Source organism: Fontibacillus forbon, from assembly GCF_046559655.1.
Classification (GTDB): domain Bacteria; phylum Bacillota; class Bacilli; order Paenibacillales; family Paenibacillaceae; genus Fontibacillus.
Genome location: NZ_JBKGFV010000007.1, coordinates 115,344 through 213,912, shown reverse-complemented (window position 1 = coordinate 213,912; position 98,569 = coordinate 115,344). Strand labels below are relative to the sequence as shown.

Sequence of the window (98,569 nt, the reverse complement as noted above, 5' to 3'; positions counted from 1 at the left end):
CCCAGTGTGGCCGTTCACCCTCTCAGGTCGGCTACGCATCGTCGCCTTGGTGAGCCGTTACCCCACCAACTAGCTAATGCGCCGCAGGCCCATCCGTAAGTGACAGATTGCTCCGCCTTTCATTATCTCGCCATGCGGCAAGATAAATTATCCGGTATTAGCTACCGTTTCCGGTAGTTATCCCAGTCTTACGGGCAGGTTGCCTACGTGTTACTCACCCGTCCGCCGCTAACCATCAGAGGAGCAAGCTCCTCATCAAATCCGCTCGACTTGCATGTATTAGGCACGCCGCCAGCGTTCGTCCTGAGCCAGGATCAAACTCTCCAATAAAGATGGAAGGATCTACTCTCCCGAAGGGGAGTGGCTTTCCATCAAAGTGTTTGACTTGCTCATTTAGAAAAACTGACGAGAAAATTAATTCTCATTTTAATACTCACTCGTTGTTCAGTTTTCAAAGATCAACTTCGTTCATTTTGTCGCATTTTTGTTTCAGCAGCGACCTTTATAATATATCATGTTTGCCTCGTTTAAGTCAAGAACTTTTTTCAAGTTATTTAGCAAGCTCGCTTTCAAACTTGATTTTGCGAATCTTGTCTTTCAGGGGCGAGATATAATGTATCACAGAAACAACGCGACAGTCAACTATCTTTGCGCAAAAATAAACTGACAAAATATTGAACCTAATTTTTCAGGCCCAATACCGTATTTCCCGGCCTTCTCCCCGTCGATCTCCAGGCACTGCTACCGTCTGCTTGACTAAGGATCTGTATACCAGCTTTCTTATGACCATCGGAAGTTCTTCCTTAACATGAGCCATTTCAGGTAATGCTATTAATTCCTGAATACTCCAGGCCTCTCTCCGGCTCCCCAAAATCCGAAGCAACGCAGAGCAACAGTCTTCCATCCGGGACATCACAAAAAATTCGCACGCAAGCAAAACCAATTCAACGCGCTGTTCGAGCGTCTCTTTACTGTCGGTAAGTTCGTCGAACAATTTGTGCACCACCGTATTAAAAGAACGGAGTTGTTCCCAAACGCTGTGTTCGGGAGCGATCCCTTGATCGATTAACTCGATACGGGCGTAATGCTTAAGCGTCTGCAATACACTGTAGTAAGCATCCATAAAATCCCGTTCGCGAGTATATTGCTTCGCTTCCACATAAGTCCGCAAAAACTTGGCAAACTCCTTCAACTTCAGCCGCTCTCTCATACTGTTCCCTAAAACGGTCAGTTCATTGCGCAGCGTCGTCACTTCTCCTCCCACATCCCAAATTACTTCGCCTTTCATAAAACACTTTACGATTTCACGGTTTTCTCCTTCAATAACCCATCGCTGCAATTCGTTTTTTCCGATGTAGCGCATTTGATACTGTATATTTCCGCTCATACAATGTTCTATCTGAAGGCCATCGATATCCTCATCCTCGCAAACGACCAGCACCAGAAGCTCGAAATCATGCAAAAGCGAACCGTTGAATGAATTACCGGCATGGCGGTAACCCACCGCTCCGATCGCTCGATGACCGTTCTTCTCTTTATTAGTAAAAGAAAAAAAGGTTGGTTCCACGTTACCCTCCTACCTTGGCGTAATTCTGCCAATTCGTTATAATATAGTTCTACGCTTCCATGAAGTTTCCTTCTTTCAATTTTTATCGAAATAAATTTAAGAATTGAGGTTTTTCCAATATGTTCTTTAAATCCAGTAAAATTAGTGAATTCCGCTTATGGGGGTTGCTGCTTACAATGGCCGGGATGGGGCTTATGGTGCTCGGGACCGCCGGAATCGTTTTCTGGGGCCACTCGGGCAAAATTGTTGCCGGTATCGGACTGGTCATAGGCCTCATTGCAATGATGGCCAGCCTCGCGATATATTTCTGGGCCGGTATGCTTTCAACCTCGGCTGTTCAGTTGGAATGTCCCGAATGCCACAAACTAACGAAAATGCTAGGCAAAACGGACCGCTGCATGTTTTGCAAAACGATATTGACCTTGGACCCGACACAAGCGACAATTACGGCCAAAGAGGTAGAGGAGCAGCAAGCTCAGGCAAATCAATGACCGGTGCGGACAGTCACCGGTTAGCACAAGATAGAAAAAAACGGTTGGACAAGGCATTCTTGTCCAACCGTTTTTTTATTGAGCGATTTCCTTCAGCACTTCCCAGGCTTGTTCCGAAGCAAATCCCCGGGTCCAAGTGGCAACACCGGCGAGATCGAGGGACTGAGCCAAATCTACGCGCCGGTTCAGCGAAACTGCATCTTCCAGCCAAATCCGTTTGAGCGCCCCGTCTTCCTTGTATTCCACATAGTTTTGTCCGGTCTCTTCCGACAATTTCGGGGTAAGTTTCTTCTCTTTAATGATTTCCTCCGCTTTTTTCATTCCGATCGCTTTGGATTTCACTTTGGTTTGGCCCTCCTCCACCGTCTCCGTCCAAACTCGGGTGTATAGCGGAATTCCAAGAATCAATTGATCCGGGGATACGCCGTCTTCCTCTATAATTCGGGTAACGGAAGAACGAACCCATGGAAGCGAAGCAACGGAACCGGCAACAGGGCTCGCAGCCCAGTGTTCGTCATAGGCCATAAGAACAATATAGTCAACGGTCTCGCTGAGCGCTCTCCGGTCCAGGAAGGCCGACCACATTTCACTGTTTGATTTTGGCGTTACGTCAATGGACACCACTAACCCGTATTCCATAGCAAGTGGTCTTAGTTCCCTCATAAACTGGGTCAGATTAGGCCCGTCTTTGGTGTATACATTCTCATAATCAATGTTAATGCCGTCCAAATCATACAACTTCGCATAATGAAGCATCTGCAATATGGTGGTCATGCGATTTTCGAAGCTGGACAGCGCTTTTGTCGTAAGATCGGGTTCAAAGCTGTTGCTGAACAATCCCCACACCTGCATACCTTGTCCGTGCGCCCATTTCACGTAGGCGGGGTCAGCCTTGCTTTTCAGATTACCGTTTCCATCAATCAGCGAAAACCAGGTCGGACTAACGACATTCACTCCAGGCAGCTTCCCGATGGATGCGGGCTTGGGCGCAATCTGATATACCGCTTCCCAAGTCATGTTAATCTTTTTGGCCTGCCACTTTTCTTTTGCAGGAGACAGCACCGGCGCAAGTTCCGGAACAACTCTACTCTCCCCGGCTACGGTATCCTTTTGCTTCACATAACCCATATAACCGTTATAAAGCTGAACATAATACCAATCATCCAGAGTTTCCAAAATCCGCAATTTCGTGCCGGGCTTCATATCTTTTAAAATCGGAGAATGAATGCTGTTTCCCTCACGCAACGGGATAGTGGAGTCTTTTTTGCGGGAGGATTCCCTGACACTGACATGTTCCAGTTTTTCGCCAGGCTTCATCAATACTACGGCGCCGGAGGCCTCATCTTCATGAATCTCCATGCCATAAAGCTCTTCAAGCAAATGAGCGGGTAAATAAAGGACCTCGTTCTTTTCCTCCGGGGCGAACCGAAGAGTTACTGGTTTGTTGTTAATTTTCCCCGTCTTATTATCCGTTTTCAGCAAGACCAGCTTTTTGGGCGTAGTTAATATGACGGATTGGGTATCCTGCTCATATCTGATGTTAGGGTCGACTACAGATTGAATGATCGGAAGCGGAAGTTTAAGACCATCCCCTTCCCCGATTGCCGTACCCTCCAATAATTCGCCTTTCATAAAAACAGGTTTATCGTAAATTCCGATCCAATCAGGATCAATATGTTCACGGTTCGGCAAAAATTGAGTGGAAAAAATATAGGCGCCCGCAATGATAAGAATCAGGGCAAACCACCATTTCCCGCGGCCTCTTCGCCTGCGTCGTCCATGTCTGTTTTGTCTGTTGTTCAACGGCTCTACCTCTCTTATTAAAAATAAAGACGTGAAGAATTCCCGGAGGAATCCCGCACGTCTCCTTAGACCCGCAGGTCAATTTCAATTAATGATCACGGCAAGTTTCGCAGACCCCGTGGAACTCCATACGGTGTCCATGTACAACGAAACCGGTCATTTCCTCCGCTTTCCGTTCCACCTCCGCCAATGAAGGATACGAAAAGTCTTTAATTTTGCCGCACGCCTCGCAAATGATGTGGTAATGGTCCGAGACATCGGCATCAAACCGGCTGGAATTGTCACCGTAGGTCAGTTCGCGAACCATATCTGCTTCGATCAGCATTTTGAGATTGTTATAAACCGTAGCCACGCTCATATTTGGGAAACGGGGCTCCAAGGCCCGGTAAATTTCATCCGCGGTCGGGTGTCCCATCGATTCCAAAAGATAGGTAAGAATGGCATGGCGCTGCGGCGTAATGCGTACACCGTTATTTTTCAATTGATCGAGTGCATGCTGTACGCGAGTAGCCATAAAGTCCACCGCCTTAAATATTACAAATTAGAATCCTTACAAATTTATTGTACGTTTATAATAATTCTTTTGTCAACGAAGTAACACCCTGTACAAGGCGAGATTGTTTCCAAAAAAAACGAATTCAGCTTTTGGTCACAATTAAGTTGCTGTTGCCATCCACCTTGATTTGATACTCTCCGCTGCCGGATACGCCATTGATTTCTTTATTTTCCACGATAAACGGCAAATCCGTTCTAATATCTCCATACCCGCTGGAACCTTCAAGCGTGTAGTCGCCCGTATCCGGAATCTCCAGTTGCATTTCGCCCACCGCGCTGTACACGCTCCAGTCTCCGCCGATTTCTTTTGTCGAGATTTGAATTTTCCCGTTGAGCGATTCAGCCTGCAATCCGGCGGCGACTCCGTCGATTTTGACATTGCCGTTTTTCGTGTTTGCCTTAATATCGCCTTCCGCATTGACCAGGGAGATATCGCCAACCATCGTGGACAGGGAGGCGTCTCCGCTGATCCCTTTTGCTTTCAGATTGCCGCCCTGGGTGTCAACGCCCACATCCCCAAAGACGCGATACAATTCCGCATCCCCGTTTAACGTCTTGGCCGACACATCACCCACTACGTCCCACATACGCAAGTTTCCATTTCCGGTCTGCAGCTTGATTTGCTTCAAGGCGCGCACTCCGGTCAGGGTGATTGAGCCGCTTGATGTGCTGATATCGATATCCAGAAAGCGGTTCTCCGGCAAAATGATCGTAAGATTCACGCGGGGATGACGCTTGCCGGAAGCGCTATAAGTCTGGTCTTTAACCGTAACGGCCAGCGTTTTTCCAATGGAGGTATCAACTGTGGTTTTCTCGGCGACTTCCTCGGCTTCCTCCATGGGGATCTGGTCAACCCATACGGTCGCATGAATGGCTACGCCTTCGATTTCAGCCCGTCGGATGTCTATGTTTCCGTTAACGCCGTCGATTTTGATCTGTTCGGTGTCCAAATCAATCGGAACCTCGAGGCTTGGTTTCTCCGTATGAAACCCTTCCTCGCTGCCGAAATCCGAGCCTGACGCCGCCAGATCAAGGCTGACGCGATTCCATAAGTGCAGATAATGATCTTGCTGAGTAACCGCAAAGACCGAGACTCCGATGCATACCGACAATAACAAGCCCTTCATGTCCACCCGTAATCGTCGTTCGGGACGCAAGGTGTGCCTGCGGTTACGGATCAACACCAAAATATGCTCCACTCCGCCCAACACCAAAATAAGCGGCCACCATTTGCGCAAAAGCAGAATCAAATCTTGTCCCGAAATCCGGTCAATCAGCAGTAAGACTCCGACTGCGATGATCAGGAAGGATGCCGTGAACCGCCCCGTCCGGAGGAAGCGTCGGCGGCATTCCCGCCACATAAAAATCAGTCCGGTCAATATAAGGAAAGCTGAAACTGCGTAGCCGGATGACCAGGCGATAAATCCCTCAAGCCACGGCGGCTTTTGACGGAACAAGAAAATAACCGCTCCCCCGAACATCAACAAAAGGCCCGCAAGAACGCCTCTCGCTACACCCGATCCAGGTACCCCGCCTTTCGAAACAGATTCCTTCCCTTCATTTTCCGTTCCCGCACGTTTGAGTTTCGCATTGATCACATCGGTAGATTGCAGTACGTCATAAATGCTATAGAAATAGGTGGAGGGGATCAGCAATCCAAGTAAAATGAGCAACGGCACATTGATCCCGCCTCGGACCGAAGAAAAATAAATCAATGCCGACGAGTCCAGAAGAATGAAATAGATCAGAGCCGCACCTTTTAAAAACATCTTTAAATAGAGATGGCCCAAGCCCGGAAAGATCGCCGAGAGCAGGCAAGCTATAAACTTGCGTTTCCTCCGTCTTGGCTGAAATCCCTTCGTTCTGGCTGCAAGCTGCAAAGCCTGCCTGTTCTGCAATTTCACGGGTGTCTTCAGCATCGCCATCTCCTTTCCGCCAATTAGAGTCATTATATTCTAGTATAATAATACCCCATAAACCACTCATCTGTAATGGAATGAACTGGGCAAAATCTCCTGTCGACATATAAAGGGAAAAAAACACACCTCCCCTCAACCCCTTAGGATTAAGTGAAGGTGTGCCGGTCTACTCACGATTATAGCGATACACGGTAAGGCTTGCCCCTGCAGCAGAGCTTACGCTCTCTCCCGGAACGAAACCGAATTTCCGGTAAAGAGATACGGCTGGTGCATTAAGCGTTCCCGCGGTGACAACGAATGATCTCATTTTAGGGTGACTATCGATCACGTACTTCAGCAGCGAAGCTCCGATTCCCTGACGTAAGCGACTCGGGTGGATCATCAGCCTGGTAATCTCCAGGCAATCCGGTGAGGTCGACGGGGCTGTAACGATTGCACCTAGCAGCTCCCCGTCTTGAGATACCTCTCCGTAAAAATGCTCTCCACTGCTTCGGATCGAATCAAACGTCTCGGGCAGAGGCGGATATTCCGTCAAGCCTATCGCGGCCGCTTCCAAACGATAAGCCACGTGCTGCAGGCTCCACAGCTGTTCCACCATATCATGGTCCTGCAGCGACAATCTTTCGATCATCCCTGTTTTCCCCCTTGGGTGAGATACCGATCCTCTTAAAGCTAGTCTTTTAACACATCAACGAGCAGTTTGTTGACAAGACCTGGATTGGCTTTGCCCTTACTCTGCTTCATCACCTGGCCGACCAGGAAGCCGATCGCCTTGTCTTTGCCCGCTTTATAATCCTGAACGGAAGCCGGATTGTTCGCCACGACTTCCTTAACAATCGCCAAAATGGCGCCTTCATCGCTGATTTGCACCAGTCCCTGCTCTTCAACGATCTGCTGCGGCTGCTTGCCGCTTTGCAGCATTTCTTTGAAGACCGTTTTGGCGATTTTGGAACTGATCGTCCCCTTTTCGATCAGGTTGATCATTTCACCAAGGCCTTGCCCGGACAGCTTCACTTCCGCAAGCTCCAATCCGTTGCTGTTCAAATACCCCAGCAAGTCGCCCATAATCCAGTTGGATACGGCCTTCGCGTCCGACGTGTACCCCAGACTGCTCTCGAACAAGTCCGCAAGCGGCTTAGAGGACGTAATCACGCCGGCATCATAATCGGGAAGCCCGTATTCCGAGGCGTAACGCGCTTTGCGCGCATCCGGCAGTTCCGGAATGGAGGCTCTGATCCGGTCCTTCCACTCCTGGTCAATATGAATCTTCACCAGATCCGGATCCGGGAAATAGCGATAATCATGCGCTTCTTCTTTACCGCGCATGGAGAACGTTTTGCCTTGGGCCTCGTCCCAGCGGCGAGTCTCCTGAACCACTTGTCCGCCGTCGTCCAAAATTTCCGCTTGGCGATACTGCTCATACTCCAATCCGCGCAGTACCCCGCGGAAGGAGTTCATGTTTTTGAGTTCGGCCCGAATGCCGAATTCCTTCTGACCTTGAGGACGAAGGCTGATATTCGCGTCACAGCGCATCGAGCCTTCTTCCATTTTCACGTCCGATACATCGCAATATTGCATGATGGCCCGGAGTTTCTCAAGATAAGCCCGTGCCTCTTCCGGCGAAGAGATGTCCGGCTCGGACACGATTTCCACCAGTGGCGTTCCGACCCGGTTGAAATCGACAAGAGACGCATATCCGCCGTCGACGTGTGTCAACTTACCTGCATCTTCCTCCAGATGCAGACGGGTAATTCCGATCCGTTTCGTCACGCCGTCGACTTCGATGTCGATATAACCGTTCTCTCCGATCGGCTGATCGAACTGCGAGATTTGATAGGCTTTGGGTGAATCGGGATAAAAATAGTTTTTCCGGTCGAATTTGCTGACATCGCCGATCTGGCAATTCAGGGCCATCGCCGCTTTCATGGCATAATCCACGGCCTGGCGGTTCAGCACCGGCAATACCCCGGGGTGTCCAAGACAGACCGGGCAGGTATGACTGTTGGGAGGTGCACCGAATTCCGTGGAACAGCCGCAGAAGATTTTCGTCTTCGTATGCAGCTCCACATGCACTTCCAACCCGATTACTGTTTCATATTTGGATGTTGACATGTTGACCCTCCTGTAAATATTTCATTACAACGACGGGCGTTGTTTGTGATGGTCCGTATGAGCTTCATACGCATGGGCTACCCGGAGAAGATGACTTTCGCCGAAAGGCTTGCCGATGATTTGCAGGCCAACCGGAAGTCCATCCGCAAAGCCGCAAGGGACACTGATGGCTGGAACCCCGGCCAGGCTGACCGGAATCGTTAGAATATCGTTAAGATACATCGTCAGCGGGTCGTCAACCTGCGATCCGAGCGGGAAAGCGGTCGTCGGCGCCGTTGGCCCGATAATCACGTCATACTTTTCAAAGGTCTGGTCAAAATCGCGTTTAATCAGCGTGCGGACTTTTTGCGCTTTTAAATAATACGCATCATAATATCCGGAGCTCAGCGCGTACGTACCAAGCATGATACGGCGTTTCACTTCCGGTCCGAAGCCCTGGCTGCGCGATTCCAGGTACAAGTCCAGCAGGTTGCCCGAGTGGTCTGCGCGCACGCCGTAACGAACGCCGTCAAACCGCGACAAGTTCGAGGAAGCTTCCGAAGAAGCCAGCAAGTAATAAGCAGCAACCGCATATTCCGTATGCGGCAGAGATACCTCTTCCCAAACGGCGCCCATGCTTTCCAGCACTTTCAGGGCATCTAAAACTGCAGCTTTCACTTGCGGATCGACGCCTTCCAGGTATTCCTTCGGCACCGCGATCCGCAGTCCTTTGACATCCCCCGTCAAAGCCGCCAGATAGTCCGGTATGTCAACATTCGCGGAAGTCGAATCCTTGTGATCATGACCTGCGATGGCCTGCAACACATAGGCGGAATCTTCGACGTTTTTCGTAATCGGTCCAATCTGATCCAGCGAGGAGGCAAAGGCCACCAATCCGTAGCGGGATACCAAACCATAAGTCGGCTTCAAACCAACTACACCGCAGTAGGATGCAGGCTGGCGGATGGAACCGCCCGTGTCGGAACCCAGTGTGAAATAAGCTTCTCCCGCGGCAACCGCGGCGGCCGAACCGCCGCTGGATCCGCCAGGAACGCGGTTTAAATCCCAAGGATTACGCACCGGATGAAAACTGGAGTTTTCGTTGGATCCCCCCATGGCAAACTCGTCCATGTTCAGCTTGCCGATCGTTACGGCTTCCGCCTGCTTCAGTTTCGTTACTGCGGTCGCATCGTATATCGGATCATAGTTGCTTAGAAACTGGCTCGCGCACGTAGTCCGCAATCCCTCCGTCACCATGTTATCCTTGATTCCCGCAGGCAAACCGAATAACAACCCGCGTGCTTCTCCGCTGACCAGCTTGTTGTCGAGCCGGGCCACTTCTGCCCGTGCCCCTTCCTCATTCAGCGTCAAATAAGCGCCAACACGACCATCCCGTTCCGCGATTTTGGCAAATGCTTCGCCAACCAAATCGGTGACAGACAACTCTTTCTTGCTGAGCCGATTATGTATTTCCTGCAAACGCAAATCAAACAGCGTCACTGCCGCATCCTCCTTTCAAATTGTGCAAAAGTGTCTTCTTCCTCGTCTATTCCAGAACTGCAGGTACTTTGAACTGGCCGTCCTCTTCGTCCGGCGCATTCCGGAATACTTTCTCCTGCGGCAGACTCTCGTGCACTTCGTCCTCGCGCATGACGTTGCTAAGATGCAACACATGCGTCGTCGGCTCTACGCCTTCCGTGTCCAATTCGTTCAATTTCTCCGCATATTGTAAAATAGCGTTCAACTGCTCCGTGAACATTTCCCGCTCTTCGTCAGTTAAGTTCAACCGGGCCAGCTTGGCCACATGTTCCACGTCCTTAACCTGAATGCTCATTTGCTCGTTCCTCCTTCGTTCGTCCCTGACGGGACCTTAACTTGTCCATTCTAACATGACGTTTCGGATGAATAAAATTATATTGTAGAATGGGATGGAGTTCAATCCATTAACGCGAAACAAGACGAAAGCCGCTGGTGTTTTCCAGGCCATTTCAGCTTTAAACAGCGAATAGGCCACCGATGGAATCGGCAGCCTATCGCTTGGGGTTGGCCTAAGATGTAGTATGTTCCGCATCATACTCGCCGGAAAGCTTTTTCAGCGAGTCGATTTTACCATGGGGGTGCTGCTCCTGCTTCCGGGCCTTCCAAGCTGCTTCTTTTCTGCGCTTCTGCTGGCTCATCTAAGGTAGCCTCCTCTGGAGATACGTCATGTACTACAAGCATTAGATTGCAATATATCGCAATGATTCATTCAGGAGACCGAAAAAAAAGAACCGGCATCGCCGGTTCTTTATATCCACGCTCGCAAGTTCACCTGCTTGATGAACTCCGCCTGAGACAAAACTTCCTTTGTTGGTTCCATCTGTTCGTCCGCATCATTATTCTCGCCATTCAATACATGCAGAAACAGCTTTTCATTATGCGTTGCCAGAGCGTAATCGATGAGCGCTTCCTGGGTAGCCCGCTCCGCTTCGTACTCCAGGAGCAGTTCCTCGGATTCCACATCATCCGAAGGGACATAATAATTCCGTCCTGTCTTCGGAGCACGGATAACGTAATCAAACGCATTATCCGGATTACGGTCATAAGCAATAACGTACCCATATTCCCCAACAGGAAGATTCTGCTCAAAGGCATCTCCGACGATTACAACTCTCTCTCCCAACTGCAGCATCGTCTACCTCCCTGATATAATCAATAAGTTATTTTACTATCCTACTAAAAAAATCAGAGATGGGCAACAATTTGCTTGAAAGAGGAGTTCTCAAAGGATCCAGAGACAAGTTGTCCCAGCCGATCTGATCCTGAAGCCGTACTTGGAAGTGATGATCATCAACGCCGCACCGACGGCAACATTCAATCCGAAATGCCCTGTCGGCGCAAGCTCCAGGAAGATGCAACAATAAACAGCACACATAACATCAGAGTTATGGCTACCGGTAAAACAGGATTGGTCGGGGCCAGAGGTCCGGCCAGATGTGAGCCTGCTGCCGTCAAAAGACGGGCCGGACTCCAAGCCAACCAGGATGGAACAAGGCTATGTGCCAGCGACAGCACGCCTATCAACAGCAGCGTCACCACCGCGGCCGCACTGCCGCGAAGCAGCGTACTGCACAGGAGCGTAAGCGAAGCCGCGAAGGAGAACCAGATTAAATACAGTCCTCCTGCCGCCAAAGCCTCCCGCCAAGGCACGGTCCCCTGTAATAACGAGGTATAGTACCAGGCCGAACCGTAGCTGAGAACAAACGAAATGACGATCAGACTGAAATAACCAGCCCATTTGGCGAAGACAAATTGAATCGATCTAACGGGACGCACCAGAATCAAAGCCGCCGTTCCGCCGGAAAGCTCGCCCGCCACCATATTCATACCGGCTATGACGATCACCAGTATGCCGATCAGACTGTATTGGCTGAGCACTTTCAACATCACTTCGGAGGGTCCCGGAACCGGGAAACTGTCCAGCAGTTCCGGGGGAAGATCCCCGGTAGCCTGGAGCAGGTCCGGCAAATAATAGGAAGTCAGCGGTTGCGTCACTCCCAGCAGCACAAAGACGACCGGAATCCAAAGCAGCTTGTAGTTTCGGATCATCTCCATAATTTCTTTACGGTACATCAACAAGGTTACTTTCATGAGCCGACCACCTTCATAAACATATCTTCCAGCGAAGTCGCTCCCGCTTCAAAGCGAAGCAGCGGCATAGTCTTGCTGCCGGCTTCCTTCAATATGACTTCCCGCGCCGTTCCCATATCCGAGACAGTCAGTAATGCCGTATCGCCCCGTATCTCAAAATCTTTGACAAAGCTTCTGCCTTGAAGCGAATGAAGCCAGGCCATCCCTTGTCCTGTCGGATCACCCTCCACTTGAATCGTCAGCAAAGGCTGACGGTATTTGGCTGAAAGGTCGGCAAGATCTCCATGCTCAACGATTTCGCCGTTTCTGAGCATGATGATCTCATCGCAAACCTCCTCGGCGTCATGAAGAACATGCGTCGATAATAGGATCGTAGTCTCTTGCCGCAATTGCTGCAGCAAGTCCATCACCTCGCGCCGGCCCAGCGGATCCAAGGCGGATACCGGCTCATCCAGCAGCAACAGCCGGGGACGATGCACCAAGGCCTGAGCCAAACCAAGCCTCTGCTTCATCCCGCCGGAATAGCCGGAAATGCGTCGCCTTGACGCCTCGCCAAGACCAACCCTCTCCAGAATCAATTCCGCCTCAGCCGCTGCCTGTTTTCCGTTCATTCCGCTCAACCCGGCTGCGTAAACCACGTACTCCTTGCCCGTCATCCAACCGTAAAAGGAAGGATGCTGCGGCAAATAACCGATTTGATTGCGCGAAGAGATCTCCGATGTTCCCTTTCCGTCGATCGTTACGCTTCCCGAGGTAGGGGACAACAGCCCCGCAAGCATCCGGAGCGTCGTCGTTTTCCCTGCGCCGTTGGGACCGAGCAGGGCGGTGCAACCGCCTTCTTCCAGTTCAAAGGAAATTTCCTTTACGGCGGCCCGTAAGCCGAATTTTTTCGTTAAGCGGGATACATTAAGCCTACTCATCCGTGTTCCCTCCTGCCGACCGCAAAGTAGGTAATGCTTCCGACTATGTTTCCAAACAGGATAACGAGAACCCAGACCCATTTAGGCCCCCTTATCGACTGAGGGGCCGCTTTAGCCAAAGAGATCAGGCCGATCAAAGCAAGAATCAACTGCAAAATCACAACAGGCAATATAAGACTCCATAGAATGTCCATGTACTTTCCCCATTTCTTTCGTAATATCGCCATGGATTACTCACCCGGCGGCTTCCCGTCCTTTCTTTTTTTGCGGAACTCCGGTATAAAAACTTCAACCAGCAAATATACAATCAACGGAGTCGGGACGTTAAAAATACCCCAGAGCCCCCAAAACCACGCCCACTTCCCTTTTCCCCGCTTACGGGCATCCCTGAAAATCCACATGCCCTGCGTAAGCAGCATCACAGCTAATAAAACCCACAGTCCCCAAGGAATCGACACCTGGTTCATAACGATTTCTCCTTTCGGAATAGAACGGCTATGGCCACTACGCCCAGAGCCACTGCCATCCCCACCCCTTGGACGATGACAAATAGATATGGCACCTTATAAGCAAACAGGCCTCCGCCACCGATCACCGCCAATGAAATTAAAAAGAAAATCAAGCTATCCCTTCTGCTCAACCGTTTCTTCTCCAACCAAGCAGCTTCTATTCTCTGCTCCCAGGCGTTCTCCGACAGATCACTAATTGGCTGAACAACCCTGTCCAACCGGTTCCATTCTGTCATTAACTCCTCGAGAAGCCCCTCTCCCGATTCATCATGAATCCCTTTATCCTTCATGCCGCCCAACCTCCTTCCGCAATTCGCTGAGTCCGCAGGATACGCGGGATTTTGCCGTGCCCGACGGAATATTCAGCATAGAACCGATTTCATCGTAGGTATATCCGTAATAATGCTTAAGCAGAATGGCAATCCGTTGATCGGTTGGCAAACGGAACAATTGCTCCAGCAGATCGGTCCACGACTCCTGTTGATTCTCGTAGTGCCAGCGCAGCTTCCGGGCGCTTTCTTCCTGTTGCATCCAGCTTTTCTCCCGCTTTTTTCGCCGGGTCTTATCGATAAACAAACGTGTGCCGATCGTGATCAGCCAAGAAGAGAATGATGAGGAACCATCATAACGGTCGATCTTCTCCATGCACCGCACCATCGTATCCTGAGCCAGATCTTCAGCAGCCTTCGGATCCATCGTTATTTTCACCAAATACTTATACACGAAGGAATAATGCTCATGCATTAGCGAAGCGAGGGCCGCGGAATCCCCTTTTTGAGCTTGCTGGACCAGTACCTGTTCCCTTTCCTGTGACATGTCACACCCCTCTTGTTTCCGGTAAACATATGTATTACGACTGAGACGATGAAATCGTTCAGACTAAAAAAAAAAAAATAAGTACTTATGCCGCATCGCCTGCCTCCAAGTCGATCTGCTGCCGTCAGTACCCATTTCCTATATGTATCACTCTTGTCATTATTCGGCTAAACATGCATGAATATCTCTCCTGATTGCAAAAAAGACAAAAAAGAACGCAAACCGGGATGATTCCACAGCTTGCGTGCTTCGCAAAGGTTACAAATATTTAATGACTTGATTTTAGCAAAGCAAAGCGTCCTTGTCCAGCTTTTTTGCACTTTTTGTGCAAAAATTTGTTGTAAAAGGTCTCTATACGTCAGGATATCACTACTAGGACACGTAAGGATTATTCGTCTTTTCGTATCCGATAGTCGTTTTAGGGCCATGTCCGGGATACACTTTCGTTTCATCCGGAAACCGGAACAGCGTTCCGCGGATTGAATTATACAGGTCCGCTTCGCGGCCACCCGGGAGGTCGGTACGTCCGACGCCCATTTTAAACAGGCAATCGCCCGAGAACAGGTCGCTGCCGCACAGAAAGCTCACACTGCCAGGCGAATGGCCCGGCGTATGATAGACCGTGAACTCATGGCCGATCAGCGTGAGCTTCTGTCCCTGGGCCAAATCGAACTCGGCGGGATCACTTGCGACCGGCTCGGTTACGTTAGGCCACATCAACGATCCGTTCAATTTCGGCGTCGTCAGCCATTCGCTTTCCAACGGGTGCACATAAACGGGACAGCCCTTCAGCTTGCGGACTTCATCCAGACCTCCGATATGATCGAAATGGGCATGCGTCAGCAAAATCGCTTCGATTTCCAGACTCTCGATCCGGCGAAGCAGCGGACCCGGGTTCGAACCCGGGTCGATAATTACGGCACGGTTCTCATCTTCCCCCCGCAGCAGGTAAGCATTAGTCTGAAGCGGTCCAAGGGAAAAACTTTCTATTTTCAACATCTGCAGTTCACATTCCCGAGATCAGCGCCCGCAGTTCGGCAACCACCGACGCGTTCACTCCGGCTCCTTCCTTATATCTCTCCGCCATCCGCTGCCGGACGGCACCGATTTTTTCTTCGTAATCCGAGGCTTCCCGGTCCGGGTTCTCCCGTTTAAAGTCTACCATCAGAGCTTGCACATGCGCAGGACGGGGTCCCCAGTGGCCGAGCACATGTCCGCCGGTATCCGCAACAATCACAATGGGAACGGAACGGCCGCCCATCGTCAAAAAATGGTCCATGACATCCTGATGCTCTTCCAGGATCAGCACTTCCGTCTTCAATCCCGACGCCTCCAGGGCGCGGAATATGACCGGAACGCTGCGTACGACATCGCCGCACCAGTCGGCAGCCAGAATCAATATGCGGAGATCGTCACGGAAATTCAAGCTTTCAAAAAACGTACGGTCCTCTTCGCTTACCCAGACGAAATTCTCATACCCTTGAGCAAAAGCTTCCTTGTTCCGCTGCATGCTCTCCATAAATTGCCGGGGAGCAATCCCTTTTCCAAACTTTTCGGCCACATTCACACTCATTCAGGCATCTCCTTTCCTTTTGGAAGAATTAAACCATTTTACCAGCACATATACGATCAGCAGGGCTAGGGCAACGAGCAGGATCGGCATAATGTAAGGGCCGGCCTTCTCGTCGATATGCTTCCAGTTTTCGCCAAGCAGCATCCCCAAGTAGATGAACAGCACGGACCAGGGAATGACCGCCAGGGTCGTCAAAAGCAAGAATTTGCCCACCGGCATTTTGGCCATTCCTGCCGGAATGGAGATCGCATGTCGGGCTACTGGAATAAACCGGGCGGTAAAGATCACGCCGGGACCGTACTTCAGAAACCATGCTTCGGAAACATCGATATGCTTTTTTTGAATCAGAATATATTTGCCGAATCTCTCCAAAATGGGTCGTCCGCCATATCGTCCGATCCAGTAAATAAACAACTGGGCGATAACTCCGCCGACAACCCCGAAAAGTACGGCACCCAGGAAATTAATATGGCCCGAATGTACGAGATATCCCCCGTAAGCCAACACGATTTCGCTCGGAATAACCTCGATCATGAGGCCCAGCATAATTCCGAAATACCCCAGTTGTTGAATCCAGTCAAATAATGTCGCAACTACATTAGAAATCCAATCCACTGCGTAGTCCTCTCCCCTAAACATATTAAGCACGGCCAAAAACGTCTTATCACCAGTCTATTCTATCATAGCCTGGGACATGCGTTCTACTTTGCCAAGCTAGACCGGTGTCCCTATTTCCGTGCCGCGCATATGTTGGGAGAAAAGGAGGCGGTATCTGAATGAACACGCCCGGAAAACACTCAACCTCGCTCCCTACGCCGCGCAAAATCCGCCGCGGATGCAGCAAAGAACTGTACCGCACGGTCAAGCGGCTGGGAGTTTATATTCCGGAGGAGCTTATCAAACAAGGCGAAACGTTGTATTACAAAAAGGTCATCGGCAATCTCCTATGGATCGGGGAGAATATCAGCAACCGCAAATTGCTTGCCGATTGGTGGGATGATGCGGTCAGCGCCGAACTGGCCGAATTGTGGCAGGTTGACCGCGAAGCGCTTTCCCGCGCTTTCCGGAGCGCTTTTGGCGGATAAGCGAAATTGCGGGAGCAGCTCAGCGGGCCTTTGGCGATGGTACCGTAGGGAAAGCCAGGGGTCCGGCCGGGGCCGTGTTTGCAGGAGCGGAAGCGGGAACAGGCGGAATTTCTCCGATCGTCTCCAGCAGGCCGGCCCATTGAACCGCTTCGCGGGTCAACCGGAATCCCCGGTCATTGCGGTCCCCTTGGGTCCGCTCGGCCAGCGAGACGTAATTACGGTAAAATTCCAGCCCCGCTGATGCGGCTAGCCCGGCCAGACCCGCTCTGCCATCCGCATGCAGCCTGTGTGCAAGCAGGCTGATGCCCCGCAGCGCGGCCGTTTGCGTAGTACGGCTGTAGCGGTCCAGTTCCGCCGCGCGGCGCAGATGGATGAGCGCGGCCGGTTCGCCCTGCTGCGCGAGGGCCGTTCCGAGCGCGAGCTCCAGGCCGGGATGGCTGGGCTCGTAAGCCATCCCGCGGCGCAGCGCTTCGGCCGCCGCAGCGGGCGCTGAGACGGCGGCCCAGGCCAGGCGGGCATCGGCGTGCCACGGAGCCAGGGCGACCGCGCGTTCCAGCTGCCGGGCCGCCTCGGCCGGGCGGGACGAGGAAGCTAAGGCTGCGGAATGCTGCAGCCGCTGGCTTTCCGCTTGACGCAGCCCCGTTACACCGCCCGCCAGTAGCATGACCGCCAGAAAGCCCGCGCTTATACGGCGGGTCCATCCTTGCCCGGAAAACGCCCGGACAAGTCCCGGCAGCAGCAGAGATAAGGGTGCCCCCCCGCTGCTACCCCAGACTACCATCCATAAAACCAGCAGCCAAAAGAGCCCGAAGCTCATATCAAAATCAATAGAGCTATGCAGCAAAAGTACGGCAAAGGCGGGCAGCAGACGGCGGTTATTCCGGTACATGGCGGAGGTGGAGACGCCCAGCCAGCACAGCATCACCGCCAACCCGAATAGCCCCAGATCCAGCGCGATATCGAGGTAGCCGCTGTGTACTTCGCTACCGACGTAAGGGCGGCTTTGGATGCTGCGGTACATCGTCCGCCAGACATCTCCTCCCTGCCCGAACCAGGGGGAGTCCCGCAGCAGCCGCAGGGCGTCGGCGTAAAGTTCGCCGCGGGCGTGCAGCGTAGCGGCGCGCGTCAGCCGCCCGGCCAAGCCGGACAGCGCAGCTAGTCCGCCCGCGGCCGCAAGCGCGGCCAAGCCGGCGGCGCAGATTAGCACCGCGGCAGGCAAGCGCCGGGCACGGGGCAGCGCTATGGCGCGAGGCCGGGCGCCGGCGTCTGCGCCGCCGGGCGGGCGGGTGCGCCTTAGCGAAGCCGCGCGGGCGGCCAGCCCGGACAGCGCCAATGCGGCCGCCAAAACGGCGGCCAGCGACAACAGTCCGGGCAGCGCAGGCGGTGCCAACTCCGCGGCGGCGAGCTGGCACGCGAGCAGCGCGCCTGCGGCGGCGGCCACGCCGGTGTGCAGCGCATAGCGCAGCCGCTCCCGGCTGCGCAGCAGCAAGCAGCCCGCTGCCCAGCCGGCGGCTGCGGCGATGATCGCGCCGCGCGATTCCGACAGCAGCAGGCATAGGGCGAAGACCGGCGCCAGAGCGCCGGTCCGGTAACCCCGCCAGCGTGCTGTCCGCGTAAAAGCCGCGGCGGGCAAGCGGGCCAGGGCGGTCAGCCGCTCCAATAGCGCGGCCGCCATCACAGCCCCGAACGTGTTCGGGTACTGGAACAGACCGCCCAGCCTGGCCCCCGCCGCCGCAACCTCGCGATCCTCCGTACGCAGGATCGCATCCGGCAATGGCAGCAAACCATAAACGGCTGCGAGGGCCATCAAAGCAATACCTCCGGTTAGAATCAGCCAGCCCCGCTCCAAAAACGCCAGCCCGCTTCTACGCCTACCGACCTCCAGTAACGCATTTCCGAAACAACCGTAAAACAGCCAACAAAGAACCGCGATAATCGTCGCCTGATATGATAAATACCGATTCGGCAGATGAGCCGCATACAACACGGCAATCGCAAAAGGCCCGGCCGCCAAAAGCGTCCCGATATCCGATGCGCCGCCCCCGTATGCCCGCGAAACTCGACTAGTTCCCGATGACTCGATGGGCCTTTGCCCCCCTGTCGTTCCTAATATAAATTCACTCACTTTTATTGCTCTTGCTGCTTCTGTTGTTTCTCTTGTTGTTTCTCTTGTTGTTTCTCTTGTTGTTTCTCTTACTCCTTTTTCGCCTTCTACTCCTTTGTCTTCTTTTACTTCTGCTTTCCTCGTCTCATCCGATACTCCTGTTGCATCCGCTGCTCGTCTTCCCCTTGTTCCCCATACCACTCCAGCTACTATTGCTCCGGCTATAAGCCACATGGATATCAATAATAATGATGGAAATGTATCGGCAAAAAACATCCCGCCTATTGAACAAAGGGATGCAGCCGTGATCAGGATACCCGTTGGCAATATAAGTTTCCGGAAAATTGCTGCAGTTCGGCACGACATAGTTCAATTTCCCCTCCTTCCTCAACTGATTCAGACTGCAAAAGAGATATTCAATCGAACTCGTACTCCCTAAGCGGACAAAACCCCAATTTGTCCACCTAAAAGTGGACAAGAGGACAGATTTCTCCCCTATGTAAAATTATCTATATCCGGTATATTACCAAAATGAAAAACACTATATATTGATCTTTAAGTGGCAATGGTTAGATATCTCTTTCGCAGAAAAGTGTCCACTATTTAAAAGACATTTTGGCAATTTGTCCATAGCCAGTGGACGGATCGAAGGGAAATCGTAATTCAAGAAACACCAAAAACAACAAAAAGGCCAACACTCTAAGTGTTGACCCGATCCTTTCGCTTCAAACGCCCCGTGGGAGCCTCCCGGATTGTTCCATGGCCCCCACGTGGCGTTTGATCTAAAGCTGATCTATTTTTTTGTTCTTATTATTGTTCTTATAATTCTTTGCTATCGTCCCGGTCTGCCCGATCACCCCGGCCTAGTCGTCGACTTTCGGGAGCAGGTCTCTGCAGGCTTTTTCCAGGTAAGGCTCGGCCTTGAGGAAATCGCGGAATTCCGCATATTCTTGCCATAAGCGGTCTTTGTCGGAGACTTTTGCTTTTACTGCGCGGATTAAAATGTTTTTGGGCGTATGCTCCATGTCTATGAATTCGAGCAACTGCGTTCTGTAGCCCATGATATCGAGCAGTTTGGCCCGGATGGCGTCCGTCGCCAACGCGGAAAAACGTTCCTTTAGGATGCCATGGGACAACAGGGGATCCAGTACGGGGCTGTTGATTTGTCCAAACAGTTCATGCTGACAGCACGGAACGGATAGGATGACGGAAGCTCCCCAGCGGACCGCTTTTTCCAAAGCGGCATCGGTTGCGGTGTCGCAGGCATGCAGCGTCACGACCATATCGACCTCATTCAATTCGTCATAATCAGCGATGTCCCCGACAAGGAACCGCAAATTTTGATATTGCAGCTCTTTCGCCAGCATTCCGCAGTGTTCGATCACATCCGCCTTCAGGTCGAGTCCGACAACTTTCAACTCTCTTCGCATTTCCACCGACAAATAATGATATAGCGCAAACGTTAAATAAGACTTGCCACAGCCGAAATCCACGATGGTCAGCGGACGCCCTTCCGGTAAATGAGGGAGCACATCCTGAACCATCTCGAGAAAACGGTTAATCTGCCGGAATTTGTCATACTTTTTGGCCAGCACTTTTCCTTCCGGATTCATAATTCCCAGCCTGACCAAAAAAGGCACCGGTTTTCCTTCTTCGAGAATGTATTGCTTTGACCGGTTGTGCATGAGGTTCCCCGGTTTCTTGGTCGGCGATTTGGTCAGGATCGATACTTTATATTTCTTGCTGATCAGCACTTGATAATCCGCATCGGCGGTAAACAGCAGCCCCTGCCGGAACGATTCTTCAAACAGCTTCATCAGCTCGTCCTTGAGGGAGGCTGCCGGGATATTTTCATGAAGCACCTTATTGCTGTAGTGGTAAGCAAACTGGTAATGCAACGCCCCTTTCAGCATGACGGGCTTAATCACCGTTTTGGTGTAGCCGTCCTCCCCGGCTTTGCGGCGTTGGCTTAACGTAGCAGCAATAAGACTGCTCTGCTCCGTAATTTGATGTATGAGATTGCGTAATGCTTCCATAAACGATACAGCTACCTTTCATTTTCGAGATGTGCAAATTTATATAAATATGATGCTCTTCACTCTTTGCCGGATTCATCGATCCAGTCCTGCAGCCCTTCCCTGACTTCCTCCTGCGGTAATCCTCCCAGCCGCAGTCTTTCCGGGGACAATGTAAGGAGCCGCTCATAAAAAGCAATGCCCTCCGCTCTATCTGCTGCTCCGTTTTTCAACAGACGATAAAGCGCATTTTCCGCCTGGTCATAACGCCCTTCGCTTTCTTCGTAGCTAAGCAATAGGCGTTCGGTGTCCGCTGGAAGCTGATAACCTTTGAGAATGCCAAGTAATTCGTTAACTTCACTGCTTATATTCCATAAGTCGCGATCGGCTCCATGCTGGCTCGCCGCCAAATATAAGTGTAACGCCTTCATCCAACGAAAAATCCCTTCGTCAAACTGACCCGACACGCTGTAAATATCGCCTTCTTCCTTTACCAGGCGGGCCAGGCTTTGCAATTTATCAGCTTCCACGTTCCCGCCGGTGCGCATTAACTCGACGATGTCTTTTGCGGCAAGGGAACCCACAAGCCGGGAATTTAGCCGAAACTGCTTTTTATACAGCTCGTCTAGTTCCCATAAAGCTTCAATCCATTTCCGCTGCTGCTTAAGATCAAACACTTTACCGATGATCTCGGTCATTTCCTCGATCATGCGGACCAAATAATCTTTTCTGAGCATCCGGCCCCCATCCTTTCCTCCGTGACTCATTAACATCAAATTGTAAGCCATTTCGGTCTTAAATTCCAGTTACTCCCCCGAAGACAGGGGGCAGAAGGTTGAAAGAGTGTATATGGATCGGTTGGGGTTGGTGGGGTTGGTGGGGTTGGTGGGGTTGGTGGGGTTGGTGGGGTTGGTGGGGTTGGTGGGGTTGGTTCAATTGAGATTAATTTAAAGCCGGGGATATAAACGGAGCGGCCGCCAAGCCCTTGGATGCCCTTCACATCAAAAACCGGAGTCTCCAGGACTCCGGTTGGTAAGCGGCTAAGCGCCAGGTTTATTTTTCCGACTCGTAAACGCTTTGCAGGAAGTCCCCAATCACGGCTGATAGTTGTTCCGGTGCTTCGTACATGCTCATGTGGCCAGCGCCTTTGATGACGGCTTTGGTTACGTTGTCGCCTTCCGTCGTGAAGGTGCGTTCTATCGGAATAAGTTGATCGTTTTCGCCGGCGACCAACAGGACTGGCAGGACTGTCGCCGATAAAACGTCCCGGCGGTCGATCCGCTCACGCATGGCCATCGCCGATCCCGAAGCCCCATGCGGCGGTGTTTTATAGCCGATTTCTTTGGCCCGGTTCACTTCGGTCGTCAGTGTCTCTCTCAACTCCGGAGCAAACAGTCCCGGAACCAATCCGTCGACAAACGGGGTAATTCCTTCGCTGCCGATGGCGGCCACCGCCTGCAGCCGTTTCTCCTTCGCTTCATCGCTGTCGGGATATGCCGTGGAGTGGATCAATCCGACTCCGTTCAGCCTTTCGGAATATCGCTGCAAAAGCGATAATGCAACGTATCCTCCCATGGAGTGTCCTAGCAAGGTATAGCGCTCGATACCCAGGTCCGCCAGCAATCCGGCAACATCGTCGGCCATTTGTTCAATGGTATAGGCCCCTAACGGAGCATCCGATGTACCATGTCCTCGCAGATCAGGAGCAATGACTCTGTAAGAAGCAGCCAGCAAGGGGATAACCTGCTCCCAGTACGCGGAACTTCCGCAGAAGCCGTGCAACAGGACAACCGTTTCTCCCTGCCCTTGCATTTCATATGCCATCGTAAACCCGCCAACCGTTGTTCTTTCCATAACGCTTCCCTCTTTTCCTATATAAATGTTCAAGAAACTCACCTTTGATTATGTAAAAATCCTGATTCCTATTATTTAGCCAAATTCATCGTAATTGAAACCGGAGATAATCGATTCCGCCAGCACCCTTGACATCTCCATAACCTGATGGAGCGAGGTCATCTGCAGTGTCCAATATGGCTTTGGACCGTTTACGTTTACGACCGCCGCTACGCTGTAATGGCCTACCGCCGGCAAGATTCTGCCAACCGATTGGGCCGGAAGAAGCGGAAGTCCCGATACCTGATAACTTCCGACAGAGGAAGCGGCTCCGAGACAAGCATCGATCGCCACGATGATGTGTCCCTTCGGAATGGCAGACATTCGCATTTCCAGATTGACCGCATCACAAGGGAATTTCAAAGTTCCGATCACGTTCGTAAATCCTTGCTCTTCAAGGCGGGAACCGACGAGCGGGCCAAGGGCATCTCCGGTGGAACGATCCGTTCCAATACAGAGGAAAGTAATTTTTTGGTGCGGATGCCTCTTCCTGATCCCGTGAAAAAAACCGGCGAGCTCGCTGCCGGTCATTTTTTTTCGTTCAAATCCCGTAACCGGTAATACGCTGCTCTCATCCATCCACAGCCGCCCCTTTCCTTTTCAAGGTACCCTGATTGTACCGCAATCGTCTTTCATCCGCAAAACATAGTGTGCGAACCCGGTACCGAACATGGTACAATGACCGGGATAAGAAACGTAACGAAAGGATGAAGGCAAATGGACTTAACTCAAAAAAACCAGGAAAACGTGGAATATATGATTGAAGCGATCAAGACGAAGCTGAAAATGGCGACCGGAGCCGCCATGAACGCTTCCGCTTTTCAAGTGGAACAGTACGACGACATTCTGGATATTTATGAACTCGTGATGAGCAAGGAACGCCTCAGCATTTCCGAAGTCGAAGCACTCGCTCAAGAACTGGGAAAACTCCGCAGCAAATAGGTATTCTTGGCTTATTATGGCATGTCGATGACCATGAGTTCGGCTTGTTCTTCCCCCGTTTTGCGGATCTTAAGATCATGCCCGCTCTGAATTCTTGCTGCATCGCCGGGTCGAAGGGAAAATTGCTGATTACCGCATTCGAATTCGATATGTCCCGAAATCAGGAATAAATGCTGTCTGCGATTGTGCGTAGGAATCAAGATCTCCCTGTTATCCGCAAAAACAGGTACATACACATCTACATCCTGATGAATCCGCAGCCGGCCATCGTTCCCCTTTCCACTTACGACCGGCTCCGATATCCCGACCCGGGTTGCACGGGTCACTTGCCGGTCATCTCTGGACGGGGTTAAATTTCTGCGATCCGGAAGGAACCATAATTGAAGATAACGAACCGGGTCCTGTTCCGAAGGATTAAACTCCGCATGAGTAACTCCAGTCCCCGCACTTAATACTTGAAAACTGCCCTCCGGCAATATCCGGGTATCTCCCGAGCCGTCGGAATGTCCCAAGGTACCCGAAATTACATAGGTTAAAATTTCAAGATCATGATGCGGATGAGGCTCCAGCTTCTTGCCGGGGACCAGCGTATGATCGTTCAATACCAATAAGCAGCCGAAATGGGCATTGCCGGGGTCGTCGTAATCCGCAAAGGAAAAGCTAAATTCACTATGGACAGGACCGTATCTGGCCGTATGGCGTTCTTCGGAAGTAACCACCTTAATCATCCTAATCCTCCTCGCTCTCTTCATATACCTTCATGGATTTGATATTTCTTACCCTCATCCCAAATCCGTTAATCAAACGGGAATCATTAATGCCGCCTTTTTGTTTCACCCCTTGCCTTATCGTTTATATACGAAGTAAGAAAAGCAAGCTTCAAGGCAGCTTTATTCTTTCAACAATTCAATTCTATATAAAAGGAGCGATGGATCATGAATAAAGCGGAAGAAGAATATCCAGTACAAAGCGGTGGAACCTTCACGAAAGGGCTTGTGATCGGGGCTTTGCTCGGAGCGGCGGCCGCATTGTTGTATGCACCTAAGCCTGGACGGGAGCTGCGGAGCGATTTGTCGGATAAACTCAGTGTGGCTACGGATAAATCCAAAGAGATAGCTACGGCGGCTTGTGAAAAAGGATCCGAACTGGCAAAAACCGTTGCGTCCAAAACTACGGATTTGGCGAAAAGCGTAAGCAGCAGTGCCAGCAATATCATGTCCAGCGTCAAAGAAGCTTCCGCCGATGTCTCTGAGGATATCAAAGAAGAAACTAAAGGCATTGCTAAAGAAGCCGGGAAGACGTCCCAGGACATCAAGGATGACGTTAAGAAAACAGCCGATGAAACCAAACGCGAGTTTGGGTCATCCGCGAATTCTTCCTCTACGCTGTAATCGGGGCTGTCCCCTGAAAACGCCAGCTCGGGCAGCTGGCGTTTTCTTTTTCACTCCAAAAATTCAAAAGAAGGAGGCTGCGAACAATGGCTCGCATCAATCCCTATGACACCAAAGATCATCCCTTTGAGCTTCGGCATGAAGTGAAGCGCCTCAACGGGAGGCTGGACAGTATTGCCGACATGCTGGAGAAAGCGGACTTCAAGGATATCCTAGAGAATTATACGAATCCGAAAAAACGGGTGATGACCAACTTTATGGCCGGTCTATCCCGTGGTCTCGGGCTAAGCGTAGGCACCTTCGTTATCCTAGGTTTGCTCGGTTGGGTTCTAAGCTTGTTTGTGGATCTCCCGATGGTAGGCGACTATATAAAAAGCCTTCAGGACTACATTAAATCCAAGCCTTGATGAAACACTATTTTCTAATGCAGGGTAAAAGGAGTGATTCCGATGGGTTTAAAAAATGCGGAGGAACAGCAGCAGGAATATGTAGAGAAGCAGATCCGCGAAGCGCGGGAAGGCGAATATCCGGAGCATAAGGACATTTCCCAAGCGGACAACGGATCCATGGTCAATGATATGGAAGATTTGAAGCAGCTCGGCGAGGACATGGAGGAGATGTCTACGGGCAGCGAAGACCGCAAACAAGGGATGGTTTCGGATCCCGAGCAATAGGTTTGACAAGCAGATTTTCATTTCGAATTAAGCGTAAACAAAAAACCTGAACGGCATTCATCCATGCGCTCAGGTTTTTTCATGTCTACAAATTCGAATTTTCCTCTTCAACCTCCAGCAGATCACCGGTCCATCCTTTGGCCTTGATCCAGACATAGAATCCGATCGTTGTAAACAAAGTAAGCCCGGAGATCAGCATAAAACCGAAAAATCCTTCCTTTACCCAAGGCAGAAAATCGAAATTCATGCCCCAGATCGCCCCGATCACCGTAGCAGGCGTAAAAATCGCCGTCATGATCGTTAATGTTTTCATGATGTCATTGCCCCGGAAGCCCGAGATGGCATCATCGATGGAAATCAAAGTATCGATCTCCTTTTCGTAATGCTTGACGAGCCCGCTCATGCGTTCAGCCCGATACTTGAACCGTTGGAAAGGCACGCTATCGTCCATCTGTTCCAAATAAGCTTCACGGGCGGCGGTTTCGAGTTCCAGAAACGGAATGAAGAGATTGGACCAATACAGCAGTTCAAAGCGGGAATTTAAGATTTGATCCATGAGATGCTTCCGGTTGCGTTTCTTCATGATTTCTTCAACCCGCCGCAGGTTTCGCTCAAACCGGTCCATGCCGTTATGAAAATAATGAAGGATCGTCCTGGCAAGCACAAACATGCCATCGACCGGCCTCGGGCACGCAAGCAGCATAGCGGCATGATCTTTTTCCCCCATGACCCTGCAGGTATGAGAGTCCAGATTGATCGTAATCAAAACGTCCTTGCCTACGAAGAAGTGCATCAGTATGCAATCCCGGGTTCCATCCTTGATTTCTTCTTCCACCGAATAAAGCAGGGAGCCGAAAATGATCGGCTCCCTGCCGCCCGGAAATCTCACGGACAAATAATTGGACTCTACCGTCGGAAGCATGTCCAGCCATTCCTTGGTAAAGGGATAGTCATTATATAATTGTCGTACCTCAAGTTCATCCCAGTTGTTTACTTGCAAACTTATCCAGGACCATTCCTGGCCGTTCTCGTTCACCCGAATTTTTCTCATGTCGTCCATGGGCCGGGCTCCTTTGTCCATAACGGAGTGTTCTTATTTAAAAAGTTGAATTCGAATTGGACATAATTTGCTTCAGCTTTTCCGTCGCCCTTTTTTGAATCCGGGAAACGCTCATTTGGGATACGCCCAGCTTTTGTGCGATCGCGCGCTGGGATTGTCCCTCCTGAAACGCCAGCAAAAGAACTTGCTGCTCCTGATCCTTAAGCTGACTGAGCGCTTGCTGCAAATCCATCCGCTTCTCAACCGTGTCGTAATCGTCGGCTTCCGAACTGATCAGCTCGCCGAGTGTTGCGGCACTTTCTTCCTGCGATAGCGGAGAATCAAGCGAAACGTAATGATAGCATTCCCGACCGGCCAGAACCTCAACCGTTTCCTCCACGGAAAGCTCCAGAAAGGCGGCAATTTCTTTGACATCCGGCGACCGTTCCAGTTTGACGGTCAGTTCGTCGATCGCCTGCTGAACCAAGGCACCTTTTTCTTTGATTCTTCTCGGTACTTGAATATACCAGGACTTGTCCCGCAAAAAATTCTTCATATGGCCGATCATGCTCTTCATCGCATATGGTTCAAAAGGGATACCCATCTCGATATCATATTGCTGCAGCAGACGAATCAGCGCCATTTGTCCTACCTGATACAAATCCTCGTACAGGTCGGGACGGTTTCGCGCAATTTTGCCCGCCGCCATTTTCACCATCGGTTCATATTTTTGAATCAGGACTGTAGCAATGTCATTGTCCTTGGTTTGCTGGTATTCCCAGATCATGCTGGTGGATTCATTCAAAGACTCGGGGGGAGTCAATTTATCCGTCATACCTTCTCCTCGCTCTTCATTAAGCGGCGAGTCATGACCACCTTTGTTCCTTTTCCGGCTTCATTCTCGACGCTAACCTCATCCATAAGCGCCTGCATGAGATAAAATCCGAGTCCGCCGATTTGGACCTCGTTCAGATTTTTATCGTGCAGACCCTGACGTTCGCCCGCGCCCCACGAATCAAAGCTCTCCCCTTCGTCTCTGACCGTAATGGACAATGCATCTCCGATGATTTCAAAGGTGACCTCCATCATTCCATTGCTATCCTTGTAAGCATACAATACCGAATTGTTACACGCCTCCGAAATAGCTACCTTCATATCTTCAATCTCTTCATAGGAGAAACCCATTTTGGAAGCTACACCATACAGATTCAATCTAACTATATCGACATACTCCGCAGTCGCCGGCAAACTGATTACAACTTTCTGTACTTCGTCTATCATGTTACTCTTTCCTTTCCTATTGGGAATTCTCCTGTGCGGCAAAAAATTTCGCGATTCCGGTCATATCGAACAGTTTTTGAATTTGATCCGGCACTTCCTTCACCAGAAAACCGGCTTCCATTCCATGCCTTGTCTTCAGTATGGACAACAGAATACCGATGCCCGTGCTGTCAATATACTTCAAGTCTTTCAGATTGATCACCAGATCTTGTTTCTCATTCAGAGCAAGAGGCTCCATTACCTGGCGGAAATCAGGAGCGACGGACAGATCCAACTCACCGCGTAAATACACTGTGCATGTACCGTTCTCCACTTGCGACGTAGCGGTAAACTTCTCATTTTTATTTGTATTCATAGACACTCTCTCCTGAAATATGTTTTCTTTATAAATAACCCGTCATACCGGGGGATGAATCAATGAACCGAAGATTCCGCAATAAAATTATTGTTATATTTGGATAATATTGACTTTATTGACCCTAATTTGATCGGCTTGCTGATATAGTCATCCATACCCGCTTGCATGCATTTGTTACGGATGCCGTCCATAACGTTTGCCGTCATGGCAATGATCTTCGGTTTTCTGCCGGGGTTCTGGCGTTCCCGAATCCGCATGGTTGCTTCCAGGCCATCCATCAGCGGCATCTGCAAATCCATGAAAATAAGGTCATACTCCTCCGAAAGCGCCAGCTCCACAGCCTGCACTCCATCTTCGGCAACCTCCGGTTCATAGCCCAGTTTTCGAAGCATACTTACCATCAGCCGCTGGTTCACCGGATGGTCGTCGACCACGAGCATCCGCTCCCGGTAATCCCGATTCCCCTCAAATGAAATCTCCTGCGCCGCACAAGCCAGCTCCGTTGTCTCATCTTCATAAAGACTTGCGCAAATGGTAAAAACAAATGTCGCTCCCTTTTCTTCCAAGGTTTCTACCCGGATGGTTCCACCCATCATGTGAACTAGCGTCTGGCAGATCGCCAGGCCAAGGCCGGTACCTCCATATTTTCTGGTCATCGACGAATCCAGTTGCGAAAACGGCTTGAATAAGCGGTCGATTTTTTCCGGAGCAATGCCGATGCCCGTGTCTTTAACCGTAAATTCAAGCATGCATTTGCCTTCATCCATTTCCTTGCTCGATACCACCAAGTAAATACCGCCCTTGTCGGTAAACTTCATCGCATTGGCGATCAGGTTGATGAGTACCTGACGAAGCCGGCCCATGTCCCCGTAGAGCAATGACGGAATATCCTCATCCACGAACGAAACGAGCTCTAACCCTTTTCTGCCCGCGTCCAGCGAGAACAGACTGATAACCTCCTGGATGGAAGCCCTGAGCTCAAACGGACTCTCTTCGAGTTCCATTTTTCCGGACTCCATCTTCGTAAAGTCAAGAATATCGTTGATAATTGTGACAAGCGTATCGGCACTGCCGCGAATGATTTCGGCATAATCTTTCTGCTCGTCCCTCAGTTCCGTCTCCATCAACAGATCGATCATCCCGATGACGCCGTTCATCGGCGTGCGGATTTCGTGGCTCATCATGGCCAGAAATTCCGTTTTCGCCTTCGCTGCAATTTCGGCAGCTTCCTTGGCCTTTACTAGTTCTTCATTAATCCGCTCAAGCTCCAGCGTCTTTTGCTGCAGCAGCATACTCTGGGTTTTGAGCCGCTGATTGGTCAGATACATGTCGACGAAGCCTTCGATTTTGGACCTGAGAATTTGCGGAATAAACGGTTTTACCATGTAGTCAATCGCACCGGCGGAATATCCCGCAAACAAGTGCTCCGCCTCTTTGCTGTTGGCAGAAATGAAGATGATCGGAATGTCCTTCGTCTTGTCCCTGGCCTTGATCAATTTCGCGGTCTCGATTCCGTCAAGCCCGGGCATTTGCACGTCAAGCACGATCACGGCAAAATCATCCTTCAATAAATATCTCAAGGCTTCCTCACCGGACGTTGCTTTCACCAAATTATATTGTTCACTTTCCAACACCGCTTCCAAGGCCATCAGGTTCTCAGGGCGGTCATCTACCAGCAAAATATGAATCGGTTCTTGGGCCCCCATGGAATCCTCCCGCATCCTTCATTTGATCTTTCGGTAAATCTTTTCTACCCGGTCCAAAGGCTCGTAGCAATCGACATAATCCGTAAAATGGATAGACTCCTTCGCCCCCAGTACGAGCACGCCGAAATGGTTCAGGCTCTCGTGGAACAGGGAATGAACCCGGTTCCTCAGCTTTTCATCAAAGTAAATCATGACATTCCGGCAAAAGATCACATTAAATTCATTAAATGATTGATCGGTTGCCAGATTGTGCTCGGCAAAGATCATGTTCTTGCGCAAAAACGGCTGGAATATCACGGAATTATATTTGGCGGTATAGTATTCGGAGAACGAGCGCGTTCCCCCCGCTTCCTGATAATTCTTCGTATACTGCTTCATTTTTTGAATCCCGAAAATTCCTTCTTTGGCTACTTGAAGCGATCTCGCGTTCATGTCGGTAGCATAAATCCTGGATTTATCATACAACCCCTCTTCATGAAGCAGGATTGCCATGGAATAAACCTCTTCCCCGGTCGAACAGCCCGCATGCCAAATGCGGATATACGGGTACGTCCGGAGCAGCGGAACCACCTTCTCCCGGAACGTCCGGAATAACGGAGGATCCCGGAACATCTCCGTTACCGGGATAGACAGGCTGTAAACGAGACGTTCGAAATAAGCTCGGTCATGCAGCACCTTTTCCTGCAGGCCTGAGATGGTTTCAAGATGCTCTGCGTGCACCTGATGCCATATCCGTCTCCGCAGGGAAGGGAGAGCATAATTCCGGAAATCATATCCGTATAACCGGTGGACTCCTTCAAGAAGCAGTTCGATTTCCAGCAGCTCCCGTTCGCTTTCAAGCGGCTGACTATACGATTCCAAATCCGGAAAATCCGGAAAATCACTGGGTGTCATAGATTCAACTCCGATTATATTAACTAGACAGTGATGTAACGACATTGTGGCAAAAGTAAGGCTATTATTTTTTTACCCGTTTTGTCAGGTTACGAATACAACCATACCCGCATTAATGACAGCAATTGATCGGTCTGAATCGGTTTCTTCACGTAATCGGAAGCTCCCGCCTCAATACATTTTGCCCGGTCATCCTTCATTGCTTTCGCGGTCAAGGCTATAATCGGCAATTTGGCGTACTCCGGCATCTGGCGAATTTGGCGCATAGCCTCATAACCGTCCATTTCCGGCATCATCATATCCATCAGAACCATGTCAATGTCGTCCTGTTCCTTCAGGAAGTCGAGAGCCTCCCTGCCGTTTTCCGCATACACCACACTCATGCGGTAGCCTTCAAGGACGCTGGATAAGGCAAATACATTGCGCACGTCATCATCGACGAGCAAAATCTTTTTGCCTTCAAACAATTCTTCTTTATTATGCAGCTTCTGCAAGATCCGTCGCTTGTCCTCCGGCAGGTCCGCTTCGATCCGATGAAGGAAGAGCGTCGTTTCATCGAGCAGGCGCTCAGGCGATTTAACGTCTTTAATGATGATCGACTCCGTATATTTCCGCAGGCGGAGTTCCTCCTGCTTATCCAGATCCTTGCCCGTATAAATAATGATCGGTAGATCGTTCAATTCCTCATCGTCCCGGATCTGATCGAGCAGATCGAAACCGGTAATGTCGCTCAGCATCAGATCCAGCACCATGCAGTCGTAGTGTTTCTCCCGCAGTTCCTGCAACGCCTCCCCGCCGGTGGAAACCGCGGTGATCACGACATCGTCATGGCCGATCAGTTCGATGATGGAGTTCCGCTGAACATCGTCATCCTCAACAATAAGGAGGTGCTTGAGGCTTTTCTCCGTAAACGATTCTATATGGGAGAAGGCTCGCTCCAAATGTTCCCGTGTTGACGGCTTACGGAGATAGGCGATAGCCCCCATCATGAGACCCTGCTTCGCTTCATCGACCACCGAAATCACATGCACCGGAATATGCCTTGTTTCCGCACTGCTCTTGAGTTCGTTCAAAATCGACCAGCCGTCCATGACCGGCAGTTGAATATCCAGAATAATCGCATCCGGTATATAATCCCGCGCGAGTTGCAGTCCCTTATCGCCTTGAACCGCGATAAGCGTTTTGAAGCCGTGGTTGCGGGACATATCCAGCAAAATCTTGGCGAACTGAATGTCATCCTCGATGATGAGCATGACCTTGTCTCCCGCTTCCAGCACTTCCCGGTCGTCTTCGATCGGATCCGTTACGGCGACGGGTTCGTCGACCGGACGGACATAAGAGCTCTTGCCGAAATAAGGGGCGACTACCGTGTTCGTAACGGCCGCTTCCTGATCGGCGATGAATAACCGGGACGGGGCCTCCTTCGGCAGATACAATTTGAAGACGCTGCCCTCCCCTTCTTCGGACTGGACGGTGATCATCCCGCCGAGCAATCCGGCCAAGCCTTGGCTGATCGAGAGGCCAAGGCCGGTACCGCCGTATTTGCGGCTGGTCGTACCGTCGACTTGCTGGAACGCTTCGAAGATAATGTCCATCTTATCGTTAGGAATCCCGATCCCCGTATCTTTGACGACCATTTCCAAATAGTCGCGCGAAGGATCCAGTGCAGGCGGCAAGGTCTCTGCCATCGCCGACTTAATGCTCAAGGAAATTTCGCCCTGACTAGTAAACTTAAACGCATTGGAAAGCAAATTCCGCAAAATCTGTTTCACCCGGTGTCCGTCCGTCTGGATTTCGGCCGGCACGGAGCTCTCCAGTTCAATGCGCAAGTCAAGACCGCTGCTCAACGCGACAGGGCCAAAGTTTTGCTCCACGAACCGCTTCAGATCTTCAAGCCGAACCGATTCGCGGTTTATTTCCATTTTGCCCGCATCTACCTTGGAAAGGTCCAGAATTTCATCGATCATTTTCAGGAGATCGGCACCCGACATATGAATGGTATGCGCATATTCGATCTGTTTATCGGTTAAATTGCTCTCCTTATTTTCATACAGCAGCTGCGAAAGAATGAGCAGGCTGTTAAGCGGCGTCCGCAATTCATGGGACATATTGGCCAAAAATTCCGATTTGTATTTGCTGGTTACGGCCAATTGTGCCGCATGACGCTCCAGTTGCACCTTCGTGAGCTCGATTTCGTTATTTTTCTCTTCGACTTCCTGAACCTGTTCTTCCAGGGCCCGCGTCTTGGCAATCAGCTCCGTATTGAAATGTTCCAATTCCTCCTGCTGCCGCTGCAGCAGTTCTTCGGAGCGCTTAAGCGCCACCGTCTGTTTCTCCATGCTTTCGTTCGAACGCCGCAGTTCTTCCTGCTGGGTCTGAAGCTCCTCGGATTGAACCTGAAGCTCTTCCGTCAAAGCCTGCGATTCACGCAGCAACTCTTCCACGCGAAGGCGGCGGTTGATATTGTTCAAAATAATGCCTAGGCTTGACGCCAATCCCGACATCAAATTTTCTTCAAGGGAGGTAAACGGATCGAATCCCGCAAACTCCACAACGCCCAGAACTTCATCCTCGAACACAACCGGGTAAATAAGAATATGGTTCGGCTTGGATTCTCCCAAGGCGGAGCTTACCGAAACATAGTCTTGCGGCGCATTTTGCAAGGCAATAGGCTTCTTATCAAGGGCAGCCTGTCCTACCAGGCCTTCCCCTACTTTGAAGGTTTGCGGCGACTTCAGGTCCGAATTGCCCGCATAGGTGCCTGACAGATACAACATATCCGGACTTTGCTCTTCATCCCGGATATAGATGGCTCCATAATGCGCCCCAAGCAGAGGCGTAAATTCGCTGATAAACATCTGCGAAATTTGCTCCAATGAATTGATGCCGTGCAGCAGCTCCGTGATGCGCGCCAGATTGGAGTCGATCCAGGACTGATCTGTCTGCAACTGCAGAAAATTTTGCTCCGCCTCCTGCTTTTCCTGCAGATCCTGGGAGATTTTCCGGAAGACCTGGGCCACTTCTCCTATTTCGTCCTGCGTGGAAAGAGGAACCTCCTGAATCGCATTCAATTCGTTCCTCCCGAAGTGGCGCATCATCGTATTGACCGTATTCAGTCCTCTTGAAATGCTCGGAAGCACCCAAAGAACGATTCCCAAACCAAACAGCAATCCTACCGCCATGATCCCGATCGTGATCTGAATGGAACGTTCATAAGCTTCTCCGGCACTTTCTACGGCCAGTTCAATTTCGGAGTTGTAATAATCCCGCATTTCATTCAGGTTATTGAGTAACGTATCCTGCACATTCTGCCCGATGGATAACCTGTACTCATTGGCTTCCGCGTACTCTCCCCGGCTCATCAGTTCGGTGACATGGTTTTTGTATTCCATAAAATCGCCGATGACATCATCCGTTTTGCTTAAGATAAGTTTTTCTTCCGGGGTAACCGCTTTGGATTTTATCTCGTCGTAATATTGTTGTGCCGATTCGTTCAAAACAGCGATTTTGGCGGATTGCGAAGCCGTATAGTTGTCATCTTGCCTTTGAAGCATATTTGTCAGGAGCCGCGCAATATCGTTATAATCGCCGCGCATTCCCGTTGCGTTCTTTATGATGTAGTATTTGTTTGAAGATATATTATCCAGTTCGCCATTCATATATCTGAGCCTGTCATAACTGGTAAATGTCAATACCAGCAAAATGACCAATAGCGAACTGAAGCCAATCACCAGTTTGTTTCTAATCTTCATTCCTTGCTTTCTCCTCCTTTTAACGTGATCCACACCAGGCACTTATCATCTTCCCGTTCCTGCGGCAGCATCTCGTCGAACAGCACCTGCTCTATCCCATCCTTATTAAATACATGACTTCCCCGCAATTTTTGCTCCAGATAATCCAACTGTTCCTCCTGCGTTCCTTCCACCGCTTCGGTAAGCCCATCGGTGTAAAGAACAAGATGGCAATCTCCTTCATAGTAGACCGTTTGGGTCGTTGCCTCGATTTTATCGAACAGCCCGACAGGCGGACAAACGGCGCTAAGCTTAACGACCGGGTTATCCTGCTGGTAGAAAAGCGCTGGCGGATGACCGGCATTGACGTAATCGATCTTCTTGTATTTTGTATCCACCACCAGGTAGATAGCCGTAAAATAATATTGGACAAGTTGGCTGTCGATGTATAAGAGATTGAATCTCCGGTTCAATTCCTGAATGACTTTCTCAGGTTCGACATAGGTGCTGACGGTATCTTTCAGGACGGAGGCGATAAACATGCAGAATAGCGACGAGGAAATGCCATGACCCATCATATCGAGCAGAATAATTCCGTACCTCCCGTCTCCGAGCGGATACCAGGAATACAAATCTCCTGCCAGTTCAAAAGAGGGCTTATACAAGGCGTCAATTTCAAAGAGAGGATCGGAAATCGGGGAACTCAAGACGGCATTTTGAATCAAAGCCGCCAGCTTTAATTCCTCCTGGATTCTCTGGTCCCGTTCCTTATGCCAATCCTTCTCTTGCTTCAGCCGCAGGGCAAGCCTTATTCTCGCCATCAATTCCACTTTATTGATCGGTTTGGTGACATAGTCGACCGCGCCTGCATCTAGCGCTTCCGCCAGCTTTTTGGAATCGCCTACCGCCGTGACCATAATAATCGGGATGTCCTTCAATTGTTCATACTGCTGCAACAGGCGGCAGGCTTCAATCCCGTCCATCTCGGGCATCATCATATCCAGCAAAATCAAATCTATATCGCTACGCCCGGTTTCTACAGAGACCCCCGGAGTTTCTACCCCAAGTCTTTGAAACATCTCATGGGCGGAAGAGACGGCGACGGTATCCCGGTAATCTTCCTTCTTTAAGATTTCCCGGATAATTATGATGTTTGTTGGATTGTCGTCAACGATTAAAATTCTCATAGAACTCTCCTTAACCATCTTAAATTATTTGCCGAATCCTGCTCTATATTAAGGATAACATGTTTTGCACTCTTTTCGGCACAAAACGACAATATCCTGCTTGTTTAGGCAAGTTTTGCATATATATCCAAAAACATAGATAAGGAATGGGAGGCTCCACCCATTCCTTATCTATAATTTGGATGTATCAGAAATGACTGATCATCAATCAGACGGTCTTCCTCGCAATCACCAGAACCTTCCCAAAATCCAGCTCTTTTTCATAGAACGCCGCCTCGGTCTCCGTGAAACCAAGAGAAACGATTTTCGCCCGAAGCTCGTCCCCCCGGGAACGGAACAGATTTGCGATCGCCGTAAAGACGCCCTCTTCTTTTATTCCGACTTCATTCGCATTAGCCGCATCCGCAATCCTGTCACTGCGGTCCTGGTCATGGGCAAGTACGAAAATATCATCGGCTGCATATCCGGTGGAGTGGAGTTCCTGAACTGCCTCAACAGCCTGTACACCGTTTTGAACTACTTTGGCATAAGATTTATTGTCGATTGTGCTCATGATATCACGCTCCTTAATATTAGTGGTTAATCTAAGTGTATATCTAAATTACATTACCCACGGCAGCCATGAAAGAAACACCCTTTTCCTCTCATTTGCAAATAAATTAGGAAGCGGCGTCATCAAACAAATCGACACCCGTAATCTTACCCGATGCGGGATCCTTATATACTTTGAGTGCGGCATGGCCACGGATGTACACCTCCCCGTCTTCCGCCACAAAATCAGGTTCACCGAAAAAATGACGCAGCCACACCTTTTGAAGCGGGATCGAGATACCGTTAAGAGTCACTTTTTTCGGATAAGGTCCAGTGTGCACGTAATAAACAAGATCTTCATATATTCCTACGGTCAAGGTGCCATAATGACATTCCGTATAACCCGTATATGGATCTTTCTTGATGGAATCGGGTTCTCCCTTTTTTGCAAGTACGCTCTTGAAATCATCATATAAAGTAATGTTCCCCATAGATTCGAAGGAGTCGAAAGACTCGATGGTTCGGGCTGTCTCCCCGTTTTTTCCCGCCGCATCGGCCGGAAACGGATTTTGCCAAAGCGCCAGCCGGACCGAATGTTGGTCCGGTAAATCTGCAACCGCCGGCATTTCGCCGGCAAAGGGAGAAAGAAGTCCTAACAGCAACAACAGTGCATGAATCATGTTCCTCACCCTTTCTGATGATTGAGGCTCTTTACGGCATCGTTATCCGTTTCCGTGCGGACCGTTCTACGGCGATCGACAATTGAGCAGTTATATGTACCGATCTTGATTAAGAGCGGTATTTCTGCCAAACTCCGGCGGCGATATCCGCCCATTTCAACCATCCTGGCGGTTTACGTTCAGGTTCTGGCGTTTCATACGGCAGCGCATATGCCCTCATTTCCTCCGGCGTTTGAGCTACCGCGTTCTTGGCCTGCGCTTGCGAAGCCTTCGAACGTTTGGGCTGGCTTTTCATTCTGTCGATAAAAGCGGTGGATACCTGCTTAGCGGCCAGGGTAACTTCATTCAGCACGTCCCCCACATTTTTCACCGATTCCAGCACCGGATCAATCTGCTCCATTTTATGTTGCAGGTTACCCGTGAGATCATTGGCCTGTCTGACCACATGCTTCACTTCATAACTTAGCTCATCAATCGTCTTCTGGACTTCCTGCAGGGTCTGTGTCGTTTTATCCAGAGACTTTTCTGCAGCTTTCAAGGTTTTAATTAGAAAAACAACAAGTACGGCAAATGCTACGGCAATGAGTGCGACGCTTAATTCCCAGATCATCCCGTTCCCTCTCTTTCTGTACGGTTTCGTTTGATAATTCATAGTTACCCTAAGCCCTTAGGCCCGAAACAAAGGGCGGGACCACTTCCCTACCTGGAAACAAGCACTCTGTTTCAAGGCAAAAAGCCAGGGTTAATTAAGGCTACGAGCGAAGCGGTTCACGACGATTGACGCCTCCCGCAAAGGCAGGCAACCGGTTCGTAAGGCACTTCTCGAAGTGCAGCCTTTAGTATCACTATACAATAATTTTATATGAAAGGAAGATGATTACCATGTTGAAATGGTCAATGATTTTTCTGGTCGTTGCTTTGATCGCCGGCATATTCGGTTTCTTTAATATTGTGGCGGCTGCCGCCTCGATCGCAAAAGTCCTGTTCTTCATATTCCTGGTACTGTTCGTAATTTCGTTGTTTACAGGAAGAAGCCGATCCATGTAAGTAAAGTAGAGGCTTTTCCGTATTGCACGAAATTTCAAAACAAAAAAAGCAGCAAGCCCCGGTAACTGGAGGCTTGCTGCTTTTTTTGTCTATTTGCTTGTTCATCCGGTTCAATTACAACAGGTTCAGATACTTGGCGACTTCAAGCCAATCCAGCTTGAATTCCACCTTGATCGTTTTTCCCGGAAAGCTCATTTCCTTGACTTTTACAACATCGGGAAGATAATTCCCCAAGTCAATTTCAATCGGTTCCAACCCGAACCTCTCCGGCGGGAGCGTCATCCCTCGTATCCCCAATTTCTCAGGAACGAGCAACAGGCGCCCTAAGGCATATTCCATGAGGTAATCGGCTTTCACACCAACATCCAGCGCTCCCCAGGATGCATTCAAATCGGCGGTAAGCCGGTCCCCATTCAATTGAAAATCGGCCCCGGTAATTTGAACGGGAAGCTCATGTTCGTCAATGTATTGCTTCAGTTCTTTCTTGGACAAGTTATTCAGTTCCTGCTCCGTTAGCGTCAGTTCGGGCCGTCGCGTCTCCGCCATTCCCCGCAATTTGTCTTCCCAGGAGACTGCAGCGTAATGAAGGTCAAGACTTTTAGCGGGTCTTATATACAGAACTATCGCAGCTATCAGAAGCACTAACATTAAGAGAAAAAAACCGATAACCAGCCTGCGTTTCCCCATCCTCCAGTCCCTCCTTTTCACGGCTATTCATAATTAGATTAAAAATATTTACTGGAAAATGATTCTTAAGTTGCTTGACTGTTTATTACATGTATACAAACACAAACCAAACCGTTTGAAGGAGGAAATTACCTAATGAAAAAGCTTGCAGCCCTTTCCGCATCTCTTATTCTTACCGCCGCTTTCGCAACTGCCGTATCGGCAGATCCCGTTGTTGACCCGGTTCCTCCGGTAGTTGAAGAACCATTAGTGGCGGCTGAAGACATCGTCATTGCCCCAAATCCGGTTCAATTGCTGGAAATAACATATTTCTACGCCGATCCGAACGGCACTGCGCTTAGCGCGTTGGCGCCTCAGGAGGTTCACCCAACAGGTCAAACGATCGATGACTGGGTGCAAATTTATACTTGGCTCGGTAAAGCATGGATTTATCTGCCTGGCTACGTTCCAACCTACTTCTAAATAAAGGTTACCAAAAGTTATCTTTCCAAACAACATCGCTCCACGGTGAAAGGGTTCTCCCTCTTCCCGCGGAGCGATTTTTTTGGTGTGAATTGGCTTGATGAAATTATTTCAGCACGCTTCCCCCATAGAGAAACCGGTGTTCCCACGAACCGTCAAATTTGTCGATCCGCACTCCGCCGGACTTGGAGGAGTACGTATGAAGCAACTGTCCTCCGCCGAGATAAATGGCGACATGCGTGATGCGCTCGTTATTAGGATCAACGCCTTGATAGGCCGAGGCAGACGAACCTTTATAGCTCATAAAAAAGACCAAGTCGCCTGCTTTAAGGCTACCAATATCATAAACGGCCGTTCCGTTATCCCGAATCCAGGCTCCTTGCTTACGGGAATCGGCAGGAAGCACGATTCCGAGCGCATCGCGATAGGCTTGGCGGACAAAGTCCGAGCAATCAAAGGTAGCCGTATTGCCCCGGTCGGAACCGAATTCATACGGAGTGCCGAGATATTTTTTGCCCGCTTCAATAACTTGCGCGATCTTGGCTTGATTTGGTTCCGCCGGTGGCGGCGTTGGGGTTGGTGCTGGCGCAGGCGACGGGGCAGGCCCGGACACGGTGCCGTTGATTTCAAGATATTTATCCGACGTACTGACGTAACCTGAAGTGCCGCTCTCGGTTATTACTTTATAAAAATAATCATTGCTCTTCTCGAGAATCGTAACTTTCGTTCCTTTATTTAGCATTCCAAGGACTTTCCCCGAAGTTGAAGGCTGGTTGCGCAGGTTTACGCCGTAAACGACTACGCCCGTCGTTCCTTGCCCTCCCCCGTCCGGAACACTGACACTTCCGCCAACGCTTATGTATTTATCTGACGCGCTGACATAACCTACAGTTCCATCCTGGCTTTGGATTTTATAAAAATAATCGCTGCTTCGCTCCAGTATCGTTACATCGCTTCCTTTTTTCAAAAAACCGATAACGTTGCTGGAAACCGAAGGTTTGTCGCGTAAATTCACACCGCTTTCGATATGTCCTATCAGTACTTTCTGAGCCGTAGAGGACGCAGCCGATACCTGCTCTTGCATAGTAGTATAAGAAGTGAGTAATACAGCGCTCATTGCTATAACCGCAATACTTCGTTTCATAGTTGTACCTCCTTGAGGATAATCTTGGTGTCGATAGGTGAATCTGTGTCGTTCCCCCTTTCCTTGGGCTTGTTCCCATTATAGTCCATGTCGAACTTTGTCTAAATCCGTCGATTTTCACAGAATTATGTATTTTACTGCTCCGATTTACCCAGTCGCCGAATAATAGGAAAGGTCCTTTTTCCTAATAGGAACTATATTTTTGGGAAAATAGCGCAAATCGGAATACCAAAAAAACCGCCAGAACCAGTCTGCCGGTTTTCCCTGTGTATCCATTAGCACATCTTATCCAGTCAAATTTATATCGTATTAACGGGCTCCACCGATTTCGGTTCCACATGGACATGAACATGCATCACATTTTGAATCTTCCTCATGCGTTCTTCCACCCGGTCGCTGATATGATGGCTTTCAATGACGGTTAATTGAGGATCCACCTCGATGACAACATCCACTAGCACATGATTGCCGTGCACGCGAGCCTTCAGATCCCTGATGCCTTCAACTCCTTGAATCCGCTCAATCGTACCGCGCAGGTCACTGAGCTCTTTTTCATCAAAGCCGTCCGTTAAACTGTGTGTGGAATCCCGGAAAATCTCCCAGGCTGTCTTACAGATCAACAGGCCCACGGCAATCGCGGCAGCCCCGTCAAGCCATGGCAGGCCAAACTGTGCTCCAATAATGCCGACCGCAGCTCCTATGCTGACCAAGGCATCGGACAAATTGTCCTTGGCCGCCGCCATCAAGGCATGATTATTAATCTGCTTGGCCAACTTTCGGTTATATAAATAAACGCCGCCCATCGCCACTGCGCAGATTACCGCTACTCCGGCGGACAAAATATCAGGCTCGGTATGATGACCTTGGATCAAGGAGCGCGCCGCAGTGATAATGACTTGAATCCCCGCCATGGCCATAATAAACGAGGCTACCAAAGCCGCAATCGTCTCCGCCCGAAAGTGACCGTAGGCATGGTCCGAATCCGGCGGTTTTTGCGAAATCCGCAAACCGATCAGCACCGCCACCGAAGCCACAATGTCCGTTAGATTATTAACTCCGTCCGCCAGTAAAGCGCTGGAAGCAAACCAATAACCGCTGATCAGCTTAAATGCCGACAGCAATAAATAGGCGGCAATGCTGACCCATGCTCCCCGTTCTCCCTTGCGTATATCGTCATAAATATCCAAGTGTTGCACCTCCAGGCCTCTCCCCAACATGAAGATTTTCAAAGTCGTTACATCATCGTAGCAAAAGGCATCCGTTTAAGTCCAGAGAAACAGTGTTGCCCAAGGCAAAAGCAATGATACTCATTATTCCCGTTGTACGCTTATTTAAAAACGTATAGAATAAGAACAAGCCCCCTTCAATTTGAGGAGATGATCTTGATGACGGAAAGTAATGAACCACGCAAAATCGATCTGGCCGAAGCAATGCGCCAGAAACTGCAGCAAAAAAAGCAGCAGCAGCAAAACGGCAATAAGCCCGGAATGTCGGGGAACCAACAGACCAAAGCGCTGAAAAGCCAAAACAACAAAAAACCAAATAATCAGCGTCGGCGGACCGGAGGCTCGTAAGCCTTGTCCCCGAATGAAAACAAGCCGCGGCTGTCAAAGACAGCCGCGGCTTGTTCGTGTGATGGGCATACAAGCGGAAGAAGCTTATACTTCTTCCGGATACATGCTCTTACGAAGATTTTGAACTTCTTCACTTTCAAGATATTCATCATAGGTCATGACACGGTCAATAACGCCATTTGGCGTAATTTCAATAATCCGGTTAGCGATCGTCTGGATAAACTGATGGTCATGAGAGGTAAAGAGGATCGTTCCGTCAAAATCGATCAAACCGTTGTTCAGAGCCGTAATCGATTCCAAATCGAGATGGTTCGTTGGCTCGTCGAACAGCAGTACGTTCGCGCCGTTCAACATCATTTTAGCCAACATGCAGCGTACCTTCTCTCCCCCGGACAGCACGCTCGCCTTCTTGAGCGCTTCTTCTCCGGAGAACAGCATCCGGCCCAGGAAGCCGCGCAGGAAGGTTTCATCCTGATCGTTGGAGTATTGGCGCAGCCAATCTACCAGATTAATGTCCACTCCGTCAAAGTAACTGGAGTTGTCTTTCGGGAAATAAGCCTGGGAAGTCGTTACGCCCCAGCTGTACTCGCCCGCATCGGCTTCAAGCTCGCCCATGATAACTTGGAATAGCGTTGACTTCGGCATAGAGTTAGGACCGACAAAAGCAATCTTGTCGCCTTTGTTTACTACAAAGCTAACGTTATCCAACACTTTTTCCCCGTCCACGTTCTTGGTCAAGCCCTCGACGGTAAGCAGTTGCTTGCCCGCTTCACGCTCCGCCTTAAAATGCAGGAACGGATATTTCCGGTTGGAAGGACGAAGGTCCTCCAGCGTAATTTTGTCCAGCTGCTTCTTACGGGAAGTAGCCTGCTTGGATTTGGAAGCATTGGCCGAGAAGCGCTGAATGAAGGCCTGCAGCTCCTTGATCTTCTCTTCTTTCTTCTTGTTGGCGTCCCGTTGCAATTGCAGGGCCAATTGGCTGGATTCGTACCAGAAGTCGTAGTTGCCGACATACATCTGGATTTTGCCGAAATCGATATCCGCAATGTGCGTACATACTTTGTTCAAGAAGTGACGGTCATGGGATACGACGATAACGGTGCCTTCGTAATCCATAAGGAAGTTCTCCAGCCACTGGATCGACTCCAGGTCCAAATGGTTCGTAGGTTCGTCAAGCAACAGGTTGTTCGGGCGTCCGAACAGCGCTTGCGCCAGGAGTACGCGGACTTTCTCGTTGCCGCTAAGCTCCGCCATTTTCTTGTCATGCAAATCGCGCGGAATTCCGAGGCCGATCAGCAATGCCGCTGCGTCCGGTTCAGCATCCCAACCGTTCAATTCGGCAAATTCGCCCTCAAGCTCGCCGGCGCGCATACCGTCTGCTTCGGAGAAGTCGGCCTTGGCATACAAGGCGTCTTTTTCCTTCATAATGGAATACAGCCGGGCATGGCCCATAATTACCGTTTCCAGCACCGCAAATTCGTCATACTCGTAATGGTTCTGTTTCAAAACAGCCAACCGTTCGCCGGGAGTCATGCTGACTTCGCCTTGATTCGCTTCGATCTCCCCGGACAAAATTTTAAGAAACGTCGATTTCCCCGCTCCGTTGGCACCGATCAACCCGTAGCAGTTTCCCGGCGTAAATTTTATATTTACATCTTCGAAAAGTGCCCGTTTTCCATAGCGGAGCGTTACACCATTTGTACTGATCATTTAAACAATCCCATCCTTTATGAGTTATCACACTACTGGCTCAATATTATAGCACATATCGTCCGGTAAGTTGAGTCATTCCTAATAACTAGCACTTAAAAAAACAGCTATGGATCTAGCACGTGGCGCTCAGCTATAGCGTTAGAAAGCCGAACCCTCCCGTTCTCCAGCAATACATTGTATGTTTGAACCTTCCGCGACCCTTCCGCTAAGAAGTAAATTAGAAAATGGCGAAAGAGCCTAGGATGGCGATACTTCGGATAGAAGAGTGAATATGGTGGATTTGGCGCTGGGGAAGGAATATGGCGTTCTTTCTTAGTTTGGCTTAGGACAACCCGCTGGGCGCGAAGAAGTGCATTGGTAAGTTTGAAGGATTGATGTGGAGAAGTAGTAGTGTGTGAGGTTGTGTGTGAGGGCAAGCTTGGACTTAACACCTAATAATTAACTGGATTTCCTACAGTTATTTTGCTCTTCACAGGCCGTCGTGATCATTTAACTGGAAAACCTCCAGCTATTTTCGCCGAAACTCCCTACTTTCGTGAAAAAGTAGTAAATTAACTGTAGGTTTTGCAGCTAATTAAAGCAAAACGAGGGATTTCAAAAATTAACTGGAGGTTTTCCAGTTAATTTTGGGCTGGCTGCGCTTAGCGCAATGCGAAGCAGCCAGCACAAACAGAGTCATCCGGCCGAAAAACGGCAGGATGACTCTGTTTCCGAATAGCGGCGCGCCGGGTACGTTGCGCGGGCCGCGCAGCAACCGCGCGCGACAAGCCCGGCCCGCTCGGCGCGTCACGCCTCGGGGAAGCGCAGCGTCTCCCCGTGCAGCAGCACGCGGATCGCCGACTCGGCGATGCCGCGTCTCTGCCGGTCCGCCTCCAGGCGGTCCAGCGCTTCGCGCGCCGTATCGTCGGCCAGCCGGAAGGTGCCGTAATGCATCGGCACCATCAGCTTGGCCCTGACGTCGACGAACGCCTGCAGCGCTTCTTCCGGCGTCGTGTGCTGGCTCGTCATGAACCATTCCGGTTCATACGCCCCGATCGGAAGCAGCGCCACATCGATGGCGAAGCGCTCCCCGATATCCGCAAAGCCGCGGAAATAGCCGCTGTCCCCGGCAAAATAGATCACCTGATGCTTCTCTCCCTCCCGGGGAGCCGCGGGCTCCAGCACAAAGCCGCCCCAATGGGAAGTATTCGTATCAAACGGCGTGCGCCGCGTCCAATGCTGGGTTGGCACAAACGAAATTCGGGCATTCCCGATTTCCAACGACTCCCACCATTTCATCTCCCGGGTACGCTGGAATCCTTTACGGATCATTTTGCGCCCCAAGCCGGACGGAACTACGATTTCCGTCTCTTTTCCGTAGAGCCTCCGGATCGAAGACACATGCATATGGTCATAGTGCGAATGGGAAATCAGAATAACATCAATGTCCGGAATGTCCCCGATCGGGACGCCCGGAGAACCCAGACGGCGCTGGAATCCCATTCGCGAAGCCCAGACCGGGTCGGTCACGATATTCAGCCCTTCATACTGGATCAGAAAAGTGGAATGCCCGATCCAGGTCAGCGATACTTCCTCCCTGTTCCCGAGCAAATAATCAAGTTGCGGCGGCGAGTTCGGTATAATATATGAGTAATCCTTCCTTTTTCTGCGGCGTTCTTCTCGCCACTGTCTAAACTGCTTCAACGTTTTATCCGTGTTGACATTATCCATATTGTTGTAGCGCGTTCTCGGCATACCGAGGATTCCTCCTTCCATTCCTCTCCATCATATGACCCCTCATGGCAGAGCGGCCCCGATTTCCAGTCATGTAAAATCGCCGGATTACCAGGATTATTTGTTTATCATTGTAAAGCATCCCTCAGGCGATGCCAAATTTCCTCTTAGTTATTAGGATCTTTATAAAGATTGGCGTACACGAACAGGAACGCTATGGCAACGACTACGACCAATTCCGGCGCAATCATCATCGTGAAAAATTCCACCCGGTCTCACCCCTTTTTCGGCGAATCGCCGCGAACATATTTGGCATCGAACAAAAACAGGCGCATGATTAATATCAGCGACGGGATCAAAACTACCAGACCCGCTACAAAAGCCGTAATCAGCGCGATAGCCATCGTCTCGTTCGTGAAGCTTTCGTAAATGCTGACCTGCTTATAGAGAATATAGGGCAAGTGCGATCGTCCGTACCCGTACCAAGCGAACCCGAACTGCAAAATAACGAGGATGAACGACCAACCGAGATGATGCTTTTTCCATATAAAATAAACCGCCAGAAGAAAACAAATCAGCGAAGCGATGAACATCCAGGCGATGTCCAGCATATTTCCGAAATGCTCCGGGTTTTGACGGTCGATCTGAAAAAAAGCAAACACGCAGGCCAGAATCGTCGGGCCGCTCCAAAGCAGCGCATAACCCCGCAGCACCTCAAATGCTCCCTGATCCCCTGCTTTGCCTGCGTAAAAAGCCAGAAACATAGCCGAAATATACAACACGGACACAAGCGCCAATATAATAACCGACCAGGTATACGGATTGCTGAAAAAGCTGAGCCAATTCAGGATCACTTTCCCGTCCTGCTCCTGAATGATCCCGCCTTCGGAAATCGCCAAAACGGTAGACAGGGCCGCCGGAATCAACAACCCGGTCGCTCCGTAGATCGCCATATAAATCTTGTTGTTCACTTCGCTGCTGCCGTAAGTATTGTAGGCATAGTAAGCTCCCCGCAGCGCCAGAAGCACCGTCGCAAGACTTCCCGGAACGAGCAGCGCGGTCCCGAAATAATAAGCGGAATCGGGAAAAAAGCCGACCAGGCCCACGACGAAAAAAATCAGAAACACGTTCGTCACTTCCCACACCGGGGACAGGTAGCGCTGGATAATGTCGTGCACCTTGTTTTCGTGGCCCGTCAGTACGCTGTAGTAGCTGAAAAATCCGGCTCCGAAATCAATCGAGGCCACGATCAGGTAACCGAACAAAAACGTCCACAGCACCGTAATGCCGACGATTTCATAGGTCATTTCCGCTCACCTCCCGGTATCCCTAACTCCCGCATCTCATCGTCCACGTTTTTATTGCGGAATAGCTTGGCCAGGACGACAATGCACGAAACGCAGAGCACAAGATACAAAATAACGAACATGATCAGCATGGGCCCGACGCTTTGCGAAGTCGTCGCCGCTTCCGACACCTTCATGTACCCGCGCACGATCCAAGGCTGACGCCCGAATTCGGCGAACATCCAGCCAAGCTCGATCGCGGTCATGGCGAGAGGCCCTAGCGCAACGATACCCAGCAGCAGCCATTTCGGAATACCCTTGCTTTTTCCCGGCAGCCACCGCCGCAGCAAATACAGGAAAGGAATCAAAACGAGCAGCACGCCGATCGTTACCTTCAAGTCGAACATATAGTGGATCAGAAGCGGGGGCCGCTCATCCACCGGGAATTCGTTGAGGCCGATAACGTTCGTATTCGGGGTGCCGCCAGCCAAAATACTGAGCGCATACGGGATCTCAAGCGCATATTTGACCTCGCCGTTCTCCCCAAGCACGCCGCCGAAAATGAGCGGTGCCTTCGTCATCGTCTCGAAATGCCATTCCGCGGCGGCCAGTTTTTCCGGCTGGTAATGAGCCAGAAATTTTCCCGAGAAATCGCCGATGATCGCCGTCGATACCGCAAAGACGAACGTGGCCGTCACCGTGAGTTTTAACGCCTTTTTGAAGTAGGCATCCTTCCGGCCCCGAAGCAGACTAAAGGCAGCGATGCCCGCCAATAGCCCGGCGCTAAGGGTATAGGACGATGCCAGCACATGCGACACCTTCGTCGGAGTTGCCGGATTGAACATGGCGACTAGCGGATGAAAATCGGCAAACACCCCGTTTTTTAGCGTAAAGCCTTGAGGCGTATTCATGAAAGCATTCAAGGTGGTAATAAAAAACGCGGACGCTGAAGATCCGATCACCACCGGAATCAGCAGCAGCAAATGCAGCATCGGCCTTTTGAACCGCTCCCAGGTGTACAAATAAATACCGAGAAAGATCGCCTCAATGAAAAAGGCGAACGTCTCCATGAACAGCGGCAGGGCGATCGCCTGCCCGGCAACGCGCATAAACGTCGGCCAAAGCAGGCTAAGCTGCAATCCGATGGATGTTCCCGTCACGACGCCGACGGCAACCGAGATGACGAATCCTCTGGCCCAACGCCGGGCCAGCAGCGTATAGTGGGGATCCTTCTTGCGAATCCCCCTCCATTCGGACAGCGCGATCATCATTGGAACGCCCACGCCTATTGAAGCGAATACAATATGTACGAAAAGGGTCAGTCCGGTAAGTATCCGGCTCAATGTAACGGGATCCAGGGAAGGCATGCAGCCCATCAACTCCTCAGGTAAGATGACTTTCAAACCATTTTTAATAGTATTGCAGGAAGCGAAGCACACTCTTGACGAACGCATATAACATGATCACGGCGACAACCAGGCAAACAATGATCAGCGTCCGTTCCTGCTTTTTAAACATGTCACTGCCCCCTTCGGTAAAGACTGCCCGAATTTCCACACGTTTTATTGTGTCGATCCCGTTCCTTTTTATTCCTTGTCCTCTGTCCTCCGGAATAAATGAAGAATTTACCCAAAAGCTTGGGCTTGGGACGGGCTTGGAGTAAAATAAGATTGGAAGGAGATGTGAACAACTTATGAAAATTGTATTTATCGAACCTACGCCGAGTCCCAATTCCATGAAGCTTCACATGGACGAAACTTTGGAACCGGGGATTCGCAAAACATACACCCTGGACAACGCCCGCTCCGCCCCGTCGTGGATTCGGCAAATGCTCAACATTCCGGGAGTAAAAAGCGTCTTCCACACGGCGGACTTTATCGCGCTGGACCGCAAAGGCAGCGCCGACTGGGCCGCGATCCTGGCCGAGGTCCAGGATCAGTTCGGACAGGAGCACGTGGAAGCCGCCTGGGACCCGGAGGCCGCCGAAGCGGCCGGGTACGGCGAAGCCCAGGTGTTCGTCCAGTTTTTCCGCGGCATTCCGATGCAAATCCGCGTGAAGTCCGGGGCCCGCGAGGAGCGAATCTCGCTCGCCCAGCGGTTTGTATCCGCCGTTACCGAGGTAGCGAGCGCGACGCTCATTAAAGAGCGCAAGCTGAGCGATTACGGCGTCCGCTACGGCGAGCTTGCGGAAATTGCCCGCGAAGTCGAGCAGGAGCTGGAAGCGGCGTTTCCACCGGAACGGCTGGAAACGATCAAGACGCAGGCGATCGCGCACGGACGCAGCGAAGCCGAGTTCGTGGAGCAGCGCCGGGCGCTTGGCCTGGACGAAGTCCGCGAGCGGATGAAGGACGCGGACTGGCACGTCCGCTATGCGGGCCTGGAGGCGCTGCAGCAGCCTGGCCCCGAAGCGCTTCCGCTGCTCGCGGACGCGGTGCGCGATCCGCAGATGCAGGTCCGCCGCCTCGCGGTCGTCTACCTCGGCGACCTCCGGACGCCGGAGGCGATGACGCTGCTGTACGAAGCACTGCGCGACAGCTCGGCCGCCGTGCGCCGCACCGCCGGCGACACGCTGTCCGACATCGGCGATCCGGCCGCGACGGAGCCGATGATCGCCGCCCTGGGGGACGCGAGCAAGCTCGTACGCTGGCGGGCCGCCCGCTTCCTGTACGAAGTCGGCACCGACGATGCGCTCGATGCGCTCCGCACGGCGGCCGATGACCCCGAATTCGAGGTCGGTCTCCAGGCGCGCATGGCCCTGGAGCGGATCGAATCCGGAGAGCAGGCCGCCGGAACGGTATGGCAACAAATGGCGAAACGCGACCGGGCTAGCGACCCAAAATAGCTGAAGCGCTCGTGAAAAGGCAGAACAATGTCAATAATTAGACATTGTCCTGCCTCTTTTCTTGCTATATACTATGGAATTGTTGCTTGGTTAAAACTGAATAGAAACCTCATCATTCCAGGTGAGGTAGAGGTCGCGATTGTGAAGAGTACACCGGAGGAGGCGCTGAAGCCGCCGATGATTCCCGTGGAAAGGCACCGTCGCCGAAGCTTGTCGCCCGCTTCATCCGACGGCAGGCTGGGGCTGTTCCCGAAAGGGACAGAACTGTCACGTTGTTCCTTCACCGGGAACGGCGTGTTGAGCTATCTTTTCATTTGCATGAATGGTGGGGGTGCACGGTATAGATATGAGGCCGCGGATTCCTTTCCGCGGCCTTTTTGCATGAACAGACGCGGATTCGGTTACGGCGGCAGCGGCAGCTTAACTTCAAGCCAAATGCGGATAATAGATAGCAGGATATGGTTTTCTAAATTGTTAAGGAGTGTTTTCGCATGAGCAAAAAAAATATCAGCACGGCACAATCTTTGAAGCCCGGCCTGAAAGCCCGGCATATGACGATGATCGCCCTCGGCGGGTCCATCGGGACGGGCCTGTTCCTGGCCAGCGGCGGCGCCATCGCATCCGCCGGGCCCGGAGGGGCGCTTCTCGCCTATGCCGCGGTCGGCATCATGGTTTATTTTCTGATGACCAGTCTTGGAGAGCTCGCCACTTATATGCCGGATTCGGGCTCTTTTGAAACGTATGCTTCGCGCTTCGTCGACCCTTCCCTCGGCTTCGCCATGGGCTGGAACTTCTGGTATAACTGGGCGATTACGATTGCGGCAGAGCTCTCCGCAGCTACGTTAATCATCAAATACTGGTTTCCTGAAAGCTCTTCCCTGCTTTGGAGCTTTTTGTTCCTGGCCCTGATTTTCGGACTCAATGTGTTGTCCGTAAAAGGATACGGAGAATCGGAGTATTGGTTCGCCATGATTAAAATTGCGGTCGTCATTGTATTTCTTGTTATCGGCGTATTGATGATCTTTGGCATTATGGGTGGCGAAGCGATCGGCTTCAAAAATTTCACGGTGGGTGATGCACCTTTCCACGGAGGATTTTTCACGTTCCTCGGCGTGTTTATGGCTGCGGGTTTCTCGTTCCAAGGGACGGAGATGGTCGGTGTCGCGGCCGGAGAAAGCCACAATCCGCGTGAGCATGTTCCGCGCGCCATCCGGCAGGTATTCTGGCGGATTCTGATTTTTTACATTCTGGCGATTCTGGTCATCGGTCTGATCATTCCTTATACGAACCCGAACCTGCTCAAAAGCGGTCTGGAAAGCATCGGGGTCAGCCCGTTCACGCTGGTGTTCGAAAAAGCGGGAATGGCCTTTGCCGCTTCCGTCATGAATGCCGTCATTTTGTCCTCCGTACTGTCCGCCGGCAACTCCGGCATGTACGCTTCCTCGCGGGTGCTGTATTCCCTGGCGAAACGGGGAAAAGCGCCGAAGTTCCTGGCTAAATTAAGCCGTCGCGGACTTCCGGTCAATGCTCTGCTGATGACATCCTTCATCGGGATGTTTGCCTTCTTTGCCTCGCTGTTCGGAGACGGGGTCGTGTACACTTGGTTGCTGAACGCCTCGGGTATGTGCGGCTTCATCACCTGGCTCGGCATCGCGATCAGCCATTACCGCTTCCGCCGGGCGTATGTCGCCCAAGGCCGCGACCTGAAGGATCTTCCTTACAAAGCGAAATGGTTCCCATTCGGGCCAATCTTTGCTTTCATACTCTGTTTTGTCGTAATTTTGGGACAAAATTTGGCCGCCTTTTCAGGCGACCAGATCGATTGGTATGGCGTTGTAGTTTCATATATCAGTATTCCGTTATTCCTGATCGTCTGGCTGGGGTATAAGTGGCTGAAGCGCACCAAGGTAATTCCGCTTCAGGAATGCGACCTGGACTCTCCTGCCCAGCCAATGGAATAACGCTAGAATAGTAGTATTGAATGAAGCACCCAAGGAGCAGCTTTGAAGATGCTCCTGGGGTGCTTTGGCTTTGGCTTGGCTTTGCCCCCCCCCCCCCAACCCGTTTAACGGGTGGTTTCCCAGTGGATCTCGACCCGTAAATCATCCGTCCCTTCCAGCGGTCCGGAAAGGTATCTGACATTTTCAACAGGCAAATCGTAGAGGCTCTCCAGGTCGCGAAGCATCTCCTGCTCGGTTCCGGAATAGCGGATGGTTACGGATAAGCCCCCTGCTTTGATTTCTTGGCTTACCTTGCTTTGAAGACCTTCCACTGTGCTAACTGCAAGTGACGGATCATATAGATGCAGGCCTAGCTGCTGCTGCAGTTCTTTATAGACAGCCGTCCCTGCACTTCCTTTGTTTACGAGTGCGTTCAAGGTATTACGGTAAAGCGTGTTGGCAGCGGGATATTTGATCGTCCATTGATGATCCTTTCGTATCTGCACATCGGTGAGTAAATAATAGGCATAACTGATCTGATCCTGCGGAGCCAGCAGTGGATCGTCCCAAGTGGTATCGAGATGATACCACTTTTTTCCCAGTTCCACGAGGTTCCATGCGTGCAATTGTCCACCGGCGGTCCCCTCAACGATCTCGTTATTTATTCCGGCACCTTTCAGAAGCTTGTAGGTCAGCAAAGTGTATCCCTGGCATACCGCTTCTCCGGTCTGAAGTCCTTCATAGGCCGTATATTTTTTCAAATCCTCGTCATATTTCAGGTTTTGGACCACATAATCATGAATCGCTTTTACTTTTTGATGATCATTCATTCCGGAAGTAATGATGCTTTTCAATATTCCTGCCACTCGCCAGTTAACATAGGCGGATTGGTCTTTGTTTTCCCGGTACTTGACGCTCAAGCTTATTTTGGCCGTACCGCTCGTCCCGCGCCAGGTATACGTATACCTGTCTACGATATATTTGGTGTATGGGTCGCTGTCGAGAGCTCCGGTGATCGCTTTTTTCAGCAAGCTCTCCAAATTTTTCGTCGATCCTTTATATTTTATAGTCATCGAGGTTTTGCGTGCTTCCAATCCTTCCGTCATCTCCAGCTGTAAACCTTGGACCGTGGTCACATAGGCCTTTTCCGAAGCGGCGAAAACCTGGAGCGTATTCCAGTTGGCCGGCACCGTTCCCATCAGCAAAGCTCCCAGTAGTCCAGCCGTAATCCAGCGTTTAGGCATGCTCTGTCCCATGTTGCGCGCAGCTCCCTTACTGTAAAATTCCCTCTCCATGAACCTTGAATTGAAGACGATCGGCGTCTTTAAGCTCATTGTAGCACAGGCTGTCCTGCAAAGGTCTTCTAGTTTTGTCGAGTCGGCACGAACCCCGGCAGGAGATAAAAAACGTAATCATCCATCCGTGTATCCTCAGCAAAAAGACGTGAAATAGACTTATTTTTTCATTTCCTTTCCGCCCAAAATGAATTGTGCTTTGATATAATAAAAACCAGAATTCTGTGATATAAATCATTGCATGTTCAAACCTGTTAAGATCGGAGAGCGACCAAAGCTATGACAATCGTCAATCTTTCGGATATTTCCATTGAATTGTTCGTTGCCGTCATGTTCTTTCTGCTCATCATTGCCCCTTTAGTAAGCCTCGGCGTACTGCGTTTATTCCAAGGCAAGAAAAAAGCGGGCCTCAGCCTCATCGGCAGCGGTGTACTCGGTTATTTTGTCTTTCAGCTTATTGTCGGGCTGTTAGATTAACGCATCCTTTACACTTTACTATTTACACTTTCATCTTAGAGATTAGTCCGTCTAATATAGCTATACAAACTTGAAAAATGGGGTAGTGGATCTTTGTAGAAGATCTTCTGCCCCATTTTTTTATGATCGATTAATCGGTTTATCCCCCTCGTAGCTATCCCTTTTATTCATGAACAAGAAATTAACTGTATTACCTCCATCTAATTTCGGACTTCTCTCGCTGTTCTCAAAATTAGCTGGAAAAACTCCATTTAAATCCAGACTTCCTTACGTATCTAGCACATTCGTCCAAAATTAACTGTAGGTTTTCCAGTTATTTCTGATAAAACGCGTAAAACCGGAAAATTAACTGTAGAAAATCCAGTTACTGTGACGAGAAAGCGGATGTACTGCAATGTGTAGTGATGGACAATTTGAGATATATGACGCGAAGTGCGCAGTGTGTGCGGTGTGCGCGGTATATGCGGTGTGCGCGGTGTGCGGTGTGTGCGGTGTGTGCGGTGTGCGCGGTGTGCGGTGGGTGCGGTGGGTGCGGTGTGTGCGGTGTGTGCGGTGTGTGCGGTGGGTGCGGTTTGCGCGGTGTACGCGGTTTGCGCGGTGTGCGGTGGGTGCGGTAGATGAATGTTATTTTACTATGGTGCCCGGGCCCTTCAGTAGCTTAATTTACTGTTATGCAATGTACTTTGCTATAGTCACCTTATTTGCGCTGCGCAGAAGCCAACGATGAGCCTCGTCAGCTAAATCTCATGCATATTGCAAAAAAAAGCCCCCGCCAACGGCGAGGTCTTTTAATTTTTGTATAGGACTTAAAAATAGTTCTACTCCAATGCAGGACTGTATAAAGTGCCTAAGCTTGTTCGGCGAGCGCCTTTTCAAACTGGGTTTTGTTCATACCGAGAATGCGATGTTCCCCGATCAGGGTCACCGGTACCGCACGCATGCCCATATCCCATACCTGTTGGGCAAATTCGTCATTTTGCTCGATGTTGCGCTCTTCATAAGATACGCCCTTATCGCTTAAAAAGCTTTTGACTTGACGGCAGTGTGGACAGTTTGTACTCGTATATACGATAACATTTTCCATAAAGCTGCAATTCTCCCTTCGGTTTAGTTAACGGCAGCCGCCGCAGATTGGTGTTCCAGACTTTCAATATATTTCTCGCAATCGATCGCAGCCATGCATCCGCTGCCCGCAGCGGTGATAGCCTGGCGATAGCGCGTATCCTGAACGTCTCCGCAAGCGAATACGCCCGGTACGTTCGTTTCCGACGTTCCCGGTTTCACTACGATATACCCGTTTTCGTCAGTATCGATTTGTCCGCCGAGGAAGCCGGTGTTCGGATGATGGCCTATAGCGACGAATACGCCGGAAGCCGTAATGATTTCTTCTTCGCCCGTTTCGTTGTTGCGAACCTTCAAACCCGTCACGCCGATCTCGTTGGTCACTACTTCAAGCGGCGTGCGGTTCAACGCCCATTCCACTTTTTCGTTCCCGCGCACGCGATCCTGCATGATCTTGGAAGCGCGCAATTCATCGCGACGGTGTACCAGCGTTACTTTAGACGCAAAACGTGTCAGGAAGTTCGCTTCTTCCAAAGCGGAATCACCGCCGCCAACGACGATAATCTCCTTGCCGCGGAAAAAGAACCCGTCGCATGTAGCGCAAGTGCTTACGCCGCGACCCACGTTATCGGTTTCTCCCGGAATGCCGAGGTATTTAGCGGTAGCGCCCGTAGACAATACGATGGTGTCACTCACCAGTTCGCCGAGGCCTTCTACCTGAAGCTTGAACGGACGGGAGCTCATATCTACGCTGTTCACCCAGCCGGTGCGGAATTCCGCGCCGAAACGTTCAGCCTGCTGACGCATATTATCCATCAATTCCGGCCCCATAATTCCTTCCGGAAAGCCCGGGAAGTTTTCCACTTCCGTAGTGGTCGTAAGTTGGCCGCCCGGTTGTGGACCTTCAATTACAAGTGGCTTAAGGTTAGCCCGTGCCAAATAAATAGCGGCGGTTAATCCCGCCGGACCCGTACCGATAATAATTGCATTATACATATATAGCATCCTCCTTCAAGGCAGTTACGAATAAATAGATTATGAGATTAATTATGTGGAATCCGCGGTATACTGTCAACAATCGTACCGGAAGGGTTCGGTGAAGTTTAAATGAAGGAATGATGAATTATCTGAACTTCAAATTATGAAAGCTTTGACCAACTAGCTAACGAAGCAAGCGCAAACCGTTCAAAATAACTAAAATCGTGCTGCCTTCATGACCGACAACCCCGAGCGGTAGCGGGATGTCCTGAATAAAGTTGCCGGTAATCAGCAGCAGGATCATCAATCCGGCCAAGACCAGGTTTTGCTTCACGATTCTTCTGGCCCGGATCGCCAGCGAGATCGTTTCGGCGACCACTTCCAAATTGTCATTCATCAGCACGACATCCGCTACCTCCAGCGCCGCGCCGCTCCCGCCGTCTCCCATGGCCATACCTACGGTCGCCGCTGCCAGTGCCGGAGCATCATTGACGCCGTCCCCTACCATAACCGCATGGCCGAACCGGCTCCGCAGTTCGCCGACATGCCGCACTTTATCCTCGGGAAGCAAATCCCCGTAAATCATGTCGATCTCCGCTTCTTTCCCTACCGCTTGAGCTGTTTCACCGCGGTCTCCAGTCAGCATAACCGTGGCGATTCCCAGTTTATGAAGCTGACGGACCGCCCGCTTGGCTTCCGGTCTTATCTGGTCCCTGAGCGCAAGTACGCCTGCAAAGTGGCCTTCGCACTGAATGACGGACACCGTATTTCCCTCATTGGCAAGCCGCCGTATGCTTTCCCGAAGATAAGCCGGAAGCCCCTGATCGTTTGCGTCCGCTTTGCCGATTCTCCATACCGCTCCGCCGACCCGGGCCTCAATGCCCCAGCCGGTCAAGGCCTTCAATTCTTCCGCAGCGGCCAGTTCAAGTCCCTCGTCTTCCGCCTTAGTCACAATCGCCCGAGCCAGCGGATGCTGTGATAATTGCTCGGCCGATGCGCATGCCGCAAGCACTTGGTCACGGTCGTAGCCATCCGTCACGACGAGCTCCGTCACGACGGGAGTACCCGAAGTCAGTGTTCCGGTCTTGTCAAACGCTACGACCTTGACGCCCGCCAGCAGATCTACATATGACGCTCCCTTAAACAGCACACCCTTTCTCGCGCTCTTGGACATCGCGGACAGCATGGCCGGCATAACGGAAGAGACCAGGGCACACGGGGAAGCCACAACGAGAAAGACCATCGCCTTATAAAAAGTCAGCGGCCAGGACCAGCCCAGCAGGAGCGGCGCCAGCACGAGCAGAGCCGCCGTAACCGCTACGACGCCTTTGGCGTAATGCCCTTCAAGCCGCTTAATGAAGCGCTGCGTTTGAGGCACCTCATTCTCGGCTTGTTCGACCAGCGCGATAATTTTGGCGAACAGCGTCCTTTCGGCCGGACGGCTGACTTCCACATACAGCGCGCCCTCCCCGTTCAGAGTTCCCGCATATACCTCATCTCCGGCCAACTTATCCACCGGGATAGACTCCCCGGTAATCGCCGCCTGATTGACCGCCGATCCGCCGCTCTGGACCATCCCGTCCGCCGGGATAATCTCTCCCGGTTTCACGAGCACCAGATCGCCAATGACTAACTCCTCCACGCTGACGGTTCTCATACCGTCTCTATCCACCTTCAACGCCTTCTCCGGCTTAAGGGCAACCAACGCGGAAATATCCTTCCGGCTGCGTTCGCTCGCGAACGACTCCAGTGCTCCGCTGAGCGCAAAAATAAAAATCAGCATCGCTCCTTCGTTCCAGTAACCGATTGAAGCCGCTCCAAGCGCCGCCGCGATCATCAGCAAATTGACGTCGAGGTCCCTTTCACGGATCAGCGTCTGAAATCCTTCCCGTGCTTTAACAAAACCGCCCAGTCCATACGCCGCAATATACAAAATGACCGATAGCAACCGGGAGTATTCTCCCGTTCCCCATCCGGCCGCCATAAGCACGCCGCTGCCGAGGGCGAACAGCATTTCACGATGGCGGAGCAGGCGAAGGAGCGAACTTTTCCGACCCGGCCCCGGCTGGGGTTGATGCGAACTTTTTTGAGAAACCGATAACGGTTTGTGCAACACTTTGGCTTGCATATCTGATGCCTCCCTTTGAGAATGAATACCATTGTTAATCCCCTAAAAATGGCACATGCTGCTCCGGGATTTATCCCGAAGCAGCATGTAATTGAGAACGATAATCATTTTTGTATTTGTACAATAAATTTGCATTATGGAAACTTTTCTTTCATTTTAAACTTTTTCTATTCGTATGTAAAGACGCCGCCCGCCCAAATTAATGCGGAATGGATGGATGCAATCAATTGCCGCGTTAAGCATGAAAAAGCCTTCATTCGAACCGCTCCGAATGAAGGCTTTACAGTAAAAAACGGTTATCAGGTCTGGCTCGCCGCGATTGCCTGCTCCAGATCGTAAATAATGTCGTCGATAGACTCGGTGCCGATCGATAAACGGATCAGCTCAGGGTTGACGCCCGCCGCAAATTGCTCCTCTTCCGACAGTTGCTGATGCGTCGTGCTGGCCGGATGGATGATCAACGACTTGGAGTCGCCGACATTGGCCAAGTGCGAGAACAATTTGACGTTCTCGATCAGCTTGCGGCCGGCTTCGAGGCCGCCTTTGATCCCGAACGTGAGAATCGCCCCTTGGCCTTTAGGCAGGTATTTCTTGGCCAGTTCGTAAGATTCGTGGCTAGGAAGACCTGCGTAGCTGACCCACTCCACTTTATCGTGTCCTTCCAGGTACTGCGCGACTTTGAGCGCATTCTGGCTGTGGCGTTCTACGCGGAGATGCAGCGTCTCCAGGCCTTGAAGCAGCAGCCAGGCGTTGAACGGCGACAAAGATGCACCCAAATCGCGCTGGAGTTGGACGCGGGCCTTAATGATGTAAGCCAACGGACCAACGGCATCGGTATAGACCACACCGTTATAGCTTGGGTCCGGCTCCGTCAGACCCGGGAATTTGTCGTTCGACTTCCAGTCGAATTTGCCGCTGTCGACGATGACACCGCCGATCGACGTTCCGTGTCCGCCGATGAATTTGGTCGCGGAATGTACTACGATATCCGCTCCGAAGTCGATCGGACGAAGCAAATACGGGCTCGGGAACGTGTTATCGACGATAAGCGGAACCCCGTTCTCGTGCGCAATGGCTGCGACGGCTTCGATATCAAGCACATCGCCTTTCGGATTGCCGATCGTCTCCGCATAAAGTGCCTTGGTTTTGTCGGTAATCGCCGCCCGGAAATTTTCCGGATCGGAGGCGTCCACAAACTTCACTTTGATGCCGAGCTTAGCCAAAGTGATCGCAAACAAGTTATATGTACCGCCATACAAAGTGGAGGAGGATACGATTTCGTCCCCGGCCCCGGCGATATTCAAAATGGAGAAGGTAATCGCCGCCTGCCCCGAAGCCGTCGACAAGGCACCTACGCCCCCTTCAAGCGCAGCGACGCGTTTTTCGAACACATCGTTGGTCGGGTTCATGATGCGGGAATAAATGTTGCCGAATTCCTTGAGGCCGAACAAATTGGCAGCGTGTTCCGTATCGCGGAAACCGTACGAAGTCGTTTGGTACAGGGGCACCGCGCGAGAATAAGTGGTCGGATCGATTTCTTGCCCCGCATGAACCGCAAGGGTCTCGGGCGCGAATTGACGTTCTTCAGACATGGGTAATTCCTCCTTTAAAATTCGGTATTATTAAACAATTTCATGTTTTTCACTATTCTCTCACATAAATGGTCTTTTGAAAATAGTAAATCCGATAAAAACCATAAGAATAATTATATTTCTTAAAATAAAGCAGCACTGGAGCTTAATGACCTTTTCTCCGGTGCTGCTTTTACTTCTATAAAAAATTTATCACTATATATAAAGCCTTCGGATTCATGGTGTACCCATTTTTTCGCCAATTCTGCTTATTGGTTTATTCTTGTCCTTGCCACGCTACACATCCAGTGACCGACCGCGTTGGCGAACGAAGTAGGCGTCTTCCATTGACGGCTCCGCTTCGGTTAATCCCCGGAAGGGCCGATCCTTTCCGACAAGCCGGACGTACATGCCTTCCGGCACTTCGCGGAATAGAATCAGATTCCGGTCGTTGACGCCACCGAAATTTTCCTGGGAAATGACGCCCTCCCATACCTTCAGCGGCAATTCGCGGGTCCACCTCTCTCTCTCACCCTCGAAACGAACCTGGCCCTGACCAAGCCAGATAATATGATCGGCCGCCCCCTCCCATTCGTTCAGTTCGTGAACGGCCGCCAATACGGTTTTCCCGGTCGCGTAGCGCGACAGATAGGAAATCGCCAACTTGCGTTCCGCGGAATCCATCGCATTCAGCGGCTCATCCAGAAACAGAAAGTAAGGAGCGGCGAGCAAGGACTGTACGAGCGCGATTCTTCGCCGGACACCGAGCGAGAGCGACTTGATCTTTACATTCCGGCTTTGCTCCAGCCGGAAATCCCTCAGCAAGCTTTCCACCCGTTCCAAACGAAATACGCCTTTCAGTTCAGCCAAGTAAACAAGCAGCTTATATACCGTCATTTCCTCGTACAGCTCAATCTCGGCCGGAACATACCCGATTTGGCTCCGCAGGAGCGGTAAATCCTCAGCCGCGGATCGCTGGTGGTAAAGAATGCTGCCCCGGCGCGGCATTTGAAGCGTGGCGAGCAGTTCCAGCAGCGTCGTTTTGCCCGCCCCGTTTGGACCAACCAGGAGCGTCAGCCCGCGATGAATGCGGAGGCGCCCAATTTGCAGCGTGAATTCGCCAAGGGGCTGACACACATTTTCCACCACGATCATACTCCGTCTCCTCCGCCTAATCCATCATTCATTTTGAGATGGCGGCTGCGGTAATAAGAGCGAAGGATCAGCAAAGTTCCGGCAATCAGCATAAGCCCATCCGCCATCGTTCGGGATGACGCCGTCCATCCTTGCAAACGGGATTGATCCTCAAGCACGAACCATAGCACGTAAACCACGGAAGCCGCAACGCAGGCCAGGGTCATTCCTTTTCGGAACAATACGTACATGGCCGATCCCGCCGTGAACAATGAAATGCCCAGCCATTGCAGCAGAAAAGGAATAAACGGCATGCTTACCTCTCCCGCCGCCGTTACCCTTAGACCGACGATTAAGGAGCTGAGCAAGGCCCAACTGACCACAAGGCCGATCACCATCAGCATCCGGCTGTAAATCACTAGCGCCGGAGGATACGGCGTGATGCTTTCTACCGCCCGCATGCCCCGGTCCCAGGAACGGTAGCTGAATAACATGGACGCAATGAGCATCAACGGCGTAATGACCGGAAACAGCCCGCTGGGAATGGCATCTCCCAACAGCAGAGTTCTGAACGGTCTTTGCGGGTCGACCAGCAGAATCAGCATCAAAAATACCGCAGAGCCTGCCAGAATGAGCGATTTCCGATTTACCCGGAACTGGCTCCAAAGCAGCTTGCGCAAGGACGGCGCCTCAACCTGCGGGTTGAAGTCAAGCGTGGGCCCAACGGCACCGGCTTTAAGCGCGTCAAATTCAGGCTGTAGCGCCGCGATCAGCGCTGCGGTTTCCGACGGGGACGGGGGCGGCAGCACCGCCTGACGCAGCGGTTCGCGCAATTCCCGTTCCAATTTCTCTAATTCTTTATCAATGGAGGGGTTCATGGGATGACACCTCGCTTTCCTGTTTATCCTTCAATTTTGTCCTGAATCTGGGCGGTGACAAATCCGATGATTTCATCAAAACCCGCTTCAGTTTTCGCAGCGCCCCATATAAGTGGGATTTTACCGAACTTAGCGGCAGATCCATCAGCTCGGCAATTTCTTGAAGCTTCAGCTCATGAAAGAATCGCATCCTCACCACGTCCTGCTGCACTTCGGGCAGCCAGGCAAGAGACTCTGCAATCTGTTCCACCGCCTCCTGCCGTTCTAGAAGTTCTTCCGCTCCGGGAGAGGGGTCGGCGTCCTCCGGCATTTCATCCGCGGCCGCATGCTCGGAGCGGTAAGCAGAGCTCCTCCAATAATCCCGGCACAGGTTGAGCGCCACTTTGTACAGCCAGGGGCGGAGCTGGTCAAGCCCGCCGTTCCTTTCCAAATGCCGGATGAGCCGGATGAAGGTCTCTTGCACGAGATCCTCCGCCTTTGCGCGGTCACCGAGCTGCTGCGTGATATAGCTAAGAAGCGGCCCGTGATAGCGGGTAACCAGGAGTTCAAAAGCCTCCTGCTCTCCCTGGGCCATGCGCTCCGCCAATTGTTGATCGGAAATCAATTCCGTTCCCCCTCTCCCGTTTCTTTATTTCAATGTTATTCTTCTTCCTCAATAATCCAGCGTTCCCTCTTCCCGATGAGCCACACGGCGGCAGCAAGCAACGCGGCGGCGGCCAGCATCAGCACGACCCGGTTTAACGGAAACGATGCCTTCTCCGGCAGAAAAGCGGTGTACAGCGTCCATCGGGACAACCAGCTCCCGCCGCTGACCGTATCAACCATCCAAACCGCAAACCCTAACGCCAATCCTCCATAGGTTTTACGGAATATAACCATTCCTATCAGCGTTATAGAGGCAAGCAGCATGAAAGCGGGCATCGTCTGGAGCATTAACGGGAAGATCCCCGTCACTCTTTTTGCGCCTTCTCCCCCGCCCCAAGGATACATGAACGTGGAAATCCGCCCGAACTTCAGCAGATAAACCGCCATCCATCCTACGTTTAGTAAAGATGCGTATAGTAGCGCCATCACCCATTTGCGTACGGCGATCAACCTCAGTGAAACCGGGTACGTGGCGATCATCTCCATGCTTCCTCCCCCGATTTCCCGCTGGAATAAGAGCAGCATAAGCATGATGACGAGCGGGTACATCCCCATTTCCGAAAAATAGTAGACGGTACGCGGTTTGTCGCCGAGCATGATACTAATCAGGTAGAGGATAAATACAAACAGCACCAGAGCCGCTACCGGCTGTTTTTGCAGTTTCAGATCAAAGGAATATCCGCGCCGCAACTGCTCAATTGCCGTTTTCATCGCCCATCACCCTCTTCCATTCCTTTTCCCATTCCGTAAACGGAATTTTGTTATCGGCAATCGAAGGCTCCACATTCGGATCGGGAACTTCAAGTCCTTTGGCGTAAAAATAATTCAACACTTCTTTGACTTGTTTGTATTTGCCTTCATCCAACGCTTGCGCAACCTGTTTTACCATTTGCAATCCAACGCGATCGGGATCAGTACCCTCATCTCTTGCATACAGTTCCTGGATCAAGTATCCATTTCCAGACCCTTGCCAAATTTCTTCGTCACTAAAGCCTTCTTCTTCCCGGGTATACAGGTACCACATCAGCCCCCGGATTTGCAGGCGGACATCCTCGCTCATGTTTTCGATCAAATAATCGCCTTTACGGCTTCCCAGGAGCATCTGATTCATTAACATTTTGGAAGCATAATCCTTGTCAAAAAGATAGGTCATCACGTAAGTCTCATTTTCCACACTATATTTCACATAATTCTCATTTGGAAGGAACAACAACTGGTCGAGACGGGATTCAAAAGGATGGATCCATCCGGAAAAATATGCGTACATTTTCTTCCACTGTGCCAGAATATCCTCTCCAAGCTTGGCGTTATAAGGCGTCGTTACCGCTTTACCCGGAAAATCCCCCGATTCCAGTTCCAAAAAGTCCCCGCCGAACAACGAGAGTCCTTCGCTTACTTGACCTTCGAAAGCTTGCTTGCCATGTTCACGCCCGGTTTCCGTCAGACTGGTATATAAAGGACGATCAAATCCGGTCAGACTCAATTTGAAAGTGGTCGAATAAGGAGCATGAGGGATAAATGCCGCCCCTAGCTGGATGCCGGAACCGTCCATTTCCTTCACGTAAATCGGCTGGTGTCCCGCCAGCGGGTACCAGGCGATATATCCGGGAAGAAACAGGTCGTCGCCTTTGACGAAGGCATACAACGAGCCCTGACCCTGAAATCCCGGCGCGTAATCCATCATCGTCCCCGCATAAGTAATTTCAACCTCTATCAAACCTTCGGGTATTGAGGCAGGAAGTTCGATATCCAGTTGATCCCCTTTGCGCGAAAAAGAAGCCGCATCTTCACCGATCTTGATTGTTTGTACTTTAAAATTACGGTTCAGCGTTAAGTTCAGTTCCCGGTTCCCCTTAACCTTCAAATCATCGCCAGGAATCGTAAGCTTTGCCGTGACCCGCAGACTGTCGTTGGCTTCCCTCACTACATTTAGATCATACTCCGTGATCTTAAACAGATCGGAAGAATTCCATTCCGGCGATTCATCGAGGCTCTTGAGAGTCGGATCGGCAAGCTTGGCATAATAGCCCTCATACCGCTGCTGCCAAATTTGGCCGTAAGGCACGAATGCCAGAGCGGCAAGCAGAACCGCAAACGCGCTAACGCTCCAGACCGCCAGTTTGTGCTTCGTCGGGCGGATCAGGTTCAACACCGTAACGCCGGCAACCAGAAGCAATAAGACAAAGGACAATACGAACAGGCGGGAATATAGCAGTTCATCGCCAAGAAGGCGGAAGCCCCAAGTATCGTTAGGTTGATTCGTAACCAGGAACATGCGGCTTAAATGAAAGGTCTGCAACGGATAAAGCCTCGCTTTATCGATCAAAAAAATGTCCATGAAAAACGTTCCGAACATCCACGCGCAAAAACCGATCAGATAGACGATCCGGTTAGGAATCGCAATTGCCAACAGCATGGCTAAGGCCAGCGTTACCATATATGAAATCTCATAAGTCACGGCAAAATACAACGCATATTCAACCGTAATTTCAGGAGTAATTCCCCGTTGAGCCGAAAACCAGGCAAACACCGCCGCGGCGACCAGCGTAAAGATCGAAAAGTAGATTAATGCGGCCAGATACTTGGCCGATACTTTCGTGGCGTAAGGTACCGGCAGCGCCGAACTCCATTCATAGGAGGAACGGCGGATATCCCTGCGGACCGACAATATGCCGACAAGCATAACAAGTCCAAGTGTCATCGTGTGGACGAATGCATGAAACGTATAGGCTTCATTTAACAAATTTGCTTCGGGCGCTACACTGCCGATCGTCCATACATTCATCACCGCAAATGCCAACGGCAGAGCCAACAACCACAGGTTACGAAAAATCATGCTCCATTCAAAACGGAACTGGCGAAGCCATTTATTCATAACCGTAAGCACCTTCTCTCTGGCTCGTCCGCAGCAGTGCCAAGTATCCGTCCTCCAAAGTTGGAGTGACCAATACGCCATCCGAACCGGATGGAGGCGCCTCGCCGATTACCCGGCACAACAGCCCCTGCTCGCTCCGGCGTGTGGATACTACCGACATCGGGTCCAATCTGGCAAACTGCTCCTCGCTGACGATGCCTTCCCACACCTTGCCGCGCCCAAAATCCTGCAGCTCGGCCAAATCGCCGGACATTCTGACCCGGCCCCGGTCCAGCACGGCGATTTGCCGGCAGTTGCTCTCGATGTCCGCCACGATATGGGTGGACAGAAGCACGATCCGGCCCAGGCTGAACCGGGTCAGCAAGTTGCGGAAACGAACGCGCTCTTCCGGATCGAGGCCGGCCGTCGGTTCATCGACGATCAGCACCTGCGGAGATCCCAGCAGGGCCTGAGCGATACCAAGGCGCCGTTTCATTCCGCCGGAGTAAGTCCTGACCCGTTTGCCTGCTTTATCCTGCAAATTGACCTCTTCCAGCAGTCGGTCGATTTCCGCCTTGCGCTGTTTCCGGTCATTCATGCCTTTCATTTCGCCCACATAATCCAGATACTCGGCACCGGTCAACTGAGGATATACCTGGAACTGCTGCGGCAGATAGCCGATCATGCCCCGGATATCCTCGGCTTTGCGAAGCGGAATCCCGTTGATCGTCGCTTCGCCCGCCGTTGGCGGCACCAAGGTAGCCAATATACGCATTAGAGATGATTTTCCGGCCCCGTTGGGTCCGAGCAAGCCGACCATGCCTTCATTCAACGTCAGGGTGACATCATTGAGCGCCCATCCCCCACGCCGGTACTTTTTAGACAAATGGTTGATTTCTATCATAAAATATCCTCATTCCCAGACTGTATTCGATAACCCGCGCGGTTACTATCTGTACATGTAACGGGAGGCATGGGAAAAAAGTTATTGCCTGTTTCTAGAAAAATAATAGATGCCCGGAAATGCCCGCCCCATCCTTCAAGCCGGGCAGATTAACTGGATTTTCTCCAGCTAATTTGCCCATCTGTCCCCGGTTTTCAAAAATAGCTGGAAAACCTCCAGCTATTTTCACTGTCTGTCCTCTTCGGAAGCCGATAACGACGGATTAGCTGTAGGTTTTCCAGTTAATGTCCGGAAAAACTTAAACTGCAGGGAATTAACTGTAGGTTTTCCAGTTAGCGAGCCGATGAATCGCGGTTGGAAGATACATCAAAAAAAGCGCTATTCCCTCTTCGTTGGAATAGCGCTTTTGATACAAGCATATGAGCCGCTTGCTTTTTAATAATCGGTCCGGCTGCTGAGCCCTTGAGCGATGGCGACGCCCGCGCTCGTTCCCAACCGGGTCGCTCCGGCCTGGATCATCGCTTCCGCGTCCGCCAAATTCCGGACTCCGCCGGAAGCCTTGACGCCGATGCCCGGTCCAACCGTCTTCGCCATCAGTTCGACGGCTTCAACCGTAGCTCCTCCAGTAGAGAAGCCTGTCGACGTTTTGACGAAATCCACGCCGGCCGCAACCGCCAGCCGGCTTGCGCGTTCGATCTCTTCCGGAGACAACAAACAAGTCTCCAGGATAACCTTCACCAGCGCTTTGCCTGCGGCGCTTTCAACGACGCCTACCATATCTTTAACGACCGCTTCGTCGTCTCCATCCTTCAGCGCTCCGATGTTAATAACCATATCCACTTCGGTAGCCCCGTCGCGGATCGCTTGAACCGTCTCGAAAGCTTTAACTTCAGGTGCCGACGCCCCCAGCGGAAACCCGATCACGGTGCAGACTTTCACGTTCGGCGTATCTTTCAGCGCCTCCGCCGCCGTCTTGACCCAGTAAGGGTTGACGCATACCGAGGCGAAGCCGTATTCCTTCGCTTCCGCAGCCAGCTTGAGAATGCCTTCTTTTCCCGCATCGGCCTTGAGCAGCGTATGATCGATCCGGCTTAATACTGACTTGGTATTCATCCTTGATTCCTCCGTTTAATTTAAGGGTTGTTATTACGTCATTTAATACAAACTGGAAATTTGTACGCCTTCAGGCAACTTGAAAGGATGTTCTTTGTTGATCCGGTCATAGAACATGATTCCGTCCAAATGATCCAGTTCATGCTGCATGACGATTGCGTCAAAACCTTTGAAGCGCAGTTTCAATTCTTTTCCTTCCGCATCGTAAGCCTTGATCTGCACTTTCTCGTAACGGGGAACAAATCCCTGCACTAAGCGGTCTACCGATAGACAGCCCTCGCTTTCCGGCAAATACACCATCGCCGCCGAATGGCTGACGATTTTAGGATTAAACAGGGCCACTTCGCGGTCATTTCCCTCATCGTCGCTCAAAAGAGCGGCAAACATCCGCTTGTTCAAACCGATCTGGTTCGCGGATAAGCCTACTCCGGCGCGGAGTTTATATTTTTTCGACATTTCCGGGTCCTGGCTATTTTTTAAAAACAGCATCATGGAGGCCATTTCCTCCCGGTCCTCCTCTGTCGGAGGAACACTGACCGGCTCGGTCACGATCCGCAGGACCGGGTCGCCTTCCCGCACAATATCATCCATTGTAATAATATAATCACTTTTAAATTTACTCATGAGTGAACCTTCATCCACCTTCACATGCAAAATTTCGCCAAATTTAGACCAGCCCCAGCGTAGCACGCAGCGGGAACATTGTCAAAATCAGCGTCTGACTTTAACGCCCCAAACGGTATCCTTCTGGACAGCGGCGGCATCCTTAAGTTGCTTCAGTCGCGGGTCCCCGGGATAATGCTTTTCCAGATAAAGTACAAACGTCTCGCGCAGTGAGATTTCTTGGTCCAGCTTGTTAAACTCGTTCGGGTGTTCCTCCAGCTCCCGCAAGCGGGCTTCCCAAATCTCCAGATCCCGGGCGTGCGACAAATCCTGCCGGGTCCGATCCGCGAGTTCCCTGAGATCCCTGTAAGCCGTCTTTACTCTGCCGGAATATCTATGCTTCTGGTTTAGCCAGCCCAGCCCAATGATGATCAGAAAAAACAGAACCCATAATTCTATATGATCCAATTCTTCACCTCATTACACAGACATTTGATCATAGATGCCACAACTGAAGAAGACGCCGACAATTACCGACAACTTACATTAGTCATTCATGCCTAAAGTATCATAGCCTTAAAAATAATGTCAAACCCAAACAAACAGGTGTTCCACCGAAGTTGGTTACAACCGACAAGTGCGGTTACCGGCGTCCAACTGCCCGATACGATAATCAGAATCAGGACAAGATTTGAAAACATATGTATTTTACTTCCAATTGAAAATAATAAGCCGGCATTTTGAGCATGCCGGCTTCTACCTATATATTCTATTATACTATGACGACCCGGAATATCAGATCCGGTCCCTCCCGGTATCTTCTATTTGAATTTATGCCAATCCATTTTGCTATTGTTCAGCAAATGCTCAAAATCGTTATCCAGCCGCTTCTGCTCCGCCTTGCGGGCTTCCTCGGCCTTGACGCGGGCTTCTTCCCGACGCTGCTCTTCTTCTTTCTTCAATTCATTGGCCTGCTCTTTGAGCTTGGCAAGGGTAGCTTCACCGAGCAAATCCTTAAGCGTAGCGGGCTTTTCGGCCGGCGCCGATGCCGGAGTTCTGCTGGTTTTCTTTTTTGCCATGTTCGTTCACCTCGATTTCATGCCTAAAGTATCATACCGGGAAAAATATTGTCAACTTAAGATCGTGGCAAACGGTGAATTTCGGGGAAGGATACTATTTTATAAAAAATACGTTAATTTTGTTTGATCCTTATGTAAATACGTGTAATTCAAAGGTATATATGTTTACTACTGCAGCTTGGAGGAGAGCGCATGAATAAAAATCAGAAACAGGCGGAACCGGTCCAACCAGATACGGCACCTGTAAAGAGCACAACAAACCGTCGTATAGAATATGTAAAGCAGCAAAAATCGCAGCAGCTCAATAATTGGCTCCCGCTAAAAATCGAAATGGCGCATCATTGGATCGAGCACGAGAAAACTCAGATGAAAAGGAATATGACCCGCGGAGCGGTTCATTTTTGCCATTTCGGGGAAAATATCGGTTGCGAGCAGAACGAGGAGCGTCCTGTAGTGATTGTTTCGAATAATACTGTGAATTCTACGTCCGGAAACGTTCTGGTCGTCCCGCTCACCAAAAATTTAAAAATCCGCACGATTCCGAAAACGGGACAAGCTGTCCTGACCAAAGACGGCAAACCGATTCCCCGGTTTCAAAGCCATTATTTCCTTTTTAAAAGCAAGTATGATTTCCTCGCCTTCGATTCGGCGGCCAAAACGGAAGAAACGACCTCGGTCAGCAAAGTCCGCCTGAAGGAACATTTGGGCAACCTGGATGAAGAGGATGTAAGCCGGCTGGAAAACCGGCTCAAATGGTCCTTCGGGATTTAAGGTTGACAATGTTTTTGCGACAGGGTAGTATAAATATAAAGAAATACTACGTCATCCACCCCGTCGTGGATAAACTCACACGTGCCCGCGTGTTATTGAGTCCAAGAGGAGCCTAGTGCTCCTTTTTCCTTTATTATGACCGTTACGCTATGTCGCCCACCCCGGTCGTGGGCAAAATCACCCCGCTGGGAGGCTCCCGGCGGGGTTTATTGATGTGCCTTGAATCTCCTCTTTGTTACCAATTACCCGATCGGCAAATTTTTAACCAGTTCTCTGGCGCAGACCGGCAAGAAACAACTTCAGGTTGAAGTCCAGGCTTGCCTTTACATCAAGCGGCAGACCGAACCCGCTTTGCCTTTTCAGGGAAGCGAAGCCGTGAAAAAGGCTGCGTAGCCCCCTCACCGTATGAAGCGCCTCTTCTTCCGTCAGATCGTATTCACCGAGAAGTTCCACGATGAGATTCACGATCTCGCCGCTGACGTCCGCGATTTCCCGATCCTGCGGGTCCGGTGCAAGTTGAACTACTTCATACAGACCGGGGTGTTCATGGGCAAAACTGATATAAGCATCGGCAAAAGACGTAATGGCCGCTTCCCCCTGCTTGCCTTTGGCCGCAACCGTAATGGTGTCATGGAGCTGATGAAGCGCATGGACTGCCACCATTTTGCGCAACTCTCCCAACCCGCTGACATGATTATATAGCGATGGAGGGCGTATGCCTAAACGCTGAGCTACGGATGAAATCGTAACGGCTTCCGCTCCCTGTTTGTCCGCGATATCGATAGCGGCGTGCAATACGGATCCGCTGTCAATTCCCGCTCTTGGTGACATGCCGGGATGCCCCCTTCCGCCCGGCTTTTAGAGCCGCCAATTTGATTTCAGCTTGCCCGATCGCCCTCTCCATGTCGCCTGCCGGACTGGATATCATCCTGCCGTGGCCCGCCGCTAGTAGAGACGGCTTCAAGTCAGCCAGCTTTCGCGCGCTGCGCAGGGCTGTTTCAACATTCCAAGTCGCCATTGCCGGAAAAGGAAACAACGGGCGCATCACTCCGCTGACGGCGATGCCGCCGCGCGTTTGGAAGGCATCGCCTACCACGAGTGCGCCGCTTCGTGTATCCAGCAGAGAAATCGAGCCTGGCGTATGCCCCGGGGAGTAAATTACTTGCAACGATCCGACCCGATCTCCCTCCGCCAGGAGAACATCAGCGCGGGTCGTTACCTTCTTCGGAACCCCGCCGCGTATCGGGGTCTGGGACTCATCATTATCCAACGATAAATCTCCCTCGAGCAAACGGGCATCTCTCGCCGATATATACACCGGAATATTCGGATACTTCCCTTTTATAGCATCCAGTGCTCCCACATGATCATCATGACCATGAGTGAGAATAATCCGCGTCAGCGGTTTGCCCGTAGTATCGGCAACGGCTCGGAGTATTCCCTTCGCGCTATAGGGCAGTGCGGCGTCTATAAGCGTAACTCCCTCTTCTTCCTCGATTAAGTAACAATTTACCGGAAACATCCTGGGCATGAACGTAATTTGTATGAGTTTATCTTTTCGAAGGATACGCATGAACGGATCATCCTTTCTCCTAAAAACTAAAGGTATTAGTTAAAATATAAACTAATGACTTTAGTTTATCAAGCCCTTTTTTTAGTCGTACAAGTCATCCCCGGCGAATAAGATGTACAAGTCAATGGTTGGGAGACTCCAATCCATATTTCATCTTTTTTTGGGGGTATGACGCTTGAACAGTATGCTTGGTTTTGTGTTTTTGGGTTTATCTCTATCCGCACCCATCGGCCCGGTGAACGCGGCCCAACTGGACAAGGGAATCCGGAGCGGCTTTCTCGCCGCCTGGCTTGTGGGACTCGGCGCGATCGCCGCCGATATCATCTATATGCTCCTTGTTTATTTCGGGGTCATTCATTTTTTAAACACCCCGTTCATGAAATCGTTCCTTTGGCTTTTCGGATTTTTTATTCTGACCTACAGCGGAATCGACAGTCTGAAACAAGCGGGCAGCCTCAGCCTGAACGAAATGCGAAGCCGCGAACCGCTATTCAAATCGTTTGCTTCCGGTTTTATGATGTCCTTGTCCAATCCGCTATCCATTTTGTTCTGGCTCGGTATATACGGGTCGGTTCTGGCGCAGACCGCTGCCTCCTCCGGTACACGGGAGCTAATTATAAACAGCTGTGCCATCATTGCCGGAGTTCTGCTCTGGGACGTCACCATGGCGGGATTCGCCAGCATCTTCCGAAAAATATTGACCGATAAAGTGATTAAAGCCATCTCCGTTCTATCCGGACTTTCCCTGATCGGATTCGGGCTTTATTTCGGTTACGAAGCGGTCCTCCTGCTTCTGGAACGGCTCTAGTCAAGTCTTGGCCGGCGAACAAGCACCGCTTTGCGGCGTCTTGCTCCCGATTTCCGTTTCTTCCATACTTTGAACTGCATCAATAAGGTAACCGTACCGATCACTACAATAAACCCGAGGCTGCCCCAAAAGCCGGGACGGCTTGTCGCGTGGGTCAACGTTCCTGATACAGCAAGCAGGATCAGCGCCATCCCGGCAATTCTTTTCACCTTTCCAAACACCGTCAATTTCAGTAATTTGCCTGAAGTGAGCAAAATAAACAGCCAATTATATAGCAATAGAAGTCCGGCAGCGGTCGTAATATATTCGTAAATCCGGCCGGGCATCGCGAGCGACAGAATGATGGACCCGGTTAAGCCGGCAGCGGTTAGACCAATCGCAAACATCGGACGTTTTTTCAGCGCCTTTTTGGCGAACAAAGGCGGAGCATCCCGGTCCTCGGCCAGCGTTACCAGCATCGTTGTCACGGCATACAGAGAGGCGACCATCGTAGAGAAACCGGCGATGATCAGCACCGAGTTGAATATATGAGGAATAAACGGCATATTCACCCCGTCCAGCGCCGTGATAAACGGGCTTTTCTTGGGCACGACGGCTTTCCACGACACAAGCGTGATCACCAGACCAATCGATAAGACGTAAACCGTGGCCAGTAGCAAAAGCATAATCTTTCCTGCTTTCGGCGCTTCCTTTGGATCTTTGAGGCGAAATGCCATCATTCCCATCACCTCGATGCCGCCGAAAGCATAGAAGGCAAAGATCAGACCGGACCATAATCCCATGATGCCTGACGGAAAAAATTGCTTGATCGTCCGCGGAAAGGAAGGATTCCCGCCAATGGGAATCCACCCGAAAAGGGCAGCTCCCGCAATGCCGAGAAACAGGAAAATCGCCGCAATTTTTATGACGGAAAGCACGTTCTCCACCGAATCAAAACCTTTGTTTCCGATCAAAATGACACCCAGCCCCAGCAGGGCATATCCCGTCGCAAACAGCCACATCGGTACACCGGGAAACCAAAACCGCGAAAAGAGAGATAATGCGGTGAGCTGGCTGCCCATAATAAGCAACTCGGACGACCAATATACCCAACCGCTGCTAAAACCGGCCCATCTGCCGAATGCCTGTTTTGCGTAAGAACGAAACGATCCTTTCTCCGGACGTTTGGCGGTCATGCGGGCCAAGGCTTCAAATACCGTATACGTTCCCAGCGCAGCCAGAGCAAAGGCGATCAGGATCGAAGGACCGGCCATGCTTATTCCGAGGCCCGAGCCTAAAAAATACCCCGTCCCGATCGTAGACGCGACCCCAAGCAGCGAAAGCTGCCACCATTTCAGGTTCCCCTTGTTTTGTTCTTTCTGTCCGTTTCCGTCCAAATGTACCCCTCCTGTTTTCCGGTTGCCATCCAACCCCTGATGAAGTCCATTTATATAGCATTCTGGAACCTTGCCGAAAGTATGCAGGAAATATAGAACTCTTTAGGTCAGGTATAATGCTTGGGCGATCAGCTTCCGATAAACGGTTTATATACATCATAGCCGCTTGCGTAAGCTAACCTATCTGCACAGCGGAAATACGGAGGCCTCATGATTAAACTGCGGACTTTTCTTATGTTTGCTTTTTCAGCGTTCATTATCTTACTCGTCTTAATATTAAGCACCATTATGGGCCGGCATTCCTCGAGCCAAATCGAAGGCGAAATCGGACATTCTTTATCCGGTATCGCTTTTCAAATGTCCGACAAGCTGGATCACTTCATGTGGGCCCGCGCCGGAGAAATCGAACTGGTAACCTCCTTGGAGACATTAAAACAGACGGAACGGCCAGAAGAAATTCGGCATTTGCTTGAACAACTGAAAACAAGTTTCCCTTCCTTTTCATGGATCGGTTATCTGGATACCCATGGTACAGTTATAGCTTCTACGGATCAAATTCTGGAAGGAAATAACATAGCGGAACGTCCGGTTTTTAAAGAAGGTATTAAAGGAGAGTTCATCGGAGACGTCCACGAGGCGGTCTTGCTCGCCAAGCTGCTTCCGAATCCCAGCGGCGAGCCGCTTCAGTTCGTCGATATCAGCATGCCCGTAAAAGGAGCAGACGGTCAACCGATCGGCGTATTGGCCGCCCACTTGAGTTGGGAATGGTCCAAAGAAGTGCAGCGCACCATTCTGGCCCCCCAGTTAAAACACTTTCGCGGTCTGGAACTATTCATCGTCAGCAAGTCCGACAATACCGTTCTCCTAGGACCTGATGAAATGATAGGCCGGCCTCTGCCCCTGGACAGCGTGAAACAAGCCCAAGAAGGACGCAATGGCTGGGACCTCGTAACCTGGCCGGACGGGCGACGCTATCTAACGGGCTACTCTCACGGTGACGGCTATCTCGATTATAAGGGATTAGGCTGGACCGTTCTTGTCCGCCAACCGGAGGCTGTCGCCTTGGCCCCGGTTCAGAATCTTAAAAACTATTTCATAATCGCCGGTGCGATAGCTACTATTTTTTTCGCTTTCCTGGGCTCCTTGCTTGCGGAGCGGATTTCCCGGCCGATCCGGGGACTTACAGAGGCTGCGGACCGACTGAGGGCGGGAGATGAAGTTGATATTCCTGAATACCGGACCTTCCAGGATATTTACAGCCTGTCGACGTCACTGAGCAGTCTCGTAGATTCCTTAAGCAAGACCGAGTCGGCGCTCGGAAATATGAAAACTCTTGCGCACAGCGATCAGCTAACCGGTCTTCCAAACCGGGTCGCCCTTGAAGGATACCTCGAAGACACATTACCGGGCATCGATCCCGACAAGGGCAAGCTAGCTTTTATGTATATCGATCTGGACGGATTTAAGGCAGTCAATGATTCACTGGGGCATCAGGCGGGCGACTTGTTGTTGCAAAAGGTGGCCCAACGGCTGGATTCCATCCGAAAGCCCGGGGGACTTGCGGTCCGTCTGGGCGGCGACGAATTCCTGTTCATCTTGCCGACTTCCCAATCCATCGAAAAAGCCCGCAAGGAAACGGAACGCCTGGCAAACGAGCTGATTGCCCAGCTGAATCAACCTTTCGTCATCGAACTGCAGATGGTGACGATCGGCTGTAGTATTGGCGCCGCCTTTTATCCGGATCACGGTGACCATCCCAGCCAGATTATCCAAGCGGCAGACGACTGCCTCTACCGGTCGAAGCAGGCCGGGAAAAACCGCGTGACGTTTGCCGAAACGCCGCCGGAATGAAACGAAAAAAGAGAGGCATCTACCGATAATTGCAAGCGGTGACTGCCTCTCTTTTTTATATGAGTCAACTTTTTCTATACATTCGCATGTTCTTTCAAACGGTCTTCATCGTGCTCCTTCGCACCGCGCCCCGGCCAAAACGCCCATTTGCCGAGCAGCATCGTAATCGACGGCACCAGGAGCGGACGCACTACAAGCGTATCCAGTAGCACCCCGATGGCGGTAATGATGCCGAACTGCACCAGGACCTGGATCGGCAGCGTGGCCAATACGGCAAACGTTCCGGCGAGAATAAGCCCGGCCGAAGTGATGACGCCGCCGGTTTCGGTCACACCCTCGCGGATCGCGTCTTTAAGCGGCATCGTTTTCCGCTTTTTCCATATGCTCGAGATAAGGAATATGTTGTAGTCCTCCCCTAACGCAACCAGGAATACAAAGGCGTATAGCGGGATCAACCCTTGAATAGCCGCATTGCCCATCACATCATGGACGACGACCCAGCCCAGTCCAAGCGCGGAAAAATAGGACAATACCACGGTCAGGATCAAATAAATCGTTGCCACGACAGACCGCAGGTATACGAGCAGCAGGACAGCAATCAGCCCGATGACGATCGGAATGACCACCTTTTCGTCGCGCTGATTTGTCATTTCGGTATCATACTGGGTTGCGGGTTGTCCGCTGATCCAGACTTTTGCTTCCGGCTCAGCGATGCCGGCATCTCCTAGCGCCTTCTCTGCCACGCTACGCAGATCGGGTATATGATTGACCGCTTCCATCGAATAAGGGTTCATGTTGAATTCAACGTCCACGGCGGATATATTCGGGTCGCTCTTACCCGGCACCGGATCGGATACCTTGGCTAGATAGGAAAGATTCGCGAAGGTTTCCTTCAGCGGGACTTCCTGTCCCTGGGTATCCACCATGATCTTTACCGGGGCCAGTTCACCCGGCGTAAACTTTTCGCCGATTACGGTAAAACCTTCGCGCGACGGAGAATCCTCAGGGAAAGAGGAAAGCAGGTCCACGGTATATTGAATTCTGAAGGTGTTCGCGGCTGCGCCCAGCAGAAAGACTAGAGTCACAATAACGACAAGCCAAGGGCGCTTCGTAACGATAACCCCGATCCGGCCACCGACCTTGTTGCGGGCTTTCGGTTTGGCAGCCGCTTTTCTTCCCTTGTTCCGGATACGTTGTTCTTCCATTTCCGGTGTCCGGGGAACGAATGGAAAGAACGAGGTCCGGCCCAAAATCGCAAGTAGCGCCGGCACCAGCGTCAGGCTGGCGATCGCCATGATCAGGATCGACAAGCTGAACGGAACCGCAAAACGGTGAACGGCTCCATATTTGGCCAGCAGCAGCACGAGCAGCGCGATAACTACGGTAAATCCGCTCATGGCGATGGCGCCGGAGGAATCTTTAAACGCTCCAAGCAGCGCTTTGGTTTTATCCTTTTCCAGCGTAAGCAATTGCCGGAACCGTGAAATCAGGAACAGGCAGTAGTCCGTCCCCGCCCCAAACAATAGTACAGTCATAATCGAAATCGCCTGCGAATCGACCGTGATCCAGCCCTGCTCCGCCAGTTTACCCAGAATCGGGCTGGCTGCCCCATATGCGAATCCTACGGCGATCAAGGGGATAATCGCCAAAATCGGCGAACGGTAGATCAAAAGCAAGAGGATCAGTACAAGCAATACAGTTGCAATCATCAAAGAGACATCGGCGTCGGAGAACAGGCCGACCGCGTCGACCGATATTCCTGCCGGCCCGGACACCCGGGCGGACAGTTCCCCGCCTTTCTGATCCGCCGCGAAAGGATCGGCCCCAAACAACGCCTCCGCCTGCTTGCGGATGGCTTCGGTCCCCTCCTTCAGCGTATCGGACTCCGACGTTTTCTCGAACAAAAACGGAAGCACAAACGCTGAACCGTCTTCGGAAGCCTGCTGCTGCAGCACCGGCAGCGGAAGTTTATCGAACGGCGGGAGCGCAGCCTGGCCCTGCACCGGATGCTCCGTAAAATAAGCGGTCAGCTTCTGAATGCCGCTATAATCTTCTTCGGTAAGTCCGCCTTCCCGATTCCATACGATTAGCGCGGGAAGCCCGCTCTCACCGGGAAACTGTGTCCCGGCAATCTCGCCAGCGACTACCGAAGGTTTGCTGGCATCCAGATTGGCGGCATTATTTTTCTCCATTTGATTGACGCCGGGCCAGATCGCACTCAGCATCCCGACGACGATGGCCCACGCCGCAAGCGTAATCCATTTACTCCGTTTCCCCGCCACCATGCGGCCTATTTGATTCAGCATCCCTTATTCTCCTCCATCCTCATTCTCTAAAATTATTATATGATAGTGATATTCATCATAATGATAATTATATATACCGGACGGTTAATTATCAATCAGGGAGTTCGCAACTTTGTTGCCTTGAATTACCTTATGGTATAATAATTCGTCAGAACAAGGTTTTGAGGTGATAAAATGAGCCCCCCTTACAAGCGGCCCTTAGGACGGCCCGTTCAACAACAGGACGGCCTGCCTACATCGCGGCAAATATTGCTGGCCGCCTCCCGCCTGTTCATGGAGAAAGGCTTCGATTCCGTATCTATGAATCAGGTTGCCGAACGCTGCGGCATTACAAAGGCATCGATCTACTATTATTTTCCCACCAAAACGGAGCTGTTCGTGGCGTCGATCGTGGAAACGTTAACCCAGGTCAATGAACGGATCCGAGAGATTATTGAGCAGCCGGGATCGTTTCAAAGCCGGTTAATCCGCATTACGGAAAACTACCTGAAAGTTCCGCAGGTCCACATGAACGGCATGTTCGAGCAAGTGAAACGCCATTTGACCGATGAACAGCAGCAGACGCTGATCCAATATGAGAACAGACTGTACGAAACGCTAAAAGAAGGTTTCGAAGCTGCGGTAAAGAACCGGGAAATCGCCTGCGAGGATCCCATGCTGACCGCACATATTTACGTTTCGATGCTGCGGGTCGGTGAACGGCAATATGACCATACTCAAGTACTGTTCCCATCCGAACGGGAAGCCGCCGAGGCTATCGTCGCTTTTTTATGGAGAGGCATCCACATCTAAATTGCTGTCTGGACAGAAAGGTAGGAGACGCCATGGCTTTCGGAATCAAACGAGATGAACTGAACGCATGGAAAGAAGCGGTGTCCCGGGGCGAAATCGCCTTTTTGACCCATTACTGGCTGGACCCGAGATTTCCGGGGACGAAGACCGTAACCAAGGTCGGCTGTAGCGATCTGGACCGGTTAAACGCCTGGTGCAAAAAACACGGGTTGAATCCCAAATATATTCATCACCGTCCCCCGTTCCCCCATTTTGATCTCCTTGGCCCCAAACAACGGGAAGTTTTAAAGCAGGAGAAGCTCTGGGACCAGTTGGAACGGTTTCATATGTTGTAGGATCTATTTGTCTTGCCGGCACTGGCGACATACTTATTGTTTAGTATCGGGATGGCCTGTAGTCAAATGGAGTTTTTCTATAAGTTATAGTGTATTGCTGAGTTTGTAGCTTTGGCGGGATCTAGGTACTCTTGCCGAGACTTGGATATGAGAGTTGGATACGAGAGTTGGATACGAGAGTTGACTTGGATATAGGACTTCGACTTGGGACTTCTGCCTGAAACAACTATCGCATATTGCTTTCACGCGACTCGTTACTCCACACGGTTCCTATATTTCCACTACAATACCTTTACTTTCACTACAATACCTATACTTCCACTACAATACCTATTACGCAACATCTATTACACAACACCTGTATATAATTAACTGGATTTCCTCCAGCTAATTTTCCTGAGTAGCTCCATTTTGCTAAATTAGCTGGAAAAACTCCATCTAATTTGGGCTGAATCGTTACTTTGCAACGTTTGTCGGGAAAATAACTGTAGCTTTTACAGTTATTTTCGGCGATTACGGCAAAATCGCAAAATTAACTGTAGGTTTTACAGTTAATTTTTTTTGCACTACAGACAGGTATCAATTATCGCGGTCTGGAACCTGGATCCTCCAGTTAATTATTCCGCTCAGCTTCATTTTGCTAAATTAGCTGGAAAAACTCCATCTAATTTAGGCTGAATCGTTACTTTGCAGCGTTTGCCGGGAAATTAACTGTAGGTTTTACAGTTAATTTTGTCTTTTTGCCAGCGCTAGATGCGGTAAAAAAACCCTCCTTAATCAGTCTGACACCAGACTTTATAGTAAGGAGGGTTTTAATTTACTTTTTAATTTACTTTTTAATTTACCTTCTGTTTCTCCGACTCAGGACAATCCGAGGCGCTCTACGAGGCGCGTGCTTTCTTCGTTCAGGCCGACGATGGACACTTCTTTGTCCAGTTGCCGGTATTTGAATAGGACTTTCGAGATCGCGTTTGCCGCGGAATGATCCCATATATGGGACTTGGAAAAATCGATCACGATTATCTCCGGATCTTGCTCCGGATCAAATTCGTTCAGGAAGTGGGTCACTGTCCCGAAGAACATTTGTCCGGTAACGCCATACGTTCTCACTCCATCGACTTCTGTCCGGGAAATACGGATTCTGGACATTTTCCAGGCAAACACCAACGCGCTCAAAAGAACGCCGATCCCTACTCCGATAGACAAGTTATCCGTAGCAACGACGGTTACTACCGTTACGATCATGACCAAAGCATCGGACTTCGGAATTTTGTGGAGACTCCGGAGCGAATCCCATTCAAAAGTTCCGATGCAGACCATAAACATGACTCCGACCAGCGCAGCCATCGGAATTTGCTTGACGACCCCGCCCAGTACAATGATCAAAAAGAGCAATCCGACACCCGACACTAACGTCGACAGCCGCGTCCGTCCTCCGGATTTGATATTGACCATCGATTGGCCGATCATCGCGCAGCCTGCCATGCCGCCGAAAAATCCGGTGACGATATTGGCCAAGCCCTGTCCTTTCATTTCCCGGTTTTTATCGCTGGACGTATTGGTAATATCATCGATGAGCGTCGCCGTCATCAAGGATTCCAACAGACCTACAACCGCAAGCGACAAAGAGATCGGGAAAATCGTTTTCAGCATGTCCCAGGACAGCGCCACGTCAGGCAAGTGAAACACCGGTAAGGCGCTCGAAATATCGCCCATATCCCCAACGGTCTTTACATCCAGGTTCAGTGTGATGCTCAGGATCGAGACGATAATGATCGCCACTAGTGCGGAAGGAACCGCTTTGGTAAAACGCGGAACAATATAAATAATGGCAAGCGTAAGGGCCACGAGCCCATACATCAACCAGCCCTGGCCAGAAAAATGCGTAAGCTGTGCCATGAATATCAGGATCGCCAAGGCATTTACGAAGCCGGTCATGACGGACTGCGGCAGGAAGCTGATCCATTTTCCGAGTCTGAGCCGCCCCATCACGATCTGCAAAATGCCGGCCAAAATCGTGGCCGCGAACAAATACTCAATGCCGTGATCGCGGACAAGCCCGCCCATTAGCAACGCCATAGCCCCCGTAGCCGCGGAGATCATCCCCGGCCGCCCTCCGGCAAACGAAATGACGACAGCGATGCAAAATGAAGCATAAAGTCCGACCATCGGACTTACGCCAGCCAGGATCGAGAAAGCGATCGCTTCCGGAATCAGGGCAACCGCAACCGTCAGGCCGGACAACACGTCGGTTCGCACATTAGAGAACCAGCCTGCGGAAATATTAGTTTTTAGCAAAGAAGAAATCCCCCTTATAATCGATAGATATCCAAAATTTCAGGTCCGGTGCAACGCTCACGATCTCGATTATATGAAAAAAGGCCGGATAACCTCAAAAAGGTCATCGGCCCATGAAAGCGTTTATATCAAGGGAATACTCAGGTTCTCTGCTATATCCTTCCCGATTCAATAAAATTAAAAATATTTTCTGATCACTTCAGCCACGACCGAGCTTTTGATCGGTTTGCTGATATAATCGTCCATCCCCGTCTTCAGACAGTTTTCCCGGTCTCCCTTCAGTGCGTTGGCCGTCACGGCGACGATGACCGGGCATTTTTCACGAGGTACGGTTCTCTTTATGATCTGCGTCGCCTCCAAACCGTTCATTTCGGGCATATGAACGTCCATAAAAATCATATCGAACGATTCATAAGCGATAGTCTGGATCACTTCTTGTCCATTGTTTACGATCGAAGTGTAATGGCCCAATCTTTCCAGCATTTTTTGGAGCACGATTTGGTTGATTTCGTTATCTTCGGCGATTAGAATGCGCAGTTTTTTACTCAACGGCTGTTCTTGGGCGTCAGACTTCACAACTCCGGCCTCGTCCCGCTTTTCCTTGAGGTAGATGTCAAACATGAACGTCGCCCCCGGTCCATCCCGCGACTCAACCCAAATCTCTCCGCCCATCAGGCCGACCAGCTTCTTGGTGATGGCAAGTCCCAGCCCGGTTCCCTCATAGCTACGGGTCATAAAATGATCGAGTTGAGAAAACGGTTCGAACAACAGCGGAATTTTCTCTTTGGGAATACCGATGCCGGTGTCCCTCACAGCGAAACGCAAACCTATATGATGATCTTTCCTGGACGTGCTGTTAACGGTGATATTTACTCCGCCTGTATAAGTAAATTTCACGGCGTTGCCAATCAGGTTGAGCAGCACCTGCTTCAAACGTTCCGGATCGCCGAGCAGCGTGTCCGGAATATCCGGACTTACGGAAAAGTCCAATGCCAGTCCTTTCTCTTTGGCCTTCACCATCACGATGTCCAGGGTTTCCGATATCACCTTCCGCAGATCAATCGATTCCTCATGCAGCTCCGCCTTACCGGATTCTATTTTGGCAAAATCAAGAATGTCGTTAATGATCGCAAGCAGCGTATCGCCGCTCTTACGGATGATCTCGAGATATTCTCTCTGAACATCCGTGACCTCCGTCGTTTCAAGCATCAGATCCGTCATGCCGATTACGCCGTTCATCGGAGTACGGATTTCATGACTCATCATGGCTAGAAATTCGCTTTTGGCTTTATTGGTACTCTCGGCGGTTTCTTTGGCAATAAGCAGCTTTTTCTGTTCGGAAATATCTTTTGCGATAATATAAAAGCCCACGTTCTTCTGGTTGATGATGATCGGGGCAATGGTCGTCAAAACCTCGACCTCTTGGCCGTCCTTCGTCTTGATCTTATCGATTCCTTTTTCAATCGTGGCATCGGCATCATTGATCGCTTCGGACAATATGCTTTGCAATTGCCATTCCTCTATGAACATGGAGAACCGTTTTCCGGTCATTTGCGGAATTTTGTAACCCGTTAATTTCTCCGCCATCACGTTGGTATTGATGATATGACCGTTCAAATCCAGCGAGAATACGGCGTCATGATTGTACTTTTTGAGGGAGTTGTATCTTTCCACCGTTTCCTGCAGTTTTCGCTCCACCAGCTTCCGGTCCGTCATATTTTGCACCGTACCGCTGATTTTGAGGGGTTGTCCGTCCTCGCTATAGGTTACGATCCCGCGAAGATGCAAATACTGGTACTCTCCCTCCTGCATCTCGTGCTGAAACTCGAAGTCGAAATGCCCCATATGCAGCGCATTGCCGACGGTTTCGATCAACCGTTCCCTTTCGGATGGAAGCACCATCGCCAAAATTTGAGCCGAGGACATCGGTTCATCGACCTTTTCGATTCCTAATATATGATAGAGCTGGTCGAACAAAGCGACCCGGTCTTCGGCGACATTCCATTCCCAGCTTCCGATCCGGGCAATTCGCATCGTTTCTTCCACTACCGTTTCTTCATATTTGCGCTGGCTAATCTCCCGGCCGACAGCCAAAATTCTAGGGCTTTGCTCTCCTTCATTCGCGAAATGAAGGGTAAATTCGAACCAAAGGTAATTTCCCTCACTTGTTCTGACTCTAAGCTCGGTAATACTCTTTTGATTGCGCAACAGCTCTTTACCACCGGTAAAATGGACATCCTCCGGATGACACCACTCCGTGTACTTGCTGCCGATGATCTCCTCCGGAGAATAACCCAGCCACTTTGTAACGGATGACGAACAATATAAACATGTTCCTTCTAAATCGCAGCAATAAATCAAATCATCCATATGATCCAGAATAAAAAAGTTCCAATCCTCCGACTGCCTGTCCGTCTGTGTTAAGAGTGCATTGAAATCGCCTTCATCAAGAGACTGCTGCCTCCCGTGCCCGTTGCTCATACCAAGCCTCCGTCCCATGATAGTTAATTAAGTAAATTCGGAAGGAACCTGCAATCTGCCATAAAAATGTTTTTCCTTTTAAATATCAAACATTTATTTAAAAGTCAATTTAAATTGAAGGGTCGGTTTGGCCCTAAAACCTGAAAAAAGAAGAAACGATTATACTTAACATTTCCCTTTTTTGGCTAGCTCCTATCCTTTATTGTTAATATGGGAAATTCCCGTTTTTAGAGAGAAAACCATATTGAGGTGGTATTTTATGTCAATGCAAGCTCACTCTTCACCAGGTAAAGCCAGTCTGTTCAGCAACCGGTTTTACCAGACGATCCTGATCTCCAACATCTTCCTGCAAATTGGGATCTGGGTCCGCAACTTTGCGATTTTGATGTTCGTAACCGAAAAAACAAACAGCGATCCGCTGGCGATTTCGCTCATCTCCGTGGTCGAATTTGCACCGATCTTTGTCTTTTCCTTCATTGGCGGGGCCTTCGCCGACCGCTGGAAACCGAAACGAACGATGATCTGGTGCGATTTTCTGTCCGCCTTGTCCGTGTTTGCCGTTCTCATTACCTTGTTGTACGAATCATGGGAAGCCGTCTATTTCGCCACCTTTATCTCGGCGATCTTGTCGCAATTCTCGCAGCCTTCCGTCATGAAGCTGTTCAAACAGCATGTGCATCCGGAAAAGCTTCAACAGGGCATGGCTTTATTCCAATCCCTGGTAGCTATCTTTATGGTGCTCGGCCCTACGCTCGGCATCTTTTCCTATCACCAGTTCGGGATTAATATCTCCATCGGCGTGATGGGGGTAGCCTTCCTGCTCTCCGCGCTCGTTCTGTTCCGGCTCCCGGCCGATGAGGAACTAGAAACGAAGGCAGAGCGAACCAGCAAACTGCGTCAGGAACTGGCCGACGGATTCCGCTATGTCTGGCGCAGTCCGATTTTGCGAGTGCTTGGCGCAACCTTCGCCATTGCCGGATTCGCCGTCGGAACCATCCAGACGCTTGGTTTGTTCGTCGTTACCGAGCGCCTGGGACAGCCGAAGGAATTCCTCCAGTTTCTGCTTATGGTGAACGGCGTAGCTATGCTGATCGGCGGCGCCGTGATTATGACGCTATCCAAAAAGATTCCGCCACAGATCCTGCTGGCGTTCGGCATGGCCGTAAGCGCCGTGTGTATCGTCGGCATGGGCTTATCCACCAGCATACCATTAACCTTGGTATTGCAGTTCTTAAACGGCCTCACCTTCCCTTGCATTCAAATCGGGATCAACACCCTGATTTTGCAATCGACGGAACAGTCCTACGTGGGCCGGGTTAACGGCGTGTTAAGCCCGATGTTCATGGGCATGATGGTCATCATGATGTCCCTGTCGGGCGTGCTCAAGAAGCTATTTCCGCTGGTCGGAATATATGCTTTCTCCGGCATTGTGATGATGCTAGGCGCGGTCATTCTCATTCCGATCTTCAAGCATAAGCCTGCCCCCGCCCCGGATCCCGGGATGGGGGAACCCGAGGGTGCTTAGCTGGTTTCGATCATGAAAACTTCTAACGGACACAGAAGCCCTTATTTGTTCCAAAAGCGGCGTATCCCGCAAGCTAACGGCCACAGGAGACTCTATTCTCCGGAATTAGGACCAAACAGGGCATTTCAGACAAATTAACGGCTGGGGTGTCCGTTAGATTTTGATAGCGGTCATTTTCGCCCGAATAAGGTCTCTGGTGTCCGTTAGAGTTAGTCGAGTTTGAGCCTCACCAAGCACCGTCATACGAAGTAAAAACCAAAGAGTCCTGAAGCAGGCCGGTAACCGGCAGCTTCAGGACTCTTTTTGATCGATCAGGTTGTGGTTATGCTATTAACGCTTGTTAAAAATATCGGTGAGAACAGGGACGATTTGGGATTTGCGGGAAACTACGCCCTTCAATACCGCCTTGTTGTCCTCAAGCTTCACGTTATATGCGGCTTCCACAGCGTCCGCCGCTTTGCCCAGCGCCAAACCTACCGAGTCGTTGTTCAAAATATCGGTAACTACGAACAGGAACAAATCCAAGCCTTTGCTGTCCACAATACCGTTTAAAGCGGCTTCCAGCTCCGATTGGCGGGCCAGCACGTCATTAACGTCAACCGCATTCACTTGGGCGATTTCCACTTTGGCGCTGCCCATCGAGAATTCTTTGGCATCAAGCGAAATCAGTTGCTCAATACTTTTGTCGCTGAGATCGGCGCCCGCTTTAAGCATGTCCAGCCCGTATTCTTCCGGATTTACGCCGGCGATGTCCGCCAGTTCGCGGGCAGCGGCTACATCCTGCTCGGTGCAGGTTGGAGATTTAAACAAAAGGGAGTCCGATATGATTGCGGACAGCATTAACCCGGCCACATTCGCGGGAACGGAGATGCCGTTTTCCTTGTACATTTTGTTCAGGATTGTTGCCGTACATCCAACAGGCTCAGCACGGTAATAAAGCGGCCCGCTCGTTTCGAAATTGGCGATCCGGTGATGGTCGATAACTTCAGCCACCGTAACCTGCTCAATGTCGGAAACGCTTTGCTGACGCTCGTTATGGTCAACCAAAATAACGGACTTCACTTCTCCTGCGGCCGATTCAATGACGCGCGGTGCCTGAAAGCCGAACCGGTCGAGCGCAAACCGGGTTTCCCCGTTGACCTCGCCCAAAGCAACAGGTTCAACATCCCATCCCAGCTTCGATTTCAGGTCGGCATAAGCGATTGCGGAGCAAATCGTATCCGTGTCCGGATTTTTGTGTCCGAAAATCAATACTTTTTCCATTCGTTTACTCTCCTTTTCGTCATTTCGCTTAGAAAAGTATATCTCAGAACCAGATTCACAATCAAGGGTCTGACATGATAGGATCAAAGAAACGACGGGCCAAGCAACCAGATTTCAGTTCCTCCTCAGGGGACGTTCAGCTAGCGTTCAGTGAGATCGAAGATAATATTTACATAAGCGCAGTGTACTGGAGGCATGCTTCATGAAAAATCTGAAAGACGTAAAAATCATGCTTGTTGACGACGAGCCTCATATTATTCAATTTCTGGAACTCGGACTCATGAATGAAGGGTTTGAGATCCGATCCGCATCCGACGGCATGACCGCCGTGAACCTCGCTCTGGAATTTCAACCGCAGGTTGTCGTGCTGGATGTGATGATGCCAGGCATGGACGGTTGGGAAGTGTGCCGGCTTCTGAAAAAAAATCTCAATAATGTAGCGATCATTATGCTTACGGCCAAAGACGAGGTAGAAGACCGGGTTAAGGGGTTGACGACCGGGGCGGATGATTATGTGGTCAAGCCGTTCAGCTTCGAAGAACTGCTAGCCCGAATCGGCGCCCGCTTGCGCAACCAGTTCCCCGCCTTGTTCAGCGAGGTCTCTTTCGGACCGTTCCGGCTGGATGACCGCAGAAAAGAAATACAGTACCAGGACCGGGTGCTGGAACTGTCGCCTACCGAATATGAGTTGCTGAAATATCTGGTCATCAACCATGGGATTGTCCTCAGCAAAAGCACGATACTGGACCAGGTTTGGGGATACGATTTCGGCGGAGAGGAGAACATTGTCGAGGTTTACATCCGTTCCTTGCGCGAAAAGTTGAACGATAAGGATCACCGGCTCATTCGAACGCTGCGGGGCGCGGGGTACCGCGTTGACTTGCCATGAAAAGGCGGAATTTGACGGGAATGCTGCGCAGGCTAATATCCCCCCGCTCGCTTCGCTCCCAGTTGTTGTCCCGCTCCCTGTTCATTTTGGCGCTGCTATTGCTGTTAATCGGCACCGTACAATTTGTAGTGATGAAAAATTTTCTCTACAGTAATCAGGCCGAAACCCTGCTGTCCCAAATCCGCAGCCTGCCGAAAGAATTGCTGATGAACGACAATGCACTTCCCAGTCGCAGAGAACGGAATGAAAACATGGCGCCGGAGTTGCCGGGAACGCCGGAAAATCCAGTATCGCCGGGAACGCCGGATCTGACCGAAGCGCCGCCGGACACCGGAGAACGCGGGCCGTTCCTCTTCCTTCCCGATACTTCGCTCGCGCTGGTCCGTAAAGAGGAAGGATTTATAAGCAGATCTAACGAGTCCGGACTGCCGGCCCCCCGGTTAACCGACGAAGAATACGATGCCATCCGGGAGCAATGGGAGAATAAAAAGACGGGTGCGTACAAAATTGCCCATGACGAAAACGGGAACGAGCAGCTTCTTGTTTTTCGTCCCGCAGAAGGGCCCTGGGGCTGGGACAGCCTGATTCAAATGGGCATCGCCACAGCCCCGTTAAAAGCGATCGCTTTACGGCAACTGTCCATTTTCATCATTTTGTCCTTGCTTGCTTTGGGCGGCGGACTCATGCTTTATTTGCCGGCGCTGCGCAAAACGCTGAATCCGCTGAATCAGATGGTCAGCACGGTCAAGGAGCTGGACGCGGGCAAGTTGGACCAGCGCTTCCCGGCCGCGCTCGGACAAAGCGAGATCGACCGGTTAGCCGAGTCGTTCAACGGCATGCTGGAGCGCCTGCAAACTTCTTTTGAAACCGAACGGGAGGCCAAGGAGCAGATGCGCCGCTTCATCGCAGATGCCTCGCATGAACTTCGGACTCCGTTGACCTCGATACACGGTTTTCTGGAGGTGCTGCTCCGCGGCGCGGCGGATAAACCGGAGCAACTGGACGCCGCGCTGAACAGCATGCTTGGCGAGGCCAAGCGGATGAAGAAGCTGGTCGAGGACCTGCTCATCCTGGCCAAGCTGGACCGGACTCCGGTCGTCAGCCGTTCCGAAGCCCGCCTCGACACGCTGGTCGAGGAAATGGAGCCCCATCTGCGGATGTTGGCGGGTGACCGAACTCTCACGTTCAACCTGACCCCGGAAATCAAGGGTATGGTTGACTGCGATAAAATCAAGCAGGTCATTCTGAATTTGTTCCATAATGCCGTTCAGCATACGGATCCGGTCAAAGGGAAAATAACGGTATCGTTATCTTCCCTCCCGCAAAATCTGGCGCTGCTGAGCGTGCAGGACAACGGGCCGGGAATTCCGGCGGAACACCTGCCGCATGTGTTCGAGCGCTTCTACCGCAGCGACGCCTCCCGTACGCGCAAACAGGGCGGCGCAGGCCTCGGGCTAGCCATCTCCCAGTCGATCATCGAAGCCCATCGGGGCCGGATCGACGTGCTAAGCAACCCGGGAGAAGGAGCTACCTTCGAGGTCAGACTGCCGGCGCTGTGACATAGGTGCCTTTTGCTTATGTTGCTGTAGAAGGGGGTACAGGACACACGCATGCTCTTGTATAGCACAGATACTGTACGGCGACACGCATGCTCTTGTATGGCACAGACACTTGTACGGCGGCACGCAAATTCTGGCACGGTACACATTTTGTCACGGCACGCATGATCTGGTATGGTAAACACACTTTGTCTCGGCACGCATGCTCTGGAGCGGTACCACACTTTGTCTCGCAACACATGCTCTGGTATGGTTCACACACTTTGTCTCGGCACGCATGCTCTGGAACGGTACCACACTTTGTCACGCCACGCATGATCTGGTATGGTAAACACACTTTGTCTCGGCACGCATGCTCTAGAGCGGTACCACACTTTGTCTCGCCACACATGCTCTAACCTGCTGTCCGCGATCATGTCGCACACTCCTATCGAAATTCCTGCAATAGTGCAGGATTCAAAAGACCGAAGTGTGCCCAAAAAGCAAAATCCTGCAATTCTACAGTTTTTTCTGACCAAATGGAGCAATTAAGCCGCTTTATGGAGAAAATACTGCACTTTTGCAGGAATTTAGCCTCCGACATGTCAAATCAAAAAGAAAAGCTGCATTTTTGCAGCTTTTCTTCCTCTCTTCCTCATGCCTGGTACGAGCAATCCATTCGCTCCCACCATCTTTGTCGCCGCACGCATGTTTCGGTACGTTACACACACTTAACCACGGCACCCATGCTCTAACTACTGGTCCCACACTTTGTCCCGTAAGCTTGCTCTGGCACGATAAGTATACTTTCCCCCTCACACTTGCTCTGGCCTGCAGTCAGTCCGAGAACATTTTGCGTCTCCTTTCGAAATTCCTGCAATAGTGCAGGATTCTGGAGGCCGAAACGTGCCTAAAAAGCAAATTCCTGCAATTATGCAGTTTTTTCTGACCAAATGGAGCAAATAAGCCGCTTTATGGAGAAAATGATGCACTTTTGCAGGAATTAAGCCTCCGACGTGGCTAAACAAAAAGAAAAGCTGCACTTTTGCAGCTTTTCTTGCTCTCTTCTCATTTCTGATGCCGAGCGAGCACCCCACTCACACCTACCTCATTACCTACTTCATGTAGCTGTGTTGCTCCCCCTCTATTCCCCTAAACTCTCTTCACTCTCTCCAATGCTTTCGAGCGCATATTGCTTATACTTTCCGTAATCACTCCGCTTGCACTCCAGCGTAAGTTTGGTGCCTTCGGGCTCATAGCTCGTTTCGAAAATATGAGCATGCTCGTTGAAGTAAGACACGACCGCCCCTTGATCGTACGGGATCAACATTTCGCAGCGGATGTAGTCTTTAAACACCCGTTCCCGAATCAGTCCGACCAGTTCCTGAATGCCGACTCTCGGTTTGGCCGCAAGGAACACTTTATCACCCTGAATTTCGGGAATCGATCGTTCAGTCAGGTCGGATTTGTTATAGGCATACACGACGGGGATGTCCGTAATTCCGATCTCTTTCAGAGTTTGGTTCGTAATGTCGATCAGCCGCTCGTATTCCGGATTGGAGTAATCCACCACATGGATCAGCAGGTCCGCTTCAGCCACTTCTTCTAGCGTGGAACGGAACGCCTTGATCAGATGATGCGGCAGCTTGCTGACGAATCCGACCGTATCCGTCAACAGGAACGTTTTATTATCTTCGAGAGGGATGCTACGAACTGAGGTTTCCAGTGTCGCGAACAGCATATCCTTTTCAAACACTTGCTTCTCCTGCTCAGGGTTAAACCGCTCCATCATCGCATTCATGATCGTCGATTTGCCGGCATTCGTATAGCCGACGAGCGAGACGACGGGCACGTCGTTCTTCTTGCGCTGTTTGCGCTGGGTTTGCCGGTGCGCTACGAGCGTCTCCAGCTCTTTGCTCAGCGCGGTGATCTTCTCTTCGATCCGTCGGCGGTCGAGTTCCAGCTTCGTTTCCCCTACGCCGCGGTTTTTGGTGCCTACCCCGCCGCTCTGACGGCCGAGCGATTCGCGAAGCCCGACAAGCCGCGGCAGCATGTACTTGAGTTGGGCCACTTCCACCTGAAGCTGGGCTTCCCTCGTCTTGGCCCGCTGATCGAAAATATCGAGAATCAGTATGGTCCGGTCGATAATTTTACAATCCAGATCGGCTTCCAGATTGCGAATTTGGGAAGGTGACAGTTCGTCATTGAAAATGACTAGATTGCCATCGTTCGCTTCCAGGAGTGCACGTACTTCTTCAATCTTTCCCGTTCCGATGTAGTGGGAAGAGTTGATCTTCACCAGATTCTGGGTGAGCGTCGCTACGACTTCAATATCGCAGGCTTCGGCCAGATTGGCCAGCTCCTCCATCGAGTATTCGAAATCCTTCTGATGATTCAAATTGACTCCGGCCAGGACCGCTTTTTGCTGTAGTTGTTCCATATATAAATTCCTCCCTTAGGAAAAATAAGATCGTCCCCGCAAAGAGACCACAGTGCTCACTGTACCTAGCTTCTCCCAATTCATGGCGGGGACACCGGGAGAAACAAAAAAACACAGGAAGGATTCCCTGTGTCGGTTCAAACGAAAACGTCGCAGACCTCCGCTTGGCTACGGCAAACAAACGTCTCCCGTAAAGCGGCGCCCGCAAAGTCGGCATATTCTATTCAAAAGTTGAGTCCCTTCGTCATAGCATACCTATCCCGTTTGCCCTGCACAGGTGCAGAGCCTTTGAGCACTATTCAATTAGCCGCGCAAAGTGGAAAAACGGAATTTAATATTAATCACGAGGAACCCTCCGTTCGCTTAAGATAGTTCTACTGTAACATAAAGCGTTGCTCATGACAATTTGAGTCCATGAAATTTATGGCAGAGAAGGAGCCCGGCTAGAGGCTAGCCTAGAACTCCTCCGTACTCCGGCAGATGAAGTAATCGAAGTCCGCCGCTTTCTTTTCCCCGCTCAAATCCTGCACGCATAGCCCGACAAATGCACCCGTAAAGCCCCAATCCGTAAAGAAGCCATCCGTCATCCGGGTCGCATATTCATCCGATAAATGCCCGAATTGAAGCGGGCCGCCGACCTTCATCCAGTTCTCACGGTCCGGGGAGGCCAAGAACTGCACCTCGTTCCCTTCGATCCGTACCTTCAGGAAGCACTGGTCCCAATCCTCAACAGAAAGCTCTTCGGACAAGGCCTCATCATAAGCTCCGTTATCGCCGATCAGCACATTCAACGTTTTTCCTAGCTGCTCGTCCCGGCTGATCCGCAGATAATAGTAGTTCTTGCTGTTGTAATAGCAAACGAGTCCGGCCATTTGCTGGAAATGCTCCGGCTCGAATTCGATCGCCGTCTCCGCTTCGAACGAAAAATACTGAATCCGTTTGGCAACAAGACTCTGGCTAAAGTGAGAGTTCAGCGATTGTCTACCGTAGAGACGAAGGTATCCCTGGCGTTCCGTCAGGCTCAGCCAGAAAGCGTCGGCAGGCTCCCGCAAAGTGGAGTACTCCGCACTTAAAGACGGCTCATCAAAATGATCGCAATCCGCTGGTATGGAAACCGGAGCGGCAGACAGATCAGGAGCCTGTACCTCCAATTGCGGACGCCGTCCGTTCACAGGACGGATCCATCCGTCTTCGGTCCATTCGCATTTCTGAATCGCCGTCTCTCTTCCTAGCGGGGATTGCTGCAGCCCTTGGAGCGGCCGAGAGCACAAGTGAACCAAGTACCATTCCCCGTTTTGTGTCTCTACGAGACTGCCATGACCGGCCTTTTGCAGGGGCAAGCTCAGATCGCCGTGGGACGTCAGGATCGGATTCTCCGGATCCACTTCATACGGCCCGTTCAAGGAGCGCGACCGCGCTACGGTCACGGCATGCTCGTAACCCGTTCCTCCCTCGGCTGTCATCAGGTAATACCATCCGTTTCTTTTATAAATATGCGGTCCTTCCGTACACCCAAGTTCAGTCCCCTTGAAAATCACCTCTTTGGGGCCGATCAACTTTCCTTCCGTTTCCGAATATTCTTGCAGCACAATACCGTGGAACGGATTGCGATTCTTCCGGTGATCCCAGATCAGATTAACAAGCCATTTACGGCCATCGTCATCATGGAACAGGGACGGATCGAAGCCGCTACTGTTCAGATAAACGGGATCCGACCACGGACCGCGAATATCGGTCGCCGTCGTCATATAGTTCGGCGTATCCTTGAACGCACCGACCAGGCTTTTAACATCGGTATAGATAAGATAAAATACACCTTCATTATAACTGAGACAAGGCGCCCAGATCCCGCCGGAATTCGGATTGCCTCTCATATCGAGCAGGCGGCGCTCGTCAAGCGGATGTCCGATCAGCTCCCAATGGACCAGATCCTTAGAGTGATGAATCTGTACCCCGGGGAACCACTCGAATGTTGATGTGGCAATATAATAATCGTCTTCAACGCGTAAGATCGACGGATCGGGATTAAACCCTTTCAGAATCGGATTTTGAATGGTTGTCATGGCAATTGCCCTCCTGTTTGCGCGTATTGTTCTTTAAGTTTCACCGCGCCGGTCGTTATTCCCTTTTTAAAGCTATAAATACAATAAAAAGATATGAAGCGTGAAGAGTGCAAGCACAGCTCTAATCGTAGCATATTCGGTCCCGTAAGCCGCATCTCGCATGGATGTCCCCTTCTCAATTGACCCGGCTCAGTCTTTATTGTATTTTGGACATAAAACAAATCATGACAGGACGATTCTTAATATGAATATTTTCGACATTGCAAAAATAGCCGGCGTCTCCCGGAAAACGGTTCAACGTGTGCTGAACAACTCTGCCAGCGTCAGTCCAAAAACCCGTGAGAAAGTGCTCGGGGTGATGGAAGAATACCATTATGAACCGAACTCGGCCGCCCGTAAGCTTTCCTCCAAAAGAACGCATACGATCGGCTTGTTTATTATTCAGGATAAGAGCAACTATACATTATACTCGGATGACATGTTCTACGGTGTCGCGATTGGGGCCGTTATCAGCCAGTGCTTTGAGCGCGGCTATAATACACTGGTGACGATTCTGGATATCTCGGATACTTCGCCTCTATTCAGCCAATACAAGCAGAAGAACATCGACGGCGGCATTGTGATCAGCTGGTCGAATGTTCAGGAGCTTATGGAGCAGATTAGAGACGCGGGCTTTGAAATCTGCGTGTTTGACCGCAGCAACGCTCCGGACGGAGGCTTGTCCGTTCCTGCACCAAAGATTGACAACCGCAAGGCCACTTATAAAGCCATTGAATATTTGGCTGAACTGGGTCATACAGATATTGGAATGGTTACGGGACTGCTGAATAATCCGTCCGGTCTCGAACGCTACGAGGGGTTTGTGGAAGCGATGCAGGCTTGGAAGCTCCCCGTATCCCAAGGCCGTATTTTCCATGGCGACTTTACAGAACAAAGCGGGAAGGCAGCCGTTGAACAGTGGATCTCGGAAGGCACCTTGCCAACCGCAGTATTCTGCTCAAACGACCTTACGGCGATCGGGGCCATGAAGGCTTTAGCCGCCCATAAATTGAGTGTGCCTGACGACATTTCTGTCATTGGCTTTGATGATTTGTTAATCTCTCAGTATCTTCATCCTGCACTAACAACGTTGCGTATTCCGCGTGTGGATATGGCCGTATCGTTAGTGAATCAATTAATTTCCGTCCTGGAAGAAGACGGCAAAGCGCCTGAGGAGACATCCTTTGAAGCAGAACTTATTTTAAGAGATTCGTGCAGCGCTCCGAAAATAGCAGGCAAATTTTCGTAGTCGCTGTGCATTGACACTCAAGTAGTGCTGATACTATATTATATTTATCTTTGTCCCATGTGAGACAATTGTTATGAAAGCGAATTCATGGGAAAGGAGTAAAGTTGTTTCAAGGTAATGAATTACTATCCGCAATATAGGACACGAGCTACTAAAATCTGAGAAGGAGATGCAGAATATGAGGAAGCGTTTGGCCCGGAAAAGTACATCCCTGGCGTTGTCTCTGCTCATTGCGACGAGCGCGGTATCCGGAGTAAGCTCAGCCCAATTCGCAAGCGGGCAGACTTCAGCAGTTGGGGTGCAGCAGCAATTTAACGATTTGTCCAAGAATCACTGGGCAGCCAATTCTATTGCTCGCTGGATGAACCATGACATTATTCAGGGGTATGGAGATGGGACAGTTCGTCCGAATGCTCCAATCACAAGAGCAGAATTTACAGTCATTATGAATAAGGTGTTTGGCTTGACTCAGAAGCTGGACCAGTCCATCTCGGATGTCCCAGCTGGGACATGGTATGAAGCCGACATTTCCAAAGCGGTTCAAGCCGGATATTTCAAGCTGAATGCTGCGGGAAAATCAAACCCTCATGCTCCCCTCAGCCGGGCTGAAGCCGCTTTTGCGCTGGATAAACTGTTCAGCTTCAGCCAAATGGGCACAGATTCATCGGATACCGCTCATTTCAGCGATTTGACGGGCATGAATGCCGAAATGCTGGAGGCCGTTAATGCGCTCGCGGCTGCCGGATACTTGAAAGGTTATTCCGATTCGAGTTTCAAACCGCAAGGAACGATGACTAGAGCGGAACTCATGTCATTAATAGATCGCATTATATCCGGTTATTTCGACAAGAAAGCGACGGTCTCTGCTGAGGGCTCGGTGAAAGGCAATGCGCTGATAAATAAGGCCGATATTACGTTGAAGGATACCGCGATCGAAGGCAACCTGTATTTAACTGCCGGAATTGGGGAAGGCACGGCTTTACTTCAAAACGTTGTTGTCAAAGGAACAAGCTTTGTACCCGACAGCAATGCGGGAATTCGATTTAACGGCAGCTTCAAGCAAATCGTTGCCGTTCCGACAGGCGATCATCAGCCAATCCTCACGATTTCGGGAACCGTGGAGGAATTAAAGCTTGACGGAAATGCCAAAATCATTTTGGCGGTGGGCTCGGTATTAAAGAAGTTGACCGTTGGTGAACATGCCGGCAAAGCAGTTATCGAAGGGAAAGGCAAAGTGGAGACGATTACGAACAAGTCGGACGGTTTGACTATGAACGGAAGCAAGGTTCCGAAAAGTACGGACAGTCCATCCGGCAGCGGAACCGTGAATAATGGCGGCAGTACGCCGGGCAGCGGTTCGCCAGGAAACAATAATGGCGGCGGCACGCCAGGAGGTAACAACGGCAATCCGAATAAAGATTGGACGCTGACCTTTGCCGACGAGTTTAACGATGTTTCCGATTTGCAAAATTGGACCGCGGAGATTGGCACCGGCAACGGCGGCTGGGGCAATAACGAACAGCAATACTATAAAGCGGAGAATGCAACCGTGGAAAACGGCAATTTGGTCATTACCGCGAAAAAAGAGGAAGTCGAGGGCAGCCAATATACTTCCGCCCGGCTTGTGACCAGGGATAAATTCTCCCAGACTTACGGCAAGTTTGAGGCGCGTATCAAACTTCCGGGAGGCACCGGATTCTGGCCGGCATTCTGGATGATGCCGCAAGACAGCACTTATGGGACCTGGGCTTCGTCCGGCGAAATCGACATTATGGAGAGTCGGGGACGTTTACCTGAAATAGGGATTGGCACTCTGCATTATGGTGGAGAAGCACCTAATAACGTGTATACAGGCCAGGAATACCCGCTTCCAAACAACGGGACGGCAACGGACTTCCACACCTATGCCATAGAATGGGAACCCGGGGAAATCCGGTGGTATATTGACGGCATTCTTTGTCAAACCCAGAACGACTGGTACAGCATAAGTAAAAACCAGGCGGCGAATAATGCCTATCCGGCACCATTTGACCAGGACTTCTATATGATCCTGAACCTGGCTCTTGGCGGAAATTTTGATGGCGGCAGACCGATCGACGAAAGCTTGCTTCCGGGCAAAATGTATGTTGATTACGTTCGAGCTTATAAGTTGACCGGACGGCCGTATCGGGAACCTGTTCCTCCTGTAACCGTAAAAGAGCCTGTTCCCGCAGATGCGCAAGCTCCTTTAGCGGACGGAAACCTGCTTTATAACCATAATTTTGATCAAGACGATGCAGCTAAACCGAATTTGTCTTACAAAAATGGTACCGATTCTTCCACAGAGGTTCCGAATACGGACTATTGGTCGCTGTTTGAAGGCGAAGGCGGCGCGGGAAGCGTAAGTATTGAGAAGATCGGTGAACAAAATTACGCCAAAATCGGTATTAAAAATGCAGGTGTTCAAAACTATTCCGTTCAGCTGCTAAACACGGCATCGCTTGTAAAGGGACATTTCTACAAAGTCTCTTTTGACGCCAAGTCAGATGCAAACCGCAACATGATGGCCAGAATGACAGGCGGAGAAAGCCGCGGATTTGCCGCATATTCCCCTGCAAATATTTTCGCTTTGACCGATCAGATGCAGCGCTTCGAATATCAGTTCCAGATGAAGGCGGATACGGATATTGCTGCACGAACGGAATTTAACGTAGGCTTAAACACAAGTTCGGTATGGATCGGTAATGTTCGTGTGGAAGAGATCGATACTATTGCTATCGACGATGACATGCGGAAAGAACCGCTCGACGGCGACGGGAACCGGGTGTATAACGGAAGCTTTGATCAAGGGCGTCCGGACCGGATGACGTTCTGGCATGTTGTATCAGCGGACAATACCAACGTAAAGGCATCAGTCAATCCGGCCACCCGTTATCTCGGTGTGAATATACTGAATGCGGGCAACGGCAATGCCAATGACGTAAGTGTACTGCAGAGAGGTATTTTACTTGAGGCGAACCAGACCTATGAATGGACTTTTGATGCCAGCGCTTCTACGCCAAGGGATATTCTAGTTGAGCTGGTGAGTAATGACGGATCTGAAACCTACTTTAGTAAAAAAGTATCCCTGGGCAGTGATGATGTACACGCAGCAAGCTCGAAACATACTGTCGGCTTTACGATGACAGGAGTAACCGACCCTAATTCGACGTTGGCATTCCGTTTAGGTGGTGCCACAGGAACGGTTAATCTTGATAACGTCAAGCTCATTCAGACATCGATCGTTTATGATCCGGATACGGTATTCTTCCCGCTGACGAACGGCAGCTTTGATAGCGGGCTCGCCCCTTGGGAAGGAGCTGTAGATACCGGAGGAAGCATGACAGCTTCTCACGAGAACCAAGCCGCGAAGCTATCGGTAAGCGCCCTTGGGCAAAACCCGTGGAGCAATATGTTTATGCAAAACAACATGAGTTTGACGAAGGGCGCAATCTACGAGCTGTCCTTTGACGCATATTCTACACTAGAGCGAAAAATGGAGATTGATATTGAAGACAGCTCCTATACTCGCTATTTTGATGAAATCGTTGATCTTGGAACATCCCCTCAAAACTACAAGTTTACATTCAAGATGGGTAAAGATGTCTTGGGTAACCTTAAGTTTTTCCTGGGGAATTTGACTGGTCAAACAGTAAACGGTCCGCATGACGTATTTATCGATAATGTGGTCTTCCAAATTAAAGATGCGCCAAAAATGGAGCGTTCCCCAAGTCTTGTAGCGGACAGTACGGATAATGTCATAGGTCAGCCTATTGAGATTACATTCCAGGATGACGAGACCTGGCGTAATAACATTTCATCCGTAACGATCAATGGAGCTAAGGTGTCCGAAGCTCAATACGCTTTTGCAGAAGGCAGAGTCACATTTGATGCGGCATTATTCCCTAATGCGATTAGCTATAAAATCAGGATTGAAGCGAAAGATTACACTTTTGCCAGTGTGACGCAAAGAGTCATGAATGCGGACGGTAATTTGTTGTTGAACGGCGACTTCTCGAATAGAACGTCGGACTGGGAAGTATGGAGTGATGGAGGCTCATCTCTTGCAGAAAATGCAGGGGCAGCGGTCATTACTATCCCTTCACTCGGCAGTGGCGAGGGATGGTCTACTCAGTTTTACCAGGCAGACATTCCTTTGGAGGCAGGTAAAACCTATGAACTGTCCTTCAAGGCGAGCGCAAGTGTAGACAGACCGATCACGCTTGAATTCTCGGGCACATCTATTTCGCCTTTGCAGAAGCAGTTTGAGCTATCAGCTACTAGCGCAACCTATACTGCCAAGTTCACTGCGACAAAACAGGAAAACCTGAAGCTGAACTTCCTGATCGGAAATGTTAACATGAATTCGCTGACAACGCCGGATGTACCTCATACGATTACTTTTGACGATCTGTCCATTAAGGAAACGACCTCAACCAC

The 98,569-nt window shown here is 50.7% G+C and carries 91 protein-coding genes, 1 rRNA gene and 1 riboswitch (1 of these 93 running past the window's edge); of the genes, 22 read left to right on the top strand and 70 right to left on the bottom strand.

Translation table 11 applies throughout. The features are described 5' to 3' along the window. Together ACLB09_RS23715 and ACLB09_RS23710 are read right to left on the bottom strand one after the other, a co-directional pair. Positions 1 to 330, bottom strand: a 16S ribosomal RNA gene (locus ACLB09_RS23715); the annotation flags it as partial. A gap of 358 nt (positions 331 to 688) precedes the next feature. Further along, entirely contained in the window at positions 689 to 1,567 is an 879-nt protein-coding gene (locus ACLB09_RS23710; protein WP_410772304.1) for a nucleotidyltransferase-like protein, read from the bottom strand. 119 nt (positions 1,568 to 1,686) lie between these two features. Here ACLB09_RS23710 and ACLB09_RS23705 point away from each other — a divergent pair, with 119 nt between their 5' ends. Then, positions 1,687 to 2,058, top strand: coding sequence for a YgzB family protein (locus ACLB09_RS23705; protein ID WP_410772303.1), 372 nt, complete (start codon positions 1,687 to 1,689; stop codon positions 2,056 to 2,058). A gap of 75 nt (positions 2,059 to 2,133) precedes the next feature. On the opposite strand, the gene ACLB09_RS23700 is transcribed toward ACLB09_RS23705, so the two are convergent. The 18 genes from ACLB09_RS23700 to uptA all read right to left on the bottom strand — a co-directional run bounded on the left by ACLB09_RS23700 (position 2,134) and on the right by uptA (position 16,489). After that, positions 2,134 to 3,861, bottom strand: a complete 1,728-nt coding sequence (locus ACLB09_RS23700) for a glycosyl hydrolase family 18 protein (RefSeq protein ID WP_410772302.1) — start codon at positions 3,859 to 3,861, stop codon at positions 2,134 to 2,136. Between the two features lie 88 nt (positions 3,862 to 3,949). Continuing rightward, a complete protein-coding gene (locus ACLB09_RS23695; protein ID WP_410772301.1) occupies positions 3,950 to 4,375 on the bottom strand; it encodes a Fur family transcriptional regulator in 426 nt (141 codons plus the stop codon). 124 nt (positions 4,376 to 4,499) lie between these two features. Further along, entirely contained in the window at positions 4,500 to 6,335 is a 1,836-nt protein-coding gene (locus tag ACLB09_RS23690) for a DUF4097 family beta strand repeat-containing protein (protein WP_410772300.1), read from the bottom strand. Between the two features lie 166 nt (positions 6,336 to 6,501). Next, the gene (locus ACLB09_RS23685) at positions 6,502 to 6,966 is read right to left on the bottom strand and encodes a GNAT family N-acetyltransferase (RefSeq protein ID WP_410772299.1); all 465 of its coding nucleotides are present in this window, start codon (positions 6,964 to 6,966) and stop codon (positions 6,502 to 6,504) included. A gap of 41 nt (positions 6,967 to 7,007) precedes the next feature. Further along, positions 7,008 to 8,447 (bottom strand): Asp-tRNA(Asn)/Glu-tRNA(Gln) amidotransferase subunit GatB, encoded by a 1,440-nt coding sequence (gene gatB / locus ACLB09_RS23680; RefSeq protein WP_410772298.1) that lies wholly within the window; start codon positions 8,445 to 8,447, stop codon positions 7,008 to 7,010. A gap of 24 nt (positions 8,448 to 8,471) precedes the next feature. Beyond that, positions 8,472 to 9,926 carry an Asp-tRNA(Asn)/Glu-tRNA(Gln) amidotransferase subunit GatA gene (gene gatA / locus ACLB09_RS23675; RefSeq protein ID WP_410772297.1) on the bottom strand — a complete coding sequence of 485 codons (1,455 nt, stop codon included), beginning with the start codon at positions 9,924 to 9,926 and terminating at the stop codon, positions 8,472 to 8,474. A 46-nt stretch (positions 9,927 to 9,972) separates the two neighbouring features. Next, positions 9,973 to 10,260, bottom strand: coding sequence for an Asp-tRNA(Asn)/Glu-tRNA(Gln) amidotransferase subunit GatC (gene gatC / locus ACLB09_RS23670; RefSeq protein ID WP_410772296.1), 288 nt, complete (start codon positions 10,258 to 10,260; stop codon positions 9,973 to 9,975). A gap of 214 nt (positions 10,261 to 10,474) precedes the next feature. Continuing rightward, entirely contained in the window at positions 10,475 to 10,603 is a 129-nt protein-coding gene (locus ACLB09_RS23665; RefSeq protein ID WP_410772295.1) for a DUF6254 family protein, read from the bottom strand. A gap of 110 nt (positions 10,604 to 10,713) precedes the next feature. Continuing rightward, positions 10,714 to 11,097 carry an ATPase gene (locus tag ACLB09_RS23660; protein ID WP_114499021.1) on the bottom strand — a complete coding sequence of 128 codons (384 nt, stop codon included), beginning with the start codon at positions 11,095 to 11,097 and terminating at the stop codon, positions 10,714 to 10,716. A 182-nt stretch (positions 11,098 to 11,279) separates the two neighbouring features. Next, positions 11,280 to 12,056 carry an ABC transporter permease gene (locus ACLB09_RS23655; protein WP_410772294.1) on the bottom strand — a complete coding sequence of 259 codons (777 nt, stop codon included), beginning with the start codon at positions 12,054 to 12,056 and terminating at the stop codon, positions 11,280 to 11,282. Beyond that, positions 12,053 to 12,976, bottom strand: a complete 924-nt coding sequence (locus ACLB09_RS23650) for an ABC transporter ATP-binding protein (RefSeq protein WP_410772293.1) — start codon at positions 12,974 to 12,976, stop codon at positions 12,053 to 12,055. The genes ACLB09_RS23655 and ACLB09_RS23650 overlap by 4 nt, the downstream gene beginning before the upstream one ends. Next, positions 12,973 to 13,203, bottom strand: a complete 231-nt coding sequence (locus ACLB09_RS23645; protein WP_410772292.1) for a PLDc N-terminal domain-containing protein — start codon at positions 13,201 to 13,203, stop codon at positions 12,973 to 12,975. The genes ACLB09_RS23650 and ACLB09_RS23645 overlap by 4 nt, the downstream gene beginning before the upstream one ends. A 3-nt stretch (positions 13,204 to 13,206) precedes the next feature. Further along, positions 13,207 to 13,443 carry a hypothetical protein gene (locus tag ACLB09_RS23640; protein ID WP_410772291.1) on the bottom strand — a complete coding sequence of 79 codons (237 nt, stop codon included), beginning with the start codon at positions 13,441 to 13,443 and terminating at the stop codon, positions 13,207 to 13,209. Then, positions 13,440 to 13,775, bottom strand: coding sequence for a YxlC family protein (locus tag ACLB09_RS23635; RefSeq protein ID WP_410772290.1), 336 nt, complete (start codon positions 13,773 to 13,775; stop codon positions 13,440 to 13,442). The genes ACLB09_RS23640 and ACLB09_RS23635 overlap by 4 nt, the downstream gene beginning before the upstream one ends. Next, a complete protein-coding gene (gene sigY, locus ACLB09_RS23630) occupies positions 13,765 to 14,301 on the bottom strand; it encodes an RNA polymerase sigma factor SigY (RefSeq protein ID WP_410772289.1) in 537 nt (178 codons plus the stop codon). The genes ACLB09_RS23635 and sigY overlap by 11 nt, the downstream gene beginning before the upstream one ends. A 372-nt stretch (positions 14,302 to 14,673) precedes the next feature. Then, positions 14,674 to 15,300 (bottom strand): MBL fold metallo-hydrolase, encoded by a 627-nt coding sequence (locus ACLB09_RS23625; protein ID WP_410772288.1) that lies wholly within the window; start codon positions 15,298 to 15,300, stop codon positions 14,674 to 14,676. A gap of 7 nt (positions 15,301 to 15,307) precedes the next feature. Next, the gene (locus ACLB09_RS23620; RefSeq protein WP_410772287.1) at positions 15,308 to 15,874 is read right to left on the bottom strand and encodes a thioredoxin family protein; all 567 of its coding nucleotides are present in this window, start codon (positions 15,872 to 15,874) and stop codon (positions 15,308 to 15,310) included. Next, positions 15,875 to 16,489, bottom strand: a complete 615-nt coding sequence (uptA, locus tag ACLB09_RS23615; protein WP_410772286.1) for an undecaprenyl phosphate transporter UptA — start codon at positions 16,487 to 16,489, stop codon at positions 15,875 to 15,877. Between the two features lie 161 nt (positions 16,490 to 16,650). Between uptA and ACLB09_RS23610 the strand changes: the two genes are divergently transcribed. Further along, on the top strand, positions 16,651 to 16,959 hold the full coding sequence (locus ACLB09_RS23610; protein ID WP_410772285.1) for a dehydrogenase: 309 nt from the start codon (positions 16,651 to 16,653) through the stop codon (positions 16,957 to 16,959). A 19-nt stretch (positions 16,960 to 16,978) separates the two neighbouring features. Here ACLB09_RS23610 and ACLB09_RS23605 read toward each other — a convergent pair whose 3' ends face one another. The 5 genes from ACLB09_RS23605 to yyaC all read right to left on the bottom strand — a co-directional run bounded on the left by ACLB09_RS23605 (position 16,979) and on the right by yyaC (position 23,550). After that, positions 16,979 to 19,264 carry an O-antigen ligase family protein gene (locus ACLB09_RS23605; protein ID WP_410772284.1) on the bottom strand — a complete coding sequence of 762 codons (2,286 nt, stop codon included), beginning with the start codon at positions 19,262 to 19,264 and terminating at the stop codon, positions 16,979 to 16,981. Positions 19,265 to 19,926: 662 nt separating this feature from the next. Then, positions 19,927 to 21,099, bottom strand: coding sequence for a class I SAM-dependent methyltransferase (locus tag ACLB09_RS23600; protein WP_410772283.1), 1,173 nt, complete (start codon positions 21,097 to 21,099; stop codon positions 19,927 to 19,929). A 59-nt stretch (positions 21,100 to 21,158) separates the two neighbouring features. Beyond that, positions 21,159 to 21,815: a DUF6483 family protein gene (locus ACLB09_RS23595; protein WP_410772282.1), complete on the bottom strand. Its 657-nt coding sequence runs from the start codon at positions 21,813 to 21,815 to the stop codon at positions 21,159 to 21,161. Between the two features lie 316 nt (positions 21,816 to 22,131). After that, positions 22,132 to 22,932 carry an alpha/beta fold hydrolase gene (locus ACLB09_RS23590; RefSeq protein ID WP_410772281.1) on the bottom strand — a complete coding sequence of 267 codons (801 nt, stop codon included), beginning with the start codon at positions 22,930 to 22,932 and terminating at the stop codon, positions 22,132 to 22,134. 75 nt (positions 22,933 to 23,007) lie between these two features. Then, complete coding sequence (gene yyaC, locus ACLB09_RS23585) at positions 23,008 to 23,550, bottom strand: spore protease YyaC (protein ID WP_410772280.1); 543 nt, start codon at positions 23,548 to 23,550, stop codon at positions 23,008 to 23,010. Between the two features lie 138 nt (positions 23,551 to 23,688). Here yyaC and ACLB09_RS23580 point away from each other — a divergent pair, with 138 nt between their 5' ends. Continuing rightward, a complete protein-coding gene (locus tag ACLB09_RS23580) occupies positions 23,689 to 23,913 on the top strand; it encodes a DUF1128 domain-containing protein (protein ID WP_410772279.1) in 225 nt (74 codons plus the stop codon). Between the two features lie 14 nt (positions 23,914 to 23,927). Here ACLB09_RS23580 and ACLB09_RS23575 read toward each other — a convergent pair whose 3' ends face one another. Next, positions 23,928 to 24,641 (bottom strand): pirin family protein, encoded by a 714-nt coding sequence (locus ACLB09_RS23575; RefSeq protein ID WP_410772278.1) that lies wholly within the window; start codon positions 24,639 to 24,641, stop codon positions 23,928 to 23,930. A 207-nt stretch (positions 24,642 to 24,848) separates the two neighbouring features. On the opposite strand from ACLB09_RS23575, the gene ACLB09_RS23570 reads away from it, so the two are divergent. From ACLB09_RS23570 to ACLB09_RS23560, 3 genes are all read left to right on the top strand, one after another. Continuing rightward, positions 24,849 to 25,304 (top strand): YtxH domain-containing protein, encoded by a 456-nt coding sequence (locus ACLB09_RS23570; RefSeq protein ID WP_410772277.1) that lies wholly within the window; start codon positions 24,849 to 24,851, stop codon positions 25,302 to 25,304. Positions 25,305 to 25,390: 86 nt separating this feature from the next. Next, positions 25,391 to 25,711, top strand: coding sequence for a DUF5665 domain-containing protein (locus ACLB09_RS23565; RefSeq protein WP_410772276.1), 321 nt, complete (start codon positions 25,391 to 25,393; stop codon positions 25,709 to 25,711). Positions 25,712 to 25,753: 42 nt separating this feature from the next. Further along, entirely contained in the window at positions 25,754 to 25,978 is a 225-nt protein-coding gene (locus tag ACLB09_RS23560; RefSeq protein WP_410772275.1) for a hypothetical protein, read from the top strand. A gap of 85 nt (positions 25,979 to 26,063) precedes the next feature. On the opposite strand, the gene ACLB09_RS23555 is transcribed toward ACLB09_RS23560, so the two are convergent. The 11 genes from ACLB09_RS23555 to ACLB09_RS23505 form a co-directional block, all read right to left on the bottom strand. Next, positions 26,064 to 27,038: a magnesium transporter CorA family protein gene (locus ACLB09_RS23555; RefSeq protein ID WP_410772274.1), complete on the bottom strand. Its 975-nt coding sequence runs from the start codon at positions 27,036 to 27,038 to the stop codon at positions 26,064 to 26,066. 37 nt (positions 27,039 to 27,075) lie between these two features. Next, a complete protein-coding gene (locus ACLB09_RS23550) occupies positions 27,076 to 27,852 on the bottom strand; it encodes a sigma-70 family RNA polymerase sigma factor (RefSeq protein ID WP_410772273.1) in 777 nt (258 codons plus the stop codon). Continuing rightward, on the bottom strand, positions 27,849 to 28,298 hold the full coding sequence (gene rsbW, locus ACLB09_RS23545; protein ID WP_410772272.1) for an anti-sigma B factor RsbW: 450 nt from the start codon (positions 28,296 to 28,298) through the stop codon (positions 27,849 to 27,851). Before rsbW ends, ACLB09_RS23550 begins: the two co-directional genes overlap by 4 nt. A gap of 16 nt (positions 28,299 to 28,314) precedes the next feature. Beyond that, positions 28,315 to 28,653: an STAS domain-containing protein gene (locus tag ACLB09_RS23540; RefSeq protein WP_410772271.1), complete on the bottom strand. Its 339-nt coding sequence runs from the start codon at positions 28,651 to 28,653 to the stop codon at positions 28,315 to 28,317. A gap of 59 nt (positions 28,654 to 28,712) precedes the next feature. Continuing rightward, the gene (locus ACLB09_RS23535; RefSeq protein WP_410772270.1) at positions 28,713 to 30,362 is read right to left on the bottom strand and encodes a response regulator; all 1,650 of its coding nucleotides are present in this window, start codon (positions 30,360 to 30,362) and stop codon (positions 28,713 to 28,715) included. An 18-nt stretch (positions 30,363 to 30,380) separates the two neighbouring features. After that, entirely contained in the window at positions 30,381 to 31,256 is an 876-nt protein-coding gene (locus tag ACLB09_RS23530) for a CheR family methyltransferase (RefSeq protein WP_410772269.1), read from the bottom strand. An 89-nt stretch (positions 31,257 to 31,345) separates the two neighbouring features. Then, entirely contained in the window at positions 31,346 to 35,008 is a 3,663-nt protein-coding gene (locus ACLB09_RS23525; protein ID WP_410772268.1) for a response regulator, read from the bottom strand. Beyond that, the gene (locus ACLB09_RS23520) at positions 35,005 to 36,174 is read right to left on the bottom strand and encodes a PP2C family protein-serine/threonine phosphatase (RefSeq protein WP_410772267.1); all 1,170 of its coding nucleotides are present in this window, start codon (positions 36,172 to 36,174) and stop codon (positions 35,005 to 35,007) included. The genes ACLB09_RS23525 and ACLB09_RS23520 overlap by 4 nt, the downstream gene beginning before the upstream one ends. A 208-nt stretch (positions 36,175 to 36,382) precedes the next feature. Further along, positions 36,383 to 36,727, bottom strand: coding sequence for a YflT domain-containing protein (locus tag ACLB09_RS23515; protein WP_410772266.1), 345 nt, complete (start codon positions 36,725 to 36,727; stop codon positions 36,383 to 36,385). Positions 36,728 to 36,833: 106 nt separating this feature from the next. Then, the gene (locus ACLB09_RS23510) at positions 36,834 to 37,385 is read right to left on the bottom strand and encodes a hypothetical protein (RefSeq protein WP_410772265.1); all 552 of its coding nucleotides are present in this window, start codon (positions 37,383 to 37,385) and stop codon (positions 36,834 to 36,836) included. A gap of 109 nt (positions 37,386 to 37,494) precedes the next feature. Further along, complete coding sequence (locus ACLB09_RS23505; RefSeq protein ID WP_410772264.1) at positions 37,495 to 37,995, bottom strand: DUF948 domain-containing protein; 501 nt, start codon at positions 37,993 to 37,995, stop codon at positions 37,495 to 37,497. A 272-nt stretch (positions 37,996 to 38,267) separates the two neighbouring features. Here ACLB09_RS23505 and ACLB09_RS23500 point away from each other — a divergent pair, with 272 nt between their 5' ends. Further along, on the top strand, positions 38,268 to 38,432 hold the full coding sequence (locus tag ACLB09_RS23500; RefSeq protein WP_410772263.1) for a DUF1328 domain-containing protein: 165 nt from the start codon (positions 38,268 to 38,270) through the stop codon (positions 38,430 to 38,432). A gap of 114 nt (positions 38,433 to 38,546) precedes the next feature. Here ACLB09_RS23500 and ACLB09_RS23495 read toward each other — a convergent pair whose 3' ends face one another. Then, positions 38,547 to 39,119, bottom strand: a complete 573-nt coding sequence (locus ACLB09_RS23495) for a hypothetical protein (RefSeq protein ID WP_410772262.1) — start codon at positions 39,117 to 39,119, stop codon at positions 38,547 to 38,549. 135 nt (positions 39,120 to 39,254) lie between these two features. Between ACLB09_RS23495 and ACLB09_RS23490 the strand changes: the two genes are divergently transcribed. Further along, complete coding sequence (locus ACLB09_RS23490) at positions 39,255 to 39,581, top strand: hypothetical protein (protein ID WP_410772261.1); 327 nt, start codon at positions 39,255 to 39,257, stop codon at positions 39,579 to 39,581. Between the two features lie 106 nt (positions 39,582 to 39,687). Here ACLB09_RS23490 and ACLB09_RS23485 read toward each other — a convergent pair whose 3' ends face one another. Both ACLB09_RS23485 and ACLB09_RS23480 read right to left on the bottom strand, forming a co-directional pair. Continuing rightward, positions 39,688 to 40,725: a C40 family peptidase gene (locus ACLB09_RS23485; RefSeq protein ID WP_410772260.1), complete on the bottom strand. Its 1,038-nt coding sequence runs from the start codon at positions 40,723 to 40,725 to the stop codon at positions 39,688 to 39,690. A 299-nt stretch (positions 40,726 to 41,024) separates the two neighbouring features. Next, entirely contained in the window at positions 41,025 to 41,912 is an 888-nt protein-coding gene (locus ACLB09_RS23480; RefSeq protein WP_410772259.1) for a cation diffusion facilitator family transporter, read from the bottom strand. Positions 41,913 to 42,110: 198 nt separating this feature from the next. Between ACLB09_RS23480 and ACLB09_RS23475 the strand changes: the two genes are divergently transcribed. Further along, positions 42,111 to 42,299, top strand: coding sequence for a hypothetical protein (locus tag ACLB09_RS23475; protein WP_410772258.1), 189 nt, complete (start codon positions 42,111 to 42,113; stop codon positions 42,297 to 42,299). Positions 42,300 to 42,383: 84 nt separating this feature from the next. Here ACLB09_RS23475 and ACLB09_RS23470 read toward each other — a convergent pair whose 3' ends face one another. The 5 genes from ACLB09_RS23470 to ACLB09_RS23450 form a co-directional block, all read right to left on the bottom strand. Then, positions 42,384 to 44,009, bottom strand: coding sequence for an ABC-F family ATP-binding cassette domain-containing protein (locus ACLB09_RS23470; protein ID WP_410772257.1), 1,626 nt, complete (start codon positions 44,007 to 44,009; stop codon positions 42,384 to 42,386). A 789-nt stretch (positions 44,010 to 44,798) separates the two neighbouring features. After that, positions 44,799 to 45,746: an MBL fold metallo-hydrolase gene (locus ACLB09_RS23465; RefSeq protein ID WP_410772256.1), complete on the bottom strand. Its 948-nt coding sequence runs from the start codon at positions 45,744 to 45,746 to the stop codon at positions 44,799 to 44,801. A 146-nt stretch (positions 45,747 to 45,892) separates the two neighbouring features. Beyond that, on the bottom strand, positions 45,893 to 45,994 hold the full coding sequence (gene cydS / locus ACLB09_RS23460; protein WP_410772255.1) for a cytochrome bd oxidase small subunit CydS: 102 nt from the start codon (positions 45,992 to 45,994) through the stop codon (positions 45,893 to 45,895). A 6-nt stretch (positions 45,995 to 46,000) separates the two neighbouring features. Continuing rightward, positions 46,001 to 47,032, bottom strand: coding sequence for a cytochrome d ubiquinol oxidase subunit II (locus tag ACLB09_RS23455; RefSeq protein ID WP_410772254.1), 1,032 nt, complete (start codon positions 47,030 to 47,032; stop codon positions 46,001 to 46,003). Continuing rightward, on the bottom strand, positions 47,029 to 48,378 hold the full coding sequence (locus ACLB09_RS23450) for a cytochrome ubiquinol oxidase subunit I (protein WP_410772253.1): 1,350 nt from the start codon (positions 48,376 to 48,378) through the stop codon (positions 47,029 to 47,031). The genes ACLB09_RS23455 and ACLB09_RS23450 overlap by 4 nt, the downstream gene beginning before the upstream one ends. Positions 48,379 to 48,704: 326 nt before the next feature. On the opposite strand from ACLB09_RS23450, the gene ACLB09_RS23445 reads away from it, so the two are divergent. Together ACLB09_RS23445 and ACLB09_RS23440 are read left to right on the top strand one after the other, a co-directional pair. Next, complete coding sequence (locus tag ACLB09_RS23445; RefSeq protein WP_410772252.1) at positions 48,705 to 49,853, top strand: virulence factor; 1,149 nt, start codon at positions 48,705 to 48,707, stop codon at positions 49,851 to 49,853. A 119-nt stretch (positions 49,854 to 49,972) separates the two neighbouring features. Next, positions 49,973 to 50,166: riboswitch (Lysine riboswitch) on the top strand. A 178-nt stretch (positions 50,167 to 50,344) separates the two neighbouring features. Further along, a complete protein-coding gene (locus ACLB09_RS23440; protein WP_410772251.1) occupies positions 50,345 to 51,814 on the top strand; it encodes an amino acid permease in 1,470 nt (489 codons plus the stop codon). A 104-nt stretch (positions 51,815 to 51,918) separates the two neighbouring features. On the opposite strand, the gene ACLB09_RS23435 is transcribed toward ACLB09_RS23440, so the two are convergent. After that, positions 51,919 to 53,049: a transglutaminase domain-containing protein gene (locus ACLB09_RS23435; protein ID WP_410772250.1), complete on the bottom strand. Its 1,131-nt coding sequence runs from the start codon at positions 53,047 to 53,049 to the stop codon at positions 51,919 to 51,921. 318 nt (positions 53,050 to 53,367) lie between these two features. On the opposite strand from ACLB09_RS23435, the gene ACLB09_RS23430 reads away from it, so the two are divergent. After that, positions 53,368 to 53,565, top strand: a complete 198-nt coding sequence (locus tag ACLB09_RS23430) for a hypothetical protein (RefSeq protein ID WP_410772249.1) — start codon at positions 53,368 to 53,370, stop codon at positions 53,563 to 53,565. An 847-nt stretch (positions 53,566 to 54,412) separates the two neighbouring features. On the opposite strand, the gene ACLB09_RS23425 is transcribed toward ACLB09_RS23430, so the two are convergent. The 15 genes from ACLB09_RS23425 to ACLB09_RS23355 all read right to left on the bottom strand — a co-directional run bounded on the left by ACLB09_RS23425 (position 54,413) and on the right by ACLB09_RS23355 (position 68,514). After that, positions 54,413 to 54,649: a glutaredoxin family protein gene (locus ACLB09_RS23425; protein WP_410772248.1), complete on the bottom strand. Its 237-nt coding sequence runs from the start codon at positions 54,647 to 54,649 to the stop codon at positions 54,413 to 54,415. 23 nt (positions 54,650 to 54,672) lie between these two features. Then, the gene (gene trxB / locus ACLB09_RS23420; protein ID WP_410772247.1) at positions 54,673 to 55,623 is read right to left on the bottom strand and encodes a thioredoxin-disulfide reductase; all 951 of its coding nucleotides are present in this window, start codon (positions 55,621 to 55,623) and stop codon (positions 54,673 to 54,675) included. 166 nt (positions 55,624 to 55,789) lie between these two features. Continuing rightward, the gene (locus ACLB09_RS23415) at positions 55,790 to 57,733 is read right to left on the bottom strand and encodes a heavy metal translocating P-type ATPase (RefSeq protein ID WP_410772246.1); all 1,944 of its coding nucleotides are present in this window, start codon (positions 57,731 to 57,733) and stop codon (positions 55,790 to 55,792) included. Positions 57,734 to 58,032: 299 nt separating this feature from the next. Further along, entirely contained in the window at positions 58,033 to 59,325 is a 1,293-nt protein-coding gene (locus ACLB09_RS23410; RefSeq protein WP_410772245.1) for a homocysteine synthase, read from the bottom strand. A 276-nt stretch (positions 59,326 to 59,601) separates the two neighbouring features. Then, positions 59,602 to 60,459 (bottom strand): ATP-binding cassette domain-containing protein, encoded by an 858-nt coding sequence (locus ACLB09_RS23405; protein WP_410772244.1) that lies wholly within the window; start codon positions 60,457 to 60,459, stop codon positions 59,602 to 59,604. Further along, entirely contained in the window at positions 60,456 to 61,316 is an 861-nt protein-coding gene (locus ACLB09_RS23400) for a hypothetical protein (RefSeq protein ID WP_410772243.1), read from the bottom strand. The genes ACLB09_RS23405 and ACLB09_RS23400 overlap by 4 nt, the downstream gene beginning before the upstream one ends. Beyond that, positions 61,300 to 61,920, bottom strand: coding sequence for an RNA polymerase sigma factor (locus ACLB09_RS23395; RefSeq protein WP_410772242.1), 621 nt, complete (start codon positions 61,918 to 61,920; stop codon positions 61,300 to 61,302). The genes ACLB09_RS23400 and ACLB09_RS23395 overlap by 17 nt, the downstream gene beginning before the upstream one ends. A gap of 35 nt (positions 61,921 to 61,955) precedes the next feature. After that, the gene (locus ACLB09_RS23390) at positions 61,956 to 62,672 is read right to left on the bottom strand and encodes a hypothetical protein (protein ID WP_410772241.1); all 717 of its coding nucleotides are present in this window, start codon (positions 62,670 to 62,672) and stop codon (positions 61,956 to 61,958) included. Then, the gene (locus ACLB09_RS23385; RefSeq protein ID WP_410772240.1) at positions 62,656 to 64,836 is read right to left on the bottom strand and encodes an ABC transporter permease; all 2,181 of its coding nucleotides are present in this window, start codon (positions 64,834 to 64,836) and stop codon (positions 62,656 to 62,658) included. Before ACLB09_RS23385 ends, ACLB09_RS23390 begins: the two co-directional genes overlap by 17 nt. Beyond that, complete coding sequence (locus ACLB09_RS23380) at positions 64,829 to 65,719, bottom strand: ABC transporter ATP-binding protein (RefSeq protein ID WP_410772239.1); 891 nt, start codon at positions 65,717 to 65,719, stop codon at positions 64,829 to 64,831. Before ACLB09_RS23380 ends, ACLB09_RS23385 begins: the two co-directional genes overlap by 8 nt. Before the next feature lie 94 nt (positions 65,720 to 65,813). Further along, positions 65,814 to 65,948, bottom strand: a complete 135-nt coding sequence (locus ACLB09_RS23375) for a hypothetical protein (protein ID WP_410772238.1) — start codon at positions 65,946 to 65,948, stop codon at positions 65,814 to 65,816. Between the two features lie 206 nt (positions 65,949 to 66,154). Then, entirely contained in the window at positions 66,155 to 66,832 is a 678-nt protein-coding gene (gene deoC, locus ACLB09_RS23370) for a deoxyribose-phosphate aldolase (protein ID WP_410772237.1), read from the bottom strand. A 42-nt stretch (positions 66,833 to 66,874) separates the two neighbouring features. Then, positions 66,875 to 67,456: a peptide deformylase gene (def, locus tag ACLB09_RS23365; protein ID WP_410772236.1), complete on the bottom strand. Its 582-nt coding sequence runs from the start codon at positions 67,454 to 67,456 to the stop codon at positions 66,875 to 66,877. Between the two features lie 87 nt (positions 67,457 to 67,543). Further along, positions 67,544 to 67,903 (bottom strand): hypothetical protein, encoded by a 360-nt coding sequence (locus ACLB09_RS23360; RefSeq protein WP_410772235.1) that lies wholly within the window; start codon positions 67,901 to 67,903, stop codon positions 67,544 to 67,546. 353 nt (positions 67,904 to 68,256) lie between these two features. Next, positions 68,257 to 68,514, bottom strand: a complete 258-nt coding sequence (locus tag ACLB09_RS23355; RefSeq protein ID WP_410772234.1) for a YqkE family protein — start codon at positions 68,512 to 68,514, stop codon at positions 68,257 to 68,259. 192 nt (positions 68,515 to 68,706) lie between these two features. Between ACLB09_RS23355 and ACLB09_RS23350 the strand changes: the two genes are divergently transcribed. Further along, positions 68,707 to 69,285 carry a type II toxin-antitoxin system PemK/MazF family toxin gene (locus tag ACLB09_RS23350; RefSeq protein ID WP_410772233.1) on the top strand — a complete coding sequence of 193 codons (579 nt, stop codon included), beginning with the start codon at positions 68,707 to 68,709 and terminating at the stop codon, positions 69,283 to 69,285. Between the two features lie 261 nt (positions 69,286 to 69,546). Here the strand turns inward: ACLB09_RS23350 and ACLB09_RS23345 are convergent, their stop codons facing one another. Both ACLB09_RS23345 and ACLB09_RS23340 read right to left on the bottom strand, forming a co-directional pair. Continuing rightward, positions 69,547 to 70,116 (bottom strand): TetR/AcrR family transcriptional regulator, encoded by a 570-nt coding sequence (locus tag ACLB09_RS23345; RefSeq protein WP_410772232.1) that lies wholly within the window; start codon positions 70,114 to 70,116, stop codon positions 69,547 to 69,549. Next, the gene (locus tag ACLB09_RS23340; protein ID WP_410772231.1) at positions 70,094 to 70,858 is read right to left on the bottom strand and encodes an MBL fold metallo-hydrolase; all 765 of its coding nucleotides are present in this window, start codon (positions 70,856 to 70,858) and stop codon (positions 70,094 to 70,096) included. Before ACLB09_RS23340 ends, ACLB09_RS23345 begins: the two co-directional genes overlap by 23 nt. A 175-nt stretch (positions 70,859 to 71,033) precedes the next feature. Here ACLB09_RS23340 and ACLB09_RS23335 point away from each other — a divergent pair, with 175 nt between their 5' ends. Next, positions 71,034 to 71,666 carry a LysE family transporter gene (locus ACLB09_RS23335; protein ID WP_410772230.1) on the top strand — a complete coding sequence of 211 codons (633 nt, stop codon included), beginning with the start codon at positions 71,034 to 71,036 and terminating at the stop codon, positions 71,664 to 71,666. Here ACLB09_RS23335 and ACLB09_RS23330 read toward each other — a convergent pair. Then, entirely contained in the window at positions 71,663 to 73,042 is a 1,380-nt protein-coding gene (locus ACLB09_RS23330; RefSeq protein WP_410772229.1) for an amino acid permease, read from the bottom strand. The genes ACLB09_RS23335 and ACLB09_RS23330 overlap by 4 nt on opposite strands. A gap of 210 nt (positions 73,043 to 73,252) precedes the next feature. Between ACLB09_RS23330 and ACLB09_RS23325 the strand changes: the two genes are divergently transcribed. Next, positions 73,253 to 74,893 (top strand): diguanylate cyclase domain-containing protein, encoded by a 1,641-nt coding sequence (locus ACLB09_RS23325; protein ID WP_410772228.1) that lies wholly within the window; start codon positions 73,253 to 73,255, stop codon positions 74,891 to 74,893. Between the two features lie 74 nt (positions 74,894 to 74,967). On the opposite strand, the gene ACLB09_RS23320 is transcribed toward ACLB09_RS23325, so the two are convergent. Then, on the bottom strand, positions 74,968 to 77,199 hold the full coding sequence (locus ACLB09_RS23320) for an MMPL family transporter (RefSeq protein WP_410772227.1): 2,232 nt from the start codon (positions 77,197 to 77,199) through the stop codon (positions 74,968 to 74,970). A 174-nt stretch (positions 77,200 to 77,373) separates the two neighbouring features. Between ACLB09_RS23320 and ACLB09_RS23315 the strand changes: the two genes are divergently transcribed. After that, a complete protein-coding gene (locus ACLB09_RS23315) occupies positions 77,374 to 77,991 on the top strand; it encodes a TetR/AcrR family transcriptional regulator (RefSeq protein ID WP_410772226.1) in 618 nt (205 codons plus the stop codon). Positions 77,992 to 78,023: 32 nt separating this feature from the next. Beyond that, the gene (locus ACLB09_RS23310; protein WP_410772225.1) at positions 78,024 to 78,326 is read left to right on the top strand and encodes a hypothetical protein; all 303 of its coding nucleotides are present in this window, start codon (positions 78,024 to 78,026) and stop codon (positions 78,324 to 78,326) included. Positions 78,327 to 79,187: 861 nt separating this feature from the next. Here the strand turns inward: ACLB09_RS23310 and ACLB09_RS23305 are convergent. Both ACLB09_RS23305 and ACLB09_RS23300 read right to left on the bottom strand, forming a co-directional pair. Beyond that, a complete protein-coding gene (locus ACLB09_RS23305) occupies positions 79,188 to 80,624 on the bottom strand; it encodes a SulP family inorganic anion transporter (RefSeq protein ID WP_410772224.1) in 1,437 nt (478 codons plus the stop codon). Positions 80,625 to 80,801: 177 nt separating this feature from the next. Continuing rightward, positions 80,802 to 83,105: a PAS domain S-box protein gene (locus tag ACLB09_RS23300; RefSeq protein ID WP_410772223.1), complete on the bottom strand. Its 2,304-nt coding sequence runs from the start codon at positions 83,103 to 83,105 to the stop codon at positions 80,802 to 80,804. 259 nt (positions 83,106 to 83,364) lie between these two features. On the opposite strand from ACLB09_RS23300, the gene ACLB09_RS23295 reads away from it, so the two are divergent. Beyond that, positions 83,365 to 84,630 (top strand): MFS transporter, encoded by a 1,266-nt coding sequence (locus tag ACLB09_RS23295; protein WP_410772222.1) that lies wholly within the window; start codon positions 83,365 to 83,367, stop codon positions 84,628 to 84,630. Between the two features lie 330 nt (positions 84,631 to 84,960). Here the strand turns inward: ACLB09_RS23295 and ACLB09_RS23290 are convergent, their stop codons facing one another. Continuing rightward, positions 84,961 to 85,893, bottom strand: coding sequence for a manganese-dependent inorganic pyrophosphatase (locus ACLB09_RS23290; protein ID WP_410772221.1), 933 nt, complete (start codon positions 85,891 to 85,893; stop codon positions 84,961 to 84,963). Between the two features lie 202 nt (positions 85,894 to 86,095). On the opposite strand from ACLB09_RS23290, the gene ACLB09_RS23285 reads away from it, so the two are divergent. Both ACLB09_RS23285 and ACLB09_RS23280 read left to right on the top strand, forming a co-directional pair. Then, positions 86,096 to 86,782, top strand: coding sequence for a response regulator transcription factor (locus tag ACLB09_RS23285; RefSeq protein ID WP_410772220.1), 687 nt, complete (start codon positions 86,096 to 86,098; stop codon positions 86,780 to 86,782). Between the two features lie 20 nt (positions 86,783 to 86,802). Beyond that, complete coding sequence (locus ACLB09_RS23280) at positions 86,803 to 88,341, top strand: sensor histidine kinase (RefSeq protein ID WP_410772219.1); 1,539 nt, start codon at positions 86,803 to 86,805, stop codon at positions 88,339 to 88,341. A gap of 1,123 nt (positions 88,342 to 89,464) precedes the next feature. On the opposite strand, the gene hflX is transcribed toward ACLB09_RS23280, so the two are convergent. Together hflX and ACLB09_RS23270 are read right to left on the bottom strand one after the other, a co-directional pair. Then, complete coding sequence (gene hflX, locus ACLB09_RS23275) at positions 89,465 to 90,760, bottom strand: GTPase HflX (RefSeq protein ID WP_410772218.1); 1,296 nt, start codon at positions 90,758 to 90,760, stop codon at positions 89,465 to 89,467. Positions 90,761 to 91,215: 455 nt separating this feature from the next. After that, positions 91,216 to 92,823, bottom strand: a complete 1,608-nt coding sequence (locus tag ACLB09_RS23270) for a glycoside hydrolase family 43 protein (RefSeq protein ID WP_410772217.1) — start codon at positions 92,821 to 92,823, stop codon at positions 91,216 to 91,218. Positions 92,824 to 93,067: 244 nt separating this feature from the next. On the opposite strand from ACLB09_RS23270, the gene ACLB09_RS23265 reads away from it, so the two are divergent. Then, on the top strand, positions 93,068 to 94,111 hold the full coding sequence (locus ACLB09_RS23265; protein WP_410772216.1) for a LacI family DNA-binding transcriptional regulator: 1,044 nt from the start codon (positions 93,068 to 93,070) through the stop codon (positions 94,109 to 94,111). Between the two features lie 178 nt (positions 94,112 to 94,289). Next, on the top strand, positions 94,290 to 98,569 hold the 5' portion of the coding sequence (locus tag ACLB09_RS23260; RefSeq protein ID WP_410772215.1) for a carbohydrate binding domain-containing protein. It continues 487 nt past the right edge of the window; the window shows 4,280 of its 4,767 coding nt (coding positions 1-4,280); the start codon lies at positions 94,290 to 94,292; the stop codon falls past the right edge of the window.

What these genes read in the sequence shown, in the direction of transcription:
- ACLB09_RS23705 (WP_410772303.1), top strand. Translation starts at nt 1,687, where the DNA reads ATGTTCTTTAAATCCAGTAAAATTAGTGAATTCCGCTTATGGGGGTTG.
- ACLB09_RS23695 (WP_410772301.1), bottom strand. Translation starts at nt 4,375, where the DNA reads ATGGCTACTCGCGTACAGCATGCACTCGATCAATTGAAAAATAACGGT.
- ACLB09_RS23690 (WP_410772300.1), bottom strand. Translation starts at nt 6,335, where the DNA reads ATGCTGAAGACACCCGTGAAATTGCAGAACAGGCAGGCTTTGCAGCTT.
- ACLB09_RS23685 (WP_410772299.1), bottom strand. Translation starts at nt 6,966, where the DNA reads ATGATCGAAAGATTGTCGCTGCAGGACCATGATATGGTGGAACAGCTG.
- gatB (WP_410772298.1), bottom strand. Translation starts at nt 8,447, where the DNA reads ATGTCAACATCCAAATATGAAACAGTAATCGGGTTGGAAGTGCATGTG.
- gatC (WP_410772296.1), bottom strand. Translation starts at nt 10,260, where the DNA reads ATGAGCATTCAGGTTAAGGACGTGGAACATGTGGCCAAGCTGGCCCGG.
- ACLB09_RS23665 (WP_410772295.1), bottom strand. Translation starts at nt 10,603, where the DNA reads ATGAGCCAGCAGAAGCGCAGAAAAGAAGCAGCTTGGAAGGCCCGGAAG.
- ACLB09_RS23660 (WP_114499021.1), bottom strand. Translation starts at nt 11,097, where the DNA reads ATGCTGCAGTTGGGAGAGAGAGTTGTAATCGTCGGAGATGCCTTTGAG.
- ACLB09_RS23655 (WP_410772294.1), bottom strand. Translation starts at nt 12,056, where the DNA reads ATGAAAGTAACCTTGTTGATGTACCGTAAAGAAATTATGGAGATGATC.
- ACLB09_RS23650 (WP_410772293.1), bottom strand. Translation starts at nt 12,976, where the DNA reads ATGAGTAGGCTTAATGTATCCCGCTTAACGAAAAAATTCGGCTTACGG.
- ACLB09_RS23645 (WP_410772292.1), bottom strand. Translation starts at nt 13,203, where the DNA reads ATGGCGATATTACGAAAGAAATGGGGAAAGTACATGGACATTCTATGG.
- ACLB09_RS23640 (WP_410772291.1), bottom strand. Translation starts at nt 13,443, where the DNA reads ATGAACCAGGTGTCGATTCCTTGGGGACTGTGGGTTTTATTAGCTGTG.
- ACLB09_RS23635 (WP_410772290.1), bottom strand. Translation starts at nt 13,775, where the DNA reads ATGAAGGATAAAGGGATTCATGATGAATCGGGAGAGGGGCTTCTCGAG.
- sigY (WP_410772289.1), bottom strand. Translation starts at nt 14,301, where the DNA reads ATGTCACAGGAAAGGGAACAGGTACTGGTCCAGCAAGCTCAAAAAGGG.
- ACLB09_RS23625 (WP_410772288.1), bottom strand. Translation starts at nt 15,300, where the DNA reads ATGTTGAAAATAGAAAGTTTTTCCCTTGGACCGCTTCAGACTAATGCT.
- ACLB09_RS23620 (WP_410772287.1), bottom strand. Translation starts at nt 15,874, where the DNA reads ATGAGTGTGAATGTGGCCGAAAAGTTTGGAAAAGGGATTGCTCCCCGG.
- ACLB09_RS23610 (WP_410772285.1), top strand. Translation starts at nt 16,651, where the DNA reads ATGAACACGCCCGGAAAACACTCAACCTCGCTCCCTACGCCGCGCAAA.
- ACLB09_RS23600 (WP_410772283.1), bottom strand. Translation starts at nt 21,099, where the DNA reads ATGGAAGCATTACGCAATCTCATACATCAAATTACGGAGCAGAGCAGT.
- ACLB09_RS23595 (WP_410772282.1), bottom strand. Translation starts at nt 21,815, where the DNA reads ATGCTCAGAAAAGATTATTTGGTCCGCATGATCGAGGAAATGACCGAG.
- ACLB09_RS23590 (WP_410772281.1), bottom strand. Translation starts at nt 22,932, where the DNA reads ATGGAAAGAACAACGGTTGGCGGGTTTACGATGGCATATGAAATGCAA.
- yyaC (WP_410772280.1), bottom strand. Translation starts at nt 23,550, where the DNA reads ATGGATGAGAGCAGCGTATTACCGGTTACGGGATTTGAACGAAAAAAA.
- ACLB09_RS23580 (WP_410772279.1), top strand. Translation starts at nt 23,689, where the DNA reads ATGGACTTAACTCAAAAAAACCAGGAAAACGTGGAATATATGATTGAA.
- ACLB09_RS23575 (WP_410772278.1), bottom strand. Translation starts at nt 24,641, where the DNA reads ATGATTAAGGTGGTTACTTCCGAAGAACGCCATACGGCCAGATACGGT.
- ACLB09_RS23570 (WP_410772277.1), top strand. Translation starts at nt 24,849, where the DNA reads ATGAATAAAGCGGAAGAAGAATATCCAGTACAAAGCGGTGGAACCTTC.
- ACLB09_RS23565 (WP_410772276.1), top strand. Translation starts at nt 25,391, where the DNA reads ATGGCTCGCATCAATCCCTATGACACCAAAGATCATCCCTTTGAGCTT.
- ACLB09_RS23560 (WP_410772275.1), top strand. Translation starts at nt 25,754, where the DNA reads ATGGGTTTAAAAAATGCGGAGGAACAGCAGCAGGAATATGTAGAGAAG.
- ACLB09_RS23555 (WP_410772274.1), bottom strand. Translation starts at nt 27,038, where the DNA reads ATGGACGACATGAGAAAAATTCGGGTGAACGAGAACGGCCAGGAATGG.
- ACLB09_RS23550 (WP_410772273.1), bottom strand. Translation starts at nt 27,852, where the DNA reads ATGACGGATAAATTGACTCCCCCCGAGTCTTTGAATGAATCCACCAGC.
- rsbW (WP_410772272.1), bottom strand. Translation starts at nt 28,298, where the DNA reads ATGATAGACGAAGTACAGAAAGTTGTAATCAGTTTGCCGGCGACTGCG.
- ACLB09_RS23540 (WP_410772271.1), bottom strand. Translation starts at nt 28,653, where the DNA reads ATGAATACAAATAAAAATGAGAAGTTTACCGCTACGTCGCAAGTGGAG.
- ACLB09_RS23535 (WP_410772270.1), bottom strand. Translation starts at nt 30,362, where the DNA reads ATGGGGGCCCAAGAACCGATTCATATTTTGCTGGTAGATGACCGCCCT.
- ACLB09_RS23530 (WP_410772269.1), bottom strand. Translation starts at nt 31,256, where the DNA reads ATGACACCCAGTGATTTTCCGGATTTTCCGGATTTGGAATCGTATAGT.
- ACLB09_RS23525 (WP_410772268.1), bottom strand. Translation starts at nt 35,008, where the DNA reads ATGAAGATTAGAAACAAACTGGTGATTGGCTTCAGTTCGCTATTGGTC.
- ACLB09_RS23520 (WP_410772267.1), bottom strand. Translation starts at nt 36,174, where the DNA reads ATGAGAATTTTAATCGTTGACGACAATCCAACAAACATCATAATTATC.
- ACLB09_RS23515 (WP_410772266.1), bottom strand. Translation starts at nt 36,727, where the DNA reads ATGAGCACAATCGACAATAAATCTTATGCCAAAGTAGTTCAAAACGGT.
- ACLB09_RS23510 (WP_410772265.1), bottom strand. Translation starts at nt 37,385, where the DNA reads ATGATTCATGCACTGTTGTTGCTGTTAGGACTTCTTTCTCCCTTTGCC.
- ACLB09_RS23505 (WP_410772264.1), bottom strand. Translation starts at nt 37,995, where the DNA reads ATGATCTGGGAATTAAGCGTCGCACTCATTGCCGTAGCATTTGCCGTA.
- ACLB09_RS23500 (WP_410772263.1), top strand. Translation starts at nt 38,268, where the DNA reads ATGTTGAAATGGTCAATGATTTTTCTGGTCGTTGCTTTGATCGCCGGC.
- ACLB09_RS23495 (WP_410772262.1), bottom strand. Translation starts at nt 39,119, where the DNA reads ATGGGGAAACGCAGGCTGGTTATCGGTTTTTTTCTCTTAATGTTAGTG.
- ACLB09_RS23490 (WP_410772261.1), top strand. Translation starts at nt 39,255, where the DNA reads ATGAAAAAGCTTGCAGCCCTTTCCGCATCTCTTATTCTTACCGCCGCT.
- ACLB09_RS23485 (WP_410772260.1), bottom strand. Translation starts at nt 40,725, where the DNA reads ATGAAACGAAGTATTGCGGTTATAGCAATGAGCGCTGTATTACTCACT.
- ACLB09_RS23475 (WP_410772258.1), top strand. Translation starts at nt 42,111, where the DNA reads ATGACGGAAAGTAATGAACCACGCAAAATCGATCTGGCCGAAGCAATG.
- ACLB09_RS23470 (WP_410772257.1), bottom strand. Translation starts at nt 44,009, where the DNA reads ATGATCAGTACAAATGGTGTAACGCTCCGCTATGGAAAACGGGCACTT.
- ACLB09_RS23465 (WP_410772256.1), bottom strand. Translation starts at nt 45,746, where the DNA reads ATGCCGAGAACGCGCTACAACAATATGGATAATGTCAACACGGATAAA.
- ACLB09_RS23455 (WP_410772254.1), bottom strand. Translation starts at nt 47,032, where the DNA reads ATGACCTATGAAATCGTCGGCATTACGGTGCTGTGGACGTTTTTGTTC.
- ACLB09_RS23450 (WP_410772253.1), bottom strand. Translation starts at nt 48,378, where the DNA reads ATGCCTTCCCTGGATCCCGTTACATTGAGCCGGATACTTACCGGACTG.
- ACLB09_RS23445 (WP_410772252.1), top strand. Translation starts at nt 48,705, where the DNA reads ATGAAAATTGTATTTATCGAACCTACGCCGAGTCCCAATTCCATGAAG.
- ACLB09_RS23440 (WP_410772251.1), top strand. Translation starts at nt 50,345, where the DNA reads ATGAGCAAAAAAAATATCAGCACGGCACAATCTTTGAAGCCCGGCCTG.
- ACLB09_RS23435 (WP_410772250.1), bottom strand. Translation starts at nt 53,049, where the DNA reads ATGGGACAGAGCATGCCTAAACGCTGGATTACGGCTGGACTACTGGGA.
- ACLB09_RS23430 (WP_410772249.1), top strand. Translation starts at nt 53,368, where the DNA reads ATGACAATCGTCAATCTTTCGGATATTTCCATTGAATTGTTCGTTGCC.
- ACLB09_RS23425 (WP_410772248.1), bottom strand. Translation starts at nt 54,649, where the DNA reads ATGGAAAATGTTATCGTATATACGAGTACAAACTGTCCACACTGCCGT.
- trxB (WP_410772247.1), bottom strand. Translation starts at nt 55,623, where the DNA reads ATGTATAATGCAATTATTATCGGTACGGGTCCGGCGGGATTAACCGCC.
- ACLB09_RS23415 (WP_410772246.1), bottom strand. Translation starts at nt 57,733, where the DNA reads ATGCAAGCCAAAGTGTTGCACAAACCGTTATCGGTTTCTCAAAAAAGT.
- ACLB09_RS23410 (WP_410772245.1), bottom strand. Translation starts at nt 59,325, where the DNA reads ATGTCTGAAGAACGTCAATTCGCGCCCGAGACCCTTGCGGTTCATGCG.
- ACLB09_RS23405 (WP_410772244.1), bottom strand. Translation starts at nt 60,459, where the DNA reads ATGATCGTGGTGGAAAATGTGTGTCAGCCCCTTGGCGAATTCACGCTG.
- ACLB09_RS23400 (WP_410772243.1), bottom strand. Translation starts at nt 61,316, where the DNA reads ATGAACCCCTCCATTGATAAAGAATTAGAGAAATTGGAACGGGAATTG.
- ACLB09_RS23390 (WP_410772241.1), bottom strand. Translation starts at nt 62,672, where the DNA reads ATGAAAACGGCAATTGAGCAGTTGCGGCGCGGATATTCCTTTGATCTG.
- ACLB09_RS23385 (WP_410772240.1), bottom strand. Translation starts at nt 64,836, where the DNA reads ATGAATAAATGGCTTCGCCAGTTCCGTTTTGAATGGAGCATGATTTTT.
- ACLB09_RS23380 (WP_410772239.1), bottom strand. Translation starts at nt 65,719, where the DNA reads ATGATAGAAATCAACCATTTGTCTAAAAAGTACCGGCGTGGGGGATGG.
- deoC (WP_410772237.1), bottom strand. Translation starts at nt 66,832, where the DNA reads ATGAATACCAAGTCAGTATTAAGCCGGATCGATCATACGCTGCTCAAG.
- def (WP_410772236.1), bottom strand. Translation starts at nt 67,456, where the DNA reads ATGAGTAAATTTAAAAGTGATTATATTATTACAATGGATGATATTGTG.
- ACLB09_RS23355 (WP_410772234.1), bottom strand. Translation starts at nt 68,514, where the DNA reads ATGGCAAAAAAGAAAACCAGCAGAACTCCGGCATCGGCGCCGGCCGAA.
- ACLB09_RS23350 (WP_410772233.1), top strand. Translation starts at nt 68,707, where the DNA reads ATGAATAAAAATCAGAAACAGGCGGAACCGGTCCAACCAGATACGGCA.
- ACLB09_RS23345 (WP_410772232.1), bottom strand. Translation starts at nt 70,116, where the DNA reads ATGTCACCAAGAGCGGGAATTGACAGCGGATCCGTATTGCACGCCGCT.
- ACLB09_RS23340 (WP_410772231.1), bottom strand. Translation starts at nt 70,858, where the DNA reads ATGCGTATCCTTCGAAAAGATAAACTCATACAAATTACGTTCATGCCC.
- ACLB09_RS23325 (WP_410772228.1), top strand. Translation starts at nt 73,253, where the DNA reads ATGATTAAACTGCGGACTTTTCTTATGTTTGCTTTTTCAGCGTTCATT.
- ACLB09_RS23320 (WP_410772227.1), bottom strand. Translation starts at nt 77,199, where the DNA reads ATGCTGAATCAAATAGGCCGCATGGTGGCGGGGAAACGGAGTAAATGG.
- ACLB09_RS23315 (WP_410772226.1), top strand. Translation starts at nt 77,374, where the DNA reads ATGAGCCCCCCTTACAAGCGGCCCTTAGGACGGCCCGTTCAACAACAG.
- ACLB09_RS23310 (WP_410772225.1), top strand. Translation starts at nt 78,024, where the DNA reads ATGGCTTTCGGAATCAAACGAGATGAACTGAACGCATGGAAAGAAGCG.
- ACLB09_RS23300 (WP_410772223.1), bottom strand. Translation starts at nt 83,105, where the DNA reads ATGAGCAACGGGCACGGGAGGCAGCAGTCTCTTGATGAAGGCGATTTC.
- ACLB09_RS23295 (WP_410772222.1), top strand. Translation starts at nt 83,365, where the DNA reads ATGTCAATGCAAGCTCACTCTTCACCAGGTAAAGCCAGTCTGTTCAGC.
- ACLB09_RS23290 (WP_410772221.1), bottom strand. Translation starts at nt 85,893, where the DNA reads ATGGAAAAAGTATTGATTTTCGGACACAAAAATCCGGACACGGATACG.
- ACLB09_RS23285 (WP_410772220.1), top strand. Translation starts at nt 86,096, where the DNA reads ATGAAAAATCTGAAAGACGTAAAAATCATGCTTGTTGACGACGAGCCT.
- ACLB09_RS23280 (WP_410772219.1), top strand. Translation starts at nt 86,803, where the DNA reads ATGCTGCGCAGGCTAATATCCCCCCGCTCGCTTCGCTCCCAGTTGTTG.
- hflX (WP_410772218.1), bottom strand. Translation starts at nt 90,760, where the DNA reads ATGGAACAACTACAGCAAAAAGCGGTCCTGGCCGGAGTCAATTTGAAT.
- ACLB09_RS23270 (WP_410772217.1), bottom strand. Translation starts at nt 92,823, where the DNA reads ATGACAACCATTCAAAATCCGATTCTGAAAGGGTTTAATCCCGATCCG.
- ACLB09_RS23265 (WP_410772216.1), top strand. Translation starts at nt 93,068, where the DNA reads ATGAATATTTTCGACATTGCAAAAATAGCCGGCGTCTCCCGGAAAACG.